Annotated in this window: 94 protein-coding genes and 3 pseudogenes (1 of these 97 running past the window's edge); 48 read left to right on the top strand and 49 right to left on the bottom strand. The window is 63.7% G+C overall.

From position 1 onward, the window contains the following. Positions 1-62: 62 nt before the first annotated feature. The 3 genes from BLQ92_RS27080 to BLQ92_RS27070 form a co-directional block, all read right to left on the bottom strand. Positions 63-1,058, bottom strand: coding sequence for a sulfonate ABC transporter substrate-binding protein (locus tag BLQ92_RS27080; protein WP_175772499.1), 996 nt, complete (start codon positions 1,056-1,058; stop codon positions 63-65). Positions 1,059-1,309: 251 nt separating this feature from the next. After that, on the bottom strand, positions 1,310-2,215 hold the full coding sequence (locus BLQ92_RS27075) for a MerR family transcriptional regulator (protein WP_244106255.1): 906 nt from the start codon (positions 2,213-2,215) through the stop codon (positions 1,310-1,312). A gap of 51 nt (positions 2,216-2,266) precedes the next feature. Beyond that, a complete protein-coding gene (locus tag BLQ92_RS27070) occupies positions 2,267-3,124 on the bottom strand; it encodes a LysR family transcriptional regulator (protein WP_090689068.1) in 858 nt (285 codons plus the stop codon). Positions 3,125-3,253: 129 nt separating this feature from the next. On the opposite strand from BLQ92_RS27070, the gene BLQ92_RS27065 reads away from it, so the two are divergent. After that, positions 3,254-4,243, top strand: a complete 990-nt coding sequence (locus BLQ92_RS27065) for a quinone oxidoreductase family protein (protein WP_090688898.1) — start codon at positions 3,254-3,256, stop codon at positions 4,241-4,243. A gap of 135 nt (positions 4,244-4,378) precedes the next feature. On the opposite strand, the gene BLQ92_RS27060 is transcribed toward BLQ92_RS27065, so the two are convergent. The 5 genes from BLQ92_RS27060 to BLQ92_RS27040 all read right to left on the bottom strand — a co-directional run bounded on the left by BLQ92_RS27060 (position 4,379) and on the right by BLQ92_RS27040 (position 8,410). Continuing rightward, positions 4,379-4,627, bottom strand: coding sequence for a hypothetical protein (locus BLQ92_RS27060; protein ID WP_090688896.1), 249 nt, complete (start codon positions 4,625-4,627; stop codon positions 4,379-4,381). 80 nt (positions 4,628-4,707) lie between these two features. Continuing rightward, the gene (locus BLQ92_RS27055; RefSeq protein ID WP_090688893.1) at positions 4,708-5,292 is read right to left on the bottom strand and encodes a peroxidase-related enzyme; all 585 of its coding nucleotides are present in this window, start codon (positions 5,290-5,292) and stop codon (positions 4,708-4,710) included. Next, positions 5,289-5,861 (bottom strand): CMD domain protein, encoded by a 573-nt coding sequence (locus BLQ92_RS27050; protein ID WP_090688890.1) that lies wholly within the window; start codon positions 5,859-5,861, stop codon positions 5,289-5,291. Before BLQ92_RS27050 ends, BLQ92_RS27055 begins: the two co-directional genes overlap by 4 nt. 96 nt (positions 5,862-5,957) lie before the next feature. Next, entirely contained in the window at positions 5,958-7,427 is a 1,470-nt protein-coding gene (locus BLQ92_RS27045; protein WP_090688888.1) for an NAD(P)-binding domain-containing protein, read from the bottom strand. Continuing rightward, positions 7,424-8,410: a LysR family transcriptional regulator gene (locus tag BLQ92_RS27040; protein WP_090688885.1), complete on the bottom strand. Its 987-nt coding sequence runs from the start codon at positions 8,408-8,410 to the stop codon at positions 7,424-7,426. Before BLQ92_RS27040 ends, BLQ92_RS27045 begins: the two co-directional genes overlap by 4 nt. Before the next feature lie 413 nt (positions 8,411-8,823). Between BLQ92_RS27040 and BLQ92_RS27035 the strand changes: the two genes are divergently transcribed. The 4 genes from BLQ92_RS27035 to BLQ92_RS27020 are packed head-to-tail and all read left to right on the top strand — an operon-like array spanning position 8,824 to position 13,454. Continuing rightward, a complete protein-coding gene (locus tag BLQ92_RS27035; protein ID WP_244106260.1) occupies positions 8,824-9,966 on the top strand; it encodes an ABC transporter substrate-binding protein in 1,143 nt (380 codons plus the stop codon). Positions 9,967-10,003: 37 nt separating this feature from the next. Continuing rightward, complete coding sequence (locus BLQ92_RS27030) at positions 10,004-11,827, top strand: ABC transporter permease (RefSeq protein WP_090688882.1); 1,824 nt, start codon at positions 10,004-10,006, stop codon at positions 11,825-11,827. Positions 11,828-11,838: 11 nt separating this feature from the next. After that, positions 11,839-12,711 carry an ABC transporter ATP-binding protein gene (locus BLQ92_RS27025; protein ID WP_090688880.1) on the top strand — a complete coding sequence of 291 codons (873 nt, stop codon included), beginning with the start codon at positions 11,839-11,841 and terminating at the stop codon, positions 12,709-12,711. Then, the gene (locus BLQ92_RS27020) at positions 12,708-13,454 is read left to right on the top strand and encodes an ABC transporter ATP-binding protein (RefSeq protein ID WP_090688878.1); all 747 of its coding nucleotides are present in this window, start codon (positions 12,708-12,710) and stop codon (positions 13,452-13,454) included. Before BLQ92_RS27025 ends, BLQ92_RS27020 begins: the two co-directional genes overlap by 4 nt. 84 nt (positions 13,455-13,538) lie before the next feature. Here BLQ92_RS27020 and BLQ92_RS27015 read toward each other — a convergent pair whose 3' ends face one another. After that, positions 13,539-14,441 (bottom strand): DMT family transporter, encoded by a 903-nt coding sequence (locus BLQ92_RS27015; protein ID WP_090689065.1) that lies wholly within the window; start codon positions 14,439-14,441, stop codon positions 13,539-13,541. 111 nt (positions 14,442-14,552) lie between these two features. Between BLQ92_RS27015 and BLQ92_RS27010 the strand changes: the two genes are divergently transcribed. Then, positions 14,553-15,983, top strand: a complete 1,431-nt coding sequence (locus BLQ92_RS27010) for an aminotransferase-like domain-containing protein (protein ID WP_090688876.1) — start codon at positions 14,553-14,555, stop codon at positions 15,981-15,983. Positions 15,984-16,076: 93 nt separating this feature from the next. On the opposite strand, the gene BLQ92_RS27005 is transcribed toward BLQ92_RS27010, so the two are convergent. The 3 genes from BLQ92_RS27005 to BLQ92_RS26995 all read right to left on the bottom strand — a co-directional run bounded on the left by BLQ92_RS27005 (position 16,077) and on the right by BLQ92_RS26995 (position 20,222). Next, a complete protein-coding gene (locus BLQ92_RS27005) occupies positions 16,077-17,153 on the bottom strand; it encodes a TAXI family TRAP transporter solute-binding subunit (protein WP_090688874.1) in 1,077 nt (358 codons plus the stop codon). 144 nt (positions 17,154-17,297) lie between these two features. Next, positions 17,298-18,347 carry a zinc ribbon domain-containing protein gene (locus BLQ92_RS27000; RefSeq protein ID WP_143016673.1) on the bottom strand — a complete coding sequence of 350 codons (1,050 nt, stop codon included), beginning with the start codon at positions 18,345-18,347 and terminating at the stop codon, positions 17,298-17,300. Between the two features lie 366 nt (positions 18,348-18,713). Then, complete coding sequence (locus tag BLQ92_RS26995) at positions 18,714-20,222, bottom strand: MDR family MFS transporter (RefSeq protein WP_090688869.1); 1,509 nt, start codon at positions 20,220-20,222, stop codon at positions 18,714-18,716. A gap of 100 nt (positions 20,223-20,322) precedes the next feature. Between BLQ92_RS26995 and BLQ92_RS26990 the strand changes: the two genes are divergently transcribed. Beyond that, on the top strand, positions 20,323-21,144 hold the full coding sequence (locus tag BLQ92_RS26990) for a TetR/AcrR family transcriptional regulator (RefSeq protein ID WP_090688863.1): 822 nt from the start codon (positions 20,323-20,325) through the stop codon (positions 21,142-21,144). Between the two features lie 92 nt (positions 21,145-21,236). Here the strand turns inward: BLQ92_RS26990 and BLQ92_RS26985 are convergent, their stop codons facing one another. The 3 genes and pseudogenes from BLQ92_RS26985 to BLQ92_RS40790 all read right to left on the bottom strand — a co-directional run. Further along, the gene (locus tag BLQ92_RS26985; RefSeq protein WP_090688860.1) at positions 21,237-22,229 is read right to left on the bottom strand and encodes a phosphotransferase family protein; all 993 of its coding nucleotides are present in this window, start codon (positions 22,227-22,229) and stop codon (positions 21,237-21,239) included. Between the two features lie 420 nt (positions 22,230-22,649). Then, positions 22,650-23,369, bottom strand: a complete 720-nt coding sequence (locus tag BLQ92_RS26980) for a ribonuclease activity regulator RraA (RefSeq protein ID WP_090688858.1) — start codon at positions 23,367-23,369, stop codon at positions 22,650-22,652. Between the two features lie 176 nt (positions 23,370-23,545). Then, positions 23,546-23,617: pseudogene (locus BLQ92_RS40790) on the bottom strand (2-keto-3-deoxygluconate permease); the annotation flags it as partial. A gap of 553 nt (positions 23,618-24,170) precedes the next feature. Here BLQ92_RS40790 and BLQ92_RS26970 point away from each other — a divergent pair. After that, positions 24,171-24,581 carry a response regulator gene (locus BLQ92_RS26970; protein ID WP_090688853.1) on the top strand — a complete coding sequence of 137 codons (411 nt, stop codon included), beginning with the start codon at positions 24,171-24,173 and terminating at the stop codon, positions 24,579-24,581. Positions 24,582-24,709: 128 nt separating this feature from the next. On the opposite strand, the gene BLQ92_RS26965 is transcribed toward BLQ92_RS26970, so the two are convergent. The 4 genes from BLQ92_RS26965 to BLQ92_RS26950 form a co-directional block, all read right to left on the bottom strand. Continuing rightward, positions 24,710-25,348 carry a Fur family transcriptional regulator gene (locus BLQ92_RS26965; RefSeq protein ID WP_090688852.1) on the bottom strand — a complete coding sequence of 213 codons (639 nt, stop codon included), beginning with the start codon at positions 25,346-25,348 and terminating at the stop codon, positions 24,710-24,712. 78 nt (positions 25,349-25,426) lie between these two features. After that, positions 25,427-27,037, bottom strand: coding sequence for a tetratricopeptide repeat protein (locus tag BLQ92_RS26960; RefSeq protein ID WP_090688849.1), 1,611 nt, complete (start codon positions 27,035-27,037; stop codon positions 25,427-25,429). A 26-nt stretch (positions 27,038-27,063) separates the two neighbouring features. After that, positions 27,064-27,729, bottom strand: a complete 666-nt coding sequence (locus BLQ92_RS26955; RefSeq protein WP_090688846.1) for a glutathione S-transferase family protein — start codon at positions 27,727-27,729, stop codon at positions 27,064-27,066. 1 nt (position 27,730) lies between these two features. Beyond that, positions 27,731-28,357, bottom strand: a complete 627-nt coding sequence (locus BLQ92_RS26950) for a glutathione S-transferase family protein (protein WP_090688844.1) — start codon at positions 28,355-28,357, stop codon at positions 27,731-27,733. A gap of 163 nt (positions 28,358-28,520) precedes the next feature. Here BLQ92_RS26950 and BLQ92_RS26945 point away from each other — a divergent pair, with 163 nt between their 5' ends. The 3 genes from BLQ92_RS26945 (at position 28,521) to BLQ92_RS26935 (ending at position 32,779) form a co-directional block, all read left to right on the top strand. After that, entirely contained in the window at positions 28,521-30,185 is a 1,665-nt protein-coding gene (locus BLQ92_RS26945; protein ID WP_090688841.1) for an ATP-binding domain-containing protein, read from the top strand. Positions 30,186-30,524: 339 nt separating this feature from the next. Then, the gene (locus BLQ92_RS26940; RefSeq protein WP_244106259.1) at positions 30,525-30,980 is read left to right on the top strand and encodes a putative pterin-binding protein; all 456 of its coding nucleotides are present in this window, start codon (positions 30,525-30,527) and stop codon (positions 30,978-30,980) included. Beyond that, complete coding sequence (locus tag BLQ92_RS26935; RefSeq protein ID WP_090688837.1) at positions 30,950-32,779, top strand: ATP-binding response regulator; 1,830 nt, start codon at positions 30,950-30,952, stop codon at positions 32,777-32,779. Before BLQ92_RS26940 ends, BLQ92_RS26935 begins: the two co-directional genes overlap by 31 nt. Before the next feature lie 87 nt (positions 32,780-32,866). Here the strand turns inward: BLQ92_RS26935 and BLQ92_RS26930 are convergent, their stop codons facing one another. Then, on the bottom strand, positions 32,867-33,721 hold the full coding sequence (locus BLQ92_RS26930; protein ID WP_090688835.1) for a helix-turn-helix domain-containing protein: 855 nt from the start codon (positions 33,719-33,721) through the stop codon (positions 32,867-32,869). Between the two features lie 350 nt (positions 33,722-34,071). Between BLQ92_RS26930 and BLQ92_RS26925 the strand changes: the two genes are divergently transcribed. From BLQ92_RS26925 to BLQ92_RS26915, 3 genes and pseudogenes are all read left to right on the top strand, one after another. Beyond that, the gene (locus BLQ92_RS26925) at positions 34,072-34,704 is read left to right on the top strand and encodes a C39 family peptidase (protein WP_090688833.1); all 633 of its coding nucleotides are present in this window, start codon (positions 34,072-34,074) and stop codon (positions 34,702-34,704) included. Positions 34,705-34,783: 79 nt separating this feature from the next. Continuing rightward, a pseudogene (locus tag BLQ92_RS40785) lies at positions 34,784-34,990 on the top strand (hypothetical protein); the annotation flags it as partial. 91 nt (positions 34,991-35,081) lie between these two features. After that, positions 35,082-36,164, top strand: coding sequence for a potassium channel family protein (locus tag BLQ92_RS26915; protein WP_090688830.1), 1,083 nt, complete (start codon positions 35,082-35,084; stop codon positions 36,162-36,164). Between the two features lie 52 nt (positions 36,165-36,216). Here the strand turns inward: BLQ92_RS26915 and BLQ92_RS26910 are convergent, their stop codons facing one another. After that, the gene (locus tag BLQ92_RS26910; protein ID WP_090688829.1) at positions 36,217-36,933 is read right to left on the bottom strand and encodes a FadR/GntR family transcriptional regulator; all 717 of its coding nucleotides are present in this window, start codon (positions 36,931-36,933) and stop codon (positions 36,217-36,219) included. Between the two features lie 23 nt (positions 36,934-36,956). On the opposite strand from BLQ92_RS26910, the gene BLQ92_RS40175 reads away from it, so the two are divergent. From BLQ92_RS40175 to zwf, 4 genes are all read left to right on the top strand, one after another. After that, entirely contained in the window at positions 36,957-37,118 is a 162-nt protein-coding gene (locus tag BLQ92_RS40175; protein ID WP_175772495.1) for a hypothetical protein, read from the top strand. Beyond that, positions 37,115-38,122: a trans-3-hydroxy-L-proline dehydratase gene (gene lhpH, locus BLQ92_RS26905; RefSeq protein ID WP_090688827.1), complete on the top strand. Its 1,008-nt coding sequence runs from the start codon at positions 37,115-37,117 to the stop codon at positions 38,120-38,122. The genes BLQ92_RS40175 and lhpH overlap by 4 nt, the downstream gene beginning before the upstream one ends. A gap of 27 nt (positions 38,123-38,149) precedes the next feature. Beyond that, positions 38,150-39,097 carry a bifunctional Delta(1)-pyrroline-2-carboxylate/Delta(1)-piperideine-2-carboxylate reductase gene (gene lhpI, locus BLQ92_RS26900; RefSeq protein WP_090688825.1) on the top strand — a complete coding sequence of 316 codons (948 nt, stop codon included), beginning with the start codon at positions 38,150-38,152 and terminating at the stop codon, positions 39,095-39,097. A gap of 155 nt (positions 39,098-39,252) precedes the next feature. Then, entirely contained in the window at positions 39,253-40,734 is a 1,482-nt protein-coding gene (gene zwf, locus BLQ92_RS26895; RefSeq protein ID WP_090688822.1) for a glucose-6-phosphate dehydrogenase, read from the top strand. Between the two features lie 105 nt (positions 40,735-40,839). Here zwf and BLQ92_RS26890 read toward each other — a convergent pair whose 3' ends face one another. Continuing rightward, positions 40,840-41,919, bottom strand: coding sequence for a GlxA family transcriptional regulator (locus BLQ92_RS26890; RefSeq protein ID WP_090689062.1), 1,080 nt, complete (start codon positions 41,917-41,919; stop codon positions 40,840-40,842). A gap of 406 nt (positions 41,920-42,325) precedes the next feature. Here BLQ92_RS26890 and BLQ92_RS26885 point away from each other — a divergent pair, with 406 nt between their 5' ends. The 7 genes and pseudogenes from BLQ92_RS26885 to BLQ92_RS26855 form a co-directional block, all read left to right on the top strand. Further along, the gene (locus tag BLQ92_RS26885; RefSeq protein ID WP_090688821.1) at positions 42,326-43,711 is read left to right on the top strand and encodes an L-serine ammonia-lyase; all 1,386 of its coding nucleotides are present in this window, start codon (positions 42,326-42,328) and stop codon (positions 43,709-43,711) included. Between the two features lie 16 nt (positions 43,712-43,727). Next, positions 43,728-44,972 (top strand): sarcosine oxidase subunit beta family protein, encoded by a 1,245-nt coding sequence (locus BLQ92_RS26880; protein ID WP_090688818.1) that lies wholly within the window; start codon positions 43,728-43,730, stop codon positions 44,970-44,972. A gap of 23 nt (positions 44,973-44,995) precedes the next feature. Then, entirely contained in the window at positions 44,996-45,316 is a 321-nt protein-coding gene (locus BLQ92_RS26875) for a sarcosine oxidase subunit delta (RefSeq protein WP_090688816.1), read from the top strand. Further along, on the top strand, positions 45,313-48,312 hold the full coding sequence (locus BLQ92_RS26870; protein ID WP_090688814.1) for a sarcosine oxidase subunit alpha family protein: 3,000 nt from the start codon (positions 45,313-45,315) through the stop codon (positions 48,310-48,312). Before BLQ92_RS26875 ends, BLQ92_RS26870 begins: the two co-directional genes overlap by 4 nt. After that, positions 48,302-48,952, top strand: a complete 651-nt coding sequence (locus BLQ92_RS26865; protein WP_090688812.1) for a sarcosine oxidase subunit gamma — start codon at positions 48,302-48,304, stop codon at positions 48,950-48,952. The genes BLQ92_RS26870 and BLQ92_RS26865 overlap by 11 nt, the downstream gene beginning before the upstream one ends. Further along, positions 48,949-49,413, top strand: coding sequence for a dihydroneopterin aldolase (locus BLQ92_RS26860; RefSeq protein WP_175772494.1), 465 nt, complete (start codon positions 48,949-48,951; stop codon positions 49,411-49,413). The genes BLQ92_RS26865 and BLQ92_RS26860 overlap by 4 nt, the downstream gene beginning before the upstream one ends. A 28-nt stretch (positions 49,414-49,441) precedes the next feature. Beyond that, positions 49,442-49,687, top strand: a pseudogene (locus BLQ92_RS26855) (hypothetical protein); the annotation flags it as partial. Positions 49,688-49,721: 34 nt separating this feature from the next. Here BLQ92_RS26855 and icmH read toward each other — a convergent pair. The 3 genes from icmH to tssJ form a co-directional block, all read right to left on the bottom strand. Continuing rightward, on the bottom strand, positions 49,722-50,501 hold the full coding sequence (icmH, locus tag BLQ92_RS26850) for a type IVB secretion system protein IcmH/DotU (protein WP_090688810.1): 780 nt from the start codon (positions 50,499-50,501) through the stop codon (positions 49,722-49,724). Continuing rightward, positions 50,498-51,844, bottom strand: coding sequence for a type VI secretion system baseplate subunit TssK (gene tssK / locus BLQ92_RS26845; RefSeq protein ID WP_090688808.1), 1,347 nt, complete (start codon positions 51,842-51,844; stop codon positions 50,498-50,500). The genes icmH and tssK overlap by 4 nt, the downstream gene beginning before the upstream one ends. Before the next feature lie 119 nt (positions 51,845-51,963). Then, entirely contained in the window at positions 51,964-52,578 is a 615-nt protein-coding gene (tssJ, locus tag BLQ92_RS26840) for a type VI secretion system lipoprotein TssJ (protein WP_090688806.1), read from the bottom strand. A gap of 341 nt (positions 52,579-52,919) precedes the next feature. Between tssJ and BLQ92_RS26835 the strand changes: the two genes are divergently transcribed. The 11 genes from BLQ92_RS26835 to BLQ92_RS26785 all read left to right on the top strand — a co-directional run bounded on the left by BLQ92_RS26835 (position 52,920) and on the right by BLQ92_RS26785 (position 64,983). Continuing rightward, a complete protein-coding gene (locus BLQ92_RS26835) occupies positions 52,920-53,624 on the top strand; it encodes a tetratricopeptide repeat protein (protein WP_090688804.1) in 705 nt (234 codons plus the stop codon). Positions 53,625-53,660: 36 nt separating this feature from the next. Beyond that, positions 53,661-54,215, top strand: coding sequence for a type VI secretion system contractile sheath small subunit (gene tssB, locus BLQ92_RS26830; protein ID WP_090688802.1), 555 nt, complete (start codon positions 53,661-53,663; stop codon positions 54,213-54,215). Positions 54,216-54,229: 14 nt separating this feature from the next. Continuing rightward, positions 54,230-55,720: a type VI secretion system contractile sheath large subunit gene (gene tssC / locus BLQ92_RS26825; RefSeq protein WP_090688800.1), complete on the top strand. Its 1,491-nt coding sequence runs from the start codon at positions 54,230-54,232 to the stop codon at positions 55,718-55,720. A gap of 72 nt (positions 55,721-55,792) precedes the next feature. Further along, complete coding sequence (locus BLQ92_RS26820; protein ID WP_090688797.1) at positions 55,793-56,332, top strand: Hcp family type VI secretion system effector; 540 nt, start codon at positions 55,793-55,795, stop codon at positions 56,330-56,332. 71 nt (positions 56,333-56,403) lie between these two features. Next, positions 56,404-56,883, top strand: a complete 480-nt coding sequence (tssE, locus tag BLQ92_RS26815) for a type VI secretion system baseplate subunit TssE (protein ID WP_090688795.1) — start codon at positions 56,404-56,406, stop codon at positions 56,881-56,883. 65 nt (positions 56,884-56,948) lie between these two features. Continuing rightward, positions 56,949-58,787: a type VI secretion system baseplate subunit TssF gene (gene tssF / locus BLQ92_RS26810; RefSeq protein WP_090688792.1), complete on the top strand. Its 1,839-nt coding sequence runs from the start codon at positions 56,949-56,951 to the stop codon at positions 58,785-58,787. Next, the gene (tssG, locus tag BLQ92_RS26805; protein ID WP_090688789.1) at positions 58,751-59,836 is read left to right on the top strand and encodes a type VI secretion system baseplate subunit TssG; all 1,086 of its coding nucleotides are present in this window, start codon (positions 58,751-58,753) and stop codon (positions 59,834-59,836) included. Before tssF ends, tssG begins: the two co-directional genes overlap by 37 nt. 76 nt (positions 59,837-59,912) lie before the next feature. Beyond that, a complete protein-coding gene (tssH, locus tag BLQ92_RS26800; RefSeq protein WP_090688787.1) occupies positions 59,913-62,588 on the top strand; it encodes a type VI secretion system ATPase TssH in 2,676 nt (891 codons plus the stop codon). Positions 62,589-62,660: 72 nt separating this feature from the next. Next, entirely contained in the window at positions 62,661-63,773 is a 1,113-nt protein-coding gene (tssA, locus tag BLQ92_RS26795) for a type VI secretion system protein TssA (RefSeq protein ID WP_090688785.1), read from the top strand. 123 nt (positions 63,774-63,896) lie between these two features. Beyond that, on the top strand, positions 63,897-64,376 hold the full coding sequence (locus tag BLQ92_RS26790; RefSeq protein ID WP_176072123.1) for a hypothetical protein: 480 nt from the start codon (positions 63,897-63,899) through the stop codon (positions 64,374-64,376). 79 nt (positions 64,377-64,455) lie between these two features. Next, a complete protein-coding gene (locus BLQ92_RS26785; protein ID WP_244106254.1) occupies positions 64,456-64,983 on the top strand; it encodes a Fic family protein in 528 nt (175 codons plus the stop codon). A gap of 9 nt (positions 64,984-64,992) precedes the next feature. Here the strand turns inward: BLQ92_RS26785 and BLQ92_RS26780 are convergent, their stop codons facing one another. The 4 genes from BLQ92_RS26780 to BLQ92_RS26765 all read right to left on the bottom strand — a co-directional run bounded on the left by BLQ92_RS26780 (position 64,993) and on the right by BLQ92_RS26765 (position 71,991). Next, on the bottom strand, positions 64,993-65,997 hold the full coding sequence (locus BLQ92_RS26780; RefSeq protein WP_090688779.1) for an OmpA family protein: 1,005 nt from the start codon (positions 65,995-65,997) through the stop codon (positions 64,993-64,995). A 4-nt stretch (positions 65,998-66,001) separates the two neighbouring features. Further along, the gene (gene tagF, locus BLQ92_RS26775) at positions 66,002-66,994 is read right to left on the bottom strand and encodes a type VI secretion system-associated protein TagF (RefSeq protein ID WP_090688775.1); all 993 of its coding nucleotides are present in this window, start codon (positions 66,992-66,994) and stop codon (positions 66,002-66,004) included. After that, positions 66,991-70,917 (bottom strand): type VI secretion system membrane subunit TssM, encoded by a 3,927-nt coding sequence (tssM, locus tag BLQ92_RS26770; RefSeq protein WP_090688772.1) that lies wholly within the window; start codon positions 70,915-70,917, stop codon positions 66,991-66,993. The genes tagF and tssM overlap by 4 nt, the downstream gene beginning before the upstream one ends. A 234-nt stretch (positions 70,918-71,151) precedes the next feature. Further along, positions 71,152-71,991 carry a M15 family metallopeptidase gene (locus BLQ92_RS26765; RefSeq protein WP_090688770.1) on the bottom strand — a complete coding sequence of 280 codons (840 nt, stop codon included), beginning with the start codon at positions 71,989-71,991 and terminating at the stop codon, positions 71,152-71,154. A gap of 126 nt (positions 71,992-72,117) precedes the next feature. On the opposite strand from BLQ92_RS26765, the gene BLQ92_RS26760 reads away from it, so the two are divergent. Continuing rightward, positions 72,118-73,047 carry a hypothetical protein gene (locus BLQ92_RS26760; RefSeq protein WP_090688767.1) on the top strand — a complete coding sequence of 310 codons (930 nt, stop codon included), beginning with the start codon at positions 72,118-72,120 and terminating at the stop codon, positions 73,045-73,047. Positions 73,048-73,162: 115 nt separating this feature from the next. Here BLQ92_RS26760 and BLQ92_RS26755 read toward each other — a convergent pair whose 3' ends face one another. After that, positions 73,163-74,119 carry a LysR family transcriptional regulator gene (locus BLQ92_RS26755; protein ID WP_143016672.1) on the bottom strand — a complete coding sequence of 319 codons (957 nt, stop codon included), beginning with the start codon at positions 74,117-74,119 and terminating at the stop codon, positions 73,163-73,165. A 219-nt stretch (positions 74,120-74,338) separates the two neighbouring features. Then, on the bottom strand, positions 74,339-75,391 hold the full coding sequence (locus BLQ92_RS26750) for an NAD(P)-dependent alcohol dehydrogenase (protein ID WP_090688766.1): 1,053 nt from the start codon (positions 75,389-75,391) through the stop codon (positions 74,339-74,341). A gap of 243 nt (positions 75,392-75,634) precedes the next feature. Between BLQ92_RS26750 and BLQ92_RS26745 the strand changes: the two genes are divergently transcribed. Beyond that, positions 75,635-76,603, top strand: coding sequence for an AraC family transcriptional regulator (locus BLQ92_RS26745; protein WP_090688763.1), 969 nt, complete (start codon positions 75,635-75,637; stop codon positions 76,601-76,603). Positions 76,604-76,700: 97 nt separating this feature from the next. On the opposite strand, the gene BLQ92_RS26740 is transcribed toward BLQ92_RS26745, so the two are convergent. Then, on the bottom strand, positions 76,701-77,042 hold the full coding sequence (locus tag BLQ92_RS26740; protein WP_090688760.1) for a zinc ribbon domain-containing protein YjdM: 342 nt from the start codon (positions 77,040-77,042) through the stop codon (positions 76,701-76,703). Positions 77,043-77,234: 192 nt separating this feature from the next. Between BLQ92_RS26740 and BLQ92_RS26735 the strand changes: the two genes are divergently transcribed. Beyond that, positions 77,235-77,555, top strand: a complete 321-nt coding sequence (locus tag BLQ92_RS26735; RefSeq protein ID WP_090688758.1) for a VOC family protein — start codon at positions 77,235-77,237, stop codon at positions 77,553-77,555. On the opposite strand, the gene BLQ92_RS26730 is transcribed toward BLQ92_RS26735, so the two are convergent. Together BLQ92_RS26730 and BLQ92_RS26725 are read right to left on the bottom strand one after the other, a co-directional pair. Continuing rightward, complete coding sequence (locus tag BLQ92_RS26730; protein WP_090688756.1) at positions 77,542-78,261, bottom strand: carbonic anhydrase; 720 nt, start codon at positions 78,259-78,261, stop codon at positions 77,542-77,544. The two genes, BLQ92_RS26735 and BLQ92_RS26730, sit on opposite strands and share 14 nt — an antisense overlap. A gap of 97 nt (positions 78,262-78,358) precedes the next feature. Further along, on the bottom strand, positions 78,359-79,849 hold the full coding sequence (locus BLQ92_RS26725) for a sensor domain-containing diguanylate cyclase (protein WP_090688753.1): 1,491 nt from the start codon (positions 79,847-79,849) through the stop codon (positions 78,359-78,361). 202 nt (positions 79,850-80,051) lie between these two features. Here BLQ92_RS26725 and BLQ92_RS26720 point away from each other — a divergent pair, with 202 nt between their 5' ends. The 3 genes from BLQ92_RS26720 (at position 80,052) to BLQ92_RS26710 (ending at position 82,521) form a co-directional block, all read left to right on the top strand. Beyond that, positions 80,052-80,984 carry a 2-hydroxyacid dehydrogenase gene (locus BLQ92_RS26720; RefSeq protein WP_090688750.1) on the top strand — a complete coding sequence of 311 codons (933 nt, stop codon included), beginning with the start codon at positions 80,052-80,054 and terminating at the stop codon, positions 80,982-80,984. Between the two features lie 84 nt (positions 80,985-81,068). Beyond that, positions 81,069-81,338: a MoaD/ThiS family protein gene (locus BLQ92_RS26715; protein WP_090688747.1), complete on the top strand. Its 270-nt coding sequence runs from the start codon at positions 81,069-81,071 to the stop codon at positions 81,336-81,338. A gap of 43 nt (positions 81,339-81,381) precedes the next feature. Next, positions 81,382-82,521 carry a WD40/YVTN/BNR-like repeat-containing protein gene (locus tag BLQ92_RS26710; RefSeq protein WP_090688745.1) on the top strand — a complete coding sequence of 380 codons (1,140 nt, stop codon included), beginning with the start codon at positions 81,382-81,384 and terminating at the stop codon, positions 82,519-82,521. A 2-nt stretch (positions 82,522-82,523) separates the two neighbouring features. On the opposite strand, the gene BLQ92_RS26705 is transcribed toward BLQ92_RS26710, so the two are convergent. Together BLQ92_RS26705 and BLQ92_RS26700 are read right to left on the bottom strand one after the other, a co-directional pair. Next, the gene (locus BLQ92_RS26705) at positions 82,524-84,734 is read right to left on the bottom strand and encodes a xanthine dehydrogenase family protein molybdopterin-binding subunit (protein ID WP_090688742.1); all 2,211 of its coding nucleotides are present in this window, start codon (positions 84,732-84,734) and stop codon (positions 82,524-82,526) included. A 2-nt stretch (positions 84,735-84,736) separates the two neighbouring features. Beyond that, the gene (locus BLQ92_RS26700; protein WP_090688741.1) at positions 84,737-85,198 is read right to left on the bottom strand and encodes a (2Fe-2S)-binding protein; all 462 of its coding nucleotides are present in this window, start codon (positions 85,196-85,198) and stop codon (positions 84,737-84,739) included. Positions 85,199-85,383: 185 nt separating this feature from the next. On the opposite strand from BLQ92_RS26700, the gene BLQ92_RS26695 reads away from it, so the two are divergent. Further along, the gene (locus BLQ92_RS26695) at positions 85,384-86,328 is read left to right on the top strand and encodes an AraC family transcriptional regulator (RefSeq protein ID WP_090689053.1); all 945 of its coding nucleotides are present in this window, start codon (positions 85,384-85,386) and stop codon (positions 86,326-86,328) included. A gap of 437 nt (positions 86,329-86,765) precedes the next feature. Next, complete coding sequence (locus BLQ92_RS26690; protein ID WP_090688737.1) at positions 86,766-88,355, top strand: methyl-accepting chemotaxis protein; 1,590 nt, start codon at positions 86,766-86,768, stop codon at positions 88,353-88,355. 64 nt (positions 88,356-88,419) lie between these two features. Here BLQ92_RS26690 and BLQ92_RS26685 read toward each other — a convergent pair whose 3' ends face one another. The 7 genes from BLQ92_RS26685 to betI form a co-directional block, all read right to left on the bottom strand. Next, positions 88,420-91,254 (bottom strand): Hsp70 family protein, encoded by a 2,835-nt coding sequence (locus tag BLQ92_RS26685; RefSeq protein ID WP_090688735.1) that lies wholly within the window; start codon positions 91,252-91,254, stop codon positions 88,420-88,422. A gap of 5 nt (positions 91,255-91,259) precedes the next feature. After that, the gene (locus tag BLQ92_RS26680) at positions 91,260-93,107 is read right to left on the bottom strand and encodes an Hsp70 family protein (RefSeq protein ID WP_090688733.1); all 1,848 of its coding nucleotides are present in this window, start codon (positions 93,105-93,107) and stop codon (positions 91,260-91,262) included. Beyond that, positions 93,104-93,700, bottom strand: a complete 597-nt coding sequence (locus BLQ92_RS26675; protein WP_090688731.1) for a DUF2760 domain-containing protein — start codon at positions 93,698-93,700, stop codon at positions 93,104-93,106. The genes BLQ92_RS26680 and BLQ92_RS26675 overlap by 4 nt, the downstream gene beginning before the upstream one ends. Before the next feature lie 413 nt (positions 93,701-94,113). Then, positions 94,114-95,556 carry an MFS transporter gene (locus BLQ92_RS26670; protein ID WP_090688729.1) on the bottom strand — a complete coding sequence of 481 codons (1,443 nt, stop codon included), beginning with the start codon at positions 95,554-95,556 and terminating at the stop codon, positions 94,114-94,116. A 185-nt stretch (positions 95,557-95,741) separates the two neighbouring features. After that, positions 95,742-97,463 carry a choline dehydrogenase gene (betA, locus tag BLQ92_RS26660; protein WP_090688727.1) on the bottom strand — a complete coding sequence of 574 codons (1,722 nt, stop codon included), beginning with the start codon at positions 97,461-97,463 and terminating at the stop codon, positions 95,742-95,744. A gap of 11 nt (positions 97,464-97,474) precedes the next feature. Next, the gene (betB, locus tag BLQ92_RS26655) at positions 97,475-98,953 is read right to left on the bottom strand and encodes a betaine-aldehyde dehydrogenase (protein ID WP_090688725.1); all 1,479 of its coding nucleotides are present in this window, start codon (positions 98,951-98,953) and stop codon (positions 97,475-97,477) included. A 56-nt stretch (positions 98,954-99,009) separates the two neighbouring features. Then, complete coding sequence (betI, locus tag BLQ92_RS26650) at positions 99,010-99,597, bottom strand: transcriptional regulator BetI (protein WP_090688722.1); 588 nt, start codon at positions 99,595-99,597, stop codon at positions 99,010-99,012. A gap of 264 nt (positions 99,598-99,861) precedes the next feature. On the opposite strand from betI, the gene fdhA reads away from it, so the two are divergent. Beyond that, positions 99,862-101,061: a formaldehyde dehydrogenase, glutathione-independent gene (gene fdhA, locus BLQ92_RS26645; protein WP_090688721.1), complete on the top strand. Its 1,200-nt coding sequence runs from the start codon at positions 99,862-99,864 to the stop codon at positions 101,059-101,061. Positions 101,062-101,112: 51 nt separating this feature from the next. Here fdhA and BLQ92_RS26640 read toward each other — a convergent pair whose 3' ends face one another. The 3 genes from BLQ92_RS26640 to BLQ92_RS26630 form a co-directional block, all read right to left on the bottom strand. Then, positions 101,113-102,402 carry an MFS transporter gene (locus BLQ92_RS26640; RefSeq protein ID WP_090688718.1) on the bottom strand — a complete coding sequence of 430 codons (1,290 nt, stop codon included), beginning with the start codon at positions 102,400-102,402 and terminating at the stop codon, positions 101,113-101,115. A gap of 81 nt (positions 102,403-102,483) precedes the next feature. Further along, a complete protein-coding gene (locus BLQ92_RS26635) occupies positions 102,484-102,945 on the bottom strand; it encodes a hypothetical protein (RefSeq protein ID WP_090688715.1) in 462 nt (153 codons plus the stop codon). 96 nt (positions 102,946-103,041) lie between these two features. After that, a complete protein-coding gene (locus BLQ92_RS26630) occupies positions 103,042-104,058 on the bottom strand; it encodes a 1-aminocyclopropane-1-carboxylate deaminase (protein ID WP_090688712.1) in 1,017 nt (338 codons plus the stop codon). 198 nt (positions 104,059-104,256) lie between these two features. Here BLQ92_RS26630 and BLQ92_RS26625 point away from each other — a divergent pair, with 198 nt between their 5' ends. Beyond that, positions 104,257-104,766 carry an Lrp/AsnC family transcriptional regulator gene (locus tag BLQ92_RS26625; protein ID WP_090688710.1) on the top strand — a complete coding sequence of 170 codons (510 nt, stop codon included), beginning with the start codon at positions 104,257-104,259 and terminating at the stop codon, positions 104,764-104,766. Between the two features lie 66 nt (positions 104,767-104,832). Here BLQ92_RS26625 and BLQ92_RS26620 read toward each other — a convergent pair whose 3' ends face one another. Beyond that, positions 104,833-105,360 carry an Lrp/AsnC family transcriptional regulator gene (locus BLQ92_RS26620; protein ID WP_090688707.1) on the bottom strand — a complete coding sequence of 176 codons (528 nt, stop codon included), beginning with the start codon at positions 105,358-105,360 and terminating at the stop codon, positions 104,833-104,835. A gap of 152 nt (positions 105,361-105,512) precedes the next feature. Here BLQ92_RS26620 and mdeB point away from each other — a divergent pair, with 152 nt between their 5' ends. After that, entirely contained in the window at positions 105,513-108,236 is a 2,724-nt protein-coding gene (gene mdeB / locus BLQ92_RS26615; protein WP_090688705.1) for an alpha-ketoglutarate dehydrogenase, read from the top strand. 251 nt (positions 108,237-108,487) lie between these two features. Here mdeB and BLQ92_RS26610 read toward each other — a convergent pair whose 3' ends face one another. Continuing rightward, entirely contained in the window at positions 108,488-110,680 is a 2,193-nt protein-coding gene (locus BLQ92_RS26610) for a sensor histidine kinase (protein ID WP_280517448.1), read from the bottom strand. Positions 110,681-110,810: 130 nt separating this feature from the next. Beyond that, positions 110,811-111,620, bottom strand: coding sequence for a response regulator transcription factor (locus tag BLQ92_RS26605; protein WP_090688698.1), 810 nt, complete (start codon positions 111,618-111,620; stop codon positions 110,811-110,813). Between the two features lie 1,304 nt (positions 111,621-112,924). Here BLQ92_RS26605 and BLQ92_RS26600 point away from each other — a divergent pair. Next, positions 112,925-114,481 carry the beginning of a YadA-like family protein gene (locus BLQ92_RS26600; protein WP_090688695.1) on the top strand. It continues 2,436 nt past the right edge of the window, so the window shows 1,557 of its 3,993 coding nt (coding positions 1-1,557); the start codon lies at positions 112,925-112,927; its stop codon lies beyond the right edge, outside the window.

Here is a 114,481-nt window from a genome sequence, read left to right as displayed (position 1 = left end):
AGGGCGAGACGAGAGTGAGACGAGGGCGGGGAGAGCCGTATGAGGCCCGCCCCGCGGTCTGCTTATTTCGCAGCGAGACTCGCCGCCACGTCGTGGTTTTGCCAGACGTTGTCGCGTACGGTGATCTTCTGCGGAATCAGATGGGCGCCGTAGAAGGCGTCGGCGACGCTTTGCTGCGAGCGGACGATCTCGTCGGTGACCACCGAGGTGCCGTAAGGGTAGCGGCGCACCCATGTTTCGACCAGTTTGACGTCGAGACCAACCTTCGGTGCGATCAGCGCGGCGGTTTCATCGGGATGCTGGTTGACCCACTGGCCGGTCGTGCGTAGCTGGCCGAGAACGGCACCGATCACATCAGGGTGCTGCTGGGCGAAGCCGCGGGTCGCCTCATAGAAGCTGTAGGCGGTGTTGACGTTCGAATAGTCCGCCAGCGTGCGCGCTTTCAGCGTTTCCTGCGCGGCGGCATAGTAAGGATCCCAAATGACCCATGCGTCGACGTCGCCGTTCTCGAAGGCCGCGCGGGCATCGGCGGGCGGCAGGTAGACTGGACGGATGTCCTCGTAGCGCAAGCCTGCTTTCTGCAGCACTTCGAGCAGCAGGAAGTTCGAACTCGAACCCTTTTGCAGCGCGACGCGTTTGCCCTTCAGATCGGTGATCGTATGCAGCGGCGAATCGGGCCTGACGATCACCGCCTCCGTATGGCGCCCCTGCGGCTCCGCGCCCACGTACACGAAGCCGACGCCACTGGCCTGGGCGAACACCGGCGGCGGCGCGCCGGTGTAGCCGAAGTCGATGCTGTTGGCGTTCAGCGCTTCGAGCAGTTGCGGTCCGGCCGGAAACTCGAACCACTTCACGCTGTAGCCGAGCGGCTTGAGCTTCTGCTCGAGCGAGCCTTGCGCTTTGAGGACCGCCAGCAAGCCGGCTTTCTGATAGCCGATGCGCAGGACCTTGTCCGAGGCATTGGCAATGTCTTGAGCGAAGGCGTTGGCAGGCGCCAGCAGGGTCGCTGCGCTCAGTGCGGCGAATGCGGTGCATACCGTGAGGGCGTCGAGGATCATGCGGCGCTTGAATGCGGCGGGGGGCGATGCGGGCCGACGAGCGCGGCGGTTCGGTTGGCTTGCCATGCGGAAAATCTCCATGCGTGCGGTCGATGCAGCAGCCATGCTCGCCCGGTTGTATGCCGGTGCGGCTTAAAGGATGTTGCGGCTGCGGTCAAAGGATCGTCGCATGGACGTGCCATACCGCAAACGAAGCAATGGAGATTTGGATATGACGGGCACGGGGACTGCGCCCGTCACGTGTCGCGCGCTTACTTCTTCGCTTTGGGCTTGTCTGCGCCGGCGTGCCGCGCGAGCGTGGCTTCGGCGTGTCCAGCGTCAGTGGTAGCGGCGGATGCAGATGCGGACCCAGCCGGCGGCGTGCCGCCATGCGCGCTACCGAGCTTCTTTTCCATGATCGCCGCGACGCGGTCGCCGAGATAGTCGCCGGAGGCTTCTTCGAGCGCGCGGTTCATTTCGGTTTCGACCAGCACCATCGCCAGCGGCCGGACCCGCCAGATGGCGTCGACCAGTGCCGGCACATCGGCGGGCGGCGGCAGGGCATCGGCTTCATAGCGGTCGAGCTGGCGCACCACCAGGTCGACCAGGGCCTTGGCGACCGCATTGAAATGCGGTCGCGAGATCCGCACGGCGTCGAGCAGGTCGGTGAGCGGAATGCCCTCATGCGCCATGGTCGCGCCCGCCGACAGCGCGGCAGGGCTATTGGCGACGAACGACAGGCCCTTGCGTTCGAGCAGGCCGAGGTCGACCGCTTTCGACAGGGCGCCAGGCGAAGCCTTGCCGCCGAACATCTGTATCAGTTCGACCAGCGAATACTTCTTTGGCCGCTCACGCGACCAACGGCTGCCGATCGCCGTCTCCAGACCGAGAATCGAGCGCAGGTCGTGACCTTCGTCGACCGCCATGATCAGGTCCTGGATGTTGGCGAGCGTGTAGCCGCGGGCGAGCAGATGGTTGATGAGCTTCAGGCGCGAGACGTGAGTGTCGTCGTACACGCCGACCCGGCCGCGCTTTTCCGGCGGCGCGAGCAGGCCGCGGTCCTGATAGGCGCGCACGTTGCGCACGGTGCTGTCCGTCACCCGCGCGAGTTCGTCGACGGTGTATTCGTTGCGCGGCGCGGCGGGCGCCGGGGGCGAAGAGAGGGGCGTTTTCGGCATGGGGGGATTTTAACGCGCCGGCGGTGTCGTATCCCAGACGCCCAGTGTGCGCTATAGCGCGTCATCCGCATCGCGCACGGCTTCAGCCAGTGCCTCGGCCACCGCCTGCACGCGCGGCGAACGCCGCACATCGGGATGCACCGCGAGCCAGATTTCCCGCTCGACGTCGCAGGCCGGTTGCGTGTCGATCTCCTGCAACGTAACGTCGCCATTGGCGATAAAGCGCGGCAACAGCGCGACACCCATGCCCGCCTGGCAGGCGCGGTGAATCGAGACGAGGTCGTTGGCGATCAATGCAAACGGGCGGTCCTGCGCGAAACGAGCAAGCCATTGCTGTTGCGGCGCGTCCGCGAGCGTCTCGTTGTAGCCGATGAATTCCCATTGCTCGCAGCGTCGCGCTGCCCACTCGGGCGTTCCGTACAGCGCAAAGCGCATTGTGCCGAGCCGGCGCGCCGCGAGTCCGGGTTCCTGAGGGCGCGACAGCCGCACGGAGAGGTCCGCCTCGCGCCGAAACAGGTTGGCGGCTCGCGTTTCGCCCACTACGTCGAGCAAGACAGCCGGATACGCGCGCCGGAACGCGGCCAGGCGCGGCACAAAAAAGTGACTGCCAAACACCGGTGGCACCGACAGACGCACCGCGCCGTGCAAAGTCACCGCACCACGCGCGGCGCGCGCGAAACCGTGCGCCTCCTCTTCGATGCGCCCGGCGCGTTCGACCAGCGCGCGGCCTTCTTCGGTGATCGGCCAGCCGCGCGGCAGACGGTCGAACAGGCGCACACCGAGCGCCTGCTCCATCGCGTCGATCCGGCGCGCCACGGTGGAATGCTGGACCCCCAGCGTGCGGGCCGCCTCCGAGAGACTGCCGCCGCGCGCGACGCACAGGAAGTAGCGGATGTCGTCCCACTGCAGAGCGGCGATGGGCTTTGGCGTATCGGTCGAATTTTGCACAGTAGTTGATGAAGAATGGGGAGTTCCATTTGATTATGCTCGAAACCTACACTCGCTTGTCATCGCTTAACTGAAACAGGGAGTGCAGGAATGGGACAAAAGAACGCTTGCCAGATCGGCATCGAGGCTTATGGCGACGCGAGCGCGCTGCGAATGTTCGAGCAGGAGGTGCCGCCGCCTGCACCGGGCGAAGTGCAGATCAGGCAGAGCGCGGTTGGGGTCAACTTCGTCGACATCTACTTCCGCTCGGGGCTGCACCGTTTGCCGCAATTGCCCGGCGTGCTGGGGGTGGAGGCGGCTGGCGTGGTGGCGGCGCTCGGCGCTGGCGTGAGCGGCTGGCAGGTTGGCGAGCGGGTCGCCTATGCGGGCTTGCCGTCAGGCAGCTACACGAATCTGCGCAACGTGCCGGCGCAAAGCCTGGTGCGCTTGCCCTCCGCCGTCTCCGAGGAAACCGCTGCGGCCGCGCTATTGCGCGGCGCGACCAGCTACATGCTGCTGCACCGTGTGCGGGAGACCAAACCAGGTGACACGGTGCTGGTGCATGCCGCTGCCGGTGGCCTGGGCCTGATCCTCGTGCAGTGGGCGAAGGCGCTGGGCGCGCGGGTGATCGGCACCGTTGGCACGCCCGCCAAGGCGGCACTGGCGCGCGCGCATGGTCTCGATCAGGCGGTGCTGTATCGGGACGAGGATTTTGTCGAAGCGGCGCGCGAGTTTGGCGGCGGAGCGGGCGTCGATTTTGCCGTTGACGGCATCGGCGGCGCCACCTTGCGGCGTACGCTCGGCGCGGTGAAGCCGTTTGGGATGGTGGCGAGTATCGGTGCGGCCGAGGGGGCGATCGAGCCGATCGCGCTTGATGAGATCGGGCCCGCACGCTCGATTGCACTCGCGCGGCCCAGCGTGCTGGGGATGATCAAGCGGGACATTGGCGCGTATCAACTGGCGGCGCAGCAGGTGTTCGAGCGGATCGAGGCCGGCTTGCACGTCGAGGTGGGCGAACGCTTGCCGCTCAACGAGGCGGCGCAAGCGCACCGGCAGATGGAGAGCGGACAGACCACGGGATCAGTGATTCTGATTCCGTGAACGATCCGCGCAGGGGCTGCGTATTGGCCAGGGAAAACGCGCCGGAGCGTCGAGCTGCCGGCGCTTCCGGCCGCCGCGAAACCCGCGGCGGCTGCAGGTTCGCCCTTGGCACTGACGTGGCCCCTACGTGCCCGGTCAGCTATGCGAATAAATGTCCGGGTTCGACACGTAACGCGGACGACGCTTGTGATGCTTGGTCGCGTGCTTCGGTTTGGCCTTGGGCTGGCTCTGAGCGTGCTGCGGCTGGGCCCCCTGCGAGGGACGCGCATTAGTGGCATGCGGCGTGGTCTGGCCCTCGCCGAACGTAAAGGTCTGCGAGGTTTGCGCATACGCGCTGGCTGACAGCAACAGCGCCGCGCACGCGAGACAGGTCGAAAGCTTCATGGATTCTCCTTCTGAACAAGCGCGTGAGCATGCCGCAATACCGCAATGTGCCGCACAGCAGCGCGTTCCGGTTCGCGTCGTCAGCCGTTTTGCCCCGCAAACACCGGTTCGCCCAGCGTCAGCATCAGCCGGTTTGCCCACGCGAAAATCGCGATCGCATGGGTCAAGTCGAGAATCTCCGGCTCGGTGAGCCCATGCGCTTCGAGCCGCTTGATGGCCTCGGCATCCACGGCTTCGGGATGCTCGGTCAGCTCGATCGCGTAGCGGATGATGGCGCGTTCACGCTCGGTCGTGCCGGCACTGGTGGGATCCTCGAAAACCTGCTCGATCGCATCCGTGCGCTTGGCCAGTTGTCCGAAGCGTTGCGCGTGCACCGACGCGCAATACACGCAGCCATTCACGCGCGAAACCACGGTGCTCGCCAGTTCGCGCTCCACGCGCGGCAGGCCGCCTGGGGCATACATGATGGCGTTGAAGACCCCGGAGCGTTGCCGCAGGATTTCGGCCTGCTGCACGAGCAACAGGTAGTAGTCGGAGGTCTTGGCGTGCGGATGGCTTTCTTCGAGGACCGCGAGCTGCTCGGGTGTGGCCTCGTCAAGACTTACTGTGTCGAGCCATGCGCGCCAGCCGAGCGTATCGAAGGTAAATCCGTGGAACTGGCTCATGCTGCCTCCTGCGGCGACGGCGGGGTACGGGCGTCGCGTAGCGCCTTGACGCCCGCAATGACACGCAATTGATAGGTGACGAATGCAATCAGTTGCGATAGTGCGACGATGCCGCGCGTCGAAATGCCAACCTCTTCGAGCGCCTGCAGATGTTGCGGGCGGGCTTCGACAGGCGTCAGCGTGAGCAGCTTCACATGCGCGAGGATCGCGATCAGACGGGCGTTGGCCGTGGCGTCGAGCGTGCCCGCTTCGATTGCGGCGAGCGTGTCCGCCAGCGGCGCGCTGCGGGTTCTCGAACCGGCCCCCGCGGCGATCAGCCGCCCGGCGTAGGTGTCGGCCAGTTCGTTGGCGCGTGACAGCCGCGCGACGTACCAGGCAGCGAACAGGCGCTCTCGCAAGGACAGATCCGGCAGCGCCGGGTCGAATAGTGCATCTTCGCTGCGCTGGGTGTGGGTCACGACCTTGTCGCGCGCGTGCCGGACAGCGGCAATCGCGCTATCGGTGCTCAATCCGGCCAGCACGTCGATCGTGTCGTGCGTGGGCCCGGAGGAGGGGGAAAGCTCAGCCATGGCGGCTCCGTTTCGATGGGAAGAAGTCAGGCATGCGAAACACCGCACGCGCATTCAGTGCCGCGGGTTCAGTCCTGCGGTGTTAGTCCTGCGGTGTTAGTTCTGTTGAGGCACCGGCACGGCGCGGCTCGTTGCGGCTGTGGGCGGCGCGTCGGCGTCGGTCCATTCGTCGCCTTGCAGTTCAGCGGTCGCGAAGGCAACGAGCGCTTCGTAATGCCGCTCGCGATCCGCGTCGAACAGACGGCTGGCGATGCCGCGCGCGAGACGCTGCGCACCTTCGCTGATCGCCGGGATGTCGCCCGACAGCTTGCCGTGACTCAGGCTCGCCGCATGATTGAAGCAGTGGATCTGCGCGAGCGCCGCGCAGGTGCCCGGTTCGCGCTCCTGAAACACATATGCCGCGCCGAGGTCCGGCGACTCCGCGAGTTCGTCCATCGGCAAGGCCGGATCGGCGCGATAGCGGTCCTTCCAGCGTCGCATGTACGGAGCGAACTGCGCGAATTCGGGGCGTGTCGAGATATCCGAATGAAAGCCCGTCGCGAAGATCAGGTAGTCGAGCTTGTAGAGGCCTTTCGGCGTGGTCACTTCGAGCGTATCCGCGTGTTCTGCCAGTGCGGTGACAGGACTGCCGAGATGAAACCGCGCATTCTCATGACGCGAAACCCGCAGCACGCTGTCGCGCGGAGGCGGGGTCTGCGAGGCGAGCGAGTAGTGCAGGAAGCGCCATTTCGAGGCGTCGTCGAGATCGGCGAAGCCGTGCACGAGTCCCGGGCTGCCGATACCGGTCAGTTTGTTGATACGTGGAATATCGTTGCGACGAATGAACAGGTCGACGCTGGCGGCCCCCGTTTCCAGCGCCGTGGCGGCGTTGTCGAAGGCGGACGCGCCCGCGCCGACCACGCCGACGCGCTTGCCGCGCAGCGCCTCGAAATCGATCGCATCGGCGGAATGAGCCCAAAAGCGGGACGCGACATGCTGCGCGAAGGATGGCACGTAAGGGCCGCCCAGGCCGTCCCGCCCTGTAGCGAGCACCACGTGGCGCGCCAGCACCGTACGCTGCGTGCCCTGCGTGTTCAGTTCGAGCGCGAGCAGGCCGTCGTCGCGGGTATGCAGCGCGACCAGTTCCGTGTGGTTTTGCACCGGCAAGGCCAGCACCTTGCGGTACCAGCGCAGATAGTCCATCCATTGTGTGCGGGGAATCTTGTAGAGCGCCTCCCATGCCGGGCGCCCGAACTGTGCTTCGTACCAGGCTCGGAAGGTCAGCGCCGGCAGGCGCAGCGCGGGACCGGTGAGCGTCTTCGGCGAGCGCAGCGTTTCCATGCGCGCATAGGTGGCCCACGGACCTTCGCCGCCGTTCGGCGCACGGTCGAACACCTGCTGATTGTCGATGCCGAGCCAGCGCAGTTCCGCCGAAGCCGTCAGGCCAGCCATGCCGCCGCCGATGATCGCGACATCGAGAACCCGCTCTGCGCCCACAAAGCGCGGCGGCACCCACGACGCGGGCGGCAGTTCGAGCCAGCGCAGGTCTTCGCGCAGACGGTTTTCGAGGGCGTCGAGTGACGTCATGCGGGAATCTCCAGATTTTTCGGGCGGGTGCGCGAGACGCGCAGTTCGCGCTGCAGCAGGGCATCGTGCTGGCTGGCGTCGTGCAGCACGACTCCTTCGAGCAAGGCGAGCGTCGCGGCCTGAATGGCTAGCAACAGGGCGTCGACAGCAGGGCGGCGCGGTTTGCCCGCCGGCGTGACGGCGCCGAAATAGAACGGAATCACACTTTCGAGCGGACGGGCGATCACCCCTTCGATGGCGAGCCCCAGGCCCGTCGCTGGATCGACAATCGCGACACCGGCACCCGCGCGGGCGGCCATCACCGCATTGAGTGACGCATTGGTTTCAAGGAACACTTCGGCTTGAATGCGCGCGGCGCTGAACGCGGCGTCGATCCGGTGGCGCAGACGGTAGCGATTTGCCACCGTGACGATGCGCCGCTGCGCGAGATCGCGCAGGGCGATGCGCGGCTGGGCGGCGAGCGGATCGCCCGCTGGAATGATCGCTACGCATGGCGCCTCGGCGATCCAGTGAATCTCGAGGCCGGCGTGACCGATCGGCAACGTCACGAGGCCGATATCGGCGGTGCGCGTCAGTACTTCATGCACCACATGCTCGGCGGACAAGCTGCGCAACTGGAACTGGGCCACCTTCTCGTCCCGCGGGACCGCGGCAATGGCGCAGGGCGCGATTGCGGCAGCCAGCGCAGATGTAGCGGCAATGCGCACGGGTTCTGCCTCACCGAGCCCGATCGCGCGAGCGCGTTGTTCGATGGTTCTCAGCCCGATCAGCGAGCGTTCCACTTCCTCGTACAACAGGAAGGCGCGATGCGTCGGCGTGACACGCGGCCCGTTGCGGTTGAACAGCGCGTAGCCGAGATCTGCTTCGAGTTCCTGGATCTGCCGTGTGACAGCCGGCTGCGAGCGTTCCAGCAAGCGGCCTGCTCCAGTGATGCTGCCGGCCGACATGACCGCCGAAAACGCTTCGAGTTGATGTAGCTCCATGAGTCGCCCAAGCCATTCTGTTTGCGCATTGTAGGTGCGTCTGAATGCGGGATTTATATAATCAATTTCGATATCGACAGCGGAAAAAATGCGAAGCGAGTCGGTTGATGCTGTGCAAGCGCCGCGCATTTTTCCGCGTCACGGTCGCATGCATTGAGAAAAAATCCAATCTCATCAGGCACTTGGGTTCGCCGTCTCCATACCTCTTGTCGATCCTCTCTGGTCTCGCCGCGCGACACGCCATTGCCTTCGCCTCTCGGCGTGATAACCATATTCCCAAAACTTCGTTGGTTCGCCGGAATTCAGCATGGTTTGATGGCCGCAATCTGAAGACGACCGTTGGGGGCACGATGAAGGACCTTAGAAAACAGGCACGCAGCATGTGGTTGAGTGCGCTCAAGGCACTGCCGCTTATGGTTGCGGCATGGGGCATCACAGGTATCGCCGCTAGCAGCGCGGCGCACGCCGCCGAAGCCACCGGCGAGCCCTATCTGATTGGCGTGAGCGGCCCGCTGACGGGACAGGACGGGCAATACGGCACGCAATGGAAGCGCGGTTTCGATCTCGCACTGGAGCAGATCAATAGCCAGGGCGGCATCAAAGGCCGCCCGCTCGCGTACGACTTCGAAGACAGCCGCAGCGATCCAGGGCAGGCCGTTTCGATTGCGCAGAAGTTTGTCGGCGACTCGCGCATTCTGCTGGAACTGGGTGACCTTTCGAGCACCACCTCGATGGCAGCTTCGCCGATCTATCAGCGCGGCAAGCTGGTGCAGTTCGGTTTCACCAACTCGCATCCCGACTTCACGAAGGGCGGCGACTACATGTGGAGCACGGCGCTGAGCCAGGCGGAAGAGCAACCGCTGCTGGCGCGCTATGCGACAAAGGATCTCGGCTTCAAGCGCATTGCGGTGCTGTATCTGAACACGGACTGGGGCCGCACCAGCAAGGACATCTTCGCCAAGGCCGCCGCCGAAAACGGCGCACAGGTTGTGGCGGCAGAAGGTTATCAACCGAACGAGAAAGACTTCCGTGCCACGCTCGTGCGCGTGAACGAAGCGAAACCCGATTCGATCGTGCTGATTTCGTACTACGCAGACGGCGCGCAGATCGTGCGCCAGGCGCGTTCGTCCGGATTGACTCAGCCGATTGCGGCGGTGGGTTCGATCTATTCACCGAAATTCCTCGAGCTGGGTGGGGCAGAGGTGAACGGTGTGTATACCGAATCGAATTTCTTCCCAGGCGACAAGCGCGCGCAAGTGCAGGACTTTGTGCAGCGCTACCGCGCGAAATATCACGCCGACCCCGACACGTTCGCGGCGCGCGCCTATGACGCGATGATTCTCTCCGCAGAACTGCTGCGCCGCTACGGCGTGACGCGCCAGGCGGTGCACGACGGCCTGAGCCAGATCCATGATGTGCCGAGCCTGATCTTCGGCCAGATGAAATTCGATCCGCAGACCCGCCGCGTGGCGGGGGCGACGAGCGTCTATCTGGTGGTCAAGGACAATCAGTTCACGCAATGGGACGGCGTGAAGCCGGTCCTGGCAGCGAAATAACGCCTGCGTGGCTGCGCATTTCACCGGATGAATCGCTATGGCGTCCTGGCTTGACTATACGATCAACGGATTGATCGTCGGCAACATCTATGCGTTGCTGGCGGTTGGTCTTGCGTTGATCTTCGGCGTGTCGCATCTGATCAATTTTGCGCACGGCTCGGTGTATATGATCGGCGGCTTTATCGGCTGGCTGTGTCTCACGCACCTCGGCTTGCCGCTGCCGCTTGCGCTGCTCGTGGTAGCGGTGGGCTGTGGCCTGCTGGGAATCGTGATCGAGCGGATCGGTCTGCGGCCGCTGCAAGGCTCGGCGCGCATCGCCCCCTTGCTGGCGACTATCGGCATCAGCTTCGTGCTCGACCAGTCCGCGCAGTTGATCTTCGGCGCCGATCCGCGCGCCGTACCGAGCACGCTGCCCGACTGGCACGTGAGCCTCGGCGGTGCGACGATCGGCTCGCTGGATCTGCTGATCGCCGGCATCGGCATTGGCGCGGCGGCGGTGCTGTATGTATTTCTGCGCTTCACGCGGCTCGGCTGGGCCGTGCGCGCGACCGCACAGGATCGCGACGCCGCGCAGCAAATGGGCGTCAACGTCAACGGCGTGAATCAGGCGGTGTTTGCCATTGCCTGCGCGTTGGGCGGCGTGAGCGGCTTGCTGGTGGGCATGTACTACAACAGCATCGATCCCGCGATGGGTTTTCAGGCCACCCTCAAGGGTGTGGTTGCGTTGCTGATCGGCGGTCTTGGCAACGTGCCGGGCGCGATTGTCGGCAGTCTGTTGCTGGGTCTCGTGGAAAGCTATGGGGTCGCGATTTTCGGCACCAGCTATCGCGATCTGTTTGCGTTCGTCCTGTTGCTGGTGTTTCTGGTGTGGCGTCCGAACGGCCTGTTCAGCCGCAGCCGCCGTTTGCCGTCTGAACCGCTGACTGGAACCTTCCTCGCTGCGGGTAAAGCGCTGCGGGTGCCGCGTCCGCTCGTTACAGCGCTCGCGCTGGTGGCGATTGTCCTGCCGTTCGTCGCACCTTCGTCTTATCTCGTGCAAACCCTCACCAATGCCTGGTTGTACGGAATGTTGGCGCTGAGTTTGACGCTGGTGGCGGGGACGGTCGGGCAGATTTCGCTCGGCCACGCGGCGTTGCTGCTGATCGGCGCGTATGCCTCGGCGTTGCTGTCGTTGCATCTAGGCTGGTCGCCTGCCGTGACGATCCTCTGCGCGGGGCTGATTACCGCCGCGCTCGGCACCTTGCTGGTCTATCCCGCGTTCCGTTTGCGCGGGCACTATGTGTCGATTGCAACGCTCGGGATCGGCGAGGTGGTGAGCCTCGTAATTCTCAACTGGGACAGCCTGACGCGCGGCCCGCTCGGCATTAGCGGTATTGCGCCGCTCTCGCTGTTCGGCTGGGCGCCGGATAGCGCACGAGCCGTTTACTGGTTTGCGCTCGCTGTACTGATCGTGCTCGCGCTGCTGCAGACACGTCTGCTCGGTTCGCACCTGGGCCGCACGCTGCGGGCGATTCGCGAGGATGAAGTGGCGGCGCGTTCATACGGAATTCTCCCGAATCGCTACAAGGCGATGGCGTTTGCTTTCGGCGGCCTCGCCGCGGGCATCAGCGGCGGCATCTCCGCGCATCTGTACAGCTATATCAACAACACGACTTTCGATTCGCAAGTCTCCATTCTGGCGCTGACCATGGTGATTCTCGGCGGCTTGGGCAATGTGCTGGGCGGCATTGCCGGCGCGGTGGCATTGATCGGGTTGCCGGAGATCTTCCGCTGGGCCGCGGACTACCGCATGCTGATCTACGGCGTGGTGCTGTTGCTGCTGGTGCGCTTCCGGCCGCAAGGCCTGCTCGGCACGGTATGAGGGAGAGCGCCATGACCCAGAACCTTCTCGACGTGCGCGGCGTGACGCGGCGCTTCGATGGGCTGAGCGCGGTGGACCAGGTCGATCTGTCGATCGCCGCCGGGCAACTCGTGAGCGTGATCGGCCCGAACGGTGCGGGCAAGTCGACGCTGTTCAACCTGATTACCGGCCTGGATACGCCCGATAGCGGCAACGTGCAGTTCGACGGCCGCGATGTCACCGGCGCGCGGCCGGATGCACTCGCGGCGCTTGGTCTTGCCCGTACGTTTCAGCATGGGCGCGTGTTCGGCAACCTGAGTGTGCTGGACAACGTGCTGGTGGGCGCTCATTCGCGACTGCGCGCCACGCGCGCCGGTTGGCCAGTGCTCGGCGCAATCGCGGAACTGCTGCGCGCATTGATCGGCCCGGCGGCGCTGCGCCGCGAAGACGAAGCCTTGCGCGCCGAGGTGCGCGAGATCATCGCGGGCTTCGGCGAGCGGCTGCTGCCGCGTCTGGAGCAGCCGGCCCACAGCCTGTCGTACGCGAACCGGCGGCGCGTCGAAATTGCCCGGGCGCTGGCCTTGCATCCGCGCCTCCTGCTGCTCGACGAGCCCACCGCCGGCATGAACGAATCCGAAACCGCCGAGATGCTGGTGCTGATCCAGCAACTGAAAGAGCGCGGCCTGACCATCCTGCTGATCGAACACAAGCTCGATATGGTGATGCAACTGTCGGACCGCGTGATCGTGCTCGACAACGGCAAGAAAATCGCCGAGGGCCTGCCGCGTGAGGTGCGCAACGATCCGCGCGTGATCGAGGCGTATCTGGGACACCGCAATGTGGGTGGGGCGTCGCGGGAGAACTCAGGCGCACGCCAGACTGAACTGCAGGAAGTGCGGTCATGAGCGAAGCATTACTGAAACTCGAACACATCGAGACGTTTTACGGTCCGGTTCAGGTGCATTTCGACGTCAACTTCGAAGTGCGGCGCGGGCAGATTGTCAGCCTGCTGGGCGGCAACGCGAGCGGCAAGTCGACCACGATGAAGCTCATCCTCGGTCTGCACAAGCCGCGCTCAGGCAACGTGACGTTCGAGGGCGAGTCGATCACCGCGCTCGCCACGCCGCAGATCGTGCGCCGCGGGGTCGGTTCGGTGCCGGAAGCACGGCGTCTGTTCGGCGACATGACGGTGCGCGAGAACCTGCTGATGGGCGCCTATACGCGCCGTGACCGCGCGGCGATCGTCGAGGACTATGAGCGGGTGCTCGGACTGTTTCCACGTGTGAAGGAGCGTCTCGCGCAACGCGCCGGGACGCTGTCCGGTGGCGAGCAGCAGATGCTGGCGATGGCGCGCGCGCTGATGAGCCGCCCGAAGCTGATCTGCATGGACGAGCCGACGATGGGCCTGTCGCCGTTGTATGTCGACAAGGTGCTGGAGTTGATCCACACCATCAACCGGCAGGGCGTGACTTTCTTCATGGTCGAGCAGAACGCGAGCCTTGCGCTGGAGATCGCGCATTACGGGTATGTGCTGCAAACCGGCCGCGTCGTGCTGCAGGGCGAGGCGAGCGCGCTGCTCGGCGACGAGCGGATTCGCGACGCCTACCTCGGTGGCGATGCGCTGGCCGCGGCGAGTACGGCCGCTTAGGGTGGGGCTGGCAGAGAGCGGCAGAGGGTAGGCCGCCGCAGAGGGCGGTGCGCTGCGCGAGCGGCTCACCCCGCTCGCACGCCGCTAACCGGCCTGCCGCACCGGCACGGTCCGCGCAAACCGCCTTGCCCCCGCGACACACGCCACCACGATCACGGTGACCACGATCATCACCGGCGGCACCTGCTCGTGCAGCAGGAGGCCAGCGAGCACCAGCCCAAAAAACGGCTGCAGCAACTGCAACTGTCCGACGCTGGCAATTCCGCCCAGCGCGAGGCCGCGATACCAGAACACGAAGCCGATCAGCATGCTGAAGAGCGAGACATAGGCGAGCCCCCACAGCGCGGCCTGGCTGACGCCTTCAAACGAAGCAGGCCGTGCCCACCAGGTAAGCGGCAGCATCACCGGCAGCGACAAGACCAGCGCCCACGAGATCACCTGCCAGCCGCCGAGGTGCCGGGAAAGCCGTGCGCCTTCCACATAGCCGAGTCCGCAGACAACGATCGCGGCGAGCATCAAGCAGTCGCCGAGCGGCGATGCATTGACCCCGTTGCGCATGGCAAAGGCGACCACCGCGCAACTGCCGAGCGCCGAAAACAGCCAGAACGCCGGTTGCGGACGCTCGCCACCACGCAGCACGCCGAAGATCGCGGTCGAGAGCGGCAACAAACCGATAAACACGACCGCATGCGCCGAGGTGACATGGCGCAAGGCGAGCGCAGTCAGCAAGGGAAAACCGACCACCACGCCGAGCGCGACGACCACGAGCGGTACCAGATCGCGCCGCGCGGGCCGGGTTTCGCGAAACACCAGCAGCAGGATGAGCCCGAGCGTACCGGCAATCGTCGCGCGCGCGACGGTCAGAAAGATCGGATCGAGTCCCTGCACAGCGATCCGGGTGGCCGGCAGCGAGCCGCTGAAGATCAGCACGCCTAGCAGACCGCTGATCCAGCCGTTCGCGGCCCGGCCGTTGGTGGAGGTTTGCATCGAGATTTCCATGAGCGGGATAAAACGCTCAGCATCCTCCGCGACGGCTAAAAGTGTAAGCTACGGATCAGTACAATTTGTGCAAACTGTACCGAACGTGGAGCAGTACAGATGGCGGAAGCGAGTAGAGACAATCGGGACAGCCATGGGGTCGCGCGCACCCGGGTACAGGTGGTGATGGACGCCTTGCGCGAGCGCATCGCGAGCCGCGCGCTGATGCCGGGCGCGCGCGTGCCGTCGATCCGGGTGATGACGGACACGCTCGGCGTGTCGAAATCGACGGTAGTCGAGGCGTATGAGCGGCTCGTCGCGGAGGGCGCGATCGTCGCCCGGCGCGGCTCCGGGTTTTTCGTCTCCGGCCACGCGCCGCCGCTCGCGCTGGCCGATCTCGGGCCGCGCCTCGACCGGGCGGTCGATCCGCTATGGCTCACGCGGCAGTCGCTCGAAGCAGGGCAGAAGGTGCTGAAGCCTGGTTGCGGCTGGCTGCCGGCGGCATGGCTGCCGGAAGACGGCGTACGGCGGGCGCTGCGCGCGGTGGCGCGCGACCCGCACGCGCCGCTCGCCGATTACGCCACGCCGCCGGGTCTCCCCGCGCTGCGGCAGCAACTCGCCTGGCGGCTCGCCCAGCATGGCGTCGATGCCCCGCCCGAGCAGATCATCCTGACCGACGGCGGCACCCACGCGCTCGACCTCGTGTGCCGCTTCCTGCTCGAGCCGGGCGACACCGTGCTGATCGACGATCCGTGCTATTTCAACTTCCAGGCCTTGCTGCGGGCGCACCGGGCCCGCATCGTCAGCGTGCCCTATACGCCGAACGGGCCGGATCTCGCCGCTTTCGAGCGGGCGCTCGTCGAGCATCGGCCGCGCCTCTATGTGACGAACTCGGCCATCCACAATCCCACCGGCGCGACGCTGGCGCCAGCGGTCGCGCATCGTCTGCTGAAGCTGGCCGGCGAGCACAATCTGCTGATCGTCGAGGACGATATCTTCGCCGACTTCGAGGATGAAGCTGCGCCGCGTCTGGCCGCCTTCGATGGACTCGCGCGGGTGGTGACGATCGGGAGCTTTTCGAAGACGCTGTCGGCGGCGGTGCGCTGCGGTTTTATCGCTGCGCGCCCGGACTGGATCGAGTCGCTGATCGACCTGAAGCTCGCCACTACCTTCGGCAACGGGCAACTGGCGGCGAGCGTCGTGCATCGCCTGCTGGTGGACGGCACTTACCGGCGGCATCTCGAAGGGCTCAGGGCGAAACTCGCGGATGCGATGGGCGAGACCATCCGGCGTCTGACGCAAGCGGGACTGGAAGTGTGGACCCGGCCGCGCGCCGGCATGTTCGTCTGGGCGCGGCTGCCGGATGGGCTGGACGCAACCGGGATTGCCCGCCACGCGCTGGCCGGCAATGTCGTGCTGGCGCCGGGCAATGTGTTCAGCGTCGCACAGTCGGCGGCGGGGTATTTGCGCTTCAACGTCTCGCAGTGCAACCGGCCGAAAGCCTACGAGGCGCTGCTGCGCGCCATGGAGCTCGCGCAGACGCACGCTTGATGCGAAGGGCGGTGCGTGCGGCCGCGGTGCCAGCAGCAACTGCACTGGGCGTCACACTAACCGCCGCACTGGGCGCCCCACGTGCCGCCCCGCTCACTTACACAGCATCAGCACCCGCGCTTCGTCCGTGCAATTCGACTTCGACGGCGTCTTGTCGGCGGTTTGCGCGGGCGCCGCGGTTGTCATCCCCGCAGTACGGCGGGCGACGCAGGCGCGCAGATGTTTCTCCACCGGCGCATAGTATTGCCACCCTTTGCCGAGACTCGGCAGCTCCATCTTCACCTGCTTCCACTTGGGATGACCGTGCTCCTGCAGGTTGTCGAAATTGGTACACAAGGAATCGGCAAAACGATCGAGATTGACAACCGTATCGCGCAGCCCGTAATCGTAGGTGACGAGAAAGGCCTTAACGGTGAAGGTCGGCACGTCGTCCTTCAACCAGTTCGGATAGCTGGCGGTGTGAATCGTCGCTGGGAAATAGGTCTGCTTTGCTCGCGCCGTTTCGGGGACATTGGGATCGACCCGCAGCAAGCGGAGCTGCTGTAGCAACTCCGGGTTCATGTCGGTGAACAGCTTGGCGGGCTGGCCGACCACGATCACCGCCACATCGACCTTCTTGACGATCAGCGCGGCGAGTGCGTCCTCGTTGCTGAGGTGCTGGGCGTTCTGATCGGCAATCGGCTCGCCGAACATCAGGTGATAAATCGTGTTGGCGGACTGCGCCGTGCCGCTGCCGAGCAGGCCGACGCTGATGTTCTTGTCCTTGATCTCATTGATGGTCTTGAGCGGCGAGTCGGCCCGTACGACGAAATTGATCTCCTCGTCGTAGAGCGGCATGATGAGCCGCAAAGGACGGATCGCCTGACCGGCATCGCTATTGCCGGCGTTGGCCATGTCCACATAGGCCTGATACACGTCGGACTGCACCAGGGCGAGCTTCACGCCCGGTTCGTACCGCAGGCGCTGAACATTCTCCGCCGAGCCCTTCGATGCCATCACATCGAGATCGATGCCCGCCGGCTCGGCGACCCATTTCGCCAGATCCGCGCCGATCTGGATGTACGTGCCGCGTTCGGGGCCGGTGACGATCTTGTAGTGCGCAGAATCGGCCAGCGCGATCGACGATGCCAGCATCAGCCCGAGCCACCCCGCCAGAATTGTCTTGAGCATGGTCTTTCCACCTATTGGTCTGGTTTGAACGGGCTTCGCACGGCGAGCCGCGCGAAGCGTCGGCGAATCAATGGTTCAACTTCAAGGTCTTGCGTCTTGCGAGATGCCTAAAGACTGCTTTCGACTGCTTGGGCCGGGGCCTGCTCAATGCGCCGGCGGCGCACCCGATGCGGGCGTCGCGGCCGTACCGGCGGCCGGCGCATTTCGCCAGCCCGATTGCGCGATGGCCCGCGCTTGCGCGTCAAGGCTGCCAGGCGCGGGGGCGGCCGGCTTTGCGGTAACGAAGGGCGCGGCTTGCGAGGACGGCGGGGGTTGCGGCACCTGGGCGTTACGCGCGACCGGCGTGTTATGGCTGCCGAGCGGCGCCCAACCGGTCTGGACGATCGCCTGTTGCAACAGCGTTTTGGCTTCGGGGCTGCCGTTGTCGATGGCGAGGGCGTCGCTGGCGCTATGCGCCACGCAGTTCCACAAATGGTCCTTGATGCAGACCTGGGCCGTTTGCAACGCGGCATCGCGGCGCTGCTCGAGCGGCGTCAGCTCCTGCTGGATCGTCTTCGCGTCGGCGCTATCGGGTTCCATCAGGAACGCGGCGTTGACAGCGGCTTGCGCGCCGGACAGATCGTGCGCGTCCTCGTGAGCGCGCGCCGCGTGCAGACTTTCGGCGAGATCGCGGTAATGCGGCACGACGACCGGTTGAACCACGGCCGGTGGGGTTGCGGCGGACCGGTTGGCGGCGTGTGCGCCGGCCGCGCCATTCGCTGCGGGCTGTGGCGTGTAGGGGGCGATGGTGCCGGTCGTTGATTTGGTGTCCTGCTCATCGTATGCGGCTGGGGCCGTGTGATGATCGCCCAGCAGTGAATATGCGCCATAAGCTAGTATGAGGACGCCAAGCGCGATCAGTCCGCGTGTGAGCAGCCATCGTGAGCCAACCGGCGTGCCGAGCGGCAGATGGCTGAGCGGAGGAATCGGCGTATCCGGCGAGGCCAGATTCGGTGTGGCCGGCTCGCCGTGGCCGTCCGCGGCAACCGGCCGGTGCAGCGGTCCGTCGGCACCGGGGAAACGGGCATGGGCGGGCGCGGCGAGCGGATGGGGTGCGCCGCAGTAAGGGCACAAGTCGGCGGGCTGGTACAACGCTCCGCCGCAGCGCTTGCACGGCGCTGGGAAACTCTGGCCTGAAGTGCTCTGGGTGGACATGCTGTGAACCCACCTGCGATAGGCTATGCCGTTACGGCATGCTCCGGATCGAGGTCAAGGCAGCCAGTTCCCGCTGCGCGAATCGCGATCCACATGCGCTGGAGAGCAGCGCTTGCAACGCTAAAAAATTGCGGCGCTGCCATGGACAATATGTGAGCTTTCGGAGTGAACGTCAATCGACGTTCATACCTACCGCGTGTGCGACAACACATTGGCGGCAGAGCGAAACGCTGCACCCTTCGGCAGAACGAACGGAAGGGAGATTTTTTGCAGAGCGCCGGCATGTGCGCGCCGGCAGGCGGATTGATCGGATGAAACGCTTCACGAGACGCCGCAAGGACATGCAGCGCTCGCGAAGCGCGGATTTCAATGCTTGCGCAGGGGATGATCCTTGAGCAGCCAGGCAAGCGCGAACGCCAGCACAACCACACAGGCGGCTGAGAGATACACCGTATGCAAGGCGCCGGCAAAGGCCTGCAGATAGTCGTCACGCAGCGCAGTGGGCAACTGGTGAATCGCCGCCGGTCCCAGCGCGTGCGGCAATTCAGTGTCGGGCGGAATCAAGGTTTGCAGGCGCGCAGCGAGCCCGTTTGAAAACACGGCGCCGAAGGCCGCAACACCGACGGAACCACCGATCGAGCGGAACAATGTAGCGCCCGAGGTCGCCACGCCCATATGTTTGAATTCGACGGTGTTTTGCACCGCGAGAATCAGCACTTGCATCACCATGCCGAGGCCGAGACCCAGGATGCCCATGTACAGATACATCACATGAATCGGCGTGGAGATCTGCAGGCGCGCCAGCAGCGTCATCGCCACGCAGACGAGGAAGGTGCCGCCGATCGGGAACATGCGGTATTTACCGATCTTGCTGATGACGCGCCCGGTAATCACCGACATCACCAGCAGCCCGCCCATCATCGGCAGCATCTGCATGCCGGCTTCCGAAGGCGTCGACCCCTTGACGACCTGCAGGTAGAGCGGAATGAAGGTGACCGAGCCGAACAGCGAAACGCCGATAATGAAGCCGATCAGGCTGCTCAGCAAGAAGGTGCGTTGCCGGAACAGTTCGAGCGGCATGATGGGTTCGGCCGCGCGCTGTTCTTCGTAGATGAAGCCGCCAATGCAGACGAGACCCATGACGAGTGTGAACCACAACTGCGGCGACGACCACGGCAGGATCGTGCCGCCCTGGCTTGTGAACAGGATGATGCAGGTGAGTGCACCAGCAAGGAACGCCGCGCCCATGTAGTCGATGGTGTGCTTGATATGGGCGGTGTGCGGCTTGAACACGGCGCCGATCACCGCGAGTGCGACGATACCGAGCGGCAGATTGATGTAAAAAATCCAGCGCCACGACAGATGCTCGACCAGAAAGCCGCCGAGCAGGGGACCGATCACGGTGGCGAGACCGAACACGCCGCCGAACACACCTTGGAAGCGGCCGCGCTCGGCGGGTGGGATCACGTCGGCAATCGCCGCCATGGTCACCACCAGCAGGCCGCCGCCGCCGAGCCCCTGCAGCGCGCGCAGCAGGATCAACTGGGTCATGTTCTGCGCGATGCCACACAGCGCCGAGCCGACGAGGAACAGCACGATGGCCGCCTGCAGCACGATCTTGCGGCCGAACAGGTCGCCGAACTTGCCATAGAGCGGCACGACGATGGTGGAGGTCAGCAGGTAGGCGGTGACCACCCACGACAGGTTGTTGAGCCCGCCGAGCTCGCCGACGATGGTGGGCAGCGCCGTCGAGACGATGGTCTGGTCGAGCGCCGCGAGCAGCATCACCAGCAGCAGGGCTGGGAAGAGCAGGCGAATCGGCGGGTGCTGTGGCGCACTCGCGAGTTCACCCGCAGTAGTGGTAGGTTGATCCATGGACTGGGGGACCTGTTGGCCGGGGGAGAGTACTTATTGAAATTAATTAACGTGGAGATTAATATATGCGGCATCTCACGATTCGTCAATTGGAAAGAACATGACCACTGCACCGTCCGATGCCCGCCTGCCGAAAACGGCGGGGCGCCGCCGTTCGAGCGCGACGGGCGCGAAGGCTGTGGCCGCGGCGGGCGCAGGGACGAGCGCCACGCCAAAGAAGGCGCCGCCCGCAAAGAAGACGACCGCCGCCGCAGCTGAGGCCGCAGCGCCAGCCGCACCGCGCCGTCCCGGCAGGCCGTCCGGCAGCACGCGCGGCCCGGAGCAGCGCACCCGCCTGCTCGATGCGGCCCTCGAACTGTTTGCGCGCCAGGGCATCCTCGATACGACGCTTGGCGCCATCGCACGGGAGGCCGGCTTCACGTCGGCGATGGTGCATTACTACTTCAAGACCCGCGACCAGTTGCTCGACGTGCTGATCGACGAACGTTTCTTGCCGCTGCGCGCGGCGATGGGCGGGCCGTTCGAGGCGTATCCGGACGATCCGGTGGCGGCCATTACGCAACTGGCGCGAGGGCTGGTGGCGGTGGCGGTGGACAATCCGTGGTTCCCGCCGTTGTGGGTGCGCGAGGTGATCAGCGAGGGCGGCCTGTTACGCCAGCGCATGCACGAACGCTTCGGCCACAACCATCACAAAGCCTCATTGGCGCGGATCGAACAATGGCAGAAAGAGGGGCGCCTGAACTCGGATCTGGAGCCGTCGCTGGTGTTTCTCACGCTGCTCGGTTTGACCATTCTGCCGCTTGCCACCTCGAAGATGTGGCGCAACGATCCGGTGCGGCGCAGCCTGACGCCGGACGACATTGCCCGTCATGCGGTGGCGTTGCTGGTCAATGGTTTGGCCCCACGGCGTGAGACACGCTAGCGCGGGGTCGCGGCGGTGCGCTTGCACGCAATACGCAGCGCCTGATGCGAGCGCGCTACCGGTGTGAAATGTTATCTCGCCCGCTGGGGCATTCAGGAGGCTTCGGCGAGGCGTAGTGCGCTGTCCGCGAGCGGCAGGAGTTCTTTGGCCCGGGCGACGTGTCCCGCAGCTTCGGCGGCGGACAGGAACCCGGTCGTCCAGAGTGCGTTATAGAAGTGAATCGCGCGCAACGCGTCGGGCGAGGGAGCCGCGCAGCGGATCAATTCCTCGCCATAGAACTCGCCGGCGTGGCCTACGTCGGCTGCGATATGGGCGAGCGTCGTGCCGATCGCCATCAGCGGGTCGCCATAGCAGACAAAGTCGAGATCGATGATGCCGCACAGCACGCCGTGCTCGACGAGCACATTCTTGATCGTCAGGTCGTCGAGGAAGCAGGTGGGCTGCAGCGCGGCGAAGTAGGGTTCGACGGCGCGCCGCACTGCGCGCAAGCGAGCCCGGATATGATCGAGCGCGGGTGCGTCGTCCGCCGGCACCTCGTTCGACGGCGCGCCGAACAGGTCGGTCCAGCGCGCCGAGGTCGCGTGCCGGCCAATCGGCGCCCAGCCGAAGCCGTTGCTTTGCGGCAGGCTTGCCACGCGTCGCTGATAGTCCGTCACTGTCTGCGCCAGCAGCGTCATCTGCGCTTCGGACATCTGCGCAAGTTCGTGCTGCAGATCATGACCGGGCACCCACTCCAGTATGATGAACCCGCCGCCTTGCGGCACGGCGCCCGACGCCAGCACCTGCGGCACGGGCAGCCCCAGTGTGCGCAAGACATCGAGGTTGTGGCGGGTAAAGCCGAAGGCGCCGTCGCGGCGATTCATGCGCACCGCGACATTGCGGCCGTCGGCCAGTTGCACGCGGAAAACCGCATTGCCGCTTTGCGTGAGGGTCTGACGGCTGATGAGCCGTGCTGTGCTATGAAGCGTTGTTTGCGTCAGTGCGGCAACTTCGTCGTCGCCAATCTCCGGCGGGACGGCGACGGCGGCCGGCGGCGTTTCTTGCTGGGCATCGGGTGCGCCGGTGCGGTCTCGTTTGTCAGGCAATTGGTCTCACCGAAGCGGCAACCGTGGAGATGAAGAAAAACGGGGCAGGGTGAGGGGCCGCCGACGACTGGCCGCGATGGTTCGAAGAGGCTCGCGGCCGCGCCCAAGGAGGCGGTGCGCGCCGCCACATACAGGGTCGTGTTCATTAAATCCGGCTGGAATGCGCGCAGCAACGCGCAGATGTTTCGGAGTGTTACGTGACGAAAGCGCTGGGAAGGGCGTGAGGGAATCGGGCAGGCGCGCCTGTAAGCTCAATCGCCTTGCGCAGGGACATGACGAAGGTCTAGATTACAGCGGGCGTATCGGCCGGGTTATCAGTAGACGAATGCCGCGCGGCCGATCGGTAACGTCTGGAAACATGCGGAAATATCGCGGTGCGGCGCGGGCCTCGCAGGCCCTCGCCGCATCGAAAGCACACCGTCAGCCTGGCCGGCTTTTCTTCCATTCTTCATACGCACCCCGGGTCGCCTCGTTCGGCGGATACGTACCGGGCAATGCCGCGCCTGCGCGAATGCGCCCGGTCAGAAACTCCTCCAGTTGCTCCTGCTCGGCGGCGGCTTGCGCGACTTCGGCGGCCATCTCGCGCGGCACCACGACGATGCCATCCGCGTCGCCGACGATCACATCGCCCGGAAACACAGCGACGCCGCCGCAGCCGATCGGCACATTGATATCGATGGCGTGATGGCGGATCAGATTCGGCGGCGCGCTCGCCCCGGCACAGAACACCGGCAGGCCGAGTGCCGCGATGGTTGTGCTGTCGCGCACCGGCCCGTCCGACACCATGCCGGCCACACCGCGCACCTGCAGGCGCTGCGTGAGGATCGAGCCGAACGAGGCGCTGTTGCGCTCGCCCCGGCAGTCCTGCACGAGCACATGGCCGGCCGGAATCGTTTCGACGCACTTGCGCTGCGCGTACTCGGGATTCGCAAACAGTTCGAGGACGTCGATATCCTCGCGCGAGGGGATATTGCGCAGCGTGAATGCGGGCCCCACGAGGTTGGGGCCGGTATGCCCGGCAAGCGGTGCGACGCCCTGCATGAAGGTGTTGCGCAGGCCGCGCTTGAATAGCTGGGTGGTCAGCGTCGCCGTGCTGACATGGCGGAGCGCTTCGAGCGTAACGGGATCGAGTTCGTGCATCGTGAGATCGGCAGTGGTCGGGTTGATCGGGTTAGGAATAAGGCTTACTTCAATGGAGGATGGAGCGTGGCTTCCAGTCCGCTGTTGTCGGGCGAAGGGTCGAGCAAGGCGGGGTGGCTGCGCTGGTAGTTGGCCGACAGCACGCCCCAGCGGCGCGCCCCGATAGATGCCGATCAGCACGCGCCGAGCAGCAGCGGGACCAGCATCAGTCCGCCAGGAATACGGTCGATCGCTTTCTTGATCTGCATGCGGGACGCTCCTTCACGGACGATATGCCCGATCGGTTCATTGTCGTTGTTGCGATCGGCCGGAGTCCGTGAAGCTCACGGATGGAAGGGCGCCTGGCATCCCAATCGATGCGCGCCACGGTCATCGCCAGGTTCGAAATTTAGCACTGGCGGGTGCTGATATTGGCAAATTCATCGCGCGTCGAATGCATCGTTTACACCTAAGCGAGGCAAGCAAAAATGGCACGACGCCAGGCAGATTTTGCGCGGTGGCGTTGCTTGAGCGGTCCGTGACGCGGTGCCAGCGGTGTGGGGCGGCAAGGCACGACACGTGCTTAAAGGGGAGCGGTCAAACGCTTTTCTTACCAAAAGATTGCAACTCGTCGCGTGAAACGGAGTCGGACCTCGCGAGCCTCACCTGGCAAATGAGCTGGCAAATGAGCTGGCAAATGAGCTGGCAAACGTGCGGTAGCCAGTGCCCGGGTCAAACGGCCGGTCGCAATGAGCGCGATACAATGGCCACCTTATCTGGCCTAACCCGCAGGCCTAACCTGCTTCTTGGCAACAACGCAATATGAACGGAGTGTTGAGACTCGATCAGGCAACGATCGTGCTCGTCGAAGATGACCCGCAAAGCCGGGAATCGTTGACCCTGTTGCTTGAATCGGAGGGCGCGCATGTCGTCGCACTGGCGGATGCGGAAGAGGGCGTCGAAGCGGCGCTGCGCCTGTTACCCGATGCCGTGGTGTGCGACCTCGAACTGCCGTGCATGGACGGCTTTTACCTGATCCAGCGGCTTCGCGATCACGAGATTCGTGGCGATCATGCGCCGGCTGTCGCCGTGGCGCTCACCGGGCATACCGACGACGCCTACCGCTTGCGCAGCATCGGCGAGGGCTTCCAGCATTTCATGACCAAACCGGCCCGGCCGGACGAGCTGGTTGCCTTGCTGCACGATGCAATTGACGCCCGCGCGGCCGGCTGAGTCTGCCGACTGATCCCGCTAAGTGGGCCCGCCTGATTGAGTCCGCCGAATCAGCCCGCTAGTTGAGCCGGATCGGTCAGGCGGAGCAATGTGCCCGCTAAGGCGGCTCGGTGGCCGGACCTGCCGGGTCAGGCGCTGCCGCTTGCGGCGGCTGCCGCGCTGGCCGCGCTCGCCTCGGCGGCCTGGCAGGCGGAGCACAGGCCCTTCAGCTCGATTTCCTCGCTGGCAAGGCGGTAGCCCGCGTCTTCGATCTGCGCCACCAGCGCCTGGCGCAGCTTGGGCTGATGCAGTTCGGTTACGTTGCCGCACTGTTGGCACACCACCAGAATGCCGTGCTGACATTGCGTCAGGTCGTGGCAGACGGTGAAGGCGTTGATCGACTCGATCCGGTGCACGAGCCCCGCCGACAGCAGGAAATCGAGCGCGCGGTACACCGTGGGCGGCGCGGAGCCCGGATGGATCTGGCGCATGTCGTCCAGCAGCGAATACGCCTTGGTGGCGCGCCCCGAGGTCAGCAGCAGTTCCAGCACCTTGCGCCGGATCGGCGTGAGTTTCTCGCCGCGTTCGCGGCAATATTCCTCTGCCAGCACCAGCGCCGCTTCAGGCGTGGCGGCGTGGGCGTGCGCGTGGTCAGCCTCGTCGCCGTGGGCATGATCGTCCGCATGGGCATGCGGATGGTCGTGCGCACTGGCTCGCGCCTTGTCGCGCGCGGTTTCTCTGACGAGGGCGGTCTTTGCGGCGACCGCGGAGGGCTTTGCATTCTTCATATGCCGATTATAAGGTCCATCGCGATTCGGCGTGACAGGCTGGCCGTCCACTCTGTGGGATGCTCAGCCACTTCTAACTCAAGCGCCTCGCCAGGCGTCCAGCGCCCCCCTGATCTCCGTGACGACGTGGCTCCAGTCGCCACGCATGCGTTGCCGGAACAGCCGCACCCCCGGATACCACGGACTGTCGCTGCGCTTCAGTTGCCAGCGCCAGTCGGGCGTGAACGGCAGCGCAATCCAGACCGGTTTGCCCAGCGCGCCGGCTAAATGCGCCACGGCGGTATCCACACTGATGACCAGGTCGAGTTGCGCGATCAGTCCTGCCGTCTGCGCGAAGGTGTCGAGGCGGTCCGCCACGTCTTGCAGCGCACCACGTTGCACGAGCGGAGTGAAGCTCGCGCGGTCGGCGTCGCGCAGCCCTTTTTGCAGCGAAACGAAGCTGGCCTTGGCGTCGAAGAGCGTGACGAGCTGCGCCAGCGGGATCGAGCGATTGCGGTCGTTGACATGTCCTGGGTTGCCGGACCACACGATGCCGACGCGGGGCCAGCGAGCGCGGCCACTGTCCTCCCGGCTTGCGCCACTGTCGTTGCCATGCTGGCTGTCGAACAGCGTATTCCATTGCGCGATGCTGGCGGCGTCGGCGCTCAGATACGGAACCGCTGCACCGAGGTCGGCGGCGCGGACCTTGAGCGCGAACGCGAGGCTCAACGTCGGACAGTGGTAGTCGAATGGCGGCACCGGCGCGCTTTCGCCGATCACCTCGGCCACGCCCGGATACCCGCGCAGCAACGGCAGCAACGCGTCCTGCACCCGCAACACCACACGCGCACCGGCGGCAGTCAGCCGGTCGGTGAAGCGCACGAATTGCAGCGTGTCGCCAAACCCCTGCTCGTGGTGGACGAACACCGTCTTGCCGGTAATGGCTTGCGCGCCGGTCCAGAGCGTCGCCGGATCGAAACCGTGGCTGGCGGTGCCGTCGCGCCAGCGCCATTCGTACTCGCGCCAGCCGTGCTCGAATTCGCCGAGCAACAGGTTGGTCTGCGCACGATTGGTGCGCGCGCCGGCGTCGTTCGGGTCGATCGAGAGGGCCTTCTTGAACTGCAGCAGGGCGTCGTCGAAACGGTGCAGGTCGCGCAGCGCCACGCCGACATTGACATACGCCTCGCCAAAGTTCGGCTTGAGGGCGATGGCCTTGCGGTACGCCGCAAGTTCTTCCTCGTAGCGGCCCATCGCGCCGAGCAAGCTGCCCTTGTTGTAATGCACTTCGGCGAGCTGCGGATGGCGCGTGGTGAGGCGCTCGAAGTACCGCAGGGCGCGTTCGTGTTCGCCGAGCTTTGTGAGCGACAGCGCCGCCTCGTGCAACGACGGCACGTGATCCGGCATGCGTTCGAGGCAGCGCTCGTACAGCGCGGCGGCCTCAGCGTGGCGGCCCGCCAGTTGGCACACGTGCGCCGCGAAGTAGATCTGCTCGGGCGAGGCGTCCATGCTTTGCAACGCACGCGTCACATAGTCGGCGGCGCGCTGGTGGTCGCCCCGTTTGGCGCAGATATAGCCGAGCCCTTCGAGCGCTTCGCCGTGGTCCGGCTGCTGCAGGAGGATGCCGTGCAGCAAGTCCGCCGCTTCGGCCAGATGTCCGGCGCTGAATTTCTGCTGCGCCGTGGCGAGCGTGCTTGCGATGTCCTGATTCATGTCCGATGCTGCGCGGTGTTGTGCTTTCAGATGCCGTTGAGGTTCACCGCAAAGCCGCGTTGCACGCCGGGGCGTGCGAACAGCGTCTCGTACCAGCGTCGCACGTTGGGATAGCTGGCGAGGTCGACCTTATGGCGTTCGTGCCGCCACGCCCAACCGAGGATCGCGAAATCCGCCACGGAGAGTTCGCCTGCGACAAACTCCACCTGCGCGAGCCGCCGGTCGAGCACGCCATAGAGCCGGTGCGTTTCGTCCGAGAAGCGCTTCAGGCCGTAGCGGCGATCGGCTTCCGCTTCGAGCGCGGCGAAGTGGTGCACCTGGCCGGGCATCGGACCGAAGCCACCCATCTGCCACATCAGCCATTCAAGCACGGGAACGCGCTCACGCAGACTGGCCGGCAGGAACTTGCCGGTTTTCTCGCCCAGATAGAGCAGGATCGCACCCGATTCGAACACGCTGATCGGTGTGCCCGAACCGCCGGGGGGACTCGCGTTGGCGCCAGTAGCCGGACCGTGCGGATCGACGATAGCCGGAATCTTGTTGTTCGGGCTGATGCGCAGGAATTCGGGCTGGAACTGCTCCCCTTGGCCGATGTTGACCGGCACCACCGTGTACGGCAGTTCCATTTCTTCGAGGGCGACGCTGACCTTGCGGCCGTTGGGCGTGCCCCAGGCGTAGAGCGTAATCGTCATATCAGGTCAGCGGAAAGTCGACATATTTCTTGAAGCCGCTGCGGGTGGCGAGGCGCGAGTACCAGCGCTCCAGGTTCGGCAGTGACGGACGTTCGACGCCTTCCAGTCCGAACCAGCGCTTCGCATACGCGCCGATCACGAGGTCAGCGAGCGTGCATTTTTCGCCCTCGAGGAAGAAGCGCCCTTGCAGATACGTGTCGACCAGTTTCCACAGCGCCGTGACGGCGGCGACGTCGGTGGCGAGCTTGGCCGTGTCGCGCTGGTCGGCCGGCGTGCGCACGAGGGCCCAGAACACCGGACGTTCGGCCGGTTGCAGCGTGGACAGCGACCAGTCCAGCCAACGGTCGATGCTTGCGCGTTGCTTGGGTTCGTGCGGATAGAGCGGGCTCGCCGGGGCGTATTGCATGACCAGATAGCGCAGGATCGAGTTCGATTCCCACAACACGAAGTCGCCGTCGACCAGAGTCGGAATGCGGCCGGTAGGGTTCATCGCGAGGTATTCCGGCTCGTTGTTGCGGCCGAACTGCAGGCCCGCATCGATGCGCTCATACGGCAACACGAGTTCGTCGCAACACCACAGCACTTTCTGGACGTTGACCGAATTGGCGCGTCCCCAGATCGTAATCATCCGGCAAATCCTCTTTTCACGGTTGGCAAGCCGCGCGTGGGCGCGGCGTTCAACCGGTAACGATACACGAAGCAGCTTGTAATTACCTTCTGCCGTTTGGCCGATGCCGGAACGGCAAGGCCGTTGCGTACAATGGGTGCACCCGAACATGACGAGGCACCGCATGGCCCGCATTGTCCCCGACGACTGGAAGAACCTCGCTGCCACCGGCGCCGCCGTGCGCGAACGCGAAACCCTTGCTCTGCTGGAAACCGCCTTGCCCGAGGCTTACACCGTGTATCACGGCGTCCACTGGACACGGCTCAACCAGGGCTTCTCGGTGTTCGGCGAAGCCGACTTTGTGATTGTCAGCCCGTCCGGGCGCGTGATGATCGTCGAGCAGAAAACCGGCTTCCTGCGCGAGACCCCCAAGGGGCTCGTCAAGGTCTACTTGCAGACCGAGCGCAATGTGGCGATCGCGCTGGCGCGGACCATCGAGGGCATGCACCGGCGCTTTACCGCGGCCTTCGGCGCGGGTACCTATTTCATCGAGGAACTGCTGTACTGCCCGGATCACATCGTGAAGGACGCGGCGATTGCCGGCGTCAACCCGGCACGGATCGTCGACGCGACCCGCAAGGAGCGCCTGGGCGCCATCATCCGCGAGGCATTGCCGGCCGACGAACCGCGGCTTGCCTGCGCCGCGAAGATTCACCACTTTCTCGCCGACGAACTGGCGCTGAGTCCGGACGCCAGCGCGCTGGTCGGCCAGGCAGGCACGCTCGTCACGCGGCTGGCCGGCGGCCTCGCCACCTGGGCGCGGCGGCTCGAATTCACGCCGTTCCGTCTGCGCGTGGCCGGAACAGCCGGCTCCGGCAAGACGCAACTGGCCGTGCAGGTGATGAAGGATGCGGTGGCGCGCGGCCAGCGGCCCTTGTACGTGTGCTTCAACCGGCCGCTCGCCGACCATATTGCGCGGGTCGCGCCGCCCGAAGCGAAAGTGGCGAACTATCACCAGCTGTGCGACTGGATTGCCCGCGACGGTGGCCGCACGCCGGACTTCCAGGCCGCCGATATCTTCGACCAGCTCGAGCGGATCTTCGCGGACACGCCGATCGACGCGCGCTGGCAGTTCGATGTCTTGATCGTCGACGAGGGGCAGGACTTCCAGCAGCCGTGGGTTGCCACGCTCGAACGGCTGCTGCGCCCGGACGCGGCATGGTGGTGGCTGGAAGACCCGCTACAGAACCTCTATATGCGCGCGCCGGTCGATCTGCCGGGCTGGACCACGCTCAAGGAGACCACCAACTACCGCAGTCCGCGCGACATTCTTGACTATGTGCGCGACGTGGTGGGCACCGAGGTGCCGTTTGCGGCGGAGCTCGCCTCGGGCAGCCCGTTCGACGGCTCAGACCTGTCGCTCTCCGCTTACGACGCCACGCGCGGGGCGGAAGGCTGTATCGACGCCACCAAGCGCGCGATCACCCAGGCGCTTGCGCTGGGATTCCGCAAGCAAGACATTGCGGTGTTGTCGTTCCGCGGCCGCGAAGGTTCGGTGCTGAGCGCGCTCGACCAGCTCGGACCGCACCGCGTACGCAGTTTCACCGGCAAGTACGACCTGTTCGGCAACCCGGAATACCGCGAGGGCGATGTGCTGCTGGAATCGATCTACCGCTTCAAGGGACAGTCGGCGCCGTGCGTGATCCTGACCGAGGTCGATTTCGAAACCTTCGACGAGCGCAGCGCCCGCAAGCTGTTTGTTGGCGCCACGCGGGCGACGATGAAGCTGATCGTGGTGGCCTCACAGCGCGCAGCGCGCCATCTGCGGCTCGCCGACGGCAAGGAGTGAGCGGTGCCAGGGCGCGCCACGGGGCTTTTTGCAGCGCGTCCGTTTGGCGATATCATGCGGGCGGTTTGGCCATTCCGGGCCGGGATTGACGCGCGGGGTGGCTGACGTGGAAGAAAGGCGCGTCGGGACCGGCTTTGCAACACCTCCTGATACCTGCGATTACGTGCAGCCTATGTGCAGCTCATATGCAGCTCATATGCAGCTCATATGCGGGTTATGGGAGGGAGACGGGACAGTTGCAGGCAGGCGGGTCACGACAGCAGAACAAGAAAACAGATGAAAAAGGCCGTTGACATGAACTACTTCAAGACAGGCGCGCGCTGGATCGCGTGTTTCGCCATGGCGCTGGGCGCGGGGCTTGCCCAGGCTGCTCCGCTCTCGCTCGACGTAACGGGCGAAATCACCACCATCAACGATCCGGCGCACAAGGCCTATCACATTACGGAAGCCCAGCTTCTGGCCTTGCCGGTTCATTCGATCACCACCTCGACGACATGGACGCCGCGTTCGACCTTCTCGGGCCCGTTGCTCGCGGATATCCTGAAGCTGGCCGGCGCGCACGGCAGCCAGATCGAGGTGCACACGCTCGACGACTATACGGAGACCATTCCCGTGTCGGATTGCGATCGCTACGGCGTCATCGTCGCGTACAGCATGAACGGCAAGCGTTTAAAGGTCAGCGACTTCGGACCGCTGTTTATTATCTATCCGCGCGACGCCTTCCCCACGGAACTCTCGGGCTCCGACGCGGACTCGAAATTCGTATGGCAAATCAAGGGTTTGATCGTCAAGTAGTACCGCACCGGCTGCGGCGCTGGCTGCTGGCGGCAGTGTGGGTCACCGCGCTCGCCGCGCCGGTTGGCGCGATTGGCTATCTGATGTACGCCAATCTGCTCAATCCGCGCTCCACGCAACTGCTGACCGGCACGTACGACGGCTTCTATTGGGACGCTGCGCAGTTGCAGATTGCCTACGCGCGTCTGGAGAACCAGTTGCTGCTGTACCGCGGCGGCACCGACGTCGACTATCCGCGCCTGCAGTTACGCTACGAAGTGCTGCAGTCGAAGCTGCACGTGATGGCCGGCTCGACGCGCATGCTGGTGAGCCAGCTCGCGTTGCTGCAGCGGCAGGAGAGCGAAATCCACACGCTCGAGGAGATGCTGGACAAGCTCGAGCCCGAGTTCGAGGCGCTCCCGCAGAATCCTCGCCAGGCGGACCATATCGTCGCCGAGTTGCGCGCGCACTGGCAGGAGGTCAACGACCTCGCCTTGACGCGCCGCTTTGCCGATGTCGCCGACCGCGAAGCGCTCAGCCGCGACTTTATCGACAAGCGGCGCATGCTGTTTGCCGCAGGACTCATGCTGGTGCTGCTGTCGGCCGCGGCCACGCTGCTGCTGGTGGTGAACGGCCGGCGCCGCAGCCGGCTGATCCGCCAGCAGCGCGCCGCGCTCGAGGCGGAGCACCAGGCAACCCGCGCCGCGCGCGAAGCCAGTCTCGCGAAAGACGCCTTTCTCGGCATGATCAGCCACGAGCTGCGCACACCGCTGCACGCGATCGTGTCGTCGATCGAGCTGCTTGGCTTCAACTTCCAGTCCGAAGCGGACCGCAAGGTGATCCAGCGGCTGGAAAGCGCCGCGCGGCATCTGGAAGCGCAGATGCGCGACCTCACCGACTATGCGCGGCTTGGCGCCGGCAAGCTCGAATTGCGTTACGAGCAATTCGAGCCGCGCGAACTGCTGGCGTCGATCGTGGACGAGCACATGCCGGCCGCGCACGCCCGCGGGCTCGCGCTCGAAAGCGAGGCGAGCGGGCTGACCGGGCCGGTCGACTCCGATCCGCATCGGATCCGCCAGATCGTCAGCAACCTCGTGACCAATGCGATTCGCTATACCGAGAAGGGTTCGGTGCGGGTGCGGCTCACGCAACGGCTGGCGGTGCTGACCATCGTGGTGAGCGACACCGGCCCTGGTGTGCCGCCCAAGCAATTGCCGCTGATGTTCAAGGAATTCACCCAGCTCGACGGCTCGCGCACGCGGCGTTTCGAGGGCGCCGGCATGGGCCTCGCAATCGTCCAGGGACTGCTGAAGCTGTTCGGCGGCAGCGTTGCGGTGGAGAGCGAGGTGGGCGAGGGTACGACGTTTACCGTGACGATTCCGGTGGGGCCGGTCGAGCCGGCTGTGCCGCCCGATGCGCTGGCGGCGAGCGCCCATGACCGCGAGCGCTCACGGGTGCTGATCGTCGACGACAACGGCCTGATTCGCGAATCGCTGTGGGAAATGATTACGCATATGGGCTACGAGGCGACTGCGGTGGCGAATGCCAAAGATGCCCTGGCGTGGCTCGATCTGCGGCGCTGCGACGTGCTGTTGCTCGACCTGCATATGCCGGATCAGGACGGCTACACGTTCTTCGCCGAATTCAGCGCGCGCAGCGGGCCTTCGGCCGGTGCACCGGTGATCGCGATCAGCGCGTATGCGCCGGAAGCGCCGCTTGCCGACACGGCGCCGTTCTTCGAATACCTGGTGAAGCCGGTGCACTACGAGGAGTTGCGCGGGGCGCTGCAGCGGGCGCTGGCCGCGCGCAGCACGGTTTGATGGCCGCCTTTTCACTCTAGCCTGGCGCCCGGATCAAATGGCCGAGGCAGCGAGGCGCTGAAGTACCGAAGCACCGCCGGGAAGGACTTACGCCCGGTTCAGGCGCTTCGACAGATCGGCCACCAGAATCGCCATGCGCGCCGGCTTCTCGTAACACGCCACGTTGTAGTTGCGGACGATCTCGCTGATCTCGGACTCGCTGGCCTTGCCGGTCAGCAGTTCGCCGGTCAGCACGAAGACGGGGGCGTCCGGATTTTCCGAGGCGCGCACGGCGCGAATTGCCGCCGCGGAAGTCTGGCTGCCGAACAGCCAGTCGATCACGACGCCGTCGAACACCTGGGTCTGCAACTGCTCGACGAACGCCGCCAGACCGTAGATCGCCACTGCGGCGAAGCCGCTGCGATCGAGGTAGTCGCGCAGGTTGTCGGCCGAGGCCTGGTCGTCGTCGACCACGGCGATCAGCGGCTTATCGGCTTCCGCGCGGCGCGGATAAATCTCGATCTTGTGAACTTCGAAGGCGCTTTGATAGAGCGCACCATCGTGACGCGTGACGCGCCATTGTCCTAGCTTGGAATAGGCGACGAATTCGGGGCGGCTGCCCGGTTCCAGTGCGGCCCCGACCCAGGCGGTGCAGGCGAGTTCGATGCCGGCGATGGAGAACACCGCTTCCTGGGCGATCGCCCCGACCATGCCGGGGTCGAGCGACTGTGCGCCGAACAGTTGCGCGGCCGGCTCGCCGAACACCTCGGCCACCTTCTTGATTTGCGACAGCGTCCATGGGCTGTTGCCGCGCAGCTTGCGGTGCCCTTGAGAAAAACTCAGGTCGAGAATGCGGCACAACTCTGTGGTCTGTTGCCGCTTACCAATGCCGTGACGGCTCATCAACTCGCGCACGCGTTCCGCGACTGCGATGGAGTCAGGTGAGGTTGCTTCGTTGGCCATGCTGCGTGGAGGTCCGTCTTTATAAATGTTTCGGGTGAAGGACGCGATAAGGCTGGATAGCGATGCTTTGCATCGCCTCTTTGCGAGCCGACCGGCCACGCATGGGAGAGCAAATGTACAGCAAAAGAACGCGGCGTTGCTGCTTTTGTGCAGCCGCGCTGGGATGCCGCGGGTCTGCTCGAGCAGGCGCCCAGAGCCGGTTGGGCGGTGGGGCTAAGCCATATGCGCGTTGCGTATTTTACCGAGGAAAGCAGCAGCGACTTGTAATGAAGTGTGATCCAGTATGGTCTTTCATGGGAGCATAGCGCGATTGATTTCGCGAGCACCTTTCCATTCAACTGACGCCCTTTATGAAAGACCCGATCATTCGCCACAGTGGTGTGCCGTATTACTCGCAATGGGGCAGTCCCGAATGGGTGCGGCCCATTGTCGAGGACGCCGCCGACCCTTGCGACGACCCCGCATGGCAACGCAGCGGCTTTACCGAGCCGGACCATTACCGCTTCTGGGCGCCGCGTCTGTGCGGATTGACCTGCCTGGAATCGGCGCTCGACTTCTGGGGCATCGAGCATGCACCGCGCGCCGCGTTGCTCGACGAAGCGCTGCGTCACGAGGTGTACCGGATGCGCGAAGACGGCGGCGTCGATGGTCTGATTTACCGGCCGTTTGCCAGTTGGACCGAGCGCGCCTTCGGCTTGCAAGTGGAGGTGTTGCCCGAGGCGACGCTGGAGGAAATCGCGGCGCGGCTCGATCACGACACCTTGGCGATCGTTTCGGTGAGCGCGGAGATCCGCTATCCGGATGCACCGAATACGGAGCGCGGCGGCCATCTGATCCTGCTGCACGGTCGCGACGCCGAGGGCGTATGGTTTCACAATCCGTCGGGCATTGCGCCTTACCAAAGCGATGTCTATCTGCCGTTTGCGACTGTAACGCGCTTTTACGCGGGACGCGGCTTGACGCTGACCCGCGCGCTTCGCTGAACGGCGCAGGGTTCCGCCGGGCAGCAGGCGTACGCGCGCGCCGTTTGGCGGGCCCGATTTCTGCTGAGGGGACAGATGAGCGGCGCGCGCCGCCACCCAAGACGAGCAGGAAAAAGCTTGCCGCGGCGACGCGATGCATTTTTGCAGCGCGGAAATTCCCAACAAGGACAAGATTACTGCCTGTATGAAACAGCACATCAGCGAACTGAGTCCGGCTTGCCGGGCGATGTTCAAGCAGGACGGTCACGCTTCCTCTAACGGTTCCGGCAAAGCTTCGGCCCAGTAAGCGCGCCGCAACGGAAGATCTGGGCGATCCGACCCCGGTGCGCGGCCGCTCGTCGTAGAATCGCGGAATCCCTGACTTCCGGAGCCGCCGCGTGGCCCAAGCGCGCCGCAAGCCGTCCCGCTTCCGTTTGCCGCGCCGGACCCGCTCGCACTGGCAGGCGCCGCGCGCCCGGACGCTGTTCACCCGGCCCGCCGCTTCGCCGCGGCGCGTCCTGCTGCAAAGGCTATTGCTGGTAGCCGGACTCTGCGCGCTGGCGTTCCTGGTGCTGTATCTGGACCGCGACGGCCTGTACGACGCTAACCGCAAGGCGCTCGGCATCATCGACCTGATGTACTTCACCATGGTGACTGTGGCGACCGTCGGCTATGGCGATATCGTGCCCATCACCGCGCGGGCCCGGCTGATCGACGCGTTCTTCATCGTGCCTATCCGCATCGTCATCTGGTTCGTCTTTCTGGGCACCGCTTACCAGTTCGTCATTCAACGCGTCATCGAGGAATTCCGCATGAAACGCCTGCAAAAGCAGTTGCTCGATCACGTGGTGGTGTGCGGCTATGGCCTGAGCGGATCGGTGGCCGTGCGAGAGCTGCTGGAGAGTGGCTTCGATCCGGAGTCGATTGTCGTGATCGATCCGCAGCAGCCGGCGCTCGAGGCGGCCACTGCGCTCGGAGTGGCCGGACTGCTCGGCGATCCGTCACGCGAAGACCTGTTGCAGCAAGCCAAGGTGCGCCTCGCCAAGGCGGTCATCATCAGCGTGACCGACGACGCCACCGCGATCCTCCTGACGCTGACCGTGCGCAGTATTGCGCCGGATACCAAGATCGTGGTGCGCATCCAGGAACAGACGTTTCAGCGCCAGTTGCGCCAGGCGGGCGCGGATGTGATCGTGTCGTCGACGAAGATCGGCGGCCTGCTGCTGGCCGACGCGGTGGAGAGCAATCACATCGTGCCGTTCGTCAACGACCTGCTGTCGGCGCGCGGCCGCGTGACCTTGCTGGAGCGGCCGGCGGCGGAGCATGAAATCGGCTGCTGGAGCAATGCGCTGGCGGGCGCGGTGGTGATTGGCCTCGTGCGTGACGGGCGCATGCTGTCGTTCTATGAAGAGCCGCCGTGTCTGGTCGAGGCCGGCGATCTGCTGATGGTGATCCAGTCTTCTCGCCAGCCTCAGGAGTAAGGGGTGGGTTTGGTGTTGCCTCGTTGCGCTCGCTATGCCGCCGCACCGAAGCTCACTTCGGCGCAATATCGCGGCGCACCCGCATGATGTGTTGCTCGACGTAGAACGCGGCCGCGGCCGCGTCGCCGCCGACTATCGCCTCATAGATCAACCGGTGTTCCGAGACGTACAGGCGGATGCGCCCGGCATCGTAAATGCCGTCGTCCTTGAGCCGTTTCCAGAGCGGCTGATCCATGGTCTTCGCCACTTCGTCGGCGATTTTCACCAGCAACGCATCGCCCGTCATCATCGCAAGCTGGCGGTGAAACAGCCGGTCGCTGTTGTTCCAGAGCACGCGCTGCTCGGGGTTGTTCACGTCCACAATCGAATCCATCTGCGCGAGGTAGTGCTCGGCCAGCTCGTCGCGCTGCCCGTGCGCCGCCGCGCGCCGGGCGATGGCGGGTTCGAGGATCAGCCGCACATCGAGCGTGGAACTCGGGCTGAAGTCCGGATCGGCCAGCAAGGCGGGTTCGAGCGGCGCCGCGGCGAGGCGTTGTAAGGCGTCCGCGCAAACATAGGTGCCCGAGTTGCGCCGCGTGATCACCAGCCCTTCGTTTTGCAGCGCGCCGATCGCCTCGCGCACCGCCGGGCGTCCCACGCTGAAATGCGCAGCCAGTTCGCGCTCCGAGGGCAGGCGCGATTCCGCCGCGAACTGGCCGTTGCGGATCTCCGCGCGAATGCGCTCGGCAACCTGCTCGTAAATCTGCTTCGGGCGAAACGTGCTTTCCATAGCAAGCGCCAGGTGATCTGGGTTTGAACCAGATTACGTCAGTAATTTTGAAAGTGGTTGATGCGAAACCAAAGCTGGTCTACATTTTGATCCAGTATAAAACAGATGGAGACAACTGGATGGTTCGCATCGAAGCATTTTCGGCCGTTGCGCCGCACGCGGGAGAGGGTCGTCAGGCGTTATGAAACTGAATCGCGTGATCAGCACCGTTGAAGTGCATACCGGCGGCGAACCGTTCCGGCTCGTCACCAGCGGACTGCCGAAGTTTCCCGGCAAGACGATTGTCGAGCGGCGCAACTGGCTGAAGGAACATCAGGACCATCTACGCCGCGCCCTTATGCTCGAACCGCGCGGCCATGCGGATATGTACGGCGGCTACCTCACCGAAGCGGTGAGCGAGGGCGCCGACTTCGGCATCATCTTCGTCCACAACGAAGGCTATAGCGACCATTGCGGCCACGGCGTGATTGCGCTGGCCACTGCAGCGGTGGCGCTCGGCTGGGTCGAGCGGACCGAGCCGGAGACGCGCGTGGGCATCGACGCGCCATGCGGCTTTATCGAAGCCTTTGTCAAATGGGACGGCGATCACGCGGGCGGTGTGCGCTTCGTCAACGTGCCCTCGTTCATCTGGGAGCGCGATGTGACGGTGCACACGCCGAGCTTCGGCGCCGTGACCGGCGATATCGCCTTCGGCGGCGCGTTCTATTTCTACACCTCCGGCAAGCCGTTCGATCTGAACGTGCGCGAGGCCGAAGTCGACCGCCTGATCCAGTTCGGCGCCGAAGTGAAGCGCGCAGCCAACGAGGCATTCAAGGTCGTGCATCCGCACATCCCCGAAATCAACCATATTTACGGCACGATTATCGACAACGCGCCGCGCCATGCGGGCTCCACGCAGGCCAATTGCTGCGTCTTCGCCGACCGCGAGGTGGACCGATCGCCAACCGGCTCGGGTACGGCCGGGCGGGTCGCGCAACTGTATCTGCGCGGCGAACTCGGGCGCGAGGAGACGCTTGTCAACGAATCGGTGATCGGCACGATCTTTCGCGGTCGTGTGTTGTCCGAAGCGAAACTCGCGCACTTCGACGCGGTGATTCCTGAAATCGAGGGAGACGCGCATATTTGCGGCTTCGCGAACTGGATCGTCGATGAGCGCGATCCGCTAACGTATGGCTTTCTCGTGCGCTGAGCGGCGCACGCCAACGGAGCACCCTCCATGACCCAGCCGGCCACGCCGATCTTCGATGCCGCCGCCACCGCGCGGCTCACGCCCTACGCCGAACTGGTGGAGGCGCTCAAAGGCGCGTTAGTCGATTACGCGCAGCAACGCATTGCGAGTCCGGAGCGGCTCGTCGTGCCGCTGAACGAGGGCGGTGTGATGCTGTCGATGCCGGCCACGGCGCCCGACCTCGCCATCCACAAGCTGGTCAACGTGTGTCCCGCCAACGGTCCGCGCGGCCTGCCGACGATCCATGGCCAGGTGATGGCATTCGACCCGGATAGCGGCGCGACGCTCTTTATCCTCGATGGTCCGACGGTAACCGGGCGGCGCACCGCAGCCATGTCGATGCTCGGCGTGCAGACCTTCAAAGGCGCTGTCTCGGGCCGCACTGCGCCGCGCGAGTTTCTGCTGATCGGCACCGGCACCCAGGCTGCCAACCACCTGGAGGCGATCGGCGAATTGTTTCCCGAGGCGCTGGTCCACGTGAAGGGCAGTGCGCCGGCGAAGGCCAAGGCGTTTTGCGACGCGCAGCGCGGCAAGGTCCGGCATCTCCAGCCGCTCGCGGACGCAGCCGTACCCGACTCCGTGGACGTGGTGATTGCGCTCACCACCAGCAAGCAGGCGGTCTACGCGGAAGCGCCGCGCGCCGAGCGTCTGGTGATCGGCGTCGGCGCCTTCACACCGGCCATGCTGGAGATCGGTGCTGGCACCGTGCACGGCAGCGCATTGTTCGTCGACGATCTGGCGGGCGCCCGCCACGAAGCGGGCGATTTCATCCAGGCGGGTGTCGATTGGGCAAACGTGACCGGTATTGCGGCAGTGGTTGGCGGTACCGTAGCGGCGCCTGCGGGTAGCACGCCCGTGCTATTCAAGAGCGTCGGTTGTGCAGCCTGGGACCTGGGTGCCTGCCGGGTGGCCCGTCGTGCTTTGCAGGGCACCTGACGCTGGAATTTTTTCTAGCCCGTTAGCCGCGCATCGCGTGCAAACAATTCAAAAACGTTGCACCATAGGCGTTTGCCAGAAAATGCCGGACCCCCGGCATTTTTGCCCTTTGTCGTTTCGTTTCGCGACGCCTTTCATGACGGTGACACCGCGCTATGATTACCCAACACGCTTCTGCCACCCCTGACTTGCCGCTCGACATGATCATCTTCGGCGGTACGGGTGACCTGTCGTTTCGCAAGCTGCTGCCCGCGCTCTACATGGCGCATCTGCACTGCAATCTGCCGCCGGAAACCCGCATTATCACGATTGGCCGCAAGCCGTGGTCGCGTGAGGAGTACATCAACGAATTCATGGAATTGAAGGCCAAGCCCTTTATCGAAAAGAAGGCCTTCGATGCCACCGCGTGGGACAAATTCCTGGCGCTGTTCGAATACGTGCGCATGGACGTCGATTCGGCCGAGGACTACCAGCGCCTGAAGGAGGCCTCGCGCCCCGACGTGCGGCGCGTGTTCTATCTCGCGACTTCGCCGGATCTGTTCACGCATATCTGCGACAACCTCTCTTCGGCGGGTCTGGTGGACGAGCACTCGCGCGTGGTGCTGGAAAAACCGCTGGGTCACGATCTGGCGTCGGCGAAGGAAATCAACAACGACGTCGGCCGCCACTTCAGCGAAGCGCAGATCTACCGGATCGACCACTACCTCGGTAAGGAAACGGTGCAGAACCTGATGGTGCTGCGCTTCGGCAACGCGATTTTCGGCCCGCTGTGGCAGGCGCCGTATATCAAGAGCGTGCAGATCACGGTAGCGGAATGCGTCGGCGTGGGTAGCCGCGCGGGCTTCTACGACAAGACTGGCGCGTTGCGCGACATGGTGCAGAATCACTTGCTGCAACTGCTGTGCATCGTCGCCATGGAACCGCCGGTGTCGCTCGACCCGGATGCCGTGCGCGACGAAAAGCTCAAGGTGCTGCGCTCGCTGCGTCCAATGACGCCGGAAGATATCGCCCGCGACACCGTGCGCGGCCAGTACACCGCAGGCGCGGTGGACGGCGAGGCGGTCAAGGGCTACCTCGAAGAAGATAACGTGCCGCCTAACAGCCGCGCGGAAACCTTTGTCGCATTGCGCGCGCAGATCAACAACTGGCGCTGGGCCAATGTGCCGTTTTACCTGCGCACCGGCAAGCGGATGCAGAAGAAGGTCTCGGAGATCGTCATCGAGTTCTCCGAAATGCCGTTCTCGATCATTCCGAGCGGCCCGCACCACTATGGCAACCGTCTCGTGATTCAACTGCAGCCGGAGGAGTCGATCCAGTTGCAGATGCTGGCCAAGGAGCCGGGTAGCGGCATGCACATGCTGCCGGTGAACCTGAATCTCGATCTGCAGCAGGCCTTCACCGAGCGGCGCGCGGAAGCGTATGAGCGCTTGCTGATCGACGTGATTCGCGGTCGTCTTACGCACTTTATGCGCCGCGATGAACTGGAAGCGGCATGGGCATGGGCGGAACCGATTCTGGAAGGCTGGCAGAAGTCGGGCGAGCGGCCACGTAACTATACCGCCGGAACGTTTGGTCCGGCGGCAGCTACGGCCCTGATGGCGCGGGAAAATACCGTGTGGGCGGAGGAGTCGCAGTAAGCGGCTTGGGTTTGAGCTAACGCTTCTCGTTGCCAGGGCGGCCGCTGTATTGGGCCGCCCTTGTTGTTTTTGGCGCGTTGCTTCGGACATGACGCTTAAGTGTACTTAGTAGATGTCCACGCGCCCCGGAAACGTCTCGTCGAACATCGCTGCGTCCTCGGCCGGCGCCGCGCCGCGTTGCTCGCGGAACATCACAGGCGGCACGCCGAACTGCTTGCGGAATTCGCGGCCCAGGTGCGAGGCGTCCGAGAAACCGCAGCTCGACGCGATATCGGCCACCGTGCGGTCCGAACTGGTCAGCAGCCAGGCGGCGGTCCGCAGACGCACCTGCTTGGCGAACGCCTGCGGACTCTTGCCGGTTTCCGCCTTGAACAGGCGCTCCAGTTGCCGCGGCGACATATCGAGCTTGCAGGCCAGTTCTTCGAGCGGCAGCGAGCGGCCCACATGCTGTTCCATCAGGAGAATCGCCCGCTTGACCTTGGGATGCGTGGCCGGCTCCAGACCCGGCGGATGGGGCTGCGGCGCGTTGCCTTTCTGCATCTCGCCGACCAGCAGGATGCGCAGCGCTTTTTGCACCGTGGCGTGTTCGAAGTGGCGCAGCAGGATCGCGGCGGCGACATCGATGGAGGCCCGCCCCCCTGAGCAGGTGATGCGGCGGCGGTCGATCACGAACAGGCGGTCGGCAATCAGCGCATCCGAATTCACCGACGGAAAGCGCTCGACAAAATCCCAGTAGTGAAACCAGCTTACGCAGATGCGGTGTTCGTCCAGCACGCCGGCGCGCATCAACGCAAACACGCCGGTGCAGATTCCCACCAGCGTGGTGGTGCCGCGCGCGGCCTGGCGGATGAACTGCAGCGTCTCGTCATTCGCCTGCGGCCCGGAATGCAGCAGGCCGCCTACCACCACGACGTAATCGAACGGCTCGGCGTTTTCGAAGGTCTCCCACGGCGTGATCTGGATGCCGCAACTGGCCCGCACCGGCGCCAGCGTGTCGCCGATCACGCTCCACGAGCAGCGCACCGGCTTGCTGTAGTCGCCTTCGTCGGCGGACAGCCGCAGCATGTCGACGAAGCCGGAAAACGCCGTCAGCGTGAAATTCGGCAGCAGCACGATGCCGAAACGGATGCGCTCCTTGGGGACGCCGTCGATGGAGGTCAGCGGTAAGGATTCTGCGGTTTTCATGGTGCAACAGCGCCAGGGTGCGTCATAGGGGCAAAGGAGCGTCAAAGGGGCGCGACGGCGGCCAGCCACGGTTTCACGCAGAATCGCGGCGTGCCGCGGCTGCCAGCCACGCGCGCGCAGGCGCGCGATGCTGCTAGCGTCGCCGATCCGCGCTACTGCCACTTGCGCTTTTCCGCCGTCAACCATCGCAGAAGCGAACCGCCGCCAGGCCTGACGGGGCGTTGGCGTCGTCATCCCAAGGCGATGGCGTTTTTGTTCTATCGGCCAATTTTACGCGCTGGTGTACTGACGCCATACAGGAGATTGCGCGGAAAGTTCGCGCCAGCACCCGGACTGGATGATCAGCCGCAATGAAAACGGCGGCCCTCCAGCCGGCAAACCGACCCCTTACCACCAGGCAGCCCCCATGAACGTCAGCGTCTTCGATCTGTTCAAGATCGGCATCGGCCCGTCGAGTTCGCACACGGTCGGCCCGATGATCGCCGCGTGCCGCTTCGCCTCGCATATCGAGGATGCCAACCTGCTGGCCTTCGTGCGGCGCGTCAAGGTCGAGCTGTATGGCTCGCTCGGCGCGACCGGCAAGGGCCACGGCACGGATAAGGCGGTCTTGCTCGGCCTCGAAGGACATCTGCCCGATACGATCGATCCGGACCTGATCGAGCCGCGCCTCGCGCAGATTCGCGAGCAGAAGGCACTGTTGCTGCTCGGCACGCACCGCGTGCAGTACGACGAGAAGGAGCATCTGTCGTTCTTCCGCAAGCTGATGGCCGGCACCGGTGTGGTTCACCCGAACGGGATGCGCTTTCAGGCCTTCGACGAAAACGGCCAGTTGCTGGTGGAGAAGGAGTATTACTCGGTCGGCGGCGGCTTTGTGGTGAATCGCGAGGGCGATCGCGTCAACGGTGCGCGCGCGGGCGGCGAGGTGCCGTGGCCGTTTCGCACCGGCGACGATCTGATGCGTGTGTGCCGGGAGAGCGGACTGTCGATTGCGGAGGTGGCAATGGCCAACGAGTGCGCGTCGCGCTCGCCTTCCGAGGTCCGCGAAGGCCTGCTGGCGATCTGGCGCACCATGGCCGCTTGCGTCGAGCGCGGCTGCAAGGTGCGTGGCGAGCTACCGGGTCCGATGCGCGTGAAGCGTCGTGCCGCTGACCTGTCCAGCAACCTGCGTCTGCGCTCCGAAGAATCGTTGCGCGATCCGCTCTCGATGCTCGACTGGGTCAACCTGTACGCGATGGCCGTCAACGAAGAGAACGCCGCCGGCGGGCGCGTCGTGACGGCGCCGACCAACGGCGCGGCCGGCGTCATTCCGGCAGTGCTGCATTACTACGTGAAGTTCGTGCCGGGTTCGAACGACGACGGCATCGTCACCTTCCTGCTGACCGCTGCAGCGATCGGCATCATCTACAAGGAAACCGCCTCGATCTCCGGCGCCGAAGTGGGCTGCCAGGGCGAGGTGGGCGTGGCCTGCTCGATGGCCGCGGCAGCGCTCGCCGCCGTGATGGGCGGCACGCCGTCGCAAGTCGAGAACGCCGCCGAGATTGGCATGGAGCACAACCTGGGCATGACCTGCGACCCGGTCGGTGGGCTCGTGCAGATTCCCTGCATCGAGCGCAATGCGATGGGTGCGATCAAGGCGCTGAACGCTTCGCGGATGGCGTTGAAGGGCGATGGCCAGCACTACGTGTCGCTCGACAACGTGATCAAGACGATGCGCGAAACCGGCGCCGATATGAAGACGAAATACAAGGAGACGTCGCGCGGTGGTCTCGCCGTGAACGTCATCGAATGCTAACTAACGGACTAGCCACATGAGCCGCTATTCGATATTCAGTTTGTTCCGCAACGGGTTGTCGTATCACGAGAACTGGGAGCGGCAGTGGAGAAGCCCGGAGCCGAAGCGCGAGTACGACGTGGTGATCGTCGGTGGCGGCGGCCATGGTCTCGCGACCGCGTATTACCTCGCCAAGGAACACGGCGTGCGCAATATCGCGATTCTCGAGAAGGGCTGGATTGGCGGCGGGAACACCGCGCGCAACACGACCATCGTGCGCTCGAACTACCTGTGGGATGAATCGGCAGCGTTGTATGAGAAGGCCATGAAGCTCTGGGAAGGGCTGTCGCAGGATCTCAACTACAACGTGATGTTCAGCCAGCGTGGCGTGATGAATCTTGCGCATACGCTGCAGGACGTGCGGGACACCGAGCGCCGTGTGAACGCCAACCGCCTGAACGGCGTGGATGCCGAATTCCTTACCCCCGAGCAGATCAAGGAAATCGAACCGACCATCAACCTCAACAGCCGCTATCCGGTGCTCGGCGCATCGATCCAGCGCCGTGGCGGTGTGGCGCGTCACGATGCGGTGGCATGGGGCTTCGCGCGCGGTGCGGATCAGCATGGCGTCGACATCATCCAGAACTGCCAGGTGACCGGCATACGCCGTGAAGGCGGCGCGGTGACGGGCGTCGATACGGTGAAGGGCTTCATCAAGGCCAAAAAGGTGGCGGTGGTCGCGGCGGGCAACACCTCGACGCTCGCGGATATGGCCGGCGTGCGCCTGCCGCTGGAAAGCCATCCGCTGCAGGCGCTGGTGTCCGAGCCGATCAAGCCGGTGGTCAATACCGTGGTCATGTCGAACGCGGTGCACGCGTACATCAGCCAGTCCGACAAGGGCGATCTGGTGATCGGCGCGGGCGTCGATCAATACACGGGCTTCGGCCAGCGCGGCAGCTTCAACATCATCGAAGGCACGCTGCAAGCGATTGTCGAGATGTTCCCGGTGTTCTCGCGGGTACGGATGAACCGGCAGTGGGGCGGCATTGTGGATGTCTCGCCGGATGCCTGCCCGATTATCAGCAAGACCGGCGTGAAGGGGCTGTATTTCAACTGCGGCTGGGGTACGGGTGGCTTCAAGGCGACGCCGGGTTCGGGTTGGGTGTTTGCGCATACCATCGCCAACGATGCGCCGCATCCGTTGAATGCGCCGTTCTCGCTGGACCGTTTCTATACCGGCCATTTGATCGACGAACACGGCGCTGCTGCCGTGGCCCACTAACTCTGGTCGACACGGAGATTGAAATGCTACTGATCGAATGCCCGTGGTGCGGGCCGCGCGCCGAATCCGAATTCTCCTGCGGCGGCGAAGCCGATATCGCCCGTCCGCTCGAAACCGAAAAACTGACCGACGAGGAATGGGGCGACTACCTGTTCATGCGCAAGAACCCGCGCGGCGTGCACCGCGAGCAATGGCTGCATACCCAGGGCTGCCGCCGCTGGTTCATGGCGACGCGCGATACGGTGTCCTATCAGTTTCTCGGCTATGAAACCTTTGGCGGTTCCGCCGTCGGTTCATCAGTCAAACCCGCCACCAACGACGCTCACGAGGGCAACAAGCAATGAGCCAGAAAGACCGCCTCGGCGCCGGTGGGCGCATCAATCGAGCGATTCCGCTGACCTTCACGTTCAACGGCCGCACCTATCAGGGCTTTCAGGGCGACACGCTGGCCTCGGCGCTGCTCGCCAACGGCGTGCATTTTGTGGCGCGCAGTTTCAAGTATCACCGCCCGCGCGGCATCGTCACGGCGGGTGTCGAAGAACCGAATGCCGTGGTGCAGCTCGAGCGTGGCGCCTATACCGTGCCGAATGCGCGCGCCACGGAAGTGGAGTTGTATCAGGGGCTGGTCGCGACGAGCGTGAATGCCGAGCCGAGTCTCGAACACGACCGCATGGCGATCAACCAGAAGTTTTCGCGCTTCCTGCCGGCCGGTTTCTACTACAAGACCTTCATGTGGCCGCGTAAATGGTGGCCGAAGTACGAAGACAAGATTCGCGAAGCAGCGGGTCTCGGCAAGGCACCCGAGGCGCTCGACGCCGACCGTTACGACAAGTGCTTTGCCCATTGCGACGTGCTGGTGGTGGGCGGCGGCCCGACCGGGCTGGCGGCGGCGCATGCGGCAGGCCTGTCGGGCGCGCGTGTGATGCTGGTCGACGATCAGCGCGAACTCGGCGGCAGCCTGCTGTCGTGCCGTGCGGAGATCGACGGCCGCGCGGCGTCGCACTGGGTCGAGAAAATCGAGGCGGAACTGCGCCAGATGCCGGAAGTGAAGATACTCAGCCGCAGCACGGCGTTCGGCTATCAGGATCACAACCTCGTCACCGTAACGCAGCGTCTGACCGACCATCTGCCGGTGTCGATGCGCAAGGGCACGCGTGAGCTGTTGTGGAAGGTTCGCGCCAAGCGCGTGATTCTCGCCACCGGTGCGCACGAGCGCCCGATCGTGTTCGGCAATAACGATCTGCCGGGTGTGATGCTGGCCTCGGCGGTGTCGACGTATATCCATCGCTATGGCGTGTTGCCTGGCCGCGAGGCCGTGGTGTTCACCAACAACGACGATGGCTATCAATGCGCGCTCGATCTGAAGACCTGCGGCGCCAAGGTGACGGTGGTCGACCCGCGTGCGCAAGGCAACGGCGCCTTGCCGGCTGCGGCGCGCCGCCATGGCGTGAAGATTCTGAATAACGCCGTCGTGACGAGCGCGCGTGGCAAGCTGCGCGTGGCGTCAGTGGAAGTGGCTGCGTACGCCAACGGCGAGGTGGGAGCGACGCAGCCCGATCTGGCGTGCGATCTGCTCGCCATGTCCGGCGGCTGGAGTCCGGTGCTGCACCTGTTCGCGCAGTCGGGCGGCAAAGCGCACTGGAACGACGAGAAGGTGTGCTTCGTGCCGGGCAAGGCGATGCAGCCCGAAGTCAGCGTCGGCGCGGCAGCGGGGGAATTCAGTCTCGCTCGCGGCCTGCGCTTTGCGGTGGATGCCGGCGTCGAAGCCGTGAAGGCGCTCGGTTTCGCGGTGACGCGTCCGCAGGCGCCGCAGGTTGCGGAGATCGCGGAAGCACCGTTGCATCCGCTGTGGCTGGTCGGTAGCCGCGAAGCGGCGGCGCGCGGCCCGAAGCAGTTTGTCGACTTCCAGAACGACGTGTCCGCCGCCGATATTCTGCTGGCTGCGCGCGAAGGCTTCGAATCGGTCGAGCACGTCAAACGGTATACGGCGATGGGCTTCGGCACCGATCAGGGCAAGCTCGGCAATATCAACGGCATGGCAATTCTCGCCGGCGCGCTCGGCAAGACGATTCCCGAAACCGGCACGACGACGTTCCGGCCGAACTACACGCCGGTGACGTTCGGCACCTTTGCGGGCCGAGAACTGGGCGATCTGCTCGATCCGATCCGCAAGACCTGCATTCACGAATGGCACGTCGAGAACGGCGCGGCGTTTGAGGACGTCGGCAACTGGAAGCGCCCGTGGTACTACCCGACGAAGGGCGAGGACCTGCACGCGGCGGTGGCGCGCGAGTGCCTCGCCGTGCGTAACAGCGTGGGCATTCTCGACGCATCGACGCTCGGCAAGATCGACATCCAGGGTCCGGATGCGGCGCAATTGCTCAACTGGGTCTACACGAACCCGTGGAGCAAGCTCGAAGTGGGCAAATGCCGCTATGGCCTGATGCTCGACGAAAACGGCATGGTGTTCGATGACGGCGTCACCGTGCGCCTTGCCGACCAGCACTACATGATGACCACCACGACGGGTGGCGCGGCGCGCGTGCTGACGTGGCTCGAACGCTGGCTGCAGACCGAGTGGCCGAACCTGAAGGTGCGGCTCGCCTCGGTGACGGACCACTGGGCTACCTTCGCCGTGGTGGGACCGAAGAGCCGCAAGGTGCTGCAGAAGGTCTGCAGCGATATCGACTTTGCCAACTCCGCGTTCCCGTTCATGTCGTATCGGGAAGGCACGGTGGCGGGCGTCGCCGCACGCGTGATGCGCATCAGCTTCTCGGGCGAACTGGCCTACGAGGTGAACGTGCCGGCCAATCTGGGCCGCGCCGTATGGGAAGCGCTGATGGCCGCCGGCGCCGAGTTCGACATCACGCCGTACGGCACCGAAACGATGCACGTGCTGCGCGCGGAGAAGGGCTACATCATCGTAGGCCAGGATACGGATGGCTCGATCACGCCATATGACCTCGGCATGGGCGGGCTGGTAGCGAAGTCGAAAGACTTCCTCGGCAAGCGCTCCTTGACGCGTTCGGATACGGCGAGGGAAGGGCGCAAGCAGTTCGTCGGTCTGCTTTCCGATGACGCCTCGTTCGTGCTTCCGGAAGGCAGCCAGATCGTTGCGGGTCCCTTCTCCGGCAACACCGCTCCAATGCTGGGCCATGTCACCTCGAGCTATTACAGCCCGATCCTGAAGCGTTCGATTGCGCTCGCTGTCATCAAGGGCGGCCTCGACAAGATGGGCGAGAGCGTCACGATCCCGCTTGCAAACGGCAAGCAGGTAGCAGCAAAAATTGCCAGCCCGGTTTTCTACGACACCGAAGGAGTGCGTCAACATGTGGAATGAGGCAAGAAACAATGCGCCGGGCGCGCCTTCGACGATCGTGCAGCGCGCTGCTGGCGAGGTATGGCAAGAGTCGCCGCTGGTGGGCGTCGGCGATCTGCTGAAGACGCACCAGGCAGGCGCGTCGAAGAAGTTCAGCTTGAGCGAGCGGCCGTTTCGCGATCTCGTCAATCTGCGCGGCGAGGCGAACGACCCGGCCTTCGCCAGTGCGGTGGAGAGCGTGACCGGTTGCCGCCCGCCCGCCAAACCGAACACGGTGACGCGCGGCAACGATTACGACGTGCTGTGGCTCGGCCCGGACGAGTGGCTGGTGCGCTCGCATCAGCAACAGGGCGCGACGCTCGAGGCGAAGCTGAGGCAGGCGTTGGCGGGGCAGTTTGCCTCGGCGGTCGATATCGGTAGTGGTTACACGGTGCTGGAAGTGAGCGGCGAGAAAGTGCGCGACGTGCTGGCGCGTGGTTGTCCGCTTGATCTGCATCCGCGTGTGTTAGCTGCCGGCCAGTGCGCGCAGAGCCACTATTTCAAGGCTTCGATCGTGCTGATTCCCGTCAGCGAGGACACCTACGAACTGATCGTGCGCCGCAGCTTTGCCGACTACTTCTGCCAGATCATGCTCGACGCGGCCGCGCCGCTACTGTCGTGAAGCCCTACGAAGACGCACTGGCGTCGTTTTCTGCGCCGCCGCGCCTGGGGCGTGGCTGGCGCGTGTTTATCGACGAACTGGCCGTAGCGACGCGGATCGGCCTGCATGCGCACGAGTACGCCGCGCCGCAGCCGGTGGTGATCGATGCGAGCTTGAGTTACCGCAGCGAACCGTCGGAAGAGGGCACGCATGCGATGATCGACTACGAGCGCTATTGCGAACGCATCAGCGCGTTTCTGGCGAACAAGCCGCATACACGGCTGCTGGAGACGCTGGCCGTCGAACTGGCGGAGTTGTCGTTTCGCGAGTGGCCCGCGCTCGAGGCGCTCACACTTGCGCTGTACAAGCCGAAGATCCGCGAAGGCACGCGCCGGATTGGTGTCGAGCTGGATTGGACGCGGGCAGACTATGACGCGCTACGCGCCCGGGCCAGCGTGCAGGCCGTGGTGGCGGCGCGCTAGGCGCCTTGCGCAACGAGGCGAATACCCGATGCCACGCGCGCACACCACTGAGCTGCTCAAGCGTGCCTATGAGGCCGGCGATGGCGACGCCGCGCTGGCGTTGCTGGAACAGAGCATGGCGCTGGGGCACCGGCGTATCGCCTTGCTGCGCTATCTGCAGGCGCAGCATCTGCACGCCGCGCTGGATGCCCGGCACCATGAGTATGTGCATGAGATCGCTGCGCGTATGAGCCCGCAGACGCTGGCTCGTCTGGTGGGCGAGGCGCGCGTGCGAGCCGCGCGCGCCGCTCATCATGATGAGGTAGAGGTTACGGCAGCGAGATCGTCAGATTGGCCGATTGCGGGCCGAGCTTGATGATCTGCGAATACGGCGCAAGCGTATGCAGCGTCGTGTCGCGCAGATAGTTGTTCAGGCCCAGATAAGCCAGCAGCCCCACCAGCGCAAACACCGCGCCGATGCTCCACAGCGGCACTTCGCGCTTCAAGCGGTGCGCCACCTGATCCGGCAGAGGCCAGTGCGGCGCGAACTGCGCGCGCTTGCCCTTCATATGAGCGATTTCGTCGCCGATTCGCGCGGTCAGATACGCGAGCTTCTCCGGCCCTTCCAGCAAATACTTGCCCTGGAAGCCGAGCAGCAGGCACATATGAAACACTTCGAGCGACTGCAGACGCGCCGCGCCCTGGGCACGGCATTCTTCCAGGTAGTGGAAGAACTTCTCGCCCGCAAGCTGCTCGCCGAACAGGATCAGTTGCAGCGGCCGGCGTTCCCACTCGGTGCGGATCTTGAACGACGATGACAGCACGCTTTCGTCGATGGCCGCGCAAAAGGCAAACTTCGACGCATACACGTCGTCGGCCGAGGCGTTCAGCTTTTTCGCGCCGCGCTCGAAATCGCCCAGAAACTGCTGGATGCGCTGGCTAAACTCGGCGGCGTCGCCAGGTTCGCGGCCGTTCTTCAGCAGGAACAGCATGAAGAAGCCGTCGTATAGCAGATCGAGCAGCGAGCGCACCTGGTAGGTAGGCTCGACCGTCGGGGCGGGTGTGGCGGTCGGCGCGGGGCCGCCGAAGAGGGAAGGCGCGTAGCTCATGATGTGACCGCGATCAGTTCGAGTTTGAGATCGTTGATTCCGGAGGGCGTGTAGATCATTGCCGACTGGGCCTGCAGCATGCGGTCATACAGCGCGCCGCGCGATTCAAAAGAGAAGTAGCAGGCGCCGGGGCGCACCGGAATAGCCGGTGGCACCTGCGGTGTATAGACGAGGCGCACGCCCGGCATGGCCGACAGCACCAGCTTGTCGACGTCGTCCGGCGCGCCGACCTTAAAGCGTGCCGGCACGGCTTCGACCAGCTCGACGGTGGGCATATCGGCCGACACGGCGATATAGAACATCGTCTTGTCGTCGATCTTGCCGGAGTCGAGACGGCCCACGTGGAACGACGGCCGTACTTCGTCGAGCGCAATCGCGAAGTAACGCGTGGAGATCACCGTTTCCAGCAGATCGCGCAGGATCGTATCGAGGCGGGCGAAGCCGGGGCCCGGATCGTCGTGACGATAGGGCGGCAGGTCGGCGAGCGCGTAGCCCTTCGAGAAGGTCATCAACTGGCCGGCCAGACGCAGCAGTTCCTGGAACAGCCGCTCCGGGTGCAGCGCCGCATGCTGGTACAGGTGGGCGAGCGATGCAAACGCCGCGCTTGCCGTATGCAGCAGCCAGAACGAAGCAATATCGCCCGAGCGGAATTCGATGATGTTCTTGGTCGGCTCGCGGTGAAAGCCGTACAGCGCGTTCACCTTGGCTTGCAGCGCATCGATCAGTTGCCGCAGGCGTTGATGCAGGATGGGTGAAGCTTCGATGGCGAGCGAGGGCGGCACGAAGCTGTCGTCGAACTCGAAGCCCGAGGTCGCCGTGCGGCGCACCCGCGCAAGCGGCACCGAGAGCAACTGGTCGCGTGGCTCGCTATGGGCGATCAGCTTGACGCTGGTTTTCAGGAACGTGATGTCGGCTTCCGCCGCGTCCGTGAAATGATCGGCCACCGGCGCCTGTTCGCTGACGTAACGCGAGACGAAGCCCGCGTTGCTCTCGGCCGAGTAGTTGGCGCCGGTCTCGCGCAGCGGATGCAGCGCCAGATAAAAGGTAAATTCGTTGATGCCGTCGGGCAGCGTGTCGAGCGCGATGGGCGGCGGCAGGTCGTCGGCCTGCGGGGCCGAATACAGCGCGCCGTCCGGAAACACCAGCGACAGTTCGCTCACGCGCAGCACGTTGCTGCCGAGCGCATCGCGGTCGAAGCGCACCGAGCGCACGCCCCAGTTGTAAGGCTGGATAGCCTGGATCGATTCGAACAGGCGCGCCTCATGATAGGCGTCCTGACGCTGAAAATGCTGCGGCCTGAGAAACAGACCTTCCCCCCAGAGCACCTTTGCGGAATAACTCATCTCAAACCTGTTATATGCGTCAAGCGGGTTGCATGCCCGGTGATAACGGATTCGGGCCGTGCAATTGTTAAATCGACAAAAATAGTTAAATCGCCATTCAAACGCATCTTATGCCCGTCTTATCCACAACTGACCGAGGACAACATATTCAGCGATTGGGCGGGCAATCCCTGTTCAGGCGGGATCACAGTGCCGTTGGTAACGGTCATTGCACAGTTATGCAGGCCGATCATTATGCCGGATTTCTCGGACTTCGCCGGGTCAAAGGCGAATTTCCAGCGCTGCATAGCCGGATCGCGGAATAGCGCGACGATACCGAACGCCTGCGCTTCGCGCGAGACTTTCTCGGTGACGGTATAGCGCTGGCCGGGAATCAAGGTGACTTCGCGGACACCCAACAGGTCGCCGCCCAAAGTGCTTTTCTCTTTGTCGGGGTCCGTGAAGGCGTCAAACGGCGCCTGCTGGAACGAGGTCGGATCCTTCAATACATATAAACGCACGACCAGCGCCAGCGGCTTCTGGTCGGTCGCGGCATTCAGATTCTGCGCGGCATACAGCGTCAGCCCGATATTGCGCGGCGGCTTCTGGGCGTCCGGCACATCGGGCTTGCTGAGACCGGTGGCCTGCAGCGCGGCGGAGGCGGCCGACCCCAGCACTGGCAGGGCCGCGGCGCAGCCAGCGAGGATCGTGCATGCAGCCAGCAACGATGCATAACGAATAAAACGCAAATTCATTTACCCCGATCGGTTCTTTCCCGACCGCCCCCGGTCAAATCGCCATTAAACTAAACCCAATCGGGGTGGTGCGCCAATCTATGCGAAATGCATTGATTGGCTGCGCTGCCCACCCGAACGGCCGGAAAAATTTTCCACTCCCAAGAAAGCTGGGCATTACTCCCGGAAACTATTTCTTATTTGTGTCCTAAGGTGATGTGCTTGCAGATTTTTCATGCAATGCTTTGTCACACGAAAGTTGAATTATTAAAAATTGACCTGTACTATACCCGCGCACTTGAAGCAAAGCAAAACTCCGGTTTCTCCTTGAATTAAAAAACTCGCACGTCGGTGAAAAAGCGATGAAAGAGCGTCTCTTTGTAAAACTATCAGGGGTGGTGTTGGCATGCGGCGTGATGGCCGGATGCGCAACCCAGGGCAACAACGTCGCGACTACGCCGGAGGCTTTTAACAAGTCGCTGGCTGACGCCGATACGGTCGCCAAGTCAGGCGATCAGGATCGCGCCATCGCTCTCTACCAGGATTTGTCCAAAACCGACCCGACGCGCGAAGAGCCGTGGTCGCGCATTGCGCAGATCCAGTTCACGCAGGGGCACTACGGCCAGGCTATCGTCGCGGCGCAGGAAGCGCTGCAGCGCGACCAGACCGACCGTCAGGCGAAGAGCGTGCTGGCGGTCGCCGGCCTGCGCGTTGCCACGCAATCGCTCGGCGAGCTGCGTCAGGACGCATCGCTCGCGGGCGACGCCAAGACCGACGCGCAAGCGCTTGCCAAAGAACTGCGCGACACGCTCGGCGAGGCCACCCTGTTCCCGCCGGACGACTCCGACAAGCCGGTCAAGAAGAAGCGCTATGTGAAGCGCATCGTCAAGAAGCCGGAAACCACGGATGCCGCAAGCAGCAGTCCTGCGGCGACGACCGCGGCTGCACCGGCGACGCCGGCAGCTCCGCCGCCCGCGGCACCGGCTGCGCCTGCCGCCAAACCGGCTGCACCCGCCAAGGCGGCACAAAGCGGTGGCGCGTCCGACCCGTTCAGCGCACTTCGCTAATTCACACGCAAGACCACACGCTTCAGGGAGCCGACGATGGCGAAGAAAGAAAGTATTCAAAAGCGCTTGCAAAAAGTACGGCCGCCGCGCGTTCAATTGACCTATGAGGTCGAACGGGGCGATGCGATTGAGATCAAGGAACTGCCGTTTGTCGTTGGCGTGGTGGCCGACCTCGCGGGGCAATCCGAGGTGGAGCAGCCGAAGCTGCGCGACCGCAAGTTCGTGAATATCGATCGCGACAATTTTGACGACGTGATGAAAGGCATCGAGCCGCGCGCCGCCTTCCAGGTGGAAAACCGCCTGAGCGGAACGGGCGGCAAGTTTGCCGTGGATCTGCGCTTCCGTTCCATGGCCGATTTCAATCCGGACGAAGTGGTTTCGCAGATCGAACCGCTGCGCCGCCTGCTCGATGCGCGCTCGAAACTGGCCGACCTGCGCAACAAGCTCGCGGGCAACGACAAGCTCGAAGACCTGCTCAGCGAAGTGCTGACCAATACCCAGCAATTGCAAGCTCTCGCGAAAGATCAGGGTGATGCGGCAGAACAGCACGGCCGCAGTGGCGAGCCGGATAAAGACCAGCAGGGCGAATAAGTACGGGGTGTGAGATGAACCAGCAAACGGCAGCAGCCCAACTCGCCAGCGCGCAAGGCGGCGCTGAGACCACGCTGCTCGACGAGATCGTCGAGAAGAGCAAGGTGGCGAAGTCCGATTCGGAACACGCGCGCGCAAAAGACCTGATCGGCGAGCTCGTGCATCAGGTGCTCGACGGCACGGTGATCGTGTCGGACAACCTCTCGGCGACTATCGACGCCCGCGTGGCCGAGCTCGACCGCCTGATCTCCGCGCAACTGAGCGCGGTGATGCATGCGCCGGAATTCCAGCGCCTCGAAGGCACGTGGCGCGGTCTCGACTACCTGTGCAAGGAAAGCAACACCGGCGCGACCGTCAAGATCAAGGCGCTGCACGCACCGAAGCGCGATCTGGTGCGCGACTTCAAGAACGCGATCGAGTTCGACCAGAGCGCGCTCTTCAAGAAGGTCTACGAAGAAGAATTCGGCACCTTCGGCGGCGCGCCGTTCGGCACGATCATCGGCGACTTCGAAGTGACGCGTCAGCCCGAAGACGTCTATTTCATCGAGCAGATGGCGCACGTCGCCGCAGCGGCGCACGCGCCGTTTATCGCCTCGGCCTCGCCGGAACTGCTGGGTCTCGAGTCGTTTGCCGACCTTGGCAAACCGCGCGATCTCGGCAAGGTGTTCGACACGGTCGAATACGCCAAGTGGAAGTCGTTCCGCGACTCCGAAGATTCGCGCTATGTCGGTTTGACGCTGCCGCGCTTCCTCGGCCGCCTGCCGTTCAATCCGAAGGATGGGGCGACGGCGGAAGGCTTCAACTTCGTCGAAGACGTAGACGGCACGGATCACAGCAAGTATCTGTGGTGCAACGCGGCGTGGGCTTTTGCTGCACGCCTGACCGCAGCGTTCGACGATTTTGGCTGGTGCGCGGCGATTCGCGGCGTGGAAGGCGGTGGCCTGGTCGAAGACCTGCCCACCCACACGTTCAAGACCGACGACGGTGAAGTGGCGCTGAAGTGCCCGACCGAAATCGCCATTACCGACCGCCGCGAAAAGGAATTGAGCGACCTCGGCTTCATTCCGCTGGTGCACTGCAAGAACTCGGATTACGCCGCGTTCTTCGCCGCCCAGTCGGTCCAGAAGCCGAAGAAGTACAGCACCGATAGCGCAAACGCGAACGCCGTGTTGTCCGCGCAGTTGCAGTACATCTTCTCGGTATCGCGCGTGGCGCACTACCTGAAGGCGATGATGCGCGACAAGATCGGCAGCTTTGCGTCGGCACAGAACGTCGAAGTATTTCTGAACCGTTGGATCTCGCAGTACGTGCTGCTGGACGACAACGCCACTCAGGAACAGAAAGCGCAGTTTCCGCTGCGTGAGGCATCCATACAGGTTTCGGAGATTCCCGGCAAACCCGGTTCGTATCGTTCGGTCGCGTTCCTGCGCCCGCACTTCCAGCTGGACGAGCTGTCGATCTCCTTGCGACTTGTTGCTGATCTGCCGAAACCGGCAAATTCATAAATGAAGTCAGAATGCCCGGGTAGGCCACCCGGGCGGCCTGTAAAAACCACCTCTTTGGGGAGTCGATGAGTTATGAAGGACATCTATTTAAAATTCGGCAATCCGGCGATCAAAGGCGAGTCCGCCGATAAGGATCACCAGGGTTGGATCGAAATCGATTCGTGGAATCACTCGATCACGCAACCGCGTTCGGCAACGGCTTCGACGGCAGGCGGTCATACGGCCGAGCGCTGCGAGCACGGCGACATGATCTTCACGAAAGACATCGACGTCGTCAGCCCGTTGATTTATCAACACGCCTCGGGCGGCACGACGTTCGACGAAGTCACGGTCGATTTCATGCGTTCGGACGGCGAAGGCAACCGGATCAAGTATCTGGAAGTCAAGCTCAAGTACGTCATCATCTCGAGCGTTGCACCGAGCGTCGGCGCGGTTAGCACGGGCAACGGCACGGCTGATGCAACGGGCATTTCCCTGCCGAACGAACAGTTCTCGCTGAAATACGCTGCCGTGCAGTGGAAGTACACGCAGCAGAAGATTGGCGGCAACCAGGGCGGCAACGCGCAAGGCGCGTGGAGCCTGACGAAGAACGACAAGACGTACGCAGTCTGATGTCCGGGCGTGGTGTCCGTACTTGACCCGCGGATGCCGCGCCCCGTTTTGCACCGCTTCTTTGGCACCTGATGAAACGATTCGAACCGAGCTTCCTCGACAAGCTGTTCGACGACGAACCGCATTTGCCGGCGTCCCCGGCGATGCGGCAATTGTCGCTGGACGAGCTGAAGGCGACCGTCGCACGTGACGTGGAGGCGATCCTGAACACTCGGATCGCCTTGACCGAACACGAGCTGGCGGCGCTTCCCGAGTGTCAGCAATCGGTCTTGACGTACGGTCTGAACGACTTCGCGGGCCTGAGCCTGGCGAGCCACTACGACCGTACGTTCATCTGCAAATCGATTCAGCAGGCGATTGCGCGGCATGAGCCGCGCCTGCAGCAGGTGGCAGTCACACTCGAATTGAACGAGCAGTCGACCAATGCGCTGTATTTCGGCATTCAGGCGCTGCTGGTCGTGCATCCGGCAGAAGAACCGGTCAGTTTCGATGCGATGCTGCAGCCTTCGACGCTGCAGTATTCCGTAACGCGCGCACGCGCGAAGCTTTAATACCGCTTGCTGGCTGCCGTTACGCGCAACGGCGGTGCGGAAGTATCAGGTCCGGGGATAGGTTGATGGAAGAACTGCTGCCGTATTACGAGCGCGAACTGGCATTTTTGCGGCGCTACTCAAACGATTTCGCGGACCGCTACCCGAAGATCGCCGCGCGCCTCGCGATGTCCGGCGAGCACTGCGAAGACCCGCACGTCGAACGGATGATTGAGTCGTTCGCGCTGCTCGGCGCACGCATCAACAAGAAACTCGACGACGATTACCCCGAATTCACCGAAGCACTGCTCGAAGTGCTTTATCCGCATTACCTGCGGCCGTTCCCGTCGTGTTCGATCGCCCAGTTGGGCACGTCCAGCGCCTTCAGTCATATGACCGAGCCGGCCACGATCGAACGCGGTACGGAGTTGAAGTCGCGCCCGATTCGCGGCGTGCAATGCCGCTTCCGCACGGCCTACGACGTGACGCTGGCGCCGATCCGCATTTCGGAGGCGAAGTACACCTCGGTGGCCATGGCGCCGAGCGCGACGGTGTTGCCGGGCAACGCCTCGGCAATCGTCTCGATCACGATCGAATCGACCGCGCCGCAACTGGATCTGGGCGCGTTGAAGCTCAGCACGCTGCGCGCCCACCTGCATGGCGAACAGTCGTTTATCGCGGGTCTGACCGATTGCCTGTTCGTCAATGCGCTGGCCACCTATGTCGAGGCCGACCGGCGCGGTGTGTGGACCGCGCTGCGCAGCTCGCCGCTCGCGCAAGCCGGCTTCGACGAAGAAGATTCGTTGATCGATTACCCGGCCAAGTCGCATCCGGCGTACCGGCTGCTTACCGAATACTTCGCGTTCCCCGACAAATTTAATTTCGTCGACTTCGATCTGGCGGCAATGACGCGCGCCAGCGGCCGCTGCAGCCGCTTGACCCTGCATGTGGTGCTCAAGGACGTGCGCAGCGATTCCCACGTCGCGCGCCTGCTGGATTCGTTGTCGGCGCAACACTTCCGGCTGTTCTGCACGCCGGTGGTCAATCTGTTCAAGCAGCACGGCGAACCGATTCGCCTGAGCCACCAGAACATTTCGTATCCGGTGATCGCCGAAGGGCGCCGTGCCTTCGCTTACGAAGTCTATTCGATCGATTCCGTGAAGCTGGTGCGCCAGCAGGCGCACGAAGAAACGGTGATCGAATTCAGGCCGTTCTACTCGCTGCACCATGGCGAGCGGCAGCGCGCCGGGCATTACTGGTTCGCGCGCCGCAACGACTGGGTGGCCCAGAAGAGCCCGGGCTACGAGACCGAAATCTCGATCGTCGATATCGATTTCGAACCGGCCGCGCCGCAGACCGATACGCTTAGCATCGACCTGACCTGCACCAATCGCGACCTGCCGGCCGGACTCGCCATGGGTCTCGAAGGCGGCGACCTGTTTCTGGAAGGCGGCTCGCTGACCAGCAATATCTCGATGCTGCGCCGGCCCACGCCGAGCGTGCGCTTCGAGCGCGGCCGCGCGGTGCATTGGCGCCTGATCTCGCATCTGGCGCTGAACCACGTGTCGCTGGCGAGCAGCGGCCTTGCCGCGCTCAAGGAGATGCTGGTGCTGTACGACGTGCGGCGCACGGCGGTGTCGGCGCGGCATATTGACGGACTGGTCGGCATCGAGCAGCGCGCGGCCGTGCAATGGCTGCCGGGCAAACCGTTCGCCACTTTCGTGCGCGGCATGGAGATTCGCCTGACGATCGACGAGGACCATTTTGTGGGCACGAGCCTCGCGTCGTTCGTGCGTGTGATCGACACGTTTTTTGGGCTGTACGTGCATCTGAACAGCTTTGTGCAACTGGTCGTCGTGTCGAAGCGCACTGGCGAGGAGATCTTGCGATGCAAACCCCGCAGCGGCGAATCGATCCTGGCGTAGTCGAGCAACTGCTCGACGAGCCGCACCGCTTCGAGTTTTTTCAGGCGGTGCGGATTCTCGAGAAGTGGTTCGCCAAGGAGCATTCCACGCGCCCCGGCGAGATCGTGGCGCAGCGCATTGCGTTTCGCAATACGCTCTCGCTGGGCTTTCCGCCGAGCGAGATTCACAGCGCCCAGTCTTACGACGATCAAGGTGCTGCGCTCAAGGACAAGCCACAGCGGACCACCGCGGTGGAAGACGGCACGCTCGGCCGCGTCGATATCACACCGGCATTTTTCGGCCTGCTGGGTGGGCAGGGCGCGCTGCCGCTGCACTATACCGAGCAGATCATCGCCCGTGAACAGTTGCGGCGCGACCGCGCGGCGCGCGAATTCTTCGACGTGTTCTCCAACCGGGCAACCGCGCTGTTTTACGCGGCGTGGAAGAAGTACCGGCTGCCGTTTCACTACGAACTGGACCGCGACGAGCGCTATCTGCCGTTGCTGCTGGCGCTCGCCGGCGTTGCCGATGACGACACGCGCGGCAGCCTGCAGGAGGGCGACGGTGCGCTGTTCGACGAAGCAATCGCCGGTTATGCACTTGCCGCGCGGCATCGGCCGGTGTCGGCCGCTTACTTGCAGCGCACGCTCTCGGAGTATTTCCGGGTGCCGGTGCGCGTCGATCAGTTCGTCGGCAAATGGTACGACGTGCCGCGCGATCAGCTGACGGTGCTCGGCAGCGTGAACGCCACGCTTGGCGCCACCGCGCTTGCCGGCGAACGGGTCTGGCAGCGCGACATGCGCGCGCGGCTGGTGATCGGCCCGCTGCGCAAGAAAGACTATGAGGCCTTCCTGCCCGGCGCCGAGCGCGCCATTGCGCTGGAACGGATGCTGACACTGCTCGCCGGGGTCACGCTCGAATACGAAGTCTCGCTGGTGCTGCGCCGCACCGAGGTGGGCGCGATCCAGCTTGGGCACGGGGCACGCCTCGGCTGGGATGCGTTCCTCTGCACCCGCGATGCCGAGCACGACCGCGCCGATGCCCGTTACGAACTGCATGTGATTCACTGAATATAACGATCCGTCGCAAGACGTCACGAAAGATCGCGAGACGTCGCGACACCAACAGGACCTGGACCCGTACGACATGAGCACGCCCCTCAAGACCCTGATCGCGAAACTGAATCCGACCTGCCGCCAGGCGACCGAGCGGGCGGCGAGCAATTGCCTGTCGCGGGGTCACTATGAGGTGGATCTCGAACATCTGTTTCTGGCCCTGCTCGACGAGCCGGCAAGCGATGCGACGCTGGTGCTGCGCGCGAGCCGTATCGATGCGCATGCGCTGCGCGCCGACCTCGAACGCGAACTGCAACGCCTGAAGACCGGCAATGCGCGCACGCCGGTGTTTTCGGTGCATCTGATCGCGCTGTTCGAGCAGGCCTGGCTGGTGGCGTCGCTCGATTCGCAGATCGGCCGGATCCGCTCGGGGCATCTGTTGCTGGCCTTGCTGAGTGCGCCGGACCTCGCGCAGTTTGCGCAGCGCATGTCGCCCTTGTTCCGCGATGTCCGCCTGACCGATCTCAAGCACAAGTTCGATGAACTGACGGTTGGCTCGTGCGAAGCGGAGCGCAATGCGGGTGCGTCCGATGCTGAGAGCGACGAGGGCGGTGGCGATCTGCAGCCGGCGCAAAGCGGCGGCCCGTCGAAAACCCCGGCGCTCGACACCTACACGACCAACCTGACGCAACGGGCGCGCGACGGCCATATCGATCCGGTGATTGGCCGCGAAGCTGAAATTCGTCAGGCCATCGACATTCTGATGCGCCGCCGCCAGAACAATCCGATCATGACGGGCGAAGCCGGTGTCGGCAAAACGGCCGTGGTCGAAGGTCTGGCGCTGCGCATTGCTGCGGACGATGTGCCCGCGCCGTTGAAGGGCGTGGCCCTGCACGTGCTGGATATGGGGCTGCTGCAGGCTGGCGCGAGCGTCAAGGGCGAATTCGAAAACCGCCTGAAGAACGTGATCGACGAGGTCAAGAAGAGCCCGCATCCGATCATTCTGTTTATCGACGAAGCGCATACGATCATCGGCGCGGGCGGCCAGGCGGGACAGAACGACGCGGCAAACCTGCTGAAGCCGGCGCTGGCGCGCGGCGAACTGCGGACGATCGCCGCCACCACGTGGAGCGAGTACAAGAAGTACTTCGAGAAAGACGCGGCACTGGCGCGGCGTTTTCAGGTGGTGAAGATCGAAGAGCCGAACGAGACGCTGGCTGCTTCGATGCTGCGTGGCATGGCTGCCTTGATGGAACGGCACTTCAACGTGCGCGTGCTCGACGACGCGATTACCGAAGCGGTGCGCCTGTCGCATCGCTACATCAGCGGACGCCAACTGCCCGATAAGGCAATCAGCGTACTCGATACGGCCTGCGCGAAGGTGGCGTTGGCGCATAGCTCGACGCCTGCGGCAATCGACGATGCCAAAAAGCGGATCGAACGGATCGACGCGGAAGTGGCCGCGCTCGAGCGTGAAGTGGCGAGTGGCGCGGTGCACGACGAGCGTCTCAGCGAACTGCGCAGCCTGCGTGAGGCGGACGTGACGGCACTGGCTGCCAGCGAAGCGCGCTACGACAAGGAGCGCGCGCTGGTGTCGGAGATCGGCGAACTGCGCGCGCAGATCGATGCGGCGCGTGGCGGCAGCGCGGATGCCGAGCAGGCGCAGAAGGCTGCCAGTGCGCGCGAGACGCTGGCGACTCGCGTGAGCGAATTGCACACATTGCAAGGCGGCCAACCGATGGTGCCGTTGCAGGTCGACGGCCATGTGGTCGCCGAAATCGTTGCGTCGTGGACCGGCATTCCCTTGGGGCGCATGGTCAAGGACGAGATTCAGACCGTCTTGAACCTGCAACCGCTGCTGGGCGCCCGGGTGATTGGCCAGGACCACGCGCTCGAGGCGATCGCCCAACGCGTGCGCACGGCCAGCGCGAACCTCGAAGACCCGAACAAGCCGCGCGGCGTGTTCATGTTCGTCGGCCCGTCGGGCGTCGGCAAGACGGAAACGGCGCTGGCGCTGGCCGACATCCTGTATGGCGGCGAACGCAAGATGGTCACCATCAACATGAGCGAGTATCAGGAGGCGCATAGCGTCTCCGGGCTCAAGGGCTCGCCGCCGGGTTATGTGGGCTATGGCGAAGGCGGCGTGCTGACCGAAGCGGTGCGCCGCAATCCGTATTCCGTGGTGCTGCTCGACGAGGTGGAGAAAGCTCACCCGGACGTGCTCGAAATGTTCTTTCAGGTGTTCGACAAGGGCAGCATGGATGACGCGGAAGGCCGCGAGATCGACTTCCGCAATACCTTGATCATTTTGACCTCGAACGTCGGCTCGCAGGCGGTGATGCAAGCCTGCCTGAACAAGAGCCCCGAAGAATTGCCGGACACCGAGGCGCTGGCCGAAACGTTGCGCCCGCAACTGTACAAGACCTTCAAGCCGGCCTTTCTTGGCCGCATGAAAGTGGTGCCGTACTACCCGATTTCCGACGATGTGCTCGCCGAGATTATCGAATTGAAGCTCGAACGGATTCGCCGGCGTATCGAAGCGAATCACAAGGCGACCTTCGAATGGGACGAGTCGCTGGTGGATGCCGTGCTGGCGCGTTGCACGGAAGTGGATTCCGGCGCGCGCAACGTGGATCACATCCTGAACGGCACGCTGCTGCCCGAAGTGGCGCAACAGGTGCTGGAGCGGATCGCGGACGGCAGGGCGCTCGAACGCATCGCGGTGCGGGCGAGCGAGGCCGGCGAATTCGAATATACGGTTGTTTGAGGTGCGTGCATTTACGCTCGGACCTGACTGTTGCAACGCCTCATCAGGCACTTACCGCTTTCTGTCATGCTAATGCCCGCTAATATCACCACGCTGCTGGAACCGATCAGCGAAAGCTCGCCTTGCGGCGACGACCTGCTGTTCTCCGCCGACTTCGACGCGATCCAGAATGCGCGCCGCTTCGACGACCCATCGCTCGACCAGGGCGAGTGGGTGACGGAGATCAAGGAGGCGAACTGGCCGTTCGTCGTCGAGCGCAGCACGAATCTGCTCAAGACGCAGACCAAAGACTTGCGGCTTGCGGTCTGGCTCACCGAAGGACTGGCCATCGAGGGGGGCGTGACCGGCCTGACCGACGGCTACGGGCTGATCACCGGGCTTTCCGAACGCTACTGGGATCATCTGCACCCACTGCCGGAAGGCGACGATGCGGAATACCGGCTCGGCAATGTCGCGTGGCTGGTGGGGCGCACGGCTGAACTGCTGCGCGCCATGCCGCTCACCGGTGCGCCCGGCGATCCCTACAGCACAGTCGACTGGGAAGTGGCGACGCACGTTGCGCAGGCAGTCAAGCGCGACCCCGATCACGCCGACGATATCGCCCGCGGCAAGGCGTCGATTGACCAGATCGAGGCATCGAAGCGTGCTACGCCGGTGCCGTTCTACTCGGGCTTGCTGGCCGATCTGAAGGCATTCGAAGCGGCCATGCTCGCGCTCGAGCAGGAGTTGGACCGGCGCGCGGGGGATGCGGCGCCGAGTTTTCGTCAGGCGAAGGACGCGTATGAAGGGGTGTACCGGCTCGCCGAGCGCTTTGCGCGTGAGCTGGGGGTGACCGCCGAAGCGGCGGCGCCTAAAGTGCCGAAACCGGAGGGCATCGAGCGTGCCGAACCGAGCTTCAAGACCTCACCGCAACGGGAGGAACCCGTGTTGACGACCGTATCGACGAATTCGCATGTGAGTAGCGCCGGCATCCAGAATCGGACGCAGGCGGTGGCGCAGTTGCGCGCGGTGGCCCGTTTCTTTCGCAGCACCGAACCGCATAGTCCGGCGGCGTATCTGGCAGACAAGGCGGCTGAGTGGGCGGAAATGCCGCTGCATCAGTGGCTCTCGACCGTCGTCAAGGACGATGGCTCGCTCGCGCATATTCGCGAGTTGCTGGGGGTGAAGCCGGAGGAGGGGAAGTAAAAATTTCCTGGCGACCATCAAGCTTTCTCTCTTTCGTGCCGATATCCAAGGCAACGAAAGCACCTTGTCCGTCCTGAATGAGGTCTTGCGATTCAGCGCGGAGTAAAGGAGCGAGGAGGCTAGATGGCGTCTGCAACAGTTACATGGAGTTTGACTCGCGTTACGCTGGTGGCGCTCATGGGCGCCTTGGCCGGCTGCAGCGACAGCGTTTCAGACAGCGATGTTCAATTCGTGATTGGCGCCATGCCGTCACAGTTCCAATCGTTTCGCATGTACCTCACCGCGCCCGAAAACGCTGCCCCGCTGGGCAGTTCCGTTCATGGGGCTGTGCAGCTTCAACAGGGCTGCGAGGCGATGATCCTTGCGCCGGGCGGACAGAAGCGCGAGACCGTGATCCTGGAGAGCCGCTCGGCCGCATCGTTCGATCTCGATGTCATCCGTACCGCAGACGGATGGAACGTGACCTCGGATGGCCTCGCGCCCCCTGGCAATAATCCCGTGGCGTTTCGCACCCAGCTCACCAGCTGCGTGAGTGCGATCGAGGATAAGTATCGGTCGGAGCCGGAGAAGGCGCCGTTTTCGGGGGAGATGGTGTTTAAGTGAGTGGCGCCGGAAAATGATTTCGCCGAAGAAGAAGGTCGTTTCGATGCCGATCGAGGCATAAATTGAGGGTGCGATCGCGGTGCATACGCTGGCTTCGTTACGCGAAAAGCTGATGCTGGAGTGGACCTATCACTCGAACGCCATTGAGGGCAACACGCTCACGCTGCGTGAGACGAAGGTCGTGCTCGAGGGCATCACAGTGGGCGGCAAGTCGCTGCGCGAGCACTTCGAGGCCACGAACCACCGCGACGCGATTCTCTACGTCGAGGAGATCGTCGCAAAGAACGAGGCGCTTAGCGAGTGGTACGACGGCGCTACCCAGATGCACCCGGTCGAACGTGCCGTCGAACTGCACACGCGCTTCGTCAAGATCCACCCGTTCATCGGCGGCAACGGCCGCACGGGCCGCTTGTTGCTCAACTTCGAGTTGATGAAAGCCGGTTACCCACCGGCGATCATCCAGAAAGAGGACAGGCTCGAGTATTACGATTCGCTGGACGAGGCCTGCGTGAGCGGCGATTACAGCAGCATCACGCAACTCGTGGCGAACTCGGTGCAGCGCTCGCTGGACACCTATCTGAGCGTGCTGCGCTTGCGCAACAACTAGCCAGCTCGCTCAGGCGCCGCCAGCGCCACCCCCCAACCCAGCCCGAAACTCGATCCGCCGGTTCCGCGCTCGCCCGTCGTTCGTATCGTTGGACGCAATCGGCTGATCCGGCCCAACGCCGGTTGTCGTCAACTGCTGCGACGGGATCCCCTTGGACACGAGATACCCCTTGACTGCATCCGCCCGCGCCTGGCTCAACGCGATATTCGAGGTGCGATTCCCCGAGTTATCGGTGTGCCCAATGATCTCGACGGTGTTATTGGTCATCTTCGACAGCACCGCCGCCATCTGATCGAGAATTCCCTTGCCCTGCGGCGTCAGCGTCGCGCTGCCGGTTTCGAACTCGATGGTCCGGTTGGCCAGCGTCTGGTCGAGCAGCCCCTGCTGCGAAGCGCTCACCCGCAGCCCGTTCTTGATCGTATAAGTCGGGTTCAGCGCGTTCGCCATGTCGCTCGCCAGTTGCTGGCGCTGCGCTTCGTTGTTCACTTCGCCCTTCACGTCCACCTGAGTACCGTCGATCTTCAACTGCCCCTTGCTGATCTGCTTCAACTGCGGCCCGATCAGCTTCTGCACGTTGGTGGCCCAGTTCGGCGGGGTGGCGACATCGCCCACCTCGATCTGATCGACCACATTACCGGCGCCATAGGTATCGCGCAGGCGCTGCAGCACCGCCGCCTTGGTGGCCTCGTCCGGCACCTTGCCGCCCACCACCACCTGACCCGGCGTGGCATTGGCCGGGGCGGGCATCTGCGTGACCGCTCCGGTGCCCGTGCCTGTGGCGATACCGCCAGCAGGCGCTGCGCCGCTTCCCGACGGCTGCGCCGGCAGAACGGTCGTATGAATCTGGGTGCCGCTGTTATCGACCGGCGTCACACTCGCGGGGCCGACGCTATCGGCAAACGCGCTAGCGCCGCCAAACGCGCCAGCGAGCAATGCCACCACGAGAGCCGTAGCCGGAATCAAGCGGCTCCGGCCCGCGTGGAGCGTCGTCAAACGATCAGGATTGCTTGGCATCGTCTCACTCCCCGGTAAACGCTTCGCGGAACGTGTCGATGCTGACGCGCAGCGACAGTTGCGGTTGATCGAGGTAACTGACGAGCTTGCTGATGCCATGGTCGTTTTGTGCGTGTTCGTCGATCCACTCGGGATCGTCGATATCGATGTTATGTGCTGCATAGGCCTGCGGGTCGACGACGCTGTGCAGCGTTTTCGCCGAGGCGCCGTTAAAGCCGATCACGAGCCTCTCGCGCTGCGCAATCGTGCCGATGAAAATCGCCAGTTCGAAATCGGCCCGTGCCACGAACGGTGCGATCAGTTCGAGCCAGAATGCGGCCACGAGGCTGCGGTAGAACGGATCGTTCGGCAGCGGCAAGGTCAGCCCGCGTTCGAGATGCGACGAGCCGCTGTTCATCACCGGCCGCAGCAGCGAACCGAGCGCCAGCATCGCGCCGCGCAGCCGCACGGGATGACCGTTGGCGAGCAGCATCTGTTCGAGACCGGCGAGGGTCTGGTGTTCGACGAAGTCGTTGAAGGTGCCGTCATGCGGATTGCCTGGGCCACCGCCGATTTCGATCGGCACCTGGGTTTCCCCAAGCGCCTGTAGCGCACCCGCAGGCTCGGCTTCGCCCAGCAGCGGCCGCATCTGCGCCGCAACCCGCGACCACAAGCGCGCAAACGCGAGCGGACTGCGCGCGAGGAAGGTCAGCGGCCGTTCGACTTCGAGCGCGGTCGCGGCAAGAAACGGAAAGCGCCGCGACGACTGATCGTGGCTCGCCATGATGTGGCCGGCAATCGCCAGCTTGCTGCGCGAACCGAGAAACGCAAAATGCAGCGGCCGGGCGTTTTCGTAGACGATCTTCCAGCGCGGATCGTCGGTCAGCATTTCCATCGCTTCGGCGATCCAGCGGTCGAGCGTTTGCAGCAACTGCGGGTTATGCGCGCTTTTGACGAAGTCGCCACGCGACGGAATCTTGCCGAAGTAGGCGATTTGCGCCTGTACGGTTTGCGTCATTGCGCACCCCCTGTGTTCGAGTCCGCAGTTACGGCGGTGTTTGGGCTCGCCTGCATCGAGGTGGAACCCGGCGCGCCGCCGGTACCCAGCGCGGGCCCGCCGCTGCCCGCCGCTGCACCGGCGGCCCCGGAGGCGCCGGTCTGCGTTGCATTCACCGAATTCGCCGCCGCGCTCACATCCGCCACCGAGGACGGCAGCTTGAGGCCGCGCAGGCTCTGCTGTTGCGGCGCATCGCCGGCTCCGCTCGACGGCTGCGAGGTGCTGATGATGCGCATGCTCACCGCCACGCTCACGTTGCCTTGCGTCCACGACAGATCGAACGTGCCGTCCGGCTGGCGTTTGCGCTGTGCCGAGTTGATCAGCTTCTCGAGACCGTAGCGGCCCGGCTCGTTGACGAGCTGGATCGTGCGGCCGTCGAAGGTGGTCGCGGACAGCGTCGCACCCGGCGAGCCGGACGGATTCGGCCAGACGAAGTTGGTCCACTGCGGCGGCGTGTTGCGGTAACGCAGTTGCTGGCCATCGATCGCCAAGGTGTATTCGGTCGTGCCGGTGCTCGGTTGCGGCAGGATCTGGAACACCGTCTGCGGTTCCGACGAGCCGCCCTGAGCCGCACCTGCTGCGCCGCCCGACAGCGGGGCCACCCAGCGTGCAAAGCCGCTGGTGAAGTCGGGCGTCAGCGCGAGGCCCATGTCACCCCACGTGCGTGCCGTCAGCGTATCGCCGCGGCGCACTGCGAGTGGCCCGAGCGTGGTGCCGACAAACTTCGCGACTGCGCCGTCCGGACCGAACACCTGAGCGATCTCATTGGCGCCGGCTTCGACCTTGGCGTCACCCGCGAACGGATACTTGTTGGCGAGCGAACTCTGGAACGGCTGATACACCTGCGCGTTCCACACCTTGTTGACTTCGACGCTGGCCGGCTGGATCACTACCGCGAACGCCTGCATCAGCGGGCGCACCAGCAGCGGGCGCAGCCCCTTGCGTTGCGAGTCGGTCAGGCCGGTGAGCATCTGCTCGTCGACGTACTTCAGCGAATCCGCCAGTTCCGAGCCGTTGCCGTCGAGCGTCTGCTGCATCAGCTGACGCGCGCCCGGTCCCGGGTCGCCCTGGTTCTTGATCACGTTAAAGCGGGTGCGGACTTTCGACAGCGTGTCCATATAGCCCTGCAGCATCGAGCCGTTGTCCTGCTTGACGACAATCCGCCCGAGGCCTGCGAACTCCTGGCCAATCGGTCCCATCGGCATGTCGACCGGGTTGCCGTTGATGTCGATGTTGGCCGTAACCGGCGCTGCCGGCGTATGCGAGAACCAGCGCGTGAACCAGCTCGTTACGCCGCTGGTCGCGCCCTTCACGGCGGCGCTGGCGAGCGACGGGTTATCCCACGAGGTCTGGTCGTAAGCGGTTTCGAGCACCTTGCGGATCGGCGAATCCTGCGGGTCGCCGAGGCGGTTCATGGCATCCACGGCCTGGTTGAAGGTGCCGAAATTCTGCACTGCAATGCCTTGCATGAACTTCTGCCAGTGCATCGCGTACTCGGTCTTGTACATCGCCACCAATGCTTTCTGGATCTGCTCCGGGCTGCCTTCGAGCGTCAGGTCGTCATGCGCCGAGGTGTTGAGCACCCAGTCCTTGGCCTGCAGTTCCTTGGTCGCGGCATCGCGAATCGCCGGCTGCACGTACTGGAACCATGCGTCACGCGTGAACGTGCCGGGGATCGCATAGCTGCCGGCAATCAGGCCGGTATTGTTGTCGCCGACAATGCGGGCGATCGTCATCGGCGCGAAGCGGGTCGAGGCACGCGCCTTGATTTCTTCGTAGACGCGTTGGCGAGCCGGCATGCCGCGAACCACGCGGCGCAGATTCTCGCGCGTCTGATCCACCAGCGAGAGGTTCTGGTCGATCATCGGCCAGTCGTCATCCGAGACGCGCGACAGGTAGAACGTAATCATGCGCTCGGCGCTGCGAATCATCTCGTCGCGCGGCATGTTGCCCCGGTTGGTTTCGAGCCAGCCGCGCCAGAAGCGGGCCACCTGATCGGTCAGGTGGGCCGTTTCGACATGGCGCTTGTCGCCGAGCATCAGGTAGGTCTTGAGCGCGTTGTAGGCGTCTTCCACGTTAGTGGGGGAGGCGTCGCTATACAGGCCGCCCTGGCTCGTGGCGACCATCGCGGACGGACGCGACGACACGGGAATCGCCCCCGAGTCCGGCGTACGCGTCATCGGCGCGAGCTGGTCCGGATGTGCGTTGACGTCTTTCAGGAAGCCTTCGAGGTTCTGCGCGACCGGGTCCAGCATGATCTGGCGCACCCCGTTGTAGTACTCGGTCAGCAAATGCTGCTCGAGACGGTCACCCTGATAGAGGCCGAGCGAAACCGCCAGCGGCCGCTCGCGGCGGAACTGCTCGAGCTGGTCGATGCGGTCTTCGAGGATATCCATGGCCTGCAGGCGAGATTGCAGGTCGTTGCGGTTCTGCTGCAGGCGCACCACGTTGTCGAGGTCGGCCTGCACGTTCGAGGTGAGCTGCTGATTATTGACCGTCGACCAGGTCCAGCCGCCGAGCGCCAGCGCGAGCGCGGCGACAAAGCCGAAGAACGTTGCATAACGCATACGTGTCTTGGCCGGGCTGGCAAACTGTTTGACCGTCTGACGGTCAGCAAAAATGACCTTGGAGAAGAGGTCACGCAGGAAGAAGCCGTTCTTCGAGAAGGCGCTTTGCGGTTTGGGCAGACTGCTGCCATCGAGGCCGAAGCGGGTGGCGATGCGCTGCGCAGCGGCGCTATTGGTTTCGCCTTCCTGCAGCGCGCTCGTGAAGTAGAAGCCGCGGAAAATCGGCTTGTACTGGAACGGGTTGGTTTCGAACAGCGTGGCGAGGAACGAGCGCAGCGCCGGCTTGATGGTCGAGAACTCGAGCGGGAAGCTCAGTTGCCCCGGCGACAGTTTGTTGCCGCGGTTGATCGACATCTGCGCGACGCTGATTTCCTTCAGGCCGTCGTACAGCTCTTCGAAACGTTCGTCGAACAGCGCCACTACATCGCGCTTCTCGTCCGGCTCGTAGGGTAGGGTGGCGCCCCACACGCGGTCGTACTCGTGGCGCTCGCTGCCGCTGAAGAATTCGGTGAAGCCCGTGATCAGGTCGGTCTTCGTGAACATCACGTACACCGGGGCGAACACTTCGAGCTTCTCGGTCAGTTCCTGGACCCGCTGGCGCAGGTTCTTCGCCAGATTAATGGCAAATTCCGGCTTGCTGCCGGTCAGCTCGGCGATGCTCGCCGTGACGATGATGCCGTTGATCGGCGCCTTCGGACGGTGGCGCTTGAGCAGGCTGAGGAAGCCCAGCCATTCCGTGCGGTCTTCCTCATGCACCGAGTAACGGCCTGCGGTGTCGAGCAGAATGCCTTCGGTAGTGAAGAACCAGTCGCAGTTACGCGTGCCGCCAATGCCGTGAATCACCGCGTTGTTCTTGTCGGCGAACGGAAATTGCAAACCCGAGTTCAGCACCGCGCTGCTCTTGCCCGCCGCCGGGTTGCCGATCACGATGTACCACGGCAGCTCGTACAGGGCCGCGCCGCCCGAGACCTGGCCGATCTTCGAGGTCTTGATCGTCTTCACCGCGTCGACCAGACGGGTGCGCAGGGCGTCCAGCTCGGCCTGGCGGGCCGGTGTGGCGGCGCTCGCCGTCTCGGTCTGCTTTTCGGCCTGCTGCTCGAGCATCTCGCCGAGCTTGCGGTTGGCGCGCCGCGCGGCGAGCTTGCGCACTAGCCAGATCAGAAACCACAAGGCCAGCACCGCGCCCAGCGCGGCGACGGCCCAGATCGGGTCGATCTGCAAGGTGTCGGCCGCGATGAACAGCACGGCGGCTAGCGCGATCACCCCGATGATCGAGAGCGTGCGAGAGTGGGTCAACCCATTGAGGAAGCGTTGCATAGGCCGTTCAGGTCTGGATGTTATGGGTAGCGTGTGGAAGGACGATCAGCGCTGCGCGTTCGCGGGCGTCGGCATTCGGTTTTGTGTGGGTGTGATGCGGGCTGCAATGCGGGATGTGAGGGGGCCTGTAGCGAGGGCTGTAACGAAAAGCCCGCGCTGCCATGATCGGTCTTGTCGCCGAGAAGAATAAATGAACGCCCCATGCAAACCTCATTATTTGCCGCTTTGTGCCGCTTAATGCCGCCCGAGTACGAACCCAGGTTTGTGATATTCGACGTGCCCCAGATCCATCAATTTCCAGCGGCCTCCCCACACCAGGCCGCACTGTTCGGCGACCTGGCCGTATAACTGGTAGCCTCGCATGGCCCACGGATCTTTTTCTGTAATCACCAGCTTGCCGTCACGCAAAAACGCATTGTCCGCGGCTAGCCCGTATTGGTGATAGCTCTGAAACGCTGCGGCATTCGTGACGCCGCCCATTTGCGCCAGCCGGTTTTGCCGCTCCGGGCTGCGATAGCCTTCGAGTAAAGCCATTTCATAGCCGTATTGTTCGTGCATGATTTTGTAAACGAGCAATAAACGGGTTCTGAAGTCGGCATCAAGCAAATTCCAGTCGCGGCTTGCATCTTGTAGCGCGGGACGAACCTGCTCCACTTCCTGGGTTGCAAATACCTCGGGCGGCAATGCGGGCGGCGGGACGAGCTGCTCGCCGTTCAGTAGCGCGGCAATTTTCTCGTCGGGAACCCGTACTGTATCGTCGTATTGGAAAAACTGACGACCGCGCAATGCGATCGCCACCAATGGCGGCGTCGCAAGAATACCTGTCGTCGTTAAAATCAGCAAGCGTCGCTTTACCAGTAAATTTTGCATATCGACTACTGTCGATTGCGAAATTTTTGCCGAGCGGCTTAATTGCCCGCGCGCACGTGCTGCACCATAAGATGCATTTCGCATAAATCGGGCTTGCAAATCCCGCACAATTGTCAATATTGAGGATCGCACAGGCGGCAATAGCAGCATGGCTGCGATCAGCACCGCGATGGCGAAATAAGCGACGAGTACAACGGCAATCAATGGTGACCCCGGAAAATTGGAAACAATTGTATTTTGTAATGCTTGCTCTTAGAATCAGGCCTGCTCGAAGACGAGCCGAAACGGTATTATCACGGCGAAATAAACCAGGATTCAATGAGAGAGTGAATGAGTGCGCCGGACAGCTCGAATTCCAAAGCCCCACCTAGCCTGCTAGCCGATACGGCACAAGGCTCACAAGCCAATGGCTCGCGGATTCTCGCGAACCTCGAAGGCCGCGTTGCCCCGCCTGCCGAGAAGCCGCGCCGTTCGAAGGCGCCTGCGGTGCTGGTGGCGTTGCTCGTGGTCGCCGTAGGCGGCTGGGGTGCGTGGCACCTGCAGCAGCGCGCCAGTGGCGAGCATGCTGAAGTGGCCGCGTCGCCGGCTCCCGAAGCTACGCAGACAGCCGCGTCGGCCGCAGGCGCCAGTTCTGCCGAGGCGTCGGCGAAAGCCGCGCCTGTGCAGGGCGCCTCCGCATCGCAAGCGGCAACCATCGTGACGGACGACACTAATAACAAGGATACCAAACCATCTACAGAAGCGGCTGCCTCGGCGGCCGGTGGCATCGACGACAACCGCCTGTCGCGGGCGCTCGCGAATGGCGCCGAGGTGAGCGGCGCGTCGGCGCCGGTAGCTGAAGCGGCCAGCAACGCAAAGCCGGCTGCCACGACAGCCAGCAACGCGCATCACGAGCGCGAAACGGCGGCGCGTTCGAAGCACGAGGCGGCGAGCAATCGTCACGCCAGTGCTACGGCGGTTGCGCAGAGCAAGAAGGACAAGCAGCAGACGGCGCATAAGGCCGCTGGCGCGAAGGACGATCCGGATGCGGATCTTCTGGCGGCGCTGGTCGCACGCACCAAGCCGGCGAACCCGAAGGGCGATACGACCAAGGTCAGCGCTGCGGCGAATCCGGGAGATCCGAAGCTTGCTGAGCGGGTGAAGGAGTGCGGCACGCGTGGTTTCTTCGAAGACCAGTTGTGCCGCTGGCGCGTGTGCGACGGTCACTGGGGCAAGGATCCCGCCTGCCAGGGTGCGCCCACACCGGCGAAGGAGCCGTAAGGCTGCAGCCTCACGATGCAGGCATTAGCCGGTTGGGGGTAGGCGGCGGTTCTCAGCAGTTATCTGAGGATGCGCCGCCGGCCTCCAACCGGCTCGCTACACCCGCTGCAGGCTCTCAAGCCGGATGCAAGCCGCGTAACAACTGCCGCACCCGCGACAGATCCTGGTCGACGTTTTCGGCCTGCTCGAACAGTACCGCCAGCCAGTCGACGAAAGCCCGCACCCGTGGCGAGACGACCCGGTTCTTCACGTACGCCACCGAAACCGTCATCGGCATCGGCTTCCATTGCGGCAGGATTTCCCGTAGTTGCCCCGAATCGAGGTACGGTTGCGCCGCGATGCGCGCCGGCTGGATCAGCCCGAGTCCTTGCAAGCCGCAGGTGAGGTAAGCCTGCTCGTCGCTGACCTTGACGAAGCCATTCACCTTCACGTTGAGCGCGCTGCCGCCGATTTCGAAATCGAAGTCCACCGTGCGTCCGTTATGCGGCGACAGGCAGTTGACCGCAACGTGCCGCGCGAGGTCGTCCAGATCTTGCGGCATGCCATAGCGTTCCAGATAGTCCGGGCTTGCGCACGTCACGTGTTCGAGCGTGCCGAGCCGGCGCGCCACGAGACCCGAGTCGGGCAACTCGCCAAGCTGGATGCTGCAGTCCACCGCTTCGCCGACCAGATCGACCGCGCGGTTGCTGACGCCAATCGCGAGGTCGATGTTCGGATACAACTCATGAAAATCGTCGAGTGCCGGTAACACCAGTGCAGTTGCCACCGCGCCTGGCATTTCGACGCGCAGGCGGCCGCTCAGGTTGTCGGTGGAGTGGCGCAGGCTTGCTTCCATCTCGTCGATGTCGGCGAGAATCTGCGCGCAACGTTCGTAGTACGCAGCACCTTCCGGCGTCAGGCTGAGGCGGCGCGTGGTACGCACCAGCAAAGCCGTGCCGAGCATGGCTTCGAGATTCTGAACTATCGTCGTCGCCGTGGCGCGCGGCATGTCGAGCGATTGCGCGGCGCGTGTGAAGCTATTGGTATCGACGATACGGATAAAAGTGCGCATCGCCTGAATACGGTCAATCACGGGCAATCTCCTATGCAAACGGGACAATCCGAATAAAGGACGTACAGCCGACGTGCCTTGTCCCGTTGGGAAGGCGCGTCGGCAGACGATGCGAGGCGGGAGCAGGGCAGGCCGCCGCAGGGGGCGCGGCCTGTGCATCACGCGTGGCGGGTGTTGAACCCGCCGGCGTGACGACCTGTGGAACTACCGGGGTGAAGCCTGGAGTAAAACGACCGGCAGTTACTTCCGGAGCGAGTCGAGGTCGATCACAAAGCGATACTTCACATCGCTCTTCAACATCCGCTCATACGCATCGTTAATCTGTTGCATCGGAATCAGTTCGATATCCGATGTAATGCCGTGCTCGCCGCAGAAATCGAGCATTTCCTGAGTTTCAGCAATGCCGCCGATCAGCGAGCCCGCCAGACGGCGGCGCTTCATGATCAGGTTGAACACCTGCGGCGACGGGTGATCGTGTTCCGGCGCGCCGACCAGCGTCATCGTGCCGTCCCGGCGCAGCAGGTTCAGGAACGGGTTGAGGTCGTGCTGGGCTGCTACGGTATTGATGATCAAGTCGAAGCTGTTCGCATGTGCTTCCATCTCTTGCGGATTCTTCGAAATCACCACCTCGTGGGCGCCGAGGCGCTTCGCATCTTCGATCTTCGACTGCGAGGTCGTGAACAGCACGACGTGCGCGCCCATTGCACGAGCGAGCTTCACGCCCATGTGGCCGAGACCGCCCAGGCCGACGATGCCGACCTTCTTGCCGGGACCGGCGCCCCATTGGCGCAGCGGCGAGTAGGTGGTAATGCCGGCGCACAGCAGCGGCGCCACACCAGCCGGATCGAGATTCTCCGGCACGCGCAGCACGAACGCTTCGTCGGCGACCAGTTGGGTCGAATAGCCGCCGAACGTGATGTCGCCGCTCACGCGGTCGACGCCGTTATAGGTGCCGACAAAGCCGTTTTCGCAATACTGTTCGAGACCTTCCGCGCAGCTCGGGCAGGTGCGGCACGAGTCGACCAGGCAGCCGACGCCGACGAGATCGCCGGCCTTATAGCGGGTCACATCGGAACCGACTGCCGTCACGCGGCCGACGATTTCGTGGCCCGGCACCACCGGATACACCGAGTTCTTCCATTCGTTGCGGGCCTGATGCAGATCCGAGTGGCAGACGCCGCAAAACAGCACTTCCAGTTGCACGTCATGGGCGCGCAGCTCGCGGCGCTGGAATTCAAATGGGGCGAGCTTTGACTGCGCATCGCTCGCAGCATAGGCATAAGTCGTGGTCATGAGTGCTCCTGCAAAAGAGGGGTTGCTTGAGGCGCCGCCGCAAGCGCGGGGCTTGCGTGGGCCTTCCGGATGTCAGCGCGGAAGTCGGGTGATCCGGCAGGGTTCCCATCGTAGGCGGCAGCCCATCCCTGGGGAATACCTGAATATCTCGAAGGTTTGCCTATTTCTCCTGGGTATGAGCGCTATAGGCCGTTTGATGCTAAATTTCAAGCCTTATTCTCTGCCGCACCGATAGGCATTGTCATGCAAACGACTCATTCACCCCGTCCCCCCATCAGTGTGGCTCAGCAGCACATGGTCGAACTGTTCGACATTCTTGCGCCGTCCGAAGGCTTTACGCCGTCGTGTCTGGAGGGCGTCAAGCTCATGCGTGCGAGCCGGCCTATGCCGCGCAGGCCGGTGCTCTACGAGCCGAGCATCGTGATTGTTTGCCAGGGCCGCAAGCGCGGTTATCTGGGCGAGCAGACTTACCTGTACGACGCGCAGCAGTATCTGGTGTTGTCGGTGCCGCTGCCGTTCGAGTGCGAAACCGAGGCAAGCGAGGAAGAGCCGTTTCTGGGCATCTCGGTGCAGGTCGACCTGACGGTGGTCGCGGAGTTGCTGATGGCCCTGAACGAAACTCATGGCGCCGCGCATACCGAGCCACGCGGCATTTATTCCACGCCGCTGGATCCGGTCATGAGCAGTGCGGTGCAGCGCCTGCTCGAGGCACTGGCTTCGCCGCTCGATGCGAAGATTCTCGCGCCGGGCATCATGCGCGAGATCTGCTATCGCGTGCTGACCGGCGAGCAGGGCGATGCGATTCGCGCGGCGCTCACGCATCAGCATCACTTCGGCCGCATTGCCAAGGCATTGCGGCGCATTCATGCGGATTATCAGGGCGACCTCGACGTGGATACGCTCGCGCGCGAGGCTGGGATGAGCCTCGCGGTGTTTCACTCGCAGTTCAAGGGCGTGACGTCGACCTCGCCGATGCAATACGTGAAGACCACCCGGCTGCATCATGCGCGGCTTCTGATGGTGCAGGACGGTTTGAATGCGGGCGCGGCGGCGGCGCGGGTCGGTTATGAGAGCGCGTCGCAGTTCAGCCGCGAGTTCAAGCGGCTGTTCGGGCTGAGTCCCGTGGACGAAGTCAAGCGCATGCGCGCGGCGTTCGATCCAGCGCCGCCGCGCGTCGTGCCGCTAGCGCCGAAGTATGTGACCGCGGTTTGAAGGCGCTGCGGCGATGCGGTTTGGGTAGAAACGGCTCGCACGGAGTGGCTGCGGGATGGCGTGGCAGCTGGCCCGTGCTTGGGGCCTCGCCTAACCTTTATGCCTTGCGAAGATAGCAGGCCTTCAGCATGAAGTTACCCGCATCCATCTTGCAGTCCACCTCGTGATCTCCGCCCACGAGGCGAATGCTTTTGACCTTGGTGCCCATCTTAAGGGTGATCGACGAGCCTTTGACTTTCAGGTCTTTGATCAGCACTACGGCATCGCCGTCGGCGAGTACGTTGCCATTGGCGTCCTTGACCACCGCGTTGTCGGCGTCATCGGCTGGTGCCGCGGCCACCATTGGCCACTCATGTCCGCAATCGGGGCAGATGTACTGCTCGCCGTCCGGGTAGGTATTTTCCATGGCGCATTGAGGGCAGGCGGGGACGGCAGACATGATTTCTTCCAGAAAGCGGTGAACGCGGGGTCCGCGAGTATAGCGGACGCTTGCAGCCGTGCCGGTTGCGCGATGCGTTCGCATGATTCAGCGCAAGACCGGTAACGCCGATACCGGGATGACTGCGCAACTGGTTAGCCTTTAAGCACACGACTAGGATGGTGCGACTCACCCTGCCTGGAGACACGAAACATGAAGCGCTTCCACATTGCTCTTGCCGTTGCCGATCTCACCGCATCGATTGCCGACTATAGCGAGCGTCTCGGCCAGCCGCCCAGCGCGGTCGTGCCCGGCCTCTATGCGATGTGGCGCACCGATCTGCTCAATTTCTCCATCAACGAGACGCCGGAGAAAGCGGGGCAGCTCCGGCATGTCGGTTTCGAGGACGATAGCGCGCAAGGCTATTCCAGCAGCGTGGACGTCAACGGTCTCGAATGGGAGCTGTTCCCGGTGCAGGAACAGCACCGTCGGATCGTCAGCAGCTATGGCAAGGCGGTGCTCACAACAGATTGACCTTGCCGGTGGCCAGATCGTAAATGCCGCCGACCACTTTTACTTTGCCCTCCTTCACATAGCCGCCGATGATCGGCTTCGATACGCTCAGGCGATTGGCATTGAGCCGCACGTTTTCGACGGTCGCGCTGGCTTTCAGGTCGGCATCGCCGTGCAATTGGGCGATCGCCACCGCGGGCTTGATCGAGCGCACCAGGTCGGGCAGATGACCGGGCAGCACGACGCCTTTCTGAATCGCGTCGACGGTGGCGCTGACCGCCCCGCAGTTGGTATGGCCGAGCACCACGATGAGCGGCACCTGCAGAAACTTCACGCCGTACTCGAGACTCGCGAGTCCGTCCTCATTGACGAAGTTGCCGGCCACTCGCACCACGAAGAGATTGCCCGGCTCCTGATCGAAGGCCAGTTCCGGGGAGACACGCGAGTCCGCACAACCTACGATTGCGGCGATCGGATACTGCGCTGTGACGCGGCTCGCACGGCCTGCCGAGTAGTCCTTGTTGGCTGGCGCATTGGCCACGTAGCGCGCATTACCGTCCATCAGACGCGTGAGCGCCTCGGCTGGGGCAATCGCGTTCGGGGCATTGGCGTCGGCGGGTTCGGCGGCATCCGCTTCGCCCGTCGCGAAGCGAGCCAGTGTCAGCGACGCAGCACCCGCCAGCAACAACTGGCGGCGTGCCGCGGACGGCAGAAGAGGGGCGCACATGATTCGTCTCCTTGCGGGAAGGATTACGTTGTTCACGCGACGCAGGGAACCAGAGCGCGGATGAGCCGTCGCGCGAGCCCACCCGGCCAGCCAGGTGTCAGTCGTTCAGGCCAGCCGGCCCCTGGTTCGCGTAGTGTGCGCGCTTTTCTTCGTACATGAGCAGGTCGGCCCGTTGCACGGCGGCTTCGAGCCGTTCGCCCTGCTGACAGGTCGCTGCGGCCATCGAAAAACTCAGCAGCGAACCAGGGTAGAACTGATTGTTGAGTTCGACCAGTTGGCGGATCGTCTCGATCATCGCCGCGCCGCCGCGCTCGTCGGTGCTGGGCATCAGGATCGCGAATTCGTCGCCGCCGATGCGCGCGGCGTGAAACGGCGACTCCATCGCCTTGGCCAGCACTTCGCCGGCGCGCCGCAAGAGCGCATCGCCTGCGGCATGGCCGAGCTGGTCGTTGATGCGTTTCAGGCCGTTCAGGTCCGCCATGATGACGGTGACCGGGTACGGGCCTTTGCGTTCGAGGCGGTTCAGCTCGTCGACGTAGAACGAGCGGTTGCGCAGCTTGGTCAGCACGTCGTGCTTGCCGAGAAACTCCAGGTAGGCCTCGGCTTTCTTGCGCGCTGTGATATCGGTGAGCGCCACCAGCACCAGGTCCCAATCGCGCTCATGTTCCGGCAGCACGGAAAACTGCAGATGGACGTGCACCTCGCTGCCGTCCAGCGAGTAATTGAGGACTTCGCGTTGCTGGAACAGTTTGCCGTCCCATAGATCGATGAGCTGCTCGCGGAAATGCGGCCGCATGTCGTCGCGGAACACTTCGGGCAAGCGCGCCAGCAGCGTTGGCTTGTTCGGCGCCGCAAACATGTCGAGCGTGTGGCGGTTGACGTCGAGGACGTGAATTTCCTGCATGCAGCGCTCGACGAACTCGGGGTGCACGTCGGTAAAGGTGCGGAAATCCACGATGCCGGCGGCTCTTGCGTCGTTCAGCAGGCGTTTGACCGCGCTGAAATCCTCGACCCACAGCGACACCGGCGAGTCTTCGAACAGGCCGCGCGCATAGGCTTCGGCGTGGGCGAGGCGATGCCGCGCGCCTTCCAGTTCGGTCACGTCTTCCAGCGACACCAGCACCCGGTCCCAGCGCGCTTCGTGTCCCGGCAGCACGGCGCCCTTGAGAAGGACGTCGAGCCGCCGCCCGCCGAGCGTGTAATTGACCGTCTGGCTCATGAAGCTGCTCTGGCCGGACCACAGCTGGCAGAGTTCCTCGAGGTGCGTAATCAGCATGTCGTCGCGGAACACGGCGCCGAGATTGGCGGTCAGCGTGGCGAGACTATCCGCCTCGAATAGCGTCAGGGTCTTGCGGTTGACCTTGATGACCCCGATGCTGTGCGCGCATTCGGCGACCCGCTCGGGATGATCCCTGAAATGCGCGCGCAGATCGGTCACACCTTCGGCGCGCCAGGTATCGAATAGCGCCCGCACACCGCTAAAGTCTTCGAGCCACAGCGAAACGGGGGCGAGCTCGAACATCTGCGAGTCGTCGCTGGAGGGGGCTTCGTTGCGAGGTTTGTCGGGCGCGCTAAGGGTATCCAGCATGACGAATCCGTAAACGAGAGTGCGGCTATTCTAAGACGCCTTGGCTTGTGGAGCAGCTTCAATAAGGATTGCGGCAGGCCAGGGGCGAACTTGAGCCGGCTGGCGCTTTCCTCAGCGCCGGCCGGAGCCCGTCTGCACCGCTCCGGCAGTCTTGTTACACTTTCCGTGCCGCAGATTCCTGCCCCCCTAACGCGTCCAACCCATGAAACCTTGCCTGCTGGTTCTGATTGCCTTGAAGGAAGAAAGCCGCGCGAGCATCGAGGGAGCCTACGACGTCATCTACGCCCCCGATCCTGCGGCACGCGCTGCCGCGATCGGCTCACACGGCTCCAGGGTGCGCGCGGTGCTGACCAACGGGACCACCGGCCTGCAAGCGGCCGAAATCGATCAGATGCCGCAGCTCGAACTGGTCAGCGCGCTGGGCGCTGGTTACGAGAACCTTGCACTCGACCATGCGCGTTCCCGCAACATCGTGCTCGTCAACGGAGCGGGGACCAACGACCACTGCGTAGCCGATCATGCCTTCGCGTTGCTGCTCGCGGTGGTGCGTGACGTCGTGCAACTCGATGCGGCGACCCGTCAGGGTATCTGGCGCGACACGCTGCCGATGCGCCCCAACGTATCGGGCAAGCGTCTCGGCATTCTCGGGCTGGGCAACATCGGCCAGAAGGTGGCGCGCCGCGGCGCGGGGTTCGACATGCAGCTGGGCTATCACAACCGCAAGCCGCGCGAAGGCGAGCCGATCCGTTACTTCGAGAGCGTCACGGCGCTTGCCGAGTGGTGCGATTTTCTGGTGGTCTGCACACCGGGCGGCGCCGGCACGCGGCATCTCGTCGATCAGACGGTGCTCGAGGCGTTGGGGCCGGACGGTTTCGTCGTGAACGTCTCGCGCGGCAGTGTCGTGGATACGGCGGCGCTCGCTGGCGCTTTAAGGGCGGGTACCATTGCCGGAGCGGGACTCGACGTCTACGAGGGCGAGCCGCATCCGCCCGAGGCCTTGCTCGAGCTTCACAACGTCGTGCTGACGCCGCATGTGGGCGGCCGCTCGCCGGAGGCGATCACTGCATCGGTGCAGAACTTCCTGGCCAATGCCGCCCGGCATTTCGCCGGCGAGAAGGTATTGACGCCGATCTGAGCGGGTTGAGCGTGCCCCTTCGATCGCGAAACGCCTAAACTACAGCACCAACGAACCCAGCCATTCCCGTTCAGTGGTCCCGTCATGGCGCACATCTTCTTCGCAGCTTCGATTCAGCGGCATATCGCGACGCCTGAGCGCGAAATCGACGCGCACACGGTCGGCGAAGCGCTCGAAGCTGTATTTGCCACGCAACCTCGACTGCGCGGCTATATCCTCGACGATCAGGGCTCACTGCGAAAGCATCTCGCCGTGTTCGTGGACGGCCGGCCGGTGCGCGACCGGCAACATCTGTCCGACGGGCTGGCCGAGGAAAGTCGCGTCCACGTGATACAGGCGCTGACGGGCGGATAATAGGGTTCCATCTGTGCTTTGCATAGGACAGGAGACACTCGGCATGAGCAATCGATTGCTTGTTGCAACCCGCAAGGGGCTGTTCGTTCTGCATAGGGAGGGCGAGGGCGTCTGGACGCTCGGCGAGCCCTGTTTCGTCGGTGAACCGGTGAGCATGGTGCTGCCGGATCCGCGTGACGGATCGTTATACGCGGCGCTTAATCTCGGCCACTTCGGCGTGAAGCTGCATCGCCAGCGCGCGGGCATCGCGGAGTGGGAGGAGTGCGCGGTCCCGGTCTACCCGCCGCAGCCTGCCGACGAGGCGCATACCGCAGACAGCGCGAACACGAGTGCGAACACCGCGAGCGCCACCGCGCCCACTCCTGCCTGGACGCTTGAACAAATCTGGTCGCTTGAAACCGGCGGCCCGGACGAACCGGGCGTCCTGTGGGCCGGCACGATTCCCGGCGGACTGTTCCGCTCCGGCGATGGTGGCGACACATGGGAGCTCAACCGCGCGCTGTGGGATCGACCGGAGCGCCTCGAATGGGCCGGGGGCGGCTACGACTCGCCGGGGATCCACTCCGTGTTGGTCGATCCACGCAACAGCCAGCACGTGACGGTCGGCGTGTCGTGCGGCGGTGTCTGGCAAACCGCTGACGGCGGCGCGACCTGGCTGCTGAGTGCCGAGGGCATGGAGGCCGACTACATGCCGCCTGAACGGCGCGGCGAACCCAACGCGCAAGATCCGCATCGCGTTGTGCAATGCATGGCAAACCCGGATGTGCTGTGGACACAGCATCACTGCGCAATCTTCCGTTCGACCGACGGCTCGGCCAACTGGCAGCGGATCGAAGCGCAACCATCGAGCTTCGGCTTCGCGGTTGCCGTCCATCCGCACGAGCCGGACACGGCATGGTTCGTCCCCGCCGTGAAGGACCAGTACCGGGTCCCGGTGGACGGCCAGTTCGTCGTCACGCGCACCCGTGACGGCGGCCGCACCTTCGAGCGATTCTCGAAGGGGTTGCCGCCGGCACCGGCGTATGACCTCGTGTATCGGCACGGACTGGCGGTAGACGACACCGGCACGCGCCTGGCGATGGGGTCGACCACCGGCGCGCTATGGACATCCGACGATGGCGGCGAGAGCTGGCGATTGATTTCAGCGCATTTGCCGCCGGTTTATTGTGTCCGGTTTGGGTGAAGTCAGGCGCTCTTCTCCCCAGCGGCCGGAAACGGCAAGCTATGAAGCCGTTTGCCAGTAGCCGCGAAAATCGCGTTTGCGACCGCCGGCCCGACCGGCGCGACACCCGGCTCGCCGACCCCGGTCGGCGCTTCGCCGGACTGCACGATGTGAACTTCGACCTTCGGCATTTCGGCCATCCGCAGCACCTGGTACGTGTCGAAATTGTTCTGCTCGACCTTGCCGTCCTTTAGCGTGATCGCGCTGTGCAACGCCGCGCCGAGGCCGAAACCGATGCCGCCTTCCATTTGCGCCGCGATGATGTCGGGATTGATCGGTGTGCCGCAATCGACGGCGCAGACGACGCGCTCCACTTTCACGTTGCCGTCCTTGTCGACGGAGACTTCCGCGACCTGGGCCACGAAGGTGCTGAACGCCTCGGCGACCGCGATGCCGCGCCCGCGGCCTGCCGGCAGCGGTTTGGCCGGATCCCAGTCCGCTTTCTGGGCAGCGAGTTCGAGCACGGCGCGCATGCGCGGTTCGTGGGCGAGCAGGTCGCGGCGGAACACGAACGGGTCCTTGCCCGCGGCGTGCGCGGCTTCGTCGATGAACGCCTCGACCGCAAACGCCGTGTGCGAACTGCCGACGACCCGCCACCACAGCACCGGGACACCGGTCTGCGTGGTCGTCAATTCGACTGAGATGTTCGGAATCGCGTAGGCCATGTTCGCGGCACCTTCGACGGAGGTCGAGTCGATCCCGTTCTTGACCATGACGCTCGCGAACGGCGTGCCGCCGAGGATCGACTGGCCGACGATCCGATGCCGCCAGCCGACGAGCTTGCCGTCGGCAGTCAGTCCCGCATCCAGCTTGTGGAAGTACATCGGGCGGTAGAGGCCGCCGTGGATGTCGTCCTCGCGGGTCCATTGAAGCTTGACGGGCATGCCGTTCGCGCCAAGCGCTTTCGCGATCGACACGGCCTCGACGATATAGTCCGAGCGGGTGTTCGCGCGCCTGCCGAAGCTGCCACCCGCGTACAGCGTGTGAATCTTCACCTGCTGCGGATCGAGCCCTGCCGTGTGTGCGGCGTTGGCCTGGTCGATCGTCTGGAACTGGTCGCCGGCCCAGATTTCGCAACTGCCGGGTGTCAGTTTGACAACCGCGTCGAGCGGTTCCATCGGCGCATGGGCCAGATACGGAAACGCATAAGTGGCGGAGATTTTCTTCGCCGCGCCCGCGAGCGCCTGCGTCGCATCGCCGTCTTTCCGGGCGGACAGGCCGGGCTGCTCGGCGAGCTGCCGGTATTCAGCCATGATCGCGTCCGAGCTGCGCTTTTCGGCCTTCGAATCGTCCCAGTCGACCTTTAGCGCGTCGCGCCCCTGTTTCGCTGCCCAGAAGCCATTGGCAACCACTGCAACTCCGCCCGGCACCTGCACGACCGAGACGACGCCCGGCACCGCTTTCGAGGCGGACGCATCGAACGACTTGACCGTCGCGCCGAACAGCGGCGGACGCTGCAGTAGCGCGACCAGCATGCCGGGAAACGTCACGTCGAGCGTGAACTGCGCGGTACCGTCGGTTTTCGCCGGCACGTCGACGCGCGGCAGCTGATGGCCGATCAAGCGAAAATCCTTCGGCGACTTGAGCGTGACCTTGTCCGGCACCGGCAACCGGGCTGCGGCCGACGCCAGCGCGCCGTAGGTCGCGCTCCGGTTCGTCGCCGCGTGGTGGACGCTGCCGTCGCGCGTCGTCAAGTCGGCGGCGGGCACCTGCCACTGCGCGGCGGCGGCGGAGATCAGCATCGCGCGGGCTTTCGCACCGGCTTCGCGCAACTGCATCCACGAGTTGGCCATAGCTGAGCTGCCGCCCGTGCCCTGGATCGTGCCGAAGGCGAGATTCGCGTAGCGCTTCGCATCGGCTGGCGCGCTTTCGACACGCACATCCTGCCAGTTCGCATCCAGCTCCTCGGCGACGATCGTCGCAATGCCGGTGTACGCACCCTGGCCCATCTCCACGTGCTTGGCGATGACCGTGACGCTGTTGTCGGGCGCGACGCGCAGGAATGCATTAGGCGCGAAGCTCGCCTCGGGCAGCGTAGCAGCGAGCGCGCGGCGCCCCGTGCCCACCCACTCGAAGCCGACGGTAAGGCCGACTGCCGCGACGGCGCCGGCTGCTTTCAGGAAGGTCCGGCGGGATGGACATACCGCATTCGTGAGATCGAGATCGGTCGTCATGGTCAGGCCTTCAGGGTGGCAGCAGCTTCGTGGATGGCCGCGCGAATGCGGAGATAGGTCGCACAGCGGCAGAGATTGCCGTTCATCGCGGTGTCGATATCGGCGTCGGTGGGGGTGGGATTCTGTTCGAGCAGGGCGGTCGCGGACATGATCTGTCCAGACTGACAGTAGCCGCACTGCGGGACCTGCAACTTGACCCATGCGGCCTGAATGGCTTTGGCGGGCCGGCTTTCGATGCCTTCGATGGTCGTGATGCGTTTGCCCGCGACGGCGGCGAGCGGCAGCACGCACGAACGGGTGGCTTCGCCTTCCAGATGAACCGTGCAGGCGCCACATTGCGCCATGCCGCAGCCGAACTTCGTGCCGTGCAGGCCCGCGTTCTCGCGGATCGCCCAAAGGAGCGGGGTAGTGGGATCGGCATCGACCGTAACGTTCTTGCCGTTGAGGACAAACGATGTAGACATGGAACCTCTCCGTGAGGAAATCCCGAACTTGGCGCCGGGTGTACGCGGCAGTGTGACCGAGCGCCGGTCGTTGCGCTTACACAATCCTGCAAAAATATTGAACAATGCTGCAAATCGAACGCGCCCGCGGTGGCAGCCCGTTGGCAGATGGGTATGCTCGATTCCATCAACGGAGTTCAATGCGCATGAAACAGAATTCCTCATGGCTCGATCCTGCGGCGTCCCGCGAAACGGCACGCCGCGAACTCGCCGCGCTCGTCAGCCGCTTCGCGCCAGTGGACGGCGCACATCAGACGGCGATTGCCTCGCTGACGTTCTACCGATACTCGGCGCCCGCCGATCTCGGCTGCGGCGTGACCAGCTCCGCGTTCGTGTTCGCGGCGCAAGGCGCCAAGCGGGTCGTGGTTGCGGGGCAGGCTTACGACTACGATCATCTGCATTGCCTCGTGACGTCGGTCGACTTGCCGATGACCTCGCAGGTGACGCGGGCATCGTCCGACGCGCCTTATCTATGCGTGAAGCTCACGCTTGATCCACAGCGCATTGTCGAAATGGCAACGCAACTGCATTTGCCGGAACCGGGTGCCGTGTCGGCGGGTGAAGGCATCGCTGTGGGCTCGCTGTCGGCGCCGGTTTTCGACGCAGCGCTGCGGCTCGTGCGATTGCTCGATACTCCGGGTGACATCCCTGTTCTCGCGCCGCTCATCGAGAAGGAATTGCTCTACCGGCTGATGACAAGCGGGCAGGGCAAACGCTTGCGGCACATCGCCGTGAACGGGAGCCAGACGTACCGGATCGCGCGGGCGATCGAGTGGATCCAGAATCACTACACCGAGCTGTTGCGGGTAGAGATGCTGGCGCAGGAGGTAAACATGAGCGTGTCGTCGCTCCATCATCACTTCAAGCACGTCACGACGCTGAGTCCGCTGCAGTATCAGAAGCAACTACGGCTGCACGAGGCGCGCAGATTGTTACTCGGACACAACGGGGATGTCGGCTCGGTGGCGACCAGGGTCGGGTATGACAGCCCTTCCCAGTTCAGCCGCGAATATAGCCGGCTGTTCGGGGCGCCGCCACTTCGCGATGTGGCGCAGTTAAGGCGCCGCAACGGGGTGGGGTTTGGAGAATAGGGTTTGCCCGCTTAGGCGGAAATCATCAGATAAATAAAAAAATATTGACGGATTTCATTACTTCTACTTACCGCCGGTAATTTCTATAAGAATTGTTAAATGACTGTGTCAGTGAAAAGACATTGATTCAGTTTGCCGGGGTCAAAAGGTAAATCCGACCGACTCGCGAAGACGCCCAGCCAGCTTGACAGACCGGGGAAACCCTGGATCTGCGGTGGATTATTTGTCTGTCGAAATGTTAAATCCAGATCAAATAGGCAGATCACAAAAAATAAATGACGCGCAAACCTTTGCGTAACTAATGAAAGTCGCACCCCTGCCGTTAAAGCGGATAGATGGCGAGCCATGCCACAGCCGACCTGGGCCGTCGGAAGATGAGAGAGAGGTGACAAACAACGAACTATTTTTCTCGACTCGAGCGAAGGGAGCGGAAAGCGATGAACATTAAAACTATGTCCGTAAAAGCCAAGCTGTACAGCGCTTTTGGGACACTGACAATAGTGGTGATGGTGGTGGCGGGGATGTCGGTGAAGGCGCTGAGCGACGCCAATGCGCGTTTCTCCGGTTATGTGTCCGGGATCGACGCGCGAGCCAACATGACCCAGCAGGTGAGAACCGCGGTCGACCGGCGTGCGATCGCCGCCCGCAACATGGCGCTGGTGACGCGGCCGGACGACTTCCAGGCGGAGAAGGATGCCGAGGCGCAGGCGCAGCAAGATGTCCAGACCAACCTCGCGAAACTCAACCAGTTGCTCGCGTCGGGCAGCGACGTCAGCGAGCAGGGGCGCGACATGGTGAAGGAGATCAACCGGATCGAGGGCGACTACACGCCGGTGGCGCAGGCCATCGTCGCGCTGGCCGTTGCCAACAAGCGCGACGAAGCCGTGGCGAAGATCGATAGCGATTGCCGGCCGCTGCTTGCCGCATTGATCAAGGCCACTGACACCTACCAGGCCTACGCTCGCACCCGTGCGGAGCAAATGGTCGAAGCTGCCGCCGAACAATACGCGCTGCAGCGCGCCATCCTGATCGGCACCTGTGTCGTGGCGATTGGGCTTTCGTTGCTGCTGGGATTGCTGATCGCCCGCGGCCTGATCCGCTCGCTGGGCGCCGAGCCGGGCGTGCTTAGCGAGCTCGCGCAGCGCGTCGCTGGCGGCGACCTGCGTGCCGTCACGGGCGCCGCGCAGGCCCCTGAGGGCAGCGTGCTGTCGTCGATGGGCCGCATGCAGGCGAGTCTCGTCGAGCTGATCGGGCGCGTGCGGACAGCGGCGGACAGCATCGCCACAGGCTCCAGCCAGATCGCCTCGGGCAATCTCGACCTGTCTTCGCGCACCGAACAGCAAGCCTCGTCATTGCAGGAAACCGCTTCGAGCATGGAAGAGCTCACCTCGACGGTCAAGCAGAACGCCGAAAACTCGCAGCAGGCGAGCGTGCTGTCGGCGAATGCTTCGGACGTGGCTGTGAAGGGCAATCACGTGGTGAGCCAGGTCGTGCAGACCATGGGCGAGATCAGCACCAGCTCGACCAAGATTGCGGATATCACCAGCATCATCGAAGGCATTGCGTTCCAGACCAACATCCTCGCACTCAACGCCGCGGTCGAAGCCGCTCGCGCGGGCGAGCAGGGACGCGGCTTCGCGGTGGTGGCGAGCGAAGTGCGCAGTCTCGCGCAACGTTCGTCGAGTGCGGCCAAGGAGATCAAGGACCTGATCGGCGAATCGGTGGCGAAGATTCAGGGCGGCTCGGAGCGTGCTACCGAAGCGGGCAAGACGATGTCGGAGGTCACCCAGGCGGTGGCGCGCGTCACCGACATCATGGGCGAGATTGCGGCCGCGTCGACGGAGCAGAGCCGCGGGATCGAGCTGGTCAATCAGGCGATCGCGCAGATGGACTCGGTGACGCAGCAGAACGCGGCCCTGGTCGAGCAGGCGGCTGCGGCGTCGAAATCGCTGGAGGGACAGGGGCACCAGTTGAATGAGGCGATTGCGTTTTTCAAGCTCGATGGGGCGAGCGGGTTTCACGCCTGATCAAGCGGGCACGTATCGGGCGGCTTGATGTTCAACCGACGCTCAAGCCACGCTGCACCAACGCTCAACCGATTAGCTTGAGCCCCGGCGGCAGCGATTCGCCGAATACGCGGCCCTCGTCGGCCTCGTCCAGTTCGACGGCCTCGCGGACCATCCTGATCCAGTTGGCCGGCGCATGCGCGGATTCCAGCCGCTTGACGACGCTCGCGCGCACCTCCTCGGCGAGGTCGCGCGAGCGGTCACCGGCCATTCGCGCAATCTGCACGGCGGCAAACGCGGCCGGCTCGACCTTCTTCCAGTCGAGCGCCAGAATCGTCTCGAGCCACTGCGTCGCCACCTCGGGCGGCACCACGCTGTGTGCGCTGCCATAGAAGGGCCGGCGCGCACCGATGCGTCCCACCGCCCACCAGCCCTGGTGGTTCTCGGCAGGCTTCCTGAGCCGCTCGATCAGCCGCTCGCCGAGTTCGACCTTGCGCTCGGCCGGCACGCGTTCGAGCGACGCTTCAAGGCGCACCATGTCGGCATAGCCTGATTTCGCGGGATCGAACGGCAGCTTGCTGCGCGAGGCGGCGGCGGACTGCATGAAGGCCACCGCGTCGAGCACATCGAGCTGCTCGCGTTCGCCCAGGCCGCCCGCCGCGCGCCGCCATAGCGTCCACCATTCCGACCAGACCTGGCTGTCGTTGATGTACTGAATGCCGTCGTCGAAGAGCGTCCACAGTTGCTCGACGCGCCATTCATCGAGCGGATAACCGAAGCCTGGGCGCACGCAGTAACCGGCGAGGTTGAGCCAGAGGCGCTCGTGGTCCGCCGAACGGCGGCGCCGCTTGGCGCGTTCCCACAGCGCGTTGAACAGTTCGCGCAGCAACGCGCTATTCCAGTTCGCGCGCGGACCGAGAATCTGCTCCAGTTCGGCGCGGGTGCGCTTGACCTCTTTGGGGTCGACCTTCTGCGAGCGCGAACCGAAGCTGCGATCGATCAGTTCGAGCGCCTTGGGCAGCGCTGGATGTGGTGCTTCGCCGGATACGGTGACCTTGGCCTCGCCGCGGCGCAACTGGAATTCGAGCAGCCAGCGTTGGGCGGCATCGCCAGCGTGAGCGGCGTCGATGCAGTGCACCTCCAGCGTGCCCACTTCGGTGAGCGAGGCGGCGAGCTGCACCGGCGTTTCGGTGGACTGGCCGGCTTCGCGCGGCGCCACGACCGTGGCGATGGGCGGCAGGCGCACGAATTCGCCCAAAGCCAGCTCGGCTAGCTCGCCCGCTTGCCAGCGGGTGTCGGATACAGAGGACACCAGATGAAATTGCACCGGCTGCCCGAGCCGCAATGCGAAGGTACGGTCCGCGAGATGAATCTCGCGGCCTTCTTCGGTGCCGCGCGGCAGCACGCAGACGCCGCGCAGGGTCTGCGCGTCCTCTTCCAGCACGAGGAAATAGCTGCGTGGCGAACCGCCGCCGATCCGCGGCGCGCGACCGGCACGCGCGAGCGCATAGGCCACCGCGCCGCGTGCCACGGCGACGTCGGGATCGTCGTTGTGCAGAACATGTAGAGGCGTGCCGCGCCAAGCGCCCAGTGTGCTGGCGAGGCGTTCGCTGAGCGCCCGGGCGCGAAACACGCCGCCGTTGAGCAGCAGGGTGTCGGGCACGGGCAGGGCATCGTCGTCAGCGGCAGCGGACGAACCGAGCGCATCGCGCGATTGCGCCGCCAGCCGGCTCAGAAACGCGGCGACGTGCCGCGTGATCGCCGGATCGCTCGCATACGGCAGACCAAACTCGACGATGGCGCCACGCGGGCGGCCCGGCCGCGCATCGGCGGAAACGGCCGGGAAAAAACCGTCGACGATGATCTGCTCGACTTCCTCACGCGTGATGTCCGTCGTCCGCGCACCGCCGATCAGCTTCGAGCCCGCGCCCAGCAGCGTGATCGGCACTGCGTCAGGCGCCTTGGCGCCGAGCAGTTGCTCTTTGGCCACCCGGCAGCGCTCGACGAGCTGCGAGAGGCTTGCCGCCGACAGGCGCGCTTGCGGCGTCGACAGCCGGCTCTCGGCCAGATGCGCGAGGGCGAGGTCCATGTTGTCGCCGCCGAGCATCAAATGGTTGCCCACGCCGACGCGCGTCAATTGCGGCTGACCGTCCTGCATCTGCACCTTGATCAAGGTGAAGTCGGTGGTGCCGCCGCCGACGTCGCAGATCAGCACGAGCCGCGTCTTCGCGAGTTCGCTGCCAAGCGAGCCGCGATGCTGAAACAGCCAGTCGTAGAAGGCTGCTTGCGGCTCTTCCAGCAGCCGCAGTTTGGGCAGCTTCGCCATGCGGGCCGCTTCGAGCGTCAGCGCGCGAGCGCCGTCGTCGAACGAGGCGGGCACCGTGAGCACCACGTCCTGCTGTTCGAGCGGCGCGTGCGGGAAGCGCTGGTTCCACGCCGAGCGCACATGTGCCAGGTAGCTGGCGCTAGCCGTGACCGGCGACACCTTGTCGATGTCCTCGCCCGCGCCCCAGGGCAGGATCGGCGCGGTGCGATCCACCGAGGCATGCGAGAGCCAGCTCTTGGCGCTCGCCACTAGCCGGCCCGGCACCTGAGCGCCGAGGCTGCGCGCGAGCCGGCCGATCACAACCGGCCGCTCGCCGGCGGGCGAACCGTCTAGCTGCTGCTGAGCGGACCTGAGCTCCGGCCTGGAACCAGTCGGGGACTCGGGCGAGGACCACGGCAACGCCAGATCGCCCGCGCTCAGTTCCCCCTGCGCCGCGTGATAGCGCACCGAGGGCAAGAGCGGCCGCGCGGCGACCTCACCGGGGCTGACGAGCTGATCGATCTCGAAGACGCGGATGTCCTCCGACCCCGCCTCGGCATACGCGACGACCGTGTTGCTGGTGCCAAGATCGATCCCGACGAGGTACTGCTTCATCGCGTTCAAGCGTTGGCGTTGCCGCGCACGTCGAACTCGACTTTCCAGCGCTCGCCGGTGCCGCGCGGGATGGCTTCCAGTTCCAGCGTACCGGCTTCGGTGACACGCGCATGCAGCTTCACCGGCACGATCTCGCCGGGGCTGCGGCCTTCGGGCGGCAGGGTGGCCTGGATTTCCTCCAGTTCCTGCAATTCCTCAGGCGACCAGTAATCGAGCAAGGTGCCGACCTGATCCTGGCGCCGCACCGACGAACCGAAGAAGCGGAATTGCACCGGCTCGCCGACCACGAGGCCGAACTCCTGGGCCGGCAGTGCCGCCTCGGTGCCTTCTTCCATGCCGAACGGCGCCACGCACAGCGCCTGCACCGGCGGTTCGAGACCGGGCACGGCAGGCATGGACGATTCGACGGCGATATAGAAGGCGCGCGCAAGGCCGCCGCGAATCCGCACGCCCTGGCCGCGTTTCACATAGCCGTAGTAGGCCGCGCCGCGTGCCACCGCGAGGTCGAGATCCGCGCCTTCCAGCAGACGCGCAGGCGCGGCGCCTTCCGCGGCGAGCCAGCCATTGAGCGTCTGCAAGATGCGCTCGACCAGCAAGGGCGACTTGAATACGCCGCCGTTGAACAGTACTGCGGTGGGATGCAGGAAGCTCGCGCCTTCCGGCTGCGTGCCTTGCAAGCCTTCGAGCTCGGCGAGCGCGCCCACCTGACGGCCGAGGAAGGCGGCCAGATGGCGCGTCACGGCCGCATCCTGGGCGTACGGCAGACCCAGTTGCGTCAAGCCGACCCGCGCGCGGCTCACCGGACGCGCAGCGCTGTCCACTTGCGGGAAGAAGCCTTCGAGGATGGTCTGCGTCAGTTCGGCGCGCGTGAGTTCGGTGCGGATCGAGCCGCCGATCAGCTTGGAGCCGCGGCTCGGGACGACGAGCGGCACGGCATCGGCGGCGGCGTCGGTGAGCAGCGTTTCCTTGGCGGCGCGGCATGCATAGGTCAGCGCGCGCAGTTGCCACGGATCGGCTTGCGTGCCTTGCGCGGCCAGCTTGCGGGCCACCACGTGGGCGAGCGCCAGATCCATGTTGTCGCCGCCGAGCAGGATATGCTCGCCCACGGCGACGCGGTGCAGTTCGAGGTTGCCCTCGCGCTCGACGACCGCGATCAGCGACAGGTCGGTGGTGCCGCCGCCCACGTCGACGACGAGGATGATGTCGCCCACTCGCACCTGCTTGCGCCACTGGCCGTTGCTCTTCTGGATCCAGCTATACAGCGCGGCCTGCGGTTCTTCCAGCAGCGTCATGCCGGTGTAACCAGCGCTCTGCGCGGCTTCAGCCGTCAGCTCGCGCGCGGCCGGATCGAACGAGGCGGGAATCGTGACGGTGATTTCCTGCTCGCCGAAGGGCGCCTCAGGATGCGCATGGTCCCACGCCTCGCGCAGATGCGTGAGGTAGCGAGTCGAGGTTTCGAGCGGCGAGACGCGCGTCACTTCGGGCGGCGCATCGTTAGGCAGAATTGCCGCGCGACGATCGACACCGGGGTGGCACAGCCAGCTCTTGGCGCTCGACACGAGCCGGATCGGCGTGGCCGCACCGCGGCTGCGCGCCATTTCGCCGACTGCGAAGTCGCGCCCGCCGGTCCACGGCAAGCCGAGGTCGAACGGGGCGAGTTCGCTTGCGTGCGGCAGATAGAGGAACGACGGCAGCAGCGGCAGATTGTCGATGGTGGCCGGTGCGGTGAGCTGCGTAATCGGCTGCACTTCCAGCGTGGTCTTTTCGCCGTCGCTGCCGGCGAGGTCGACATACGAGAGAGCGCAATGAGTCGTGCCCAGGTCGATGCCGATCGAATAACGCGGCTCGCTCATAGTTCCACCTCAGCCGCTGCGATGACCGAGGCGTCGTGGCTCGCAGCGAGCTTCGGCAGACGCACCTCGTCGACGCGCCAGCCGCGATGGCTCAGGCTGCCGGTAAACGGCGCCTTGCCGACCACGTTGCCGGTCAAGCGCACGGCGGTGGCATCGAAGCCTTCGGGCAGCGTCACGCGGCTGCCTTCAGCTTCCTCGCGCACCGGGCGGATCGTGAAGTGTTCGCGCAGCACGGTGCGGCAGCCGCCATGCACGACGCGGGCGGCGGCGCCGATGTCGGCGTCCGAGTAGCCGGCCACGTCTTCTTCGATGAAGTCGATAAAGCGCGCGTCGCGTTGCAGCAGGCCCAGCAGTTGCAACGCGGCGTCCGGGCTCGCTTGCTTGAGCACCGGGGCGGCCGGTTGCGGCGCGGGTGCCGGGGCAGGCGCGGGCGCTGCAACGGGTGCTGCCACCGGTGCAGGCGTTGCCGTGACCGGCGCGCCGCTGCGCAGGCGTTGTACGCGGGCGGCGAACTCGCCGTCGCCCAGAATGCTGAAGAACGTTCCGACAGCCAGCGAAATCCGGCCGAGGAAAGACACGTTCGTGTCGGTCATGTGTGGCTCCTGAGGGGCTCTGTTAAAGGACGAGCTGTCCTCGGGCAACGCCGGATCGAACCGGGGTCGCCGCGGGTTATACGGTTGCGGACATCGATGCGCGTACCGGTCTCCTGGATCGGCAGGGTCCGGCATCGGTTGGATTAGCGGCCCGGTTTGGGCACGGCCCATCCGGGCCTTATCGCGTATTTTACCTTTCGGGCGGCGCGAGGCCTAACGGGGGCCGCAAGCGGGCTGTCAGAGGGGCGTGCAGGAAGGGTGACCGGGCGCTTATGAGGCGCGCAAAGCGCCGCACAGGTCGAGCGAGGCTGCATCGCGGTGCGTGGAGGGCGCGGCGGTACAGCCATGCGTCAAGATCGGGAAATTAGTCATGAAGCATGGACGGCCTCAGCCGATAACTGGAGCCGCAGCGCTCAGCGCGCTTCGTCCACCGCGACCCGGTAGCCCGGCGCAGCCTCGGGTACCTCGTGCGACGCGAGCGATTCGAGCGCCAGTCCCTTCGTTTCAATCCCCATCACCCACACCGCGAGCGCGGCCACCGCGAACGACAGCGCGCCGAGCGTGAAGACGCCGCCCTGGCCGAATACCGGCAGCACCACCCCGACCGCATACGGTCCGATCAGCGAACCGACCCGGCCGATTGCCGATGCAAATCCCGAACCGGTTGCGCGTGCACCGGTGCCATAAAGCTCGGGCGTGTAGGTATAGAGCACCGCCCACATGCCGAACAGGAAGAACTGCATCAGCAGCCCGGCGCAGATCAGCAAGCCGACGCTGTCCGCATGCAGCGCGGTTTGTCCGTAGAGAAACGCCATGATCCCGCCGCCGACCAGCGAGACGATACAGGTCGGCTTGCGGCCCCAGCGCTCGACCAGCCACGCCGCACAGAGAAAGCCAGGCACGCCGCCGAGCGAGATCAGCATGGTGTACAGCACCGATTTCGTTACCGCAAAACCGGCCTGCTGCATCAGCGCACCGAGCCATGAAGTCAGGCCGTAGAAGCCGAGCAAGGCGAAGAACCACAGCAGCCAGACCATGATGGTGCGTTGGCGATACGCGGCGCTCCAGATCTCGCGGAAAGCGCCGTGTTTGCTCGCTGGCGCGGTCTCTGCCAGCAGCGAAGGCGCGGGCAGCCACGTGAGCCCGTTCGACTTCATCACCTTGGCTTCAATGCGAGCAAGGACGGCATCGGCCTCAACCGGCTTGCCGTGATGTTCGAGCCAGCGTGGCGACTCGGGCACGACACGGCGCACGATCAGCACGAACACGGCCGGAATCGCCAGCAGCGCGAACACCGTGCGCCAGCCGAACTGCGGCAGCACGAAGTACGACACGAGGCCCGCCGTGATGAAGCCGAGCGGCCAGAACCCGTCCATCAGCGCAACGAGCCTGCCGCGCGAGGCCGCGGGCACGAACTCGGAGAGCAAGGTCTGCGCAATCGGAAACTCCATACCCATGCCGATGCCGAGCAGCACGCGATAGAAAATCAACGCGTCGACCGAATGCGCAGTCGAGCACAGGTACGAGGCGACACCCCACAACACCATGCTCCACTGGAACACCGGACGGCGTCCGAAGCGGTCGGCGAGCAGGCCGGCAACCGCAGCGCCGAGCACCATGCCGAAGAAGCTTGCGCTCGCAACCAGTCCGGCCATCGCACTCGAGAGCTTGAACTCGGTCTTGATCGAACCCAGCACGAAGGTCATCGTGCCGAGGTCGATCGAATCGAAGAAAAACGCTGCGGCGATGATGATGAAGATGGTCCGGTGGTAGCCGGAAAACGGCAGGCGCTCGAGACGCGCAGCGGCACTGGGGCGGGCGGGGGACAAAACGCTGGGCGAAGCGGCGCTCGGCATGGCATCCTCTGAATGGATGGTTCGAAGACCTCATTACCCGGTGGGGTGCGAGGCCTGGTTCCATTCAGTAGACTTGACCATTAAAGGCCGACATAGAACGAAATCGGCATTCGGATGGAACGGGCGCGCCATCTCGACCTGGCTCCGGTCATTGAATGCCGTTGCGGATTGGCGCGCCCGGATGTTCAACTGGCGTGCACAGGGGCCGCTTGAGCTTCGCTCGCCGTCTGGCGTGCAGCCGTGCCGCGTGCCGGTGCGCCGTTTGCCACGAAGTAGGGCGTATCGACCCGTGCCAGTGCATCGCGGCCACGAATCCGGTCGGCGATCTTTTCGGCCAGCATGATGGTGGGCGCATTCAGGTTGCCGGTGGTAATGCGCGGCATGATCGAAGCGTCTACCACCCGCAGTCCTTCTAGACCGTGCACGCGGCCTTCGTTGTCGACCACGGCCATCTCGTCATAACCCATCGCGCAGGAACAGGACGGGTGATAGGCGGTTTCGGCCCGCGCTCTCACGAACGCGTCGATCTCCGCGTCGCTTTGCAGTTCGGCGCCCGGACTCAGTTCACGGCCGCGGAAGCGGTCGAGCGCCGGCTGGCGAATGATCTCGCGGGTAATCCGGATGGCGTCGCGGAACTCGCGCCAATCGAGCGCCTCGGCCATATAGTTGAAGAGAATCGACGGATGTTCGCGGGGATCGCGCGAGCGCAGCTTGATGCGCCCACGGCTTGGCGAGCGCATCGAGCCGACGTGCGCCTGGAAGCCGTGCATCTTGATCGCATTGGTGCCGTTGTAATTGATCGCCACCGGCAGGAAGTGATACTGGATGTTCGGCCACGGATCGTCGTCGCGGGTACGGATAAAACCGCCCGCTTCGAAGTGGTTGCTGGCGCCGATCCCCGTGCCCTTCAGCATCCATTCGAGCCCGATGGCGGGCTGGTTGTGCAGCAGCAGCGCCGGGTAGAGCGAGACCGGCTCCTTGCACTCGTACTGCATGTACATCTCGAGGTGGTCCTGCAGATTCTGGCCTACTCCTGGCAAGTCGAGCACGAGCGGAATGTCCAGTTCGCGCAGCCACGCGCCGGGGCCCACGCCCGAGCGCTGCAGGATCTGCGGCGAGGCAATCGCGCCGCCGCACAGCAGCACTTCGCGGCTTGCGTAGGCGGCAAGCGAGGTGTTGCCGTGCAAATAGGCGACCCCGGTGGCGCGCTTGCCGACGAACAGGATGCGGTCGGTGGTCGCGTGGGTGACGATGGTGAGGTTGGGCCGTTGCCGCGCCTGATCCAGATAGCCGCGCGCGGTGCTGGCGCGCCGTCCGTTGGGCGTCACCGTGCGGTCCATCGGTCCGAAGCCCTCTTGCCGATAGCCGTTCAGGTCGTCGGTGCGCGCATAGCCGGCCTCGACGCCCGCTTCGACCATCGCGCCGAACAAAGGATTCACGCCGGGTTTGCTGGTGGTCACGCTGACGGGGCCATCGCCGCCGTGATAGTCGTTCGGGCCGATATCGCGGGTTTCCGCTTTGCGGAAGTACGGCAGGCAGTCGAGATAACTCCAGTTTTCGAGGCCTTTGCGCTCGGCCCAGCCGTCGTAATCGAGTGCGTTACCGCGGATGTAACACATGCCATTGATCAGCGACGAGCCGCCGAGGCCCTTGCCACGCCCGCATTCCATCCGGCGGTTGTTCATGTGCGGCTCGGGTTCGGTCTCGTAGGCCCAGTTGTAGCGCCGTCCCTGCAGCGGATACGCCAGCGCAGCCGGCATCTGCGTGCGGAAATCGAAACGGTAATCCGGGCCGCCCGCTTCGAGCAGCAGCACGGTGACACCCGGGTCTTCGGTCAGCCGCGTCGCCAGCACATTGCCCGCCGAGCCCGCGCCGATCACGATGTAGTCGTACTCCTTTGCTGCCATGCTGCGCCCCCTTAAAACACCGGCTGGTATTGGCCCAGTTCGACCTGGATGGACTTGATGCGCGTGTAGTGCTCGAGCGTCGTAATGCCGTTTTCGCGGCCCACGCCCGACTGCTTGTAGCCGCCCACCGGCATTTCGGCCGGCGATTCGCCCCATGTGTTGATCCAGCAGATGCCGGCTTCGAGGCGGTGAATCACACGGTGGGCGCGTGCGAGGTTCTCGGTGACCACGCCTGCGCCGAGGCCGTAGATCGTGTCGTTGGCGCGTGCGATCACTTCGTCTTCGTCGCTGAAGGTGAGCAGGCTCATCACGGGGCCGAAGATTTCTTCGCGGACGATCTTCATGTCGTCGCGACAGTCGGCGAATACGGTGGGCAGCACATACTGGCCGCGTGCGAAGTCGCCTTCGATAATCCGCGCGCCGCCCGCTACGAGGCGTGCGCCTTCCTGCTTGCCGCTTTCGATGTAGCCGAGCACCTTGTCGAGCTGCGTGGCGCTGGCGAGCGGCCCGAAGTTGGTCGCTGGGTCCGACGGCTTGCCGATGCGGATGCGCTTGACCCGTTCGAGCACCTTTGCTTCGAAGGCCTGCTGCACCGACTGGTGGACGAACACGCGCGTGCCGTTGGTGCAGACCTGGCCGGCGCTAAAGAAATTCGCCGTGACGGCGATGTCGGCCGCGCGGTCGAGGTCGGCGTCTTCGAAGACGATCAAGGGCGACTTGCCGCCGAGTTCCATCGTGACTTCTTTCAATGACGAAGCGCCCGCGAGCGACATCACTTTCTTGCCGGTTTCGACGCCACCCGTAAATGAGATCTTGGCTATGCCGGGATGTGCGGCGAGCATCGCGCCGACTTTTCCATCGCCCTGCACGACGTTGAACAGGCCCGGCGGCACGCCGGCTTCCAGATAGATTTCCGCGAGCTTCGAGGCGGACAGCGGTGTGACTTCGCTCGGCTTGAAGATCATGGCGTTGCCTGCGGCGAGCGCCGGTGCGGACTTCCAGCAGGCAATCTGGATCGGATAGTTCCAGGCGCCGATGCCGGCCGTCACGCCGAGCGGTTCGCGCCGCGTATAGACGAACGACTGGGCGCGCAGCGGAATCTGCTGGCCCTCGATCGCGGTGGCGAGGCCCGCGTAATACTCGATGACGTCCGCCCCCGTGACGATATCCACCGCGCGGGTTTCGGCAATCGGCTTGCCGGTGTCGCGCATTTCGAGTTCGGCGAGTTCGTCGTTACGTTCGCGCAGCAGGTCCACTGCGCGGCGCAGGATGCGCGAGCGCTTCATCGCCGTTAGCGCGGCCCATTGGCGTTGTCCTTCGTGGGCGGATTGCACGGCGCGGTCGATATCCGCGGCGCTCGCTTGCTGCACGGTGGCAAGCTTTTCGCCGGTGGCGGGATCGAAGGTGTCGAAGGTGGCGCCGCTGGTGGCATCGACATACTCGCCGCCAATGTAGAGACGTTGCAGACCGTGAGCGGGTAACTGGGACATCAGGATTCTCCTTGAAGGCAGGCGACGTTGCTTGACGTGAGCTCAGAAATCAGGACTCAGGTTTCGGGGGCAAGCAGCAGGTCGATATAGTCGTTGGCGAGCCGCAGGGCCGCCTTGGTGTCGAACGGATCGCCCGAGAGCGCGCCGCGTAGCCACAGTCCGTCGATCATCGCGGCGAGTCCGCTGGCGGCGCGCCGGGCTGCGGTGCGTGGCAATTCCTTGGCGAACTCCGCACACAGATTCGAAAACAGCCGCCGGGTATTCACCCGCTGCAGTCGCCTGAGTTGCGGCTCATGCATGCTCTGCGTCCAGAACGCCAGCCAGGTTTTCATCACGGGGCCGCTGACCTGGCTAACGTCGAAATTGGCCGCCACGATGGCGCGCAAACGGGCCCGCGGTTGGGATCTGGCCGCCATTCTGCGGCGAGTTGTGGCCACCCACAGGTCGCGCAGGATATGGCGCATGGTGGCTTCGAGCAGGCCATCCTTGTCGCCGAAGTAATGGCTGACGATTCCGGTCGAAATGTTCGCGCGCTGCGCCACCGAGGCGAGCGTGGTGCCCGCAAGCCCTGCCTGGTCGATGGTAAGCAGGGTGGCGTCGATCAGTTGCGCGCGACGCACTTCGCGCATTCCGACTTTGGGCATGGCTCTCTCAGGTTCGGACTGCGGTTCCGTTTGGCTTGCGGTTGCGGCCTCGGCGAAAGACCTCACTCTAGCGGTTTTTTATTGATCGTTCAATCAACAAAAACTGCGTTGCCGGTGGCGTTGTCGGTTTGGGGCAAGCCCATGTCGGGTTTTGCACACTTGTCGCAGGGGCTCAGGGCATACGCTCGAAGCAGCGGCGTTCGCCGGGTGCCGTGGCGAAAAACGCTATCAACCGAGCAGCGAGACGAACATGGAGACGAGACAATGAGCAGCAATCGCGGAGTCGTGTATCTGGGGCAGGGCAAGGTCGAAGTGCGGCCGATCGATTATCCGAAGATGGTCGACCCCAGCGGCCGGGACATCGGCCATGGCGTGATTCTCAAGGTGGTATCGACGAACATCTGCGGCTCCGATCAGCACATGGTGCGTGGCCGCACGACAGCGGAGGTCGGGCTGGTGCTAGGCCATGAAATCACCGGCGAGGTGGTCGAACTAGGGCGCGATGTCGAGACGCTGAAGATCGGCGATCTGGTCTCGGTGCCGTTTAACGTGGCGTGCGGCCGCTGCCAGACCTGCAAGGAGCAGCACACCGGCGTGTGCCTGAACGTGAACCCCTCGCGTGCCGGCGGGGCATACGGCTACGTCGATATGGGTGGCTGGATCGGCGGCCAGGCCGAGTATGTGCTGGTGCCGTATGCGGACTTCAACCTGCTGAAATTCCCGGACCGCGATCGCGCGATGGCCAGGATCCGCGACCTGACCTGCCTGTCCGATATCCTGCCGACCGGTTATCACGGCGCGGTAATGGCGGGTGTGAAGCCGGGCGCCACGGTGTATGTCGCGGGTGCGGGACCGGTCGGGATGGCGGCGGCTGCGTCGGCGCGCCTGCTGGGCGCGGCATGCACGATTGTCGGCGACATGAACGCCGAACGTCTCGCGCATGCGCGTGCGGTAGGCTTCGAAACGGTCGACCTGTCGCTCGATGCGACGCTTGGCGAGCAGATCGCGCAGATTCTCGGCAAGCCGGAAGTGGATTGCGCGGTGGATTGCGTGGGCTTCGAGGCGCATGGTCATGGCAGCCACGGTCACCATGAAGAAGCGCCCGCGACAGTGCTCAATTCGCTGATGGATGTCACGAAGGTGGCCGGGGCGATCGGCATTCCCGGCCTCTATGTGACCGACGATCCGGGTGCGGCCGACGCCGCGGCGCGCAAGGGCAGCCTGAGCATCCGCTTCGGCCTTGGCTGGGCCAAGTCCCACTCGTTCCATACCGGGCAGACGCCGGTGATGAAGTACAACCGCAACCTGATGCAGGCGATTTTGTGGGACCGGCTGCCGATTGCGGAGATCGTCAATGTGACGGTGGTGTCGCTCGATGAGGCGCCGGAAGGCTATCGCAAGTTCGATGGCGGCGCGCCGCGCAAGTTTGTCATCGACCCGCATGGCTTGTTGAAGGCGGCTTGATGGAGCGGGCGGCGGCCCACTGGTGCTGGGCCGCTGCTCTGGATCTCGGCGTTAGCGCAGATTCAGCGTCTTGCGGCATCGCCATAGCGCAACCAGGCTGATAACGCCGAGCAGCATCAGGTAAACGGCCGGCGCCATGTTGCTGCCGGTGGCCTGAATCAGCGACGCCACGATGAGCGGCGCGAACCCGCCAAAAACGGTTACGCCAATGTTGTAGCTGATCGCCATGCCGGTGGCCCGCGTTTCGACCGGGAACGTCTCGGCCATCAACGCTGGCAAGGCGCCGAAATACACCGCCTTCAGCAGGCCCACCCAAGCCATCATCGCCATGAGTCCGGCAAGGCTGGCATGTTCGCCGAGACTCTTGAACACGGGGTAAATGGTCAGCGTAAAGACGATGCCGGCCCACGTCATCATCCGGACCCGCCCGATCCGGTCGGAGAGGTGGCCGACGAACGGCGTGACAAACGTGAGAATCGCACCTGTGAGCGCCGTCGCGGTGAAACCGAAACTCTCGGGAAGGTGAAGCTGGCGAACCGCGTAGGTCGGAATGTACAGAATGACGTAACTGGTTCCGGTCGAAAGGACCAGCGTGCCAATGGCGAGGAGCATACGGCCCTTCTGGCGCGCAAAAACAGCGCTGACTGGCGACTCTTCCGCTTTCGCTTCCTGGAAACTTTGTCCTTCGTGGACGTGTTTGCGCAAATATAGGCCGACCGGTCCGATCAGGATGCCGAACAGGAACGGCAGCCGCCAACCCCATGATTCAAGCGAAGCCGTATCTAAGGTATTCGTCAAGATCGCCCCGAACCCGGCTGCGAGCAGGTAGCTCAGGCCTTGGCTCGCGAACTGGAAGCTGGCGATGAAGCCCTTTCGATCGGGCGCCTGCTCGACCATGAAAGCGGTCGTGCTGCCGAATTCGCCTCCGGCGGAAAACCCCTGAATCAGACGGGCACACACGAGCGCAATCGGCGCTGCGACGCCTATCGTCGCGTAGCTCGGCATCAGGGCGATCATGGCGGTGCCCACCATCATCATGACGATCGACACCATCATCGACGCCTTGCGGCCGCGCCGATCCGCGTAGGAGCCAAGCACGAGCGCGCCGACCGGTCTAATGAGGTACGAAATGCCGAATGTGCCGAGCGTCACGAGGAGCGACACCGTGGCGTTGGAAGCCGGGAAGAACGTCCTGGCAATGGTGGTGGCGAAAAACCCGTAGATCAGAATGTCGAACCATTCAAGTGCGTTGCCGATCGAGGCGGCCATGATGATCCAGTAAAAGCTGGAACGCCTGGTCTCAATCGAAACGGTATCGGTCACAGTCGCGGCGGTTTGCATTTGACACTCCAGAAGGTAGGGGGAGTATTCGCTCGAGCAAAACGCTCCTTCAGCGCGCCCGCTCGATGCTGGCATCAGTCGTCAGTAACTGTCTCCCCACTTCTCCGTCAATGAAGCGCGTAAGGCATCTTCCACGGTGCCGATCACGGCCGCGAGTTGCGTCGCCTTGTCAGAACCGGGCCGATAGTGGGCGAAGAAAACCCGCTGCCCGATCACTCCGCCTAGCCACTCCAGTGCAGCCACATCTACAGAACACAACAGCAGGCGGCTGTCGCGCGGGAGCGGGTCGATGGCCCGTTCAAGCGCGTTTCCTGCTTGGCGTGGCCTGGTTTGACGACACTCGCGTGTAGCAAGCCATTCGGCATGTGCCGCCGCCGGGTGGGAGAGGTGCAACAAGGCTACCTGTGGTGAGTTTCCTAAACGCGCCACCAAGGCCCGCTCGAAGGTGTCCGCCACGCTGCCATCAGTGACAATGCAGACCTGGGTGAGCTTTGACGGCTCGCGCCACCAATGCCAGGCGTGTGTTTCACCACCGGATTGCATAAGATTCTCCGTTGCCCGCGTCAGACACGCCGCGTTGGATGCGCCGCGTTGGACATGCGGCGTTGGACACGATCACGCGCTCCGTCTTCTCTCGTATCAACCGTTGCGGAACAGGAAGCTATAGCCGTTCAGCGCCGGCACACCGCCCAGGTGAGCGTAGAGCACCTTCGAACCGGCGGGGAATTCGCCGAGCCGTACCTTGTCGATCATGCCTTGCATCGACTTGCCCTCGTACACCGGATCGGTCAACATACCTTCGAGCCTGGCGCACAAGCGAATGGCGTCCATTGTTCCTTCATTCGGCAGGCCGTATTCCGGTCCGCCGTAGCGCTCGTCGAGCACGATATCCTTCGCCACGATGTCGCGGCTCAATTCGACCTTCTCGGCGGTTTGCTTCGCAATCCGGAAGATCTGGTCGCGCGTTTGCGCGGGTTTGGCCGAGGCGTCGATACCGATCACGCGCTCGGCGCGGCCGTCCGCTGCGAAGCCGACCACCATGCCCGCTTGCGTGCTGCCCGTCACCGAGCACACGACGATATAGTCGAACTTGAACCCCAGTTCGGCTTCCTGTTGCCGCACTTCCTCGGCAAAGCCCACGAATCCCAGGCCACCCAACGGATGATCCGAGCAGCCCGCCGGAATCGCGTACGGTTTGCCGCCCGCCTGGCGCACGCTTTCCAGCGCATCCTCCCAGCTCTTGCGAAAGCCGATATCGAAACCGTCCGCGACGAGACGCACGTCCGCACCCATGATGCGCGACATCTGAATGTTGCCGACGCGGTCATACACCGCATCGGAGTAATTCACCCAGTTCTCCTGGACGAGCACGCATTTCATGCCCAGGTGCGCGGCGACCGCGGCCACCTGGCGCGTCTGGTTCGACTGGATGCCGCCTATCGAAACCAGCGTGTCGCAACCCTGCGCCAGCGCTTCGGGAATCAGGTATTCGAGCTTGCGGGTCTTGTTGCCGCCAAACGCGAGGCCGCTGTTGCAGTCTTCGCGTTTCGCGTACAGCTCGACTTTGCCGCCCAGGTGTTGGCTCAGGCGCGCCAATGGCTGGATGGGTGTCGGGCCGAAGGTGAGCGAATGGCGGGGGAATTTCTTCAGATTCATGCGAGGCTCCGGTGATGAAGAGAGTCTCAGCATCAACGCACCCCGAGCGCTCGACGCCTGGAGGGCTTTCCATTGATGCCGCGATGAAGTCTATGGTAGAAAAGTTTGGAAGAAGCCTGGTTGCGAAGATATTGACGAATTGTGGCTTTAAATAGGTTGATGGTATTTTTGACCTACATTTCCTTCTTTCGAGTCCCCATGTCCGCAAGAAAATTTCGTAACCCTACGCCGGAGGCCCGCCAGGCAAGCCCGGAGATCGATCGCGTCGATCGGGCCATCCTGCGTCAGTTGCAACGCGACGCGTCGATCTCGAATGTGGCGCTCGCAGCCAAAGTGAATCTGAGCGCACCGGCCTGTCTGCGGCGGGTCGAGCGGCTCAAGGAAATGGGATTGATCCGCGGCGTGGTGGCGCTACTGAATGCGAAGGCGCTCGACGCCGGCATGCTGGTGATGATCGGTGTGGTGCTGGATCGCTCCACGCCGGATTCGTTCGCCGACTTCGAAACAGCCGCGCAGAAAGTGTCGGGTTGTATGGAGTGCCACGTTGTGACGGGCGAGTTCGATTACTTCATGCTGGTACGGACGAAGGATAGCGATAGCTTTAACCGGCTTCACGCGGAGCAATTGCTTTACCTGCCGGGTGTGCGGCAGATCCGCTCCTTCGTGGTCCTCAAGGAGATTCTCTCGACCACAAGCATCCCCCTCTAGGCCGAACGCTTCCTAAGCTGCGCAACGTAAGCCTCCTCAAACGTTACGCATGACGCCCGTTCACCCTCAGCGCCAGTCCGTCGCCACATCATCGGGATCGACCAGCGTCAGCCCCGACGCGGGCAGGGGCAAGGCCGTTTTGTAGCGCACCTGCTTGAGCGCGAAGCTGGAACGGATGTTCGACACACCCGGTATTTTCGTCAGATGTTCGAGGATAAAGCGCTCGAGCGTCTGCATGTCGGGCATCACCACGCGCAGCAGATAGTCGGCATCGCCCGTCATCAGATAACACTCCATCACCTCCGGGCGCGCCGAGATGGCCTCTTCGAAGCGCTGCAAGGCCTCTTCGACCTGCTTTTCCAGGCTCACCTGGATGAACACGTTGATGCGCAAACCCAACGGCTCGGGATTCAACAGCGTCACCTGTTGCTTGAACAGGCCGAGTTTCTCGAGCGCCCGCACCCGGTTGAAGCAGGGCGTGGGCGACAGGTTGACCGCGCGCGCCAGCTCGGAATTGGTGATGCGGGCGTTTTGCTGCAACTGGCTGAGTATCCCGATGTCGATGCGGTCGAGCCGTTTCGGCGGCGTGGTCATAGATGACATATTCCGTAAATGAGGGTATGCGCAGAATAAACACACTACCGCAGAGCCGAACAGCAAGCAAATGAGACGCCTATTTTGTGGCTTGATGGTTAACATGGACCCATCCATTTGAGAACCGAATGCCTCCAGGCGGGAGCGATGTCATGACGGATTTGTCGAGCGGTGCGTTGCAGTTGAGGTCTTCCGGTGGCGTCGAGAACGATAGCGATCCGGCGGAAACCGCGGAGTGGCTGGATGCGCTCGAAGGTGTCGTCGTGCACGTCGGCCGTGACCGCGCGCAGTATCTGTTCGACCGGCTCGCGGCCCACGCGCTGTCGCTGGGTGTCGAGTCGTCGCGCACGAGCGTCACGCCCTACGTCAATACGATTGCGCTCGACCAGCAGCCGCGTTATCCGGGCAATCTCGAACTCGAGGAACGGCTTGCTGCGGCGCTGCGCTGGAACGCACTCGCAATGGTGGTGCGCGCCAACAAGGCGTATGGGGAACTGGGAGGGCACATTGCGAGCTACGCGTCGGCGGCGGATCTGTTCGAAGTCGGTTTCAATCATTTCTTTCGCGCAAGTGATGCCAAAGCAGGAGAGGGCACGGGCGGCGATCTTGTGTACTTCCAGCCGCACTCGTCGCCGGGCGTCTATGCGCGCGCTTACCTCGAAGGCTTCCTCAGCGAGGAACACCTGCAGCACTACCGGCGCGAAATCGCCGGACCAGGTTTGTGTTCCTATCCACACCCGTGGCTGATGCCGGACTTCTGGCAGTTTCCGACCGGCTCGATGGGCATCGGCCCGATCAACTCGATTTACCAGGCGCGCTTCATGCGCTATCTGCAGAACCGCGGGCTCGCGCAGACCGAAGGCCGCAAGGTCTGGGGCTTTTTCGGCGACGGCGAGATGGACGAGCCGGAGTCGCTCGGCGCGCTCTCGCTGGCGGCGCGCGAAGGGCTCGACAATCTCGTGTTCGTGATCAACTGCAACCTGCAGCGGCTCGATGGGCCGGTGCGCAGCAATGGCCGCATCATCGACGAACTGGAAGCTCACTTCACCGGCGCGGGCTGGAACGTGATCAAGGTGGTGTGGGGCTCGGACTGGGATGCGTTGTTTGCGCGCGATCGCACCGGCGCCTTGATGCGTGCCTTCGCCCAGACGGTGGACGGCCAGTTCCAGACCTTCTCGGCGAATGACGGCGCGTATAACCGCGCCCGTTTCTTCGGCCAGAACCCGGAACTCGCCGCGCTTGCCGCACAACTGAGCGATGACGAGATCGACCGTCTGCGCCGCGGTGGCCATGACGTGCGCAAGCTGCACGCGGCCTATGCGAAGGCGCTCGAGCATCGCGGCCAGCCTACGGTGATCCTCGCGAAGACCATGAAGGGCTTCGGCATGGGCGCCTCGGGCCAGGGCCGCATGACGACGCATCAGCAGAAGAAACTCGATTTCGACGACCTGAAGGCGTTCCGCGACCGTTTCCGTTTGCCGCTCTCGGATCAGGACGTCGAACAGGTGAAGTTTTACAAGCCAGCAGCAGACAGCCCGGAAATGCAGTATCTGCATGCACGCCGGGCGGCACTCGGGGGCTATCTGCCCAGAAGGCGGAGAGTCGCAACGAAGGGGCTGATCGTTCCTTCGTTGCAAACCTGGGGGCAATTCGCGCTGGAAGCGAGTGGCCGCGAGATGTCCACGACGATGGCGCTGGTGCGCATGCTGACCGCGCTGCTCAAGGATACCCAGATCGGCCAGCGGGTGGTGCCGATCGTCGCCGACGAGGCGCGTACCTTCGGCATGGCCAACATGTTCCGCCAGGTCGGCATCTATTCGCCGCTGGGGCAACTGTACGAGCCTGAGGACCTCGGCTCGATGCTCTATTACCGTGAGGACACCAAAGGGCAGATTCTCGAAGAGGGCATTTCCGAGGCGGGTGCGGTGTCGTCGTGGATTGCGGCGGCGACCTCGTATAGCGTGCACGATCTGCCGATGCTGCCGTTCTACATCTACTACTCGATGTTCGGTTTCCAGCGCATTGGCGACATTATCTGGGCCGCGGCCGATCAGCGCGCACGTGGGTTCCTGATTGGAGCGACGTCCGGCAAGACCACGCTGGGTGGCGAAGGGCTGCAGCATCAGGACGGCACCAGCCATCTGGCAGCATCCACGATTCCGAACTGCCGTGCCTACGATCCGGCGTTTGCTTATGAAGTAGCGGCGATCGTCGATGAGGGCATGCGCGAGATGGTCGAGCGGCAGCGCGACGTGTTCTATTACGTGACCGTGATGAACGAGAACTACGCGCAGCCGTCGGTTCCTGAGGGCGATTTGCAGCGCATGCGCGAGGGGATTCTGAAGGGGATTTATCCGCTGTCTTCTGAAGAATTGCGCGAGGCCGTGCAAGTGCAACTGCTCGGCTCCGGTGCGATTCTCGCTGAGGTGCTTGCCGCGCAGCAGATGCTGAAGGACGAGTGGGGTGTCGAGGCCGCCGTGTGGAGTGTGACTAGTTTCACCGAATTGCAGCGTGACGGCATGGCGGCTGAGCGGCTTGAACGTCTCGGCGAGTCGGCGCCTCAGCCGTATGTGACGTCGGCGCTTGCTGCATCAAACGGGCCTGTGATTGCCGCGACGGACTACGTGCGCGCGATTCCCGAACTGATCCGCGCGTATGTCCCGCACCGCTATGTGACGCTAGGCACCGATGGCTTCGGGCGCAGCGACACGCGTGCGGCGTTGCGCGAATTCTTCGAGGTCGACCGCGCGTCGATCGTGATCGCTGCGCTGAAGGCACTCGCGGATGAGGGGGAGATCGAAGCAGGCGTGGTTGGCGACGCGCGGCAGCGCTATGGCAAGGGAGCGCCCGTCGACGCGGCTTCGTGGGAGCGGTAAGCGTGCGCGCCAACTCAAAATCTGAAACATGAAAGTAAATAAAATCAACAGCTTATGCCCTCACGCTACACTACAAATCGTTCAGGCGTCGCGACGCTATTTTTGCCGAGCCCCGCTGTGAATCTGCTTGAACAGTTGCGGCAGTTGACGGTCCTGGCGCAGTAGCAGGTGCGGGCAACGGTGCCAGGTTTCCGGCATCGAGCGCCGTGACTCGCACAATGAACCCAGCGAGCAAGCGCAGGGATCTTAAGTTAGCAAGGTCGCGCGACGCGGCTTGTTTCGTACGGTGCAAGAGCAAGAGCCTCGATACCTGCGAAATCCAGTGCTTCTAGACAATGCCGCGCTTCAGTCAGAAATGCTGCGCATGAAGGGTGAATGCTGAGCATCTTGTCGATCCATCGCTCTATGTCAGTCAGGCGCCCGTCCTTCGCCAGAACGGCTAGCTCCCGGCGATCGCCCTCTGGAAGAACGGTGACGGCGAGCCGGTGTTTGAATCGTGGGTGGATCTGCGCAGGGCCGCCGGAAGAGTACTGTACGAGGTTCGACAGCGAAGCGTCCGGATCTTCCGCAGTAGGAACGATGAGTTCGAAAGAAAAAGAGGTACCGCGATGCGGCGCGCTTGAAACGCGCAAGTCGCCACCCATGATGTTGACAATGCGCTGCGCGATAAACAGGCCAAGCCCCGTGCTGCCGTTCACGGACTGTATCTGGCGAAAAGCCGTCAAGAGTTTCGACTGTTCATCAATGTCCATACCGACGCCGGTATCTGCGACTTCAAAGCCGATGTGCCATTGATGGTCTTGCCGGCGTGCTCTCACCGTCATCATGACCATGCCGTCACGAGTGAACTTGGATGCATTGGACAGCAAATTGAGCAAAACCTGTTGCAATCGGTGGCCATCGATTATCAGTCGACGGGGCAACGATGTCAGTGCCTGATAGTGGAACTGGTTGTTCAATTGTACGCAGAGTGCGAGCGCGTATTCGGCAATGTCGTCGAGAAGTGCGGGCAGGTCGGTTACGACCGGGACGATATCCAACGGTTGCAACTCGGCTTTCGCGTACCCAACCAGTTCGTCGATCAGGCCGAGTTGATAGTTCACGCTGCGCTCGATGGCTTGAATCAGGCTCTCCTGTTTTGAATCCGCGAGATTCAGCAGCAGTCTGGCATAGCTTGTAATGGTTGCAAGCGGCGCACGGAGGTCATGACTGACGTAACCCAAGGTTTCAATCAGTTGCTGGTTTTTCTCTTCCGCGTAACCCAAGGTCTCATTTAGCTCCAAGGTCCGCTGCGCAACCTGGTCTCGTAGCCGGTCATGTTCGGTTCTTTGCCAGTCCGCAAGTTCGGTTCTTACCGCTATTCGCTGCTTTCCAACGTGGTTTATCCACGCCGCAAGCACAATAAGATTGGTGGCCAGTCCAATGATGGCGACTACGGGGTTCGGATGAATGTCGGACTTCAGCCATGCCAGTCCAGCCGGCAAAGAGCTGAGTTCTTCGAGCATACGCAACGCAAAGTTGAACAGCGAGAAGATCATGGTGAGCAGCATGATCCGCGCGGTGGGTGTCGACTGACGCGCGAGGCGTGCAGCAATGACCACCGTGACAACACCAAATAGCGCGTTGAGATGCAAGCCGAGTTGCGCGAAGACGAACAGATTGCCGAATGCGGCTCCTGTAGCAGCGACGCACTCTAGCAACGCAAACCCGAACAATATATAGCGGGCGGGCAGCTTTGCCTTTTCGTCGTGTGCGATGCGCAAGATGAAGACAATGAACAGCAGCACGGCAATACATCCGAACACCGTCACACTTCTAGAGCTCCAGTCGGTTGCCTGCGGCCATAGATAGATCTTTGTGTAGCCGCGATCCGCGGCTTCGAATAGCGCTGTCATGGCGCACAGGGCCGCCAGTACCAAAAACGAGCCGCTGCGAGAAAAATAAGCGATGAGCAGCGCGCACCACGCTAGTGCCAGCGTTCCGCCAATCAATCCTCCATCCCAGAGCGCTGCACGTTTCTCCATCGCATCATATGCCGCTGCAGAATACAGCCTCGGTTCGAGAGTGAGTGCGGTATCGCTGGCCACCCGGACGAGGAAAAGAACCTGTTCACCGGGAGCGAGCGTGAAATCCACCAAGGGATAGCGGGACGAAGCTGGACGAGATGCCAGGTCGGCGGGATCGGTGCCGCCATGGATCCAGTGGCCGCCGCGCCCGGTGTAAAAGTCTACGTGCTGGAGGCGCGCGTCCGGGAGTGCGAGAACGAGCGGGAGGGTGGTTGCACTTTGGTTGTTCACCACCCCGCGTAGCCACCATGCCGAGTGGGTAAAACCTGGTTTTAATCTATCCCGCTGCACGGGAAGGAAGCCGCGTGGGTTTCCTGCGGACAGCGTGAGTATGTCGTCCAGGCTCATCTTGCCCGAGATGTCTTCGAATACCTGCACCTTCCCCAAGGAGGGGCCCTGTTGGGTTTGTTTCCCAGCCGTCTCGAGACCGATGGCTAATGCGTGAGTTGTCCACCAACTCAGACATAAGAACACCAAGCGGCGCCACCTGGCTGTTGTCATGATGACGTCACTCGGTATCGAGGACGGGTTCGTGGGTGCTAGTCAGGTCCTGACTGCGGAGTTCTTCCCGATAGGTTGAGGGAGTCACGCCGAATCGCTCGCGAAACGCCGTGGCGAAATTCGCAGCACTGGAAAAACCAATCTCATCGGCGATGCTGCTGATACTCAATGGCGTACCGCTCAACAACCTTTGCGCAATCCGCAAGCGTTCATCCCGGAGATACTCGAATACGGTCCGGCCAAGGTTATCCCGAAACGCGCGCGACAGTCGCTTTTCATTGGTTCCCACGAGGCGGGCGAGTTGTTCGACCGTTGGCGGATTGTTCAGCCTTTCCGACAAATGTCGAATGGCCGCGCGAACGATGACACTGTTGCCTGTTAAGTCCGAAGCGGACATCTCTTGTTCGACATTCCGTTTGCCGTTCACCCGGGTGAGGTGAACGCGAATCCGTGCAAGTACCTCGGCCGGCTCGAATGGCTTGAGCACGTAGTCGACCCCGCCGATTTCCAGACCGTCGAGGCGGTCGTGCAGGTCTGCGGCCACAGTAAGAAATATGACGGGAATCGCACTCGTGCGGGGGTCTGCCGCAAGAAGCCGGCAGGCGGCAAATCCGTCCATCCGCGGCATTCGTACGTCCATCAGGATCAGGTCGGGTGAAATTGCCAATGCTCGTTGATACGCCTGTGACCCGTCGAAGCCAACGCTAATCCGGCATCCTGCATTGCGCAACAGGCCAATTAACAATTGGAGCTGTTCCGGCTGATCATCTACCACAAGAAGATGGGCATCCGTTAGGGCGGTATCTCGGGGCGGCATCGTGTATGCGAAAGGAGCTTGCGAATAACGTTCTTGTTGGTTATCGGCGGCTGCACGCGCAAGTTGAGGCTTGCAGAGTGTCGATCATGTAAAGCCGCGCAGAATATCAGATCGAAATTCCAATTCAAACCCAAAGGCGCCGTGGGTTGGTCCGCCCGCGACCTTGGACTGCGTTGGGTGGCGGGCTTCGAGGGTTTCGTGTGACCGGATGCCGTTCCCAGGCGGATAGTAAACGAATTTTCTCCCGGGCAAAGTGTTTCGTCCCCCGGGCAAACGCGTGTGCCAGTTGAGCTACGCATAATTCTTTCCGGCAACGGCCACGGGCCGTGACAACGATTGCAATCGGCACTGCCGCAGTCGCGAATTCGGGTTCATCGACAGGAGCCTATAGCGAAACGGTAGCGATTGGGCGTGTGGCTGTGGCGACCAGCACGGACTGAGACGACATTGCCTGTTCGGATTTTGTCGAGTGGTCAAATCTTGTCGAGGCTTTTGTCAACTTGCAAGTCACGCCTGCGCCGAGTGAAGGTCGTTCAATATAACTTTAGCCGTCTCGCGGCTATACGCTTCGATAAGAAACTCCAACAAAATGAGTCGAGGAGTGGCTAACCCACATCACGCTCCACGAACCTCTTCGTTGTTTCGTTGGCGACATGGTTAAATCGCCGAGATTCAGTAGACAAATGAAAAAGGCTGTGCGAGAGTCTCATTCAGCACTTACGGAAAATTACATTTCCTTACGTTGCGTCACGGAAAGTCCACGTCGCCGTGAACATTTCCCGGTTGTCTGTTCACATAGTGCGCAAAACATTCTTGAAATAGACATATGACGCTTGCAGCGCGGCGTGTGAGCGTTCGCCATAGCGCTGGAAACACGATCGCGGCACGTCATTGGGAGCGTTAACTATGGGTACTCTGGACAGCATGGTGCAAGGCAAACGTTTGGCAGGCAAGAAATCGCGTTTAGATAGGCAATTGGCCCCCTTTCATACAATTGACATCCATATGCTGTCGCCCTTCGGACCCTCATAAGTCAACAGCCCGCTGCAACCTGCACGGCCTGGATGCCAGAAAGTAGAAATGCTTTAGCCGTTCATTATCAATATCTTCCTCGTGTGAATGCTCACAGAAGGAGGATGGCGCGCGATCATATTTAGGATTGCGAAAGAGATATGAAAGATTCAATAAAATGTAATCCCCCGCGATGAGGCAACGCAACGCCAACACTTTTCTTTCGACATATATACGTAATTGTATTTGTGGAAGGCAAGGATAAGCGCTCGCAATATCGAATAGGAAAACATATGAACAAGGTATATCGAACTGTATGGAACAGGGCGCTGGAAGCCTTCGTTGCGGCGTCGGAAAACGACAAGGGCTGCGGTAAAGGCAAGGACGGGCACGCGGTAGGCCTTCAGGACCAGCGCGTGAGAGGTGCCGCGGCTGATACGCGCCAGCATGGGAGTGCCGTGCGGTCGATTGCCGCTGCGGCAATGATGTTGCTCGGGGTCGGCGTAGCGACGCAAAGCGCGCACGCGCAGTATGCGGTCGACGGCGGCACAGCGTCAGGGGGCAATACAATTTCCATCGGCCCTAGCAGCACTGCGAGCGGAGAGTATGGGACCGCGATCGGCTTGAGTTCGACAGCCTCTGGGACGAGCAGCATTGCGATGGGTCCCGATTCGACGGCTTCTCTTATATACGGCGTGGCAATCGGCAATCTCGCACAGGCAACCGGCGCGGGAGCGATCGCACTAGCCGCGGGCGCTGCCGCCTCGGGAAATGAAGCGGTAGCCCTTGGCTTTAATGGGGTATCGAGCGGATCATTCAGCGTTGCGCTAGGGCCCACTGCTACCGCCAACAATACTAACGCCACGGCGCTCGGCACCGGTGCGATTGCGTCGGGGGCGTATTCCGCTGCGTTGACCACGGTGTCGACTGCGGCAGGTGGTTATTCAGTCGCTATTGGCTATGAGGCAATTACGAACAGTACCGCTGCTGCGGGGGTGGCGCTAGGATCGGGTGCATCGGCCGGTGGCGCATCCGGCGTGGCGATAGGCGTCAACAGCGGCGCGTCCGGCACCGCTGCGGTAGCAATCGGCGTGGGTGGAACCGCGGGTGTTCCTGGCTCGGGTACGCAGGCTTCTGGCTTGCAGGCAACCGCGATTGGCTTTAGCAGTACGGCGAGCGGCAGCAACTCGGCAACCTTCGGCACCTCGACGCTGGCGTCAGCCACGAGTGCCACGGCCATCGGCAACGCTTCGCGAGCGCTTGCCGCTTCGACCGTCGCCCTCGGCGACACCAACACAGTGGCCGCAGCGTCCGGCACCGGCTCGATTGCGGGCGGACACGACTCACAGGTCACTAGCGGCACGGGTGCAGTAGCGCTAGGCCAAGGCCAGACGGCAAGCGGCAACGGCGCAGTAGCGATTGGCGATCCGAACACGGCCACCGGTAACGGCGCAGTGGCGATGGGTGCCGACAACACCGCAAACGGCAATGGTGCAGTCGCATTGGGTAACACGAACGTGGCGACGGGACTTGGCTCGGTCGCGCTCGGCAACGCATCACAGGCCAATGTCGCGGGCTCGGTGGCGATCGGTAATGGGGCCATTGTCCAGAGTGCTGCGACGAGCGGTGTGGCGCTGGGGGCGGGCGCGACGGCAAGCAGCGCCAACGGCGTGGCGCTGGGCTCGAACGCTGTGGCGACCAATGCAAACGATGTGGCGCTGGGGGCGGGCTCGAGCACGGCGGTAGCCGACATAGGCACGACTGCACTGTTTGGCGGCACCGCAGCGGGCGTGGCAAAGACCGCTTCTGGCGTCGTCTCGGTAGGCAGCGTGGGCAACGAGCGCCAGATC

It is taken from the genome of Paraburkholderia phenazinium (assembly GCF_900100735.1).
Classification (GTDB): Bacteria; Pseudomonadota; Gammaproteobacteria; order Burkholderiales; family Burkholderiaceae; genus Paraburkholderia; species Paraburkholderia phenazinia.
The sequence above is the reverse complement of the archived record's forward strand: the minus strand, read 5'-3'. Positions and strand labels throughout refer to the sequence as shown.

What these genes read in the sequence shown, in the direction of transcription:
- BLQ92_RS27080 (WP_175772499.1), bottom strand. Translation starts at nt 1,058, where the DNA reads ATGATCCTCGACGCCCTCACGGTATGCACCGCATTCGCCGCACTGAGC.
- BLQ92_RS27075 (WP_244106255.1), bottom strand. Translation starts at nt 2,215, where the DNA reads ATGCCGAAAACGCCCCTCTCTTCGCCCCCGGCGCCCGCCGCGCCGCGC.
- BLQ92_RS27065 (WP_090688898.1), top strand. Translation starts at nt 3,254, where the DNA reads ATGGGACAAAAGAACGCTTGCCAGATCGGCATCGAGGCTTATGGCGAC.
- BLQ92_RS27060 (WP_090688896.1), bottom strand. Translation starts at nt 4,627, where the DNA reads ATGAAGCTTTCGACCTGTCTCGCGTGCGCGGCGCTGTTGCTGTCAGCC.
- BLQ92_RS27055 (WP_090688893.1), bottom strand. Translation starts at nt 5,292, where the DNA reads ATGAGCCAGTTCCACGGATTTACCTTCGATACGCTCGGCTGGCGCGCA.
- BLQ92_RS27050 (WP_090688890.1), bottom strand. Translation starts at nt 5,861, where the DNA reads ATGGCTGAGCTTTCCCCCTCCTCCGGGCCCACGCACGACACGATCGAC.
- BLQ92_RS27045 (WP_090688888.1), bottom strand. Translation starts at nt 7,427, where the DNA reads ATGACGTCACTCGACGCCCTCGAAAACCGTCTGCGCGAAGACCTGCGC.
- BLQ92_RS27040 (WP_090688885.1), bottom strand. Translation starts at nt 8,410, where the DNA reads ATGGAGCTACATCAACTCGAAGCGTTTTCGGCGGTCATGTCGGCCGGC.
- BLQ92_RS27035 (WP_244106260.1), top strand. Translation starts at nt 8,824, where the DNA reads ATGGTTGCGGCATGGGGCATCACAGGTATCGCCGCTAGCAGCGCGGCG.
- BLQ92_RS27030 (WP_090688882.1), top strand. Translation starts at nt 10,004, where the DNA reads ATGGCGTCCTGGCTTGACTATACGATCAACGGATTGATCGTCGGCAAC.
- BLQ92_RS27025 (WP_090688880.1), top strand. Translation starts at nt 11,839, where the DNA reads ATGACCCAGAACCTTCTCGACGTGCGCGGCGTGACGCGGCGCTTCGAT.
- BLQ92_RS27020 (WP_090688878.1), top strand. Translation starts at nt 12,708, where the DNA reads ATGAGCGAAGCATTACTGAAACTCGAACACATCGAGACGTTTTACGGT.
- BLQ92_RS27015 (WP_090689065.1), bottom strand. Translation starts at nt 14,441, where the DNA reads ATGCAAACCTCCACCAACGGCCGGGCCGCGAACGGCTGGATCAGCGGT.
- BLQ92_RS27010 (WP_090688876.1), top strand. Translation starts at nt 14,553, where the DNA reads ATGGCGGAAGCGAGTAGAGACAATCGGGACAGCCATGGGGTCGCGCGC.
- BLQ92_RS27005 (WP_090688874.1), bottom strand. Translation starts at nt 17,153, where the DNA reads ATGCTCAAGACAATTCTGGCGGGGTGGCTCGGGCTGATGCTGGCATCG.
- BLQ92_RS27000 (WP_143016673.1), bottom strand. Translation starts at nt 18,347, where the DNA reads ATGTCCACCCAGAGCACTTCAGGCCAGAGTTTCCCAGCGCCGTGCAAG.
- BLQ92_RS26995 (WP_090688869.1), bottom strand. Translation starts at nt 20,222, where the DNA reads ATGGATCAACCTACCACTACTGCGGGTGAACTCGCGAGTGCGCCACAG.
- BLQ92_RS26990 (WP_090688863.1), top strand. Translation starts at nt 20,323, where the DNA reads ATGACCACTGCACCGTCCGATGCCCGCCTGCCGAAAACGGCGGGGCGC.
- BLQ92_RS26980 (WP_090688858.1), bottom strand. Translation starts at nt 23,369, where the DNA reads ATGCACGAACTCGATCCCGTTACGCTCGAAGCGCTCCGCCATGTCAGC.
- BLQ92_RS26970 (WP_090688853.1), top strand. Translation starts at nt 24,171, where the DNA reads ATGAACGGAGTGTTGAGACTCGATCAGGCAACGATCGTGCTCGTCGAA.
- BLQ92_RS26965 (WP_090688852.1), bottom strand. Translation starts at nt 25,348, where the DNA reads ATGAAGAATGCAAAGCCCTCCGCGGTCGCCGCAAAGACCGCCCTCGTC.
- BLQ92_RS26960 (WP_090688849.1), bottom strand. Translation starts at nt 27,037, where the DNA reads ATGAATCAGGACATCGCAAGCACGCTCGCCACGGCGCAGCAGAAATTC.
- BLQ92_RS26955 (WP_090688846.1), bottom strand. Translation starts at nt 27,729, where the DNA reads ATGACGATTACGCTCTACGCCTGGGGCACGCCCAACGGCCGCAAGGTC.
- BLQ92_RS26950 (WP_090688844.1), bottom strand. Translation starts at nt 28,357, where the DNA reads ATGATTACGATCTGGGGACGCGCCAATTCGGTCAACGTCCAGAAAGTG.
- BLQ92_RS26945 (WP_090688841.1), top strand. Translation starts at nt 28,521, where the DNA reads ATGGCCCGCATTGTCCCCGACGACTGGAAGAACCTCGCTGCCACCGGC.
- BLQ92_RS26940 (WP_244106259.1), top strand. Translation starts at nt 30,525, where the DNA reads ATGGCGCTGGGCGCGGGGCTTGCCCAGGCTGCTCCGCTCTCGCTCGAC.
- BLQ92_RS26935 (WP_090688837.1), top strand. Translation starts at nt 30,950, where the DNA reads ATGGCAAATCAAGGGTTTGATCGTCAAGTAGTACCGCACCGGCTGCGG.
- BLQ92_RS26930 (WP_090688835.1), bottom strand. Translation starts at nt 33,721, where the DNA reads ATGGCCAACGAAGCAACCTCACCTGACTCCATCGCAGTCGCGGAACGC.
- BLQ92_RS26925 (WP_090688833.1), top strand. Translation starts at nt 34,072, where the DNA reads ATGAAAGACCCGATCATTCGCCACAGTGGTGTGCCGTATTACTCGCAA.
- BLQ92_RS26910 (WP_090688829.1), bottom strand. Translation starts at nt 36,933, where the DNA reads ATGGAAAGCACGTTTCGCCCGAAGCAGATTTACGAGCAGGTTGCCGAG.
- lhpH (WP_090688827.1), top strand. Translation starts at nt 37,115, where the DNA reads ATGAAACTGAATCGCGTGATCAGCACCGTTGAAGTGCATACCGGCGGC.
- lhpI (WP_090688825.1), top strand. Translation starts at nt 38,150, where the DNA reads ATGACCCAGCCGGCCACGCCGATCTTCGATGCCGCCGCCACCGCGCGG.
- zwf (WP_090688822.1), top strand. Translation starts at nt 39,253, where the DNA reads ATGATTACCCAACACGCTTCTGCCACCCCTGACTTGCCGCTCGACATG.
- BLQ92_RS26890 (WP_090689062.1), bottom strand. Translation starts at nt 41,919, where the DNA reads ATGAAAACCGCAGAATCCTTACCGCTGACCTCCATCGACGGCGTCCCC.
- BLQ92_RS26885 (WP_090688821.1), top strand. Translation starts at nt 42,326, where the DNA reads ATGAACGTCAGCGTCTTCGATCTGTTCAAGATCGGCATCGGCCCGTCG.
- BLQ92_RS26880 (WP_090688818.1), top strand. Translation starts at nt 43,728, where the DNA reads ATGAGCCGCTATTCGATATTCAGTTTGTTCCGCAACGGGTTGTCGTAT.
- BLQ92_RS26875 (WP_090688816.1), top strand. Translation starts at nt 44,996, where the DNA reads ATGCTACTGATCGAATGCCCGTGGTGCGGGCCGCGCGCCGAATCCGAA.
- BLQ92_RS26870 (WP_090688814.1), top strand. Translation starts at nt 45,313, where the DNA reads ATGAGCCAGAAAGACCGCCTCGGCGCCGGTGGGCGCATCAATCGAGCG.
- BLQ92_RS26865 (WP_090688812.1), top strand. Translation starts at nt 48,302, where the DNA reads ATGTGGAATGAGGCAAGAAACAATGCGCCGGGCGCGCCTTCGACGATC.
- icmH (WP_090688810.1), bottom strand. Translation starts at nt 50,501, where the DNA reads ATGAGCTACGCGCCTTCCCTCTTCGGCGGCCCCGCGCCGACCGCCACA.
- tssK (WP_090688808.1), bottom strand. Translation starts at nt 51,844, where the DNA reads ATGAGTTATTCCGCAAAGGTGCTCTGGGGGGAAGGTCTGTTTCTCAGG.
- tssJ (WP_090688806.1), bottom strand. Translation starts at nt 52,578, where the DNA reads ATGAATTTGCGTTTTATTCGTTATGCATCGTTGCTGGCTGCATGCACG.
- BLQ92_RS26835 (WP_090688804.1), top strand. Translation starts at nt 52,920, where the DNA reads ATGAAAGAGCGTCTCTTTGTAAAACTATCAGGGGTGGTGTTGGCATGC.
- tssB (WP_090688802.1), top strand. Translation starts at nt 53,661, where the DNA reads ATGGCGAAGAAAGAAAGTATTCAAAAGCGCTTGCAAAAAGTACGGCCG.
- tssC (WP_090688800.1), top strand. Translation starts at nt 54,230, where the DNA reads ATGAACCAGCAAACGGCAGCAGCCCAACTCGCCAGCGCGCAAGGCGGC.
- BLQ92_RS26820 (WP_090688797.1), top strand. Translation starts at nt 55,793, where the DNA reads ATGAAGGACATCTATTTAAAATTCGGCAATCCGGCGATCAAAGGCGAG.
- tssE (WP_090688795.1), top strand. Translation starts at nt 56,404, where the DNA reads ATGAAACGATTCGAACCGAGCTTCCTCGACAAGCTGTTCGACGACGAA.
- tssF (WP_090688792.1), top strand. Translation starts at nt 56,949, where the DNA reads ATGGAAGAACTGCTGCCGTATTACGAGCGCGAACTGGCATTTTTGCGG.
- tssG (WP_090688789.1), top strand. Translation starts at nt 58,751, where the DNA reads ATGCAAACCCCGCAGCGGCGAATCGATCCTGGCGTAGTCGAGCAACTG.
- tssH (WP_090688787.1), top strand. Translation starts at nt 59,913, where the DNA reads ATGAGCACGCCCCTCAAGACCCTGATCGCGAAACTGAATCCGACCTGC.
- tssA (WP_090688785.1), top strand. Translation starts at nt 62,661, where the DNA reads ATGCCCGCTAATATCACCACGCTGCTGGAACCGATCAGCGAAAGCTCG.
- BLQ92_RS26790 (WP_176072123.1), top strand. Translation starts at nt 63,897, where the DNA reads ATGGCGTCTGCAACAGTTACATGGAGTTTGACTCGCGTTACGCTGGTG.
- BLQ92_RS26780 (WP_090688779.1), bottom strand. Translation starts at nt 65,997, where the DNA reads ATGCCAAGCAATCCTGATCGTTTGACGACGCTCCACGCGGGCCGGAGC.
- tagF (WP_090688775.1), bottom strand. Translation starts at nt 66,994, where the DNA reads ATGACGCAAACCGTACAGGCGCAAATCGCCTACTTCGGCAAGATTCCG.
- tssM (WP_090688772.1), bottom strand. Translation starts at nt 70,917, where the DNA reads ATGCAACGCTTCCTCAATGGGTTGACCCACTCTCGCACGCTCTCGATC.
- BLQ92_RS26760 (WP_090688767.1), top strand. Translation starts at nt 72,118, where the DNA reads ATGAGTGCGCCGGACAGCTCGAATTCCAAAGCCCCACCTAGCCTGCTA.
- BLQ92_RS26750 (WP_090688766.1), bottom strand. Translation starts at nt 75,391, where the DNA reads ATGACCACGACTTATGCCTATGCTGCGAGCGATGCGCAGTCAAAGCTC.
- BLQ92_RS26745 (WP_090688763.1), top strand. Translation starts at nt 75,635, where the DNA reads ATGCAAACGACTCATTCACCCCGTCCCCCCATCAGTGTGGCTCAGCAG.
- BLQ92_RS26740 (WP_090688760.1), bottom strand. Translation starts at nt 77,042, where the DNA reads ATGTCTGCCGTCCCCGCCTGCCCTCAATGCGCCATGGAAAATACCTAC.
- BLQ92_RS26735 (WP_090688758.1), top strand. Translation starts at nt 77,235, where the DNA reads ATGAAGCGCTTCCACATTGCTCTTGCCGTTGCCGATCTCACCGCATCG.
- BLQ92_RS26730 (WP_090688756.1), bottom strand. Translation starts at nt 78,261, where the DNA reads ATGTGCGCCCCTCTTCTGCCGTCCGCGGCACGCCGCCAGTTGTTGCTG.
- BLQ92_RS26725 (WP_090688753.1), bottom strand. Translation starts at nt 79,849, where the DNA reads ATGCTGGATACCCTTAGCGCGCCCGACAAACCTCGCAACGAAGCCCCC.
- BLQ92_RS26720 (WP_090688750.1), top strand. Translation starts at nt 80,052, where the DNA reads ATGAAACCTTGCCTGCTGGTTCTGATTGCCTTGAAGGAAGAAAGCCGC.
- BLQ92_RS26715 (WP_090688747.1), top strand. Translation starts at nt 81,069, where the DNA reads ATGGCGCACATCTTCTTCGCAGCTTCGATTCAGCGGCATATCGCGACG.
- BLQ92_RS26710 (WP_090688745.1), top strand. Translation starts at nt 81,382, where the DNA reads ATGAGCAATCGATTGCTTGTTGCAACCCGCAAGGGGCTGTTCGTTCTG.
- BLQ92_RS26705 (WP_090688742.1), bottom strand. Translation starts at nt 84,734, where the DNA reads ATGACGACCGATCTCGATCTCACGAATGCGGTATGTCCATCCCGCCGG.
- BLQ92_RS26700 (WP_090688741.1), bottom strand. Translation starts at nt 85,198, where the DNA reads ATGTCTACATCGTTTGTCCTCAACGGCAAGAACGTTACGGTCGATGCC.
- BLQ92_RS26695 (WP_090689053.1), top strand. Translation starts at nt 85,384, where the DNA reads ATGAAACAGAATTCCTCATGGCTCGATCCTGCGGCGTCCCGCGAAACG.
- BLQ92_RS26690 (WP_090688737.1), top strand. Translation starts at nt 86,766, where the DNA reads ATGAACATTAAAACTATGTCCGTAAAAGCCAAGCTGTACAGCGCTTTT.
- BLQ92_RS26685 (WP_090688735.1), bottom strand. Translation starts at nt 91,254, where the DNA reads ATGAAGCAGTACCTCGTCGGGATCGATCTTGGCACCAGCAACACGGTC.
- BLQ92_RS26680 (WP_090688733.1), bottom strand. Translation starts at nt 93,107, where the DNA reads ATGAGCGAGCCGCGTTATTCGATCGGCATCGACCTGGGCACGACTCAT.
- BLQ92_RS26675 (WP_090688731.1), bottom strand. Translation starts at nt 93,700, where the DNA reads ATGACCGACACGAACGTGTCTTTCCTCGGCCGGATTTCGCTGGCTGTC.
- BLQ92_RS26670 (WP_090688729.1), bottom strand. Translation starts at nt 95,556, where the DNA reads ATGCCGAGCGCCGCTTCGCCCAGCGTTTTGTCCCCCGCCCGCCCCAGT.
- betA (WP_090688727.1), bottom strand. Translation starts at nt 97,463, where the DNA reads ATGGCAGCAAAGGAGTACGACTACATCGTGATCGGCGCGGGCTCGGCG.
- betB (WP_090688725.1), bottom strand. Translation starts at nt 98,953, where the DNA reads ATGTCCCAGTTACCCGCTCACGGTCTGCAACGTCTCTACATTGGCGGC.
- betI (WP_090688722.1), bottom strand. Translation starts at nt 99,597, where the DNA reads ATGCCCAAAGTCGGAATGCGCGAAGTGCGTCGCGCGCAACTGATCGAC.
- fdhA (WP_090688721.1), top strand. Translation starts at nt 99,862, where the DNA reads ATGAGCAGCAATCGCGGAGTCGTGTATCTGGGGCAGGGCAAGGTCGAA.
- BLQ92_RS26640 (WP_090688718.1), bottom strand. Translation starts at nt 102,402, where the DNA reads ATGCAAACCGCCGCGACTGTGACCGATACCGTTTCGATTGAGACCAGG.
- BLQ92_RS26635 (WP_090688715.1), bottom strand. Translation starts at nt 102,945, where the DNA reads ATGCAATCCGGTGGTGAAACACACGCCTGGCATTGGTGGCGCGAGCCG.
- BLQ92_RS26630 (WP_090688712.1), bottom strand. Translation starts at nt 104,058, where the DNA reads ATGAATCTGAAGAAATTCCCCCGCCATTCGCTCACCTTCGGCCCGACA.
- BLQ92_RS26625 (WP_090688710.1), top strand. Translation starts at nt 104,257, where the DNA reads ATGTCCGCAAGAAAATTTCGTAACCCTACGCCGGAGGCCCGCCAGGCA.
- BLQ92_RS26620 (WP_090688707.1), bottom strand. Translation starts at nt 105,360, where the DNA reads ATGACCACGCCGCCGAAACGGCTCGACCGCATCGACATCGGGATACTC.
- mdeB (WP_090688705.1), top strand. Translation starts at nt 105,513, where the DNA reads ATGACGGATTTGTCGAGCGGTGCGTTGCAGTTGAGGTCTTCCGGTGGC.
- BLQ92_RS26605 (WP_090688698.1), bottom strand. Translation starts at nt 111,620, where the DNA reads ATGCCGCCCCGAGATACCGCCCTAACGGATGCCCATCTTCTTGTGGTA.